The 113,222-nt window shown below is 62.7% G+C and carries 107 protein-coding genes, 1 pseudogene and 1 riboswitch (2 of these 109 running past the window's edge); of the genes and pseudogenes, 62 read left to right on the plus strand and 46 right to left on the minus strand.

From position 1 onward, the window contains the following. The 4 genes in view from AVO45_RS07350 to AVO45_RS07365 are tightly spaced (at most 13 nt apart) and all read right to left on the minus strand, a layout consistent with a single transcriptional unit that may run on beyond the window. Positions 1-70, minus strand: the 5' portion of a protein-coding gene (locus AVO45_RS07350; protein WP_068345485.1) for an ABC transporter permease. It extends 1,085 nt beyond the left edge of the window; only the first 70 of its 1,155 coding nucleotides appear in the window; its start codon is at positions 68-70; the stop codon falls past the left edge of the window. Next, positions 67-1,095, minus strand: a complete 1,029-nt coding sequence (locus tag AVO45_RS07355) for an ABC transporter permease (RefSeq protein ID WP_068345488.1) — start codon at positions 1,093-1,095, stop codon at positions 67-69. Before AVO45_RS07355 ends, AVO45_RS07350 begins: the two co-directional genes overlap by 4 nt. Positions 1,096-1,108: 13 nt before the next feature. Next, entirely contained in the window at positions 1,109-3,025 is a 1,917-nt protein-coding gene (locus AVO45_RS07360) for an ABC transporter substrate-binding protein (RefSeq protein WP_068345490.1), read from the minus strand. After that, a complete protein-coding gene (locus AVO45_RS07365; protein WP_068345493.1) occupies positions 3,018-4,790 on the minus strand; it encodes an ABC transporter ATP-binding protein in 1,773 nt (590 codons plus the stop codon). The genes AVO45_RS07360 and AVO45_RS07365 overlap by 8 nt, the downstream gene beginning before the upstream one ends. 230 nt (positions 4,791-5,020) lie before the next feature. On the opposite strand from AVO45_RS07365, the gene AVO45_RS07370 reads away from it, so the two are divergent. The 6 genes from AVO45_RS07370 to AVO45_RS07395 all read left to right on the plus strand — a co-directional run bounded on the left by AVO45_RS07370 (position 5,021) and on the right by AVO45_RS07395 (position 12,336). After that, on the plus strand, positions 5,021-5,518 hold the full coding sequence (locus AVO45_RS07370; protein ID WP_082688743.1) for a class I SAM-dependent methyltransferase: 498 nt from the start codon (positions 5,021-5,023) through the stop codon (positions 5,516-5,518). A gap of 118 nt (positions 5,519-5,636) precedes the next feature. Next, positions 5,637-6,266 carry a glutathione S-transferase family protein gene (locus tag AVO45_RS07375; RefSeq protein WP_068345495.1) on the plus strand — a complete coding sequence of 210 codons (630 nt, stop codon included), beginning with the start codon at positions 5,637-5,639 and terminating at the stop codon, positions 6,264-6,266. Positions 6,267-6,409: 143 nt separating this feature from the next. After that, positions 6,410-8,812, plus strand: a complete 2,403-nt coding sequence (locus tag AVO45_RS07380) for a GcvT family protein (RefSeq protein WP_068345497.1) — start codon at positions 6,410-6,412, stop codon at positions 8,810-8,812. 2 nt (positions 8,813-8,814) lie between these two features. Next, the gene (locus AVO45_RS07385; protein ID WP_068345499.1) at positions 8,815-10,359 is read left to right on the plus strand and encodes a trimethylamine methyltransferase family protein; all 1,545 of its coding nucleotides are present in this window, start codon (positions 8,815-8,817) and stop codon (positions 10,357-10,359) included. A 1-nt stretch (position 10,360) separates the two neighbouring features. Further along, a complete protein-coding gene (locus AVO45_RS07390; protein ID WP_068345501.1) occupies positions 10,361-11,035 on the plus strand; it encodes a TetR/AcrR family transcriptional regulator in 675 nt (224 codons plus the stop codon). Beyond that, positions 11,032-12,336: an NAD(P)/FAD-dependent oxidoreductase gene (locus tag AVO45_RS07395; protein ID WP_068345503.1), complete on the plus strand. Its 1,305-nt coding sequence runs from the start codon at positions 11,032-11,034 to the stop codon at positions 12,334-12,336. Before AVO45_RS07390 ends, AVO45_RS07395 begins: the two co-directional genes overlap by 4 nt. Here the strand turns inward: AVO45_RS07395 and AVO45_RS07400 are convergent. Beyond that, entirely contained in the window at positions 12,333-15,740 is a 3,408-nt protein-coding gene (locus tag AVO45_RS07400; protein ID WP_068345505.1) for an indolepyruvate ferredoxin oxidoreductase family protein, read from the minus strand. The two genes, AVO45_RS07395 and AVO45_RS07400, sit on opposite strands and share 4 nt — an antisense overlap. A gap of 147 nt (positions 15,741-15,887) precedes the next feature. On the opposite strand from AVO45_RS07400, the gene AVO45_RS07405 reads away from it, so the two are divergent. After that, positions 15,888-16,346: an Lrp/AsnC family transcriptional regulator gene (locus AVO45_RS07405; protein WP_068345507.1), complete on the plus strand. Its 459-nt coding sequence runs from the start codon at positions 15,888-15,890 to the stop codon at positions 16,344-16,346. A 13-nt stretch (positions 16,347-16,359) separates the two neighbouring features. Here AVO45_RS07405 and AVO45_RS07410 read toward each other — a convergent pair whose 3' ends face one another. Next, on the minus strand, positions 16,360-16,749 hold the full coding sequence (locus AVO45_RS07410) for a DUF3307 domain-containing protein (protein ID WP_068345509.1): 390 nt from the start codon (positions 16,747-16,749) through the stop codon (positions 16,360-16,362). 203 nt (positions 16,750-16,952) lie between these two features. Between AVO45_RS07410 and AVO45_RS07415 the strand changes: the two genes are divergently transcribed. Further along, a complete protein-coding gene (locus AVO45_RS07415) occupies positions 16,953-19,964 on the plus strand; it encodes an ABC transporter transmembrane domain-containing protein (protein ID WP_240482112.1) in 3,012 nt (1,003 codons plus the stop codon). A 6-nt stretch (positions 19,965-19,970) separates the two neighbouring features. On the opposite strand, the gene AVO45_RS07420 is transcribed toward AVO45_RS07415, so the two are convergent. The 10 genes from AVO45_RS07420 to AVO45_RS07465 form a co-directional block, all read right to left on the minus strand. Next, positions 19,971-20,258, minus strand: a complete 288-nt coding sequence (locus AVO45_RS07420; protein WP_068345514.1) for an ArsR/SmtB family transcription factor — start codon at positions 20,256-20,258, stop codon at positions 19,971-19,973. Between the two features lie 113 nt (positions 20,259-20,371). Beyond that, the gene (locus AVO45_RS07425) at positions 20,372-21,604 is read right to left on the minus strand and encodes a mandelate racemase/muconate lactonizing enzyme family protein (RefSeq protein WP_068345516.1); all 1,233 of its coding nucleotides are present in this window, start codon (positions 21,602-21,604) and stop codon (positions 20,372-20,374) included. A gap of 23 nt (positions 21,605-21,627) precedes the next feature. Beyond that, complete coding sequence (locus tag AVO45_RS07430; protein ID WP_068345518.1) at positions 21,628-22,731, minus strand: Zn-dependent alcohol dehydrogenase; 1,104 nt, start codon at positions 22,729-22,731, stop codon at positions 21,628-21,630. An 82-nt stretch (positions 22,732-22,813) separates the two neighbouring features. Next, positions 22,814-24,013 (minus strand): TCR/Tet family MFS transporter, encoded by a 1,200-nt coding sequence (locus AVO45_RS07435; protein WP_068345519.1) that lies wholly within the window; start codon positions 24,011-24,013, stop codon positions 22,814-22,816. A 69-nt stretch (positions 24,014-24,082) separates the two neighbouring features. Beyond that, complete coding sequence (locus tag AVO45_RS07440) at positions 24,083-25,420, minus strand: class-II fumarase/aspartase family protein (protein WP_068345521.1); 1,338 nt, start codon at positions 25,418-25,420, stop codon at positions 24,083-24,085. Next, positions 25,420-26,133 carry an alpha/beta fold hydrolase gene (locus tag AVO45_RS07445; RefSeq protein WP_068345523.1) on the minus strand — a complete coding sequence of 238 codons (714 nt, stop codon included), beginning with the start codon at positions 26,131-26,133 and terminating at the stop codon, positions 25,420-25,422. Before AVO45_RS07445 ends, AVO45_RS07440 begins: the two co-directional genes overlap by 1 nt. A gap of 13 nt (positions 26,134-26,146) precedes the next feature. Then, positions 26,147-26,935 (minus strand): 3-oxoadipate enol-lactonase, encoded by a 789-nt coding sequence (gene pcaD / locus AVO45_RS07450; RefSeq protein ID WP_068346644.1) that lies wholly within the window; start codon positions 26,933-26,935, stop codon positions 26,147-26,149. Between the two features lie 117 nt (positions 26,936-27,052). Then, entirely contained in the window at positions 27,053-28,027 is a 975-nt protein-coding gene (locus AVO45_RS07455) for a threonine ammonia-lyase (protein WP_068345525.1), read from the minus strand. Beyond that, entirely contained in the window at positions 28,024-28,851 is an 828-nt protein-coding gene (locus tag AVO45_RS07460) for an alpha/beta fold hydrolase (RefSeq protein ID WP_068345527.1), read from the minus strand. The genes AVO45_RS07455 and AVO45_RS07460 overlap by 4 nt, the downstream gene beginning before the upstream one ends. After that, positions 28,851-29,537 carry a haloacid dehalogenase type II gene (locus AVO45_RS07465; RefSeq protein ID WP_068345529.1) on the minus strand — a complete coding sequence of 229 codons (687 nt, stop codon included), beginning with the start codon at positions 29,535-29,537 and terminating at the stop codon, positions 28,851-28,853. Before AVO45_RS07465 ends, AVO45_RS07460 begins: the two co-directional genes overlap by 1 nt. Before the next feature lie 125 nt (positions 29,538-29,662). On the opposite strand from AVO45_RS07465, the gene AVO45_RS07470 reads away from it, so the two are divergent. Further along, positions 29,663-30,091: an FKBP-type peptidyl-prolyl cis-trans isomerase gene (locus tag AVO45_RS07470; RefSeq protein ID WP_068345532.1), complete on the plus strand. Its 429-nt coding sequence runs from the start codon at positions 29,663-29,665 to the stop codon at positions 30,089-30,091. Positions 30,092-30,154: 63 nt separating this feature from the next. Here AVO45_RS07470 and AVO45_RS07475 read toward each other — a convergent pair whose 3' ends face one another. From AVO45_RS07475 to fabA, 4 genes are read right to left on the minus strand one after another with little or no spacing between them, the layout of a single operon-like run. Then, positions 30,155-30,394, minus strand: coding sequence for a hypothetical protein (locus tag AVO45_RS07475; protein WP_068345534.1), 240 nt, complete (start codon positions 30,392-30,394; stop codon positions 30,155-30,157). A gap of 58 nt (positions 30,395-30,452) precedes the next feature. Next, positions 30,453-31,244, minus strand: a complete 792-nt coding sequence (locus AVO45_RS07480) for an enoyl-ACP reductase FabI (protein WP_068345536.1) — start codon at positions 31,242-31,244, stop codon at positions 30,453-30,455. 8 nt (positions 31,245-31,252) lie between these two features. Beyond that, on the minus strand, positions 31,253-32,482 hold the full coding sequence (fabB, locus tag AVO45_RS07485; RefSeq protein ID WP_068345538.1) for a beta-ketoacyl-ACP synthase I: 1,230 nt from the start codon (positions 32,480-32,482) through the stop codon (positions 31,253-31,255). A 48-nt stretch (positions 32,483-32,530) separates the two neighbouring features. Beyond that, positions 32,531-33,040 carry a bifunctional 3-hydroxydecanoyl-ACP dehydratase/trans-2-decenoyl-ACP isomerase gene (gene fabA / locus AVO45_RS07490; RefSeq protein WP_068345540.1) on the minus strand — a complete coding sequence of 170 codons (510 nt, stop codon included), beginning with the start codon at positions 33,038-33,040 and terminating at the stop codon, positions 32,531-32,533. 187 nt (positions 33,041-33,227) lie between these two features. On the opposite strand from fabA, the gene irrA reads away from it, so the two are divergent. Then, the gene (gene irrA, locus AVO45_RS07495; protein ID WP_068345542.1) at positions 33,228-33,647 is read left to right on the plus strand and encodes an iron response transcriptional regulator IrrA; all 420 of its coding nucleotides are present in this window, start codon (positions 33,228-33,230) and stop codon (positions 33,645-33,647) included. Here irrA and AVO45_RS07500 read toward each other — a convergent pair whose 3' ends face one another. Beyond that, entirely contained in the window at positions 33,648-34,544 is an 897-nt protein-coding gene (locus AVO45_RS07500; protein WP_068345543.1) for a LysR family transcriptional regulator, read from the minus strand. An 88-nt stretch (positions 34,545-34,632) separates the two neighbouring features. Between AVO45_RS07500 and AVO45_RS07505 the strand changes: the two genes are divergently transcribed. Then, on the plus strand, positions 34,633-35,430 hold the full coding sequence (locus AVO45_RS07505) for a phytanoyl-CoA dioxygenase family protein (RefSeq protein ID WP_068345544.1): 798 nt from the start codon (positions 34,633-34,635) through the stop codon (positions 35,428-35,430). A gap of 74 nt (positions 35,431-35,504) precedes the next feature. Here AVO45_RS07505 and AVO45_RS07510 read toward each other — a convergent pair whose 3' ends face one another. Further along, complete coding sequence (locus AVO45_RS07510; protein ID WP_068345547.1) at positions 35,505-36,371, minus strand: hypothetical protein; 867 nt, start codon at positions 36,369-36,371, stop codon at positions 35,505-35,507. Positions 36,372-36,492: 121 nt separating this feature from the next. Between AVO45_RS07510 and miaB the strand changes: the two genes are divergently transcribed. The 8 genes from miaB (at position 36,493) to metK (ending at position 44,659) form a co-directional block, all read left to right on the plus strand. Next, on the plus strand, positions 36,493-37,812 hold the full coding sequence (gene miaB / locus AVO45_RS07515; protein WP_068345549.1) for a tRNA (N6-isopentenyl adenosine(37)-C2)-methylthiotransferase MiaB: 1,320 nt from the start codon (positions 36,493-36,495) through the stop codon (positions 37,810-37,812). Positions 37,813-38,050: 238 nt separating this feature from the next. Beyond that, complete coding sequence (locus AVO45_RS07525) at positions 38,051-38,740, plus strand: outer membrane protein (protein ID WP_240482113.1); 690 nt, start codon at positions 38,051-38,053, stop codon at positions 38,738-38,740. A gap of 171 nt (positions 38,741-38,911) precedes the next feature. Beyond that, on the plus strand, positions 38,912-39,928 hold the full coding sequence (locus AVO45_RS07530) for a PhoH family protein (protein ID WP_068345555.1): 1,017 nt from the start codon (positions 38,912-38,914) through the stop codon (positions 39,926-39,928). A gap of 28 nt (positions 39,929-39,956) precedes the next feature. Then, entirely contained in the window at positions 39,957-40,409 is a 453-nt protein-coding gene (locus AVO45_RS07535; RefSeq protein WP_157770126.1) for a hypothetical protein, read from the plus strand. Positions 40,410-40,458: 49 nt separating this feature from the next. Further along, complete coding sequence (gene ybeY, locus AVO45_RS07540) at positions 40,459-40,962, plus strand: rRNA maturation RNase YbeY (RefSeq protein ID WP_068346646.1); 504 nt, start codon at positions 40,459-40,461, stop codon at positions 40,960-40,962. A 31-nt stretch (positions 40,963-40,993) separates the two neighbouring features. Continuing rightward, positions 40,994-41,878 carry a hemolysin family protein gene (locus AVO45_RS07545; RefSeq protein ID WP_068345560.1) on the plus strand — a complete coding sequence of 295 codons (885 nt, stop codon included), beginning with the start codon at positions 40,994-40,996 and terminating at the stop codon, positions 41,876-41,878. Continuing rightward, a complete protein-coding gene (gene lnt / locus AVO45_RS07550) occupies positions 41,875-43,380 on the plus strand; it encodes an apolipoprotein N-acyltransferase (protein WP_068345562.1) in 1,506 nt (501 codons plus the stop codon). The genes AVO45_RS07545 and lnt overlap by 4 nt, the downstream gene beginning before the upstream one ends. A 42-nt stretch (positions 43,381-43,422) precedes the next feature. Beyond that, positions 43,423-43,472, plus strand: a riboswitch (SAM-SAH riboswitch). A gap of 5 nt (positions 43,473-43,477) precedes the next feature. Beyond that, complete coding sequence (gene metK, locus AVO45_RS07555; RefSeq protein ID WP_068345564.1) at positions 43,478-44,659, plus strand: methionine adenosyltransferase; 1,182 nt, start codon at positions 43,478-43,480, stop codon at positions 44,657-44,659. Positions 44,660-44,737: 78 nt separating this feature from the next. On the opposite strand, the gene AVO45_RS07560 is transcribed toward metK, so the two are convergent. Then, on the minus strand, positions 44,738-45,703 hold the full coding sequence (locus AVO45_RS07560) for an autotransporter domain-containing protein (RefSeq protein WP_068345565.1): 966 nt from the start codon (positions 45,701-45,703) through the stop codon (positions 44,738-44,740). Between the two features lie 171 nt (positions 45,704-45,874). On the opposite strand from AVO45_RS07560, the gene trmB reads away from it, so the two are divergent. From trmB to cmk, 3 genes are all read left to right on the plus strand, one after another. Next, positions 45,875-46,579, plus strand: coding sequence for a tRNA (guanosine(46)-N7)-methyltransferase TrmB (gene trmB / locus AVO45_RS07565; protein ID WP_082688716.1), 705 nt, complete (start codon positions 45,875-45,877; stop codon positions 46,577-46,579). Between the two features lie 91 nt (positions 46,580-46,670). Further along, positions 46,671-48,017, plus strand: coding sequence for a 3-phosphoshikimate 1-carboxyvinyltransferase (gene aroA / locus AVO45_RS07570; RefSeq protein WP_068345567.1), 1,347 nt, complete (start codon positions 46,671-46,673; stop codon positions 48,015-48,017). After that, complete coding sequence (gene cmk, locus AVO45_RS07575) at positions 48,014-48,631, plus strand: (d)CMP kinase (RefSeq protein ID WP_068345570.1); 618 nt, start codon at positions 48,014-48,016, stop codon at positions 48,629-48,631. The genes aroA and cmk overlap by 4 nt, the downstream gene beginning before the upstream one ends. 16 nt (positions 48,632-48,647) lie before the next feature. Here the strand turns inward: cmk and AVO45_RS07580 are convergent, their stop codons facing one another. Then, positions 48,648-49,028 carry a winged helix-turn-helix transcriptional regulator gene (locus tag AVO45_RS07580; protein ID WP_205627866.1) on the minus strand — a complete coding sequence of 127 codons (381 nt, stop codon included), beginning with the start codon at positions 49,026-49,028 and terminating at the stop codon, positions 48,648-48,650. A 124-nt stretch (positions 49,029-49,152) separates the two neighbouring features. Here AVO45_RS07580 and AVO45_RS07585 point away from each other — a divergent pair, with 124 nt between their 5' ends. The 7 genes from AVO45_RS07585 (at position 49,153) to trpB (ending at position 54,890) form a co-directional block, all read left to right on the plus strand. Next, positions 49,153-49,794 carry an NAD(P)H-dependent oxidoreductase gene (locus AVO45_RS07585; RefSeq protein ID WP_068345572.1) on the plus strand — a complete coding sequence of 214 codons (642 nt, stop codon included), beginning with the start codon at positions 49,153-49,155 and terminating at the stop codon, positions 49,792-49,794. Positions 49,795-50,006: 212 nt separating this feature from the next. Beyond that, positions 50,007-51,683, plus strand: a complete 1,677-nt coding sequence (gene rpsA / locus AVO45_RS07590) for a 30S ribosomal protein S1 (RefSeq protein ID WP_068345573.1) — start codon at positions 50,007-50,009, stop codon at positions 51,681-51,683. Between the two features lie 266 nt (positions 51,684-51,949). Next, the gene (gene ihfB, locus AVO45_RS07595; RefSeq protein ID WP_068345575.1) at positions 51,950-52,234 is read left to right on the plus strand and encodes an integration host factor subunit beta; all 285 of its coding nucleotides are present in this window, start codon (positions 51,950-51,952) and stop codon (positions 52,232-52,234) included. Between the two features lie 7 nt (positions 52,235-52,241). After that, positions 52,242-52,592 carry a lipopolysaccharide assembly protein LapA domain-containing protein gene (locus AVO45_RS07600; RefSeq protein WP_068346653.1) on the plus strand — a complete coding sequence of 117 codons (351 nt, stop codon included), beginning with the start codon at positions 52,242-52,244 and terminating at the stop codon, positions 52,590-52,592. Positions 52,593-52,601: 9 nt separating this feature from the next. Further along, on the plus strand, positions 52,602-53,249 hold the full coding sequence (locus tag AVO45_RS07605) for a phosphoribosylanthranilate isomerase (protein WP_068345577.1): 648 nt from the start codon (positions 52,602-52,604) through the stop codon (positions 53,247-53,249). Positions 53,250-53,266: 17 nt separating this feature from the next. Continuing rightward, positions 53,267-53,515: an N-(5'-phosphoribosyl)anthranilate isomerase gene (locus AVO45_RS07610; protein WP_338055962.1), complete on the plus strand. Its 249-nt coding sequence runs from the start codon at positions 53,267-53,269 to the stop codon at positions 53,513-53,515. Positions 53,516-53,642: 127 nt separating this feature from the next. Further along, the gene (gene trpB, locus AVO45_RS07615) at positions 53,643-54,890 is read left to right on the plus strand and encodes a tryptophan synthase subunit beta (protein ID WP_068345580.1); all 1,248 of its coding nucleotides are present in this window, start codon (positions 53,643-53,645) and stop codon (positions 54,888-54,890) included. A gap of 80 nt (positions 54,891-54,970) precedes the next feature. Here trpB and AVO45_RS07620 read toward each other — a convergent pair whose 3' ends face one another. The 8 genes from AVO45_RS07620 to AVO45_RS07655 all read right to left on the minus strand — a co-directional run bounded on the left by AVO45_RS07620 (position 54,971) and on the right by AVO45_RS07655 (position 62,964). Next, a complete protein-coding gene (locus tag AVO45_RS07620; protein ID WP_068345582.1) occupies positions 54,971-55,345 on the minus strand; it encodes a DUF2237 family protein in 375 nt (124 codons plus the stop codon). 9 nt (positions 55,346-55,354) lie between these two features. After that, on the minus strand, positions 55,355-56,518 hold the full coding sequence (locus AVO45_RS07625; protein WP_068345584.1) for a serine hydrolase domain-containing protein: 1,164 nt from the start codon (positions 56,516-56,518) through the stop codon (positions 55,355-55,357). Between the two features lie 84 nt (positions 56,519-56,602). Beyond that, the gene (gene pth, locus AVO45_RS07630; RefSeq protein WP_068345586.1) at positions 56,603-57,295 is read right to left on the minus strand and encodes an aminoacyl-tRNA hydrolase; all 693 of its coding nucleotides are present in this window, start codon (positions 57,293-57,295) and stop codon (positions 56,603-56,605) included. Positions 57,296-57,398: 103 nt separating this feature from the next. Then, positions 57,399-59,321 (minus strand): DUF3604 domain-containing protein, encoded by a 1,923-nt coding sequence (locus AVO45_RS07635; RefSeq protein ID WP_082688718.1) that lies wholly within the window; start codon positions 59,319-59,321, stop codon positions 57,399-57,401. Positions 59,322-59,466: 145 nt separating this feature from the next. Next, the gene (locus AVO45_RS07640; protein WP_068345588.1) at positions 59,467-60,111 is read right to left on the minus strand and encodes a 50S ribosomal protein L25/general stress protein Ctc; all 645 of its coding nucleotides are present in this window, start codon (positions 60,109-60,111) and stop codon (positions 59,467-59,469) included. A gap of 158 nt (positions 60,112-60,269) precedes the next feature. Beyond that, on the minus strand, positions 60,270-61,436 hold the full coding sequence (locus AVO45_RS07645) for an alpha-hydroxy acid oxidase (RefSeq protein ID WP_068346657.1): 1,167 nt from the start codon (positions 61,434-61,436) through the stop codon (positions 60,270-60,272). Between the two features lie 170 nt (positions 61,437-61,606). Beyond that, a complete protein-coding gene (trpA, locus tag AVO45_RS07650) occupies positions 61,607-62,398 on the minus strand; it encodes a tryptophan synthase subunit alpha (RefSeq protein WP_068345590.1) in 792 nt (263 codons plus the stop codon). Between the two features lie 80 nt (positions 62,399-62,478). Further along, on the minus strand, positions 62,479-62,964 hold the full coding sequence (locus tag AVO45_RS07655; RefSeq protein ID WP_068345592.1) for an acyloxyacyl hydrolase: 486 nt from the start codon (positions 62,962-62,964) through the stop codon (positions 62,479-62,481). 198 nt (positions 62,965-63,162) lie between these two features. Here AVO45_RS07655 and ychF point away from each other — a divergent pair, with 198 nt between their 5' ends. The 4 genes from ychF (at position 63,163) to fdhF (ending at position 69,799) form a co-directional block, all read left to right on the plus strand. After that, a complete protein-coding gene (ychF, locus tag AVO45_RS07660) occupies positions 63,163-64,260 on the plus strand; it encodes a redox-regulated ATPase YchF (protein WP_068345594.1) in 1,098 nt (365 codons plus the stop codon). A 72-nt stretch (positions 64,261-64,332) separates the two neighbouring features. After that, a complete protein-coding gene (locus AVO45_RS07665) occupies positions 64,333-65,214 on the plus strand; it encodes a LysR family transcriptional regulator (protein WP_068345596.1) in 882 nt (293 codons plus the stop codon). An 86-nt stretch (positions 65,215-65,300) separates the two neighbouring features. Further along, complete coding sequence (locus AVO45_RS07670; protein ID WP_068345598.1) at positions 65,301-67,004, plus strand: NAD(P)H-dependent oxidoreductase subunit E; 1,704 nt, start codon at positions 65,301-65,303, stop codon at positions 67,002-67,004. A gap of 11 nt (positions 67,005-67,015) precedes the next feature. Further along, complete coding sequence (fdhF, locus tag AVO45_RS07675) at positions 67,016-69,799, plus strand: formate dehydrogenase subunit alpha (protein WP_068345599.1); 2,784 nt, start codon at positions 67,016-67,018, stop codon at positions 69,797-69,799. 220 nt (positions 69,800-70,019) lie between these two features. Here fdhF and AVO45_RS07680 read toward each other — a convergent pair whose 3' ends face one another. Then, positions 70,020-70,823 (minus strand): class I SAM-dependent methyltransferase, encoded by an 804-nt coding sequence (locus AVO45_RS07680; RefSeq protein ID WP_068345601.1) that lies wholly within the window; start codon positions 70,821-70,823, stop codon positions 70,020-70,022. 173 nt (positions 70,824-70,996) lie between these two features. Between AVO45_RS07680 and AVO45_RS20195 the strand changes: the two genes are divergently transcribed. Next, positions 70,997-71,389 carry a GFA family protein gene (locus tag AVO45_RS20195; RefSeq protein ID WP_082688719.1) on the plus strand — a complete coding sequence of 131 codons (393 nt, stop codon included), beginning with the start codon at positions 70,997-70,999 and terminating at the stop codon, positions 71,387-71,389. Between the two features lie 177 nt (positions 71,390-71,566). Next, the gene (locus AVO45_RS07685) at positions 71,567-72,082 is read left to right on the plus strand and encodes a thioesterase family protein (RefSeq protein ID WP_068345604.1); all 516 of its coding nucleotides are present in this window, start codon (positions 71,567-71,569) and stop codon (positions 72,080-72,082) included. A 24-nt stretch (positions 72,083-72,106) separates the two neighbouring features. Here the strand turns inward: AVO45_RS07685 and AVO45_RS07690 are convergent, their stop codons facing one another. Continuing rightward, positions 72,107-76,159, minus strand: coding sequence for a translocation/assembly module TamB domain-containing protein (locus tag AVO45_RS07690; protein WP_068346658.1), 4,053 nt, complete (start codon positions 76,157-76,159; stop codon positions 72,107-72,109). Between the two features lie 35 nt (positions 76,160-76,194). After that, on the minus strand, positions 76,195-78,000 hold the full coding sequence (locus AVO45_RS07695; RefSeq protein ID WP_068345605.1) for an autotransporter assembly complex protein TamA: 1,806 nt from the start codon (positions 77,998-78,000) through the stop codon (positions 76,195-76,197). A 335-nt stretch (positions 78,001-78,335) separates the two neighbouring features. Here AVO45_RS07695 and AVO45_RS07700 point away from each other — a divergent pair. Continuing rightward, positions 78,336-78,820, plus strand: a pseudogene (locus AVO45_RS07700) (ureidoglycolate lyase). 10 nt (positions 78,821-78,830) lie between these two features. Here the strand turns inward: AVO45_RS07700 and AVO45_RS07705 are convergent. Together AVO45_RS07705 and AVO45_RS07710 are read right to left on the minus strand one after the other, a co-directional pair. Beyond that, a complete protein-coding gene (locus AVO45_RS07705) occupies positions 78,831-79,817 on the minus strand; it encodes a type I glyceraldehyde-3-phosphate dehydrogenase (protein WP_082688721.1) in 987 nt (328 codons plus the stop codon). A gap of 54 nt (positions 79,818-79,871) precedes the next feature. Continuing rightward, positions 79,872-80,090, minus strand: a complete 219-nt coding sequence (locus AVO45_RS07710; RefSeq protein WP_240482096.1) for a hypothetical protein — start codon at positions 80,088-80,090, stop codon at positions 79,872-79,874. Between AVO45_RS07710 and AVO45_RS20025 the strand changes: the two genes are divergently transcribed. Further along, positions 80,089-80,259 carry a hypothetical protein gene (locus AVO45_RS20025; RefSeq protein ID WP_240482097.1) on the plus strand — a complete coding sequence of 57 codons (171 nt, stop codon included), beginning with the start codon at positions 80,089-80,091 and terminating at the stop codon, positions 80,257-80,259. The genes AVO45_RS07710 and AVO45_RS20025 overlap by 2 nt on opposite strands. A gap of 42 nt (positions 80,260-80,301) precedes the next feature. Here the strand turns inward: AVO45_RS20025 and AVO45_RS07715 are convergent, their stop codons facing one another. Beyond that, positions 80,302-81,135 carry a bifunctional allantoicase/(S)-ureidoglycine aminohydrolase gene (locus tag AVO45_RS07715; protein ID WP_068345612.1) on the minus strand — a complete coding sequence of 278 codons (834 nt, stop codon included), beginning with the start codon at positions 81,133-81,135 and terminating at the stop codon, positions 80,302-80,304. 174 nt (positions 81,136-81,309) lie between these two features. Here AVO45_RS07715 and AVO45_RS07720 point away from each other — a divergent pair, with 174 nt between their 5' ends. Both AVO45_RS07720 and gcvH read left to right on the plus strand, forming a co-directional pair. Next, complete coding sequence (locus AVO45_RS07720) at positions 81,310-81,666, plus strand: hypothetical protein (protein WP_068345614.1); 357 nt, start codon at positions 81,310-81,312, stop codon at positions 81,664-81,666. 141 nt (positions 81,667-81,807) lie between these two features. After that, complete coding sequence (gcvH, locus tag AVO45_RS07725) at positions 81,808-82,167, plus strand: glycine cleavage system protein GcvH (protein ID WP_068345616.1); 360 nt, start codon at positions 81,808-81,810, stop codon at positions 82,165-82,167. Between the two features lie 18 nt (positions 82,168-82,185). Here the strand turns inward: gcvH and AVO45_RS07730 are convergent, their stop codons facing one another. Next, positions 82,186-83,121 carry a 2-hydroxyacid dehydrogenase gene (locus AVO45_RS07730; RefSeq protein ID WP_068345618.1) on the minus strand — a complete coding sequence of 312 codons (936 nt, stop codon included), beginning with the start codon at positions 83,119-83,121 and terminating at the stop codon, positions 82,186-82,188. Between the two features lie 125 nt (positions 83,122-83,246). On the opposite strand from AVO45_RS07730, the gene AVO45_RS07735 reads away from it, so the two are divergent. Together AVO45_RS07735 and AVO45_RS07740 are read left to right on the plus strand one after the other, a co-directional pair. Continuing rightward, on the plus strand, positions 83,247-84,482 hold the full coding sequence (locus AVO45_RS07735; protein ID WP_068345620.1) for an acyl-CoA dehydrogenase family protein: 1,236 nt from the start codon (positions 83,247-83,249) through the stop codon (positions 84,480-84,482). Between the two features lie 15 nt (positions 84,483-84,497). Beyond that, on the plus strand, positions 84,498-85,298 hold the full coding sequence (locus AVO45_RS07740; RefSeq protein ID WP_068345622.1) for a thioesterase family protein: 801 nt from the start codon (positions 84,498-84,500) through the stop codon (positions 85,296-85,298). 12 nt (positions 85,299-85,310) lie between these two features. Here AVO45_RS07740 and truA read toward each other — a convergent pair whose 3' ends face one another. Then, entirely contained in the window at positions 85,311-86,078 is a 768-nt protein-coding gene (gene truA / locus AVO45_RS07745) for a tRNA pseudouridine(38-40) synthase TruA (protein WP_068345625.1), read from the minus strand. Between the two features lie 114 nt (positions 86,079-86,192). On the opposite strand from truA, the gene AVO45_RS07750 reads away from it, so the two are divergent. The 8 genes from AVO45_RS07750 (at position 86,193) to AVO45_RS07785 (ending at position 96,893) form a co-directional block, all read left to right on the plus strand. Then, on the plus strand, positions 86,193-87,608 hold the full coding sequence (locus AVO45_RS07750) for a YcjX family GTP-binding protein (protein WP_068345627.1): 1,416 nt from the start codon (positions 86,193-86,195) through the stop codon (positions 87,606-87,608). Then, the gene (locus AVO45_RS07755; RefSeq protein ID WP_068345629.1) at positions 87,605-88,057 is read left to right on the plus strand and encodes a GNAT family N-acetyltransferase; all 453 of its coding nucleotides are present in this window, start codon (positions 87,605-87,607) and stop codon (positions 88,055-88,057) included. The genes AVO45_RS07750 and AVO45_RS07755 overlap by 4 nt, the downstream gene beginning before the upstream one ends. Then, positions 88,054-89,046, plus strand: a complete 993-nt coding sequence (locus AVO45_RS07760; RefSeq protein WP_068345631.1) for a YcjF family protein — start codon at positions 88,054-88,056, stop codon at positions 89,044-89,046. Before AVO45_RS07755 ends, AVO45_RS07760 begins: the two co-directional genes overlap by 4 nt. Before the next feature lie 62 nt (positions 89,047-89,108). After that, on the plus strand, positions 89,109-89,819 hold the full coding sequence (locus AVO45_RS07765) for a VIT1/CCC1 transporter family protein (protein WP_068345633.1): 711 nt from the start codon (positions 89,109-89,111) through the stop codon (positions 89,817-89,819). Positions 89,820-89,939: 120 nt separating this feature from the next. Next, complete coding sequence (locus tag AVO45_RS07770; RefSeq protein WP_068345635.1) at positions 89,940-92,693, plus strand: DUF2339 domain-containing protein; 2,754 nt, start codon at positions 89,940-89,942, stop codon at positions 92,691-92,693. Positions 92,694-92,855: 162 nt separating this feature from the next. Then, positions 92,856-95,780 (plus strand): isoleucine--tRNA ligase, encoded by a 2,925-nt coding sequence (gene ileS, locus AVO45_RS07775; protein ID WP_068345637.1) that lies wholly within the window; start codon positions 92,856-92,858, stop codon positions 95,778-95,780. A gap of 113 nt (positions 95,781-95,893) precedes the next feature. Next, a complete protein-coding gene (locus AVO45_RS07780; protein WP_068345639.1) occupies positions 95,894-96,349 on the plus strand; it encodes a methylated-DNA--[protein]-cysteine S-methyltransferase in 456 nt (151 codons plus the stop codon). 76 nt (positions 96,350-96,425) lie between these two features. Then, positions 96,426-96,893 carry a hypothetical protein gene (locus tag AVO45_RS07785; protein WP_068345641.1) on the plus strand — a complete coding sequence of 156 codons (468 nt, stop codon included), beginning with the start codon at positions 96,426-96,428 and terminating at the stop codon, positions 96,891-96,893. 29 nt (positions 96,894-96,922) lie between these two features. Here AVO45_RS07785 and AVO45_RS07790 read toward each other — a convergent pair whose 3' ends face one another. The 4 genes from AVO45_RS07790 to fsa form a co-directional block, all read right to left on the minus strand. Further along, positions 96,923-97,642 (minus strand): CDP-alcohol phosphatidyltransferase family protein, encoded by a 720-nt coding sequence (locus AVO45_RS07790; protein ID WP_068345642.1) that lies wholly within the window; start codon positions 97,640-97,642, stop codon positions 96,923-96,925. Between the two features lie 78 nt (positions 97,643-97,720). Beyond that, complete coding sequence (locus AVO45_RS07795) at positions 97,721-98,641, minus strand: tyrosine recombinase XerC (RefSeq protein WP_068345644.1); 921 nt, start codon at positions 98,639-98,641, stop codon at positions 97,721-97,723. Then, positions 98,638-99,345 (minus strand): DUF484 family protein, encoded by a 708-nt coding sequence (locus tag AVO45_RS07800; protein ID WP_068345646.1) that lies wholly within the window; start codon positions 99,343-99,345, stop codon positions 98,638-98,640. Before AVO45_RS07800 ends, AVO45_RS07795 begins: the two co-directional genes overlap by 4 nt. Positions 99,346-99,580: 235 nt before the next feature. Then, entirely contained in the window at positions 99,581-100,234 is a 654-nt protein-coding gene (gene fsa / locus AVO45_RS07805) for a fructose-6-phosphate aldolase (protein ID WP_068345648.1), read from the minus strand. A gap of 91 nt (positions 100,235-100,325) precedes the next feature. Between fsa and AVO45_RS07810 the strand changes: the two genes are divergently transcribed. Further along, entirely contained in the window at positions 100,326-102,521 is a 2,196-nt protein-coding gene (locus tag AVO45_RS07810) for a primosomal protein N' (protein WP_068345651.1), read from the plus strand. 6 nt (positions 102,522-102,527) lie between these two features. On the opposite strand, the gene AVO45_RS07815 is transcribed toward AVO45_RS07810, so the two are convergent. After that, a complete protein-coding gene (locus AVO45_RS07815) occupies positions 102,528-103,589 on the minus strand; it encodes a YeeE/YedE family protein (protein WP_068345653.1) in 1,062 nt (353 codons plus the stop codon). 130 nt (positions 103,590-103,719) lie between these two features. Here AVO45_RS07815 and AVO45_RS07820 point away from each other — a divergent pair, with 130 nt between their 5' ends. The 3 genes from AVO45_RS07820 (at position 103,720) to AVO45_RS07830 (ending at position 106,400) form a co-directional block, all read left to right on the plus strand. After that, complete coding sequence (locus AVO45_RS07820) at positions 103,720-104,952, plus strand: MFS transporter (protein ID WP_068345655.1); 1,233 nt, start codon at positions 103,720-103,722, stop codon at positions 104,950-104,952. Positions 104,953-105,081: 129 nt separating this feature from the next. Beyond that, positions 105,082-105,954, plus strand: a complete 873-nt coding sequence (locus AVO45_RS07825; RefSeq protein ID WP_068345657.1) for a 50S ribosomal protein L11 methyltransferase — start codon at positions 105,082-105,084, stop codon at positions 105,952-105,954. Positions 105,955-106,055: 101 nt separating this feature from the next. Further along, complete coding sequence (locus AVO45_RS07830) at positions 106,056-106,400, plus strand: hypothetical protein (protein WP_068346659.1); 345 nt, start codon at positions 106,056-106,058, stop codon at positions 106,398-106,400. Between the two features lie 98 nt (positions 106,401-106,498). Here the strand turns inward: AVO45_RS07830 and AVO45_RS07835 are convergent, their stop codons facing one another. Further along, positions 106,499-106,711, minus strand: a complete 213-nt coding sequence (locus AVO45_RS07835) for a DUF1127 domain-containing protein (RefSeq protein ID WP_068345659.1) — start codon at positions 106,709-106,711, stop codon at positions 106,499-106,501. 331 nt (positions 106,712-107,042) lie between these two features. Here AVO45_RS07835 and ruvC point away from each other — a divergent pair, with 331 nt between their 5' ends. From ruvC to tolB, 9 genes are all read left to right on the plus strand, one after another. Continuing rightward, a complete protein-coding gene (gene ruvC, locus AVO45_RS07840; protein ID WP_068345661.1) occupies positions 107,043-107,537 on the plus strand; it encodes a crossover junction endodeoxyribonuclease RuvC in 495 nt (164 codons plus the stop codon). Continuing rightward, a complete protein-coding gene (gene ruvA, locus AVO45_RS07845; RefSeq protein ID WP_068345663.1) occupies positions 107,534-108,217 on the plus strand; it encodes a Holliday junction branch migration protein RuvA in 684 nt (227 codons plus the stop codon). Before ruvC ends, ruvA begins: the two co-directional genes overlap by 4 nt. Before the next feature lie 7 nt (positions 108,218-108,224). Then, a complete protein-coding gene (ruvB, locus tag AVO45_RS07850; RefSeq protein WP_068345665.1) occupies positions 108,225-109,244 on the plus strand; it encodes a Holliday junction branch migration DNA helicase RuvB in 1,020 nt (339 codons plus the stop codon). A gap of 63 nt (positions 109,245-109,307) precedes the next feature. Beyond that, the gene (locus AVO45_RS07855) at positions 109,308-109,931 is read left to right on the plus strand and encodes a hypothetical protein (RefSeq protein ID WP_068346661.1); all 624 of its coding nucleotides are present in this window, start codon (positions 109,308-109,310) and stop codon (positions 109,929-109,931) included. After that, on the plus strand, positions 109,928-110,311 hold the full coding sequence (gene ybgC / locus AVO45_RS07860) for a tol-pal system-associated acyl-CoA thioesterase (protein WP_068345666.1): 384 nt from the start codon (positions 109,928-109,930) through the stop codon (positions 110,309-110,311). The genes AVO45_RS07855 and ybgC overlap by 4 nt, the downstream gene beginning before the upstream one ends. A 106-nt stretch (positions 110,312-110,417) precedes the next feature. Then, a complete protein-coding gene (gene tolQ, locus AVO45_RS07865) occupies positions 110,418-111,113 on the plus strand; it encodes a protein TolQ (RefSeq protein ID WP_068345668.1) in 696 nt (231 codons plus the stop codon). A gap of 3 nt (positions 111,114-111,116) precedes the next feature. Then, positions 111,117-111,590 carry a protein TolR gene (gene tolR / locus AVO45_RS07870; protein ID WP_068345670.1) on the plus strand — a complete coding sequence of 158 codons (474 nt, stop codon included), beginning with the start codon at positions 111,117-111,119 and terminating at the stop codon, positions 111,588-111,590. Between the two features lie 9 nt (positions 111,591-111,599). Further along, positions 111,600-112,694, plus strand: coding sequence for an energy transducer TonB (locus tag AVO45_RS07875; RefSeq protein ID WP_068345672.1), 1,095 nt, complete (start codon positions 111,600-111,602; stop codon positions 112,692-112,694). Beyond that, positions 112,691-113,222, plus strand: partial view of a Tol-Pal system beta propeller repeat protein TolB gene (gene tolB / locus AVO45_RS07880; RefSeq protein WP_068345674.1) — the 5' portion only. Its footprint extends 788 nt past the window's final position; the window shows 532 of its 1,320 coding nt (coding positions 1-532); its start codon is at positions 112,691-112,693; its stop codon lies beyond the right edge, outside the window. The genes AVO45_RS07875 and tolB overlap by 4 nt, the downstream gene beginning before the upstream one ends.

Genomic DNA, 113,222 nt, shown 5'->3' on the forward strand with positions numbered 1-113,222 from the left:
GCTGCTGGATCGAGGCCTGCGGATCGTAAGGGGCGTCGTCGACATAGCGACCGTCGGGAAGTTTCGTCATGACTCTCGCCCCTCGTATCGGATGCGCGGATCGAGCATGACCAGCAGCACGTCGGAAATCATCGTGCCCACCAGTGTAAGCAGGGCGACGAACATCAGCACGAAGCCTGACAGGAACATGTCCTGTGTCTTGAGGGCGGTCAGAAGGGTGGGGCCGATGGTTTGCAGGCCCAGAACCACCGAGACCAGCACCGAGCCCGAAACCATCGAGGGCAGCAGGTTGCCGATATCAGCCACGAACGGGTTGAACGCCACCCTCAGCGGGTATTTCGTCAGCATCCGCGAGGGCGCCATGCCCTTTGCTATTGCGGTTTCCACATAGGGTTTGCCCAGTTCGTCCAGCATGTTGGCGCGCAAACGCTGCATCATCGCGGAAGCACCCGAAGTGCCGATCACGAAGGTCGGCACGATCAGATGAACCAGGATGGACTTTGCCTTCTCCCAACTCATCGGCTGGCCTTCGAAACTGGGGTCCATCAGGCCGCCGATGGGAATGTCGAAATAGCGGTGCCCGTAGTAGAACAGGATCAGCGCCAGCAGGAAATTCGGTGTGGCGAGGCCGAGATAGCCGACGAAAGCAGACGTGTAGTCAATCCAGGTCCGCGACCTTGCGGCCGCGAGAACGCCCAGCGGCAGGGCCACCGCATAGATGAACAGAACCGCGGCCAGATTGACGACGACCGTCAGCCAGAGGGTGTCTCCGACGATTTCTGAAACCGGCCGATCGAACTCGAAAGACCAACCGTAATTCCCCTGGATCAGCCCCGAGAACCCGTGGGGGCCGGGCATGAACCCCATCCAGATCATGTATTGTTCCCACAGCGGGCGATCGAGCGCGTACTCCTTGCGCAGGAACTCGGCCTTGGCCACGCCGGCCGATTGCCCCGATGCCTGAAGCTCGGCGATCTGGTTGCTCAGGTAATCTCCCGGCGGCAGGTTGATGATCACGAAGACGAGTGCAGACACCACCAGCAACGTGAGCAGCATGGTGAAGAAGCGATAGACTGCGTAGCGCAGCAAAAGCATTCAGCCGTCCCCGTTATTCGGCAAAAAAGAACTCGTCCATGCGGTGCACGCCGAAATGCGCACCGGGTTCCCATGCCCACATTGCCTTTCCAGGAACGTTTCGCAGGCTGTTCGACACGACGATGGGTTGCGGTGCCCCGGCCAGAATGCCGATGCCATAAACCTGATCGGCATGGATCGCCAGCATCTCCTTCCACGCGGCAGCCCGTTGCTCATCGGTCGTGGCCATCTCCCATTCATGGGCCAATTCCAGCAAGCGCTGCGCCTCGGGCAGATCGGGCGGCTCTCCGGCACTTCCGCCCGTCTGGTAATACTGACCCCACTTTGGCCAAGCAAGGAAGACCTGATCGGTCGGTGCCAGATAAGCCGGCGAGGTGTAAACCTGCGGTATTCCGTTGTCCCAGCCGAACCAGACCGACGCCATCGTGTTTCCGGCGAAAACCCGGTTGCGCAGGATATCGCGGTCCAGCGGGCGCATGATCAGCTTGACTCCGATGTCACGCCAGTTGTCGGTCACGATCTGAAGGGCGTTCTCTACCTCTTGCCGCTCGCCCGCCGTTTCGATCACCAACTCCATGATGCGGCCATCCGGCAACAATCGGATGCCATCGCCATTGCGCTTGTTCAGCCCGGCCTCGTCCAGCAGCTTGTTCGCCAGTTCCGGGTCATGATCCGCCCAGGCTCTGAGGTTCTTCTCGTCGAAAAAGGGTGAGGACGGCAGAACGGTCATGGCTCCAGGCCTGCCCAGCTTGAAATAGAGCGCCTGGTTGATCGTGTCCCTGTCGATCCCCAGCGAAAGAGCGCGGCGAACGCGGACATCACGCAGGACCGAGCGCCAGACATCGTCGGAATAGTTCAGGTTCGGATAGATCGCGATCTGCGAGGCAACTCCGGTATCCCAAAGCAGGGTTTTGTAGTTCCCTTTTGCTTCGCCTTTTTTCAGGATCGACACATCCCGGAAATCAAGGCCACGCCCCTGCAGGTCGGTTTCGCCGGCATTGGCCTTGGCGGCTACCAGACCTGGGGCCACGATCTCCATCTCGACGATGTCTATATACGGAAGCTGGACCCCCTTGGCGTCTATCCGGTGGTAGTAAGGGTTGCGCACAAAGTTGTGCCGGATCTTCTTGCCGGAACTGGCGTTCAACCAAGGCTGCAGGGTGGGCAATTCGTGGTTGTCGTATTTGTACATGTTGTCGAGCTTGTTGTGCAGCGCGGCCCAGCTTTTCACGCGGGCGTCCTCGACAAGGGCCGCCAATTCTTCGGGGTCGGCATAGTCGGCGTGGTATTGCTTCAGGAAGGTCGCGGGCCGGTAGATGAACGGCGGGCGTGCCTGCGCCAGAGTTTGCAGAAAATTCGGGTTGGGCTCGTCCCATTCGTAGATGACGGTGGTCTCATCCGGGAAGGTGACGGTTGGCAACTTGCCGTTGACCCTCAGGAAATCGGGCGGGCCGGACGGGCTCAGCAAATCATTGTTCGCCACGTCCTTCCACCAGTATTCGAAATCCGCGGAGGTGAAGGGTGAGCCATCGGACCATTTGTGGCCCTTGCGCAGGTGCAGCGTGAATTTCCTGTTGTCCTCGTTTTCGTAGTCGGCCAGCAGATCGGGGACCAGTTCGTATTTCTCGTTGTAGCCGACCAGTCGCGCGTAGCCATAGACGACCATCTGGCGGATGTCCTTGGAGCGGGTGACCATCGTCCGCAGCGTGCCGCCTTCCTTGCCGAATTCGCGCCCCTTTGCCGCAAGATCAACCACCAGCGGGTTCTCGGGTATCCGTTCGGCGATGGGAGGCAGGTTGCCGATCTCCACCTCATGTTGCCAAAAACTGTTTTCCTGCAGTGGCGGGAGGCCTTCTGCCGCGGCCGACATGGTGGCCACAAACGCAACTGAAACGGCGGCGAGAAAGGATTTTCTGGTGGTTTCAAACATGGCATCGCACCTTATGGCCGGGCTCCAGTTCCACCAGCGAAGGTATCATGGAGTCCGTGAAACGGAAGGCTTCGGACCAACTCTCAGGCGATCCCGCGCCCAAGGCAACCAGCTTGAGGTTGATCGGGCGATTGATGTCGGGCTCGGGCTGCGCAGCGATCAGCGCCTTGGTGTAGGGATGTTGAGGGTTATAAAACAGTGTGTCCGGCGGCCCCTGTTCCACCACCAGCCCCTGCCGCATGACCGCGACTTCGTCGGCGATCCGGGCGACGACGGCCAGATCGTGCGAGATGAAGAGGTAGGACAGGGTGTGGCTTTCCTGCAGGTCTTCCAGCAGGGTCAGGATCTGGTCCTGCACCGACACGTCCAGCGCCGAGGTGGGCTCGTCGCAGACGATCAGGGAAGGGTCCAGCATCATCGCACGGGCGATCGAAAGCCTTTGGCGCTGACCGCCCGAAAAGGCATGGGGGTAGCGTTTCAGCATGTCGGCGTTCAACCCGACACGTTGCAGAATCTCGGCGGCAAGATCCCGCCTCTCGGCCGAGGTTCCGATGCCGTGGATTTCCAGCGGTTCGGTCAGGGCATCCTGAATCCGCATTCTCGGACTCAGAGAACTGTAGGGATCCTGAAACACCATTTGCGCCTGCCTCTGAAAGGCGGTGCGCTCCTCCCGGGTCATCTTGTGGACCGTGATCGGCTCGGCACCGGGCGCGGCCCGGAACAGCACCTCGCCACCCGGGTCGGGCGGCTCTGCCCCCAGCGCGATCCGCGCCGCGGTCGTTTTGCCCGAACCGCTTTCGCCGACGATCGCCAGCGTCTTGCCGCGTGCCAGTGTGAAATCGACGCCTCGGCAGGCATGGATCAGCGTGTCGGCCTTCCAGCCCCGGCCGGACCGCATGACGTATGTTTTCGAGACAGATTTCATTTCGAGGATCAGGTCCTCTTCGGGCATCGGCAGCCCCACGGTTTCCAGATCGGGAATGGCCGGGGCCGCATTGAAAAGCTGCTGCGTGTAAGGATGGGCAGGGTTTTCCAGTATCAGGTGAGCCGGGCCCGCTTCCATGACCCGCCCCTTGTGCATGACCACGACCTGCTCGGCCATGTTGGCGACGACCCCCAGATCGTGCGTCACCAGTATCAGCGCCATGCCGGTTTCCTGCTGCAGGTCCTTGATCAGCCCCAGAACCTGCGCCTGCGTGGTGACATCCAGCGCCGTCGTCGGCTCGTCGGCAATCAGAAGATCCGGTTTCGACACCATCGCCATGGCGATCATCGCCCGCTGACGCATCCCCCCGGAAAGTTCGAACGGATACGAGTTGTAAGCGCGCTCGGGGTCCGGAAATCCGACCCGTTCGAACTGCTCCAGAACCGTGCGTTTCGCCTGGCGTTCCGAGATGCGTCCATGCAGCCAGAGAACCTCGCTGACCTGGTTGCCGATCTTGTGCAGAGGCGACAGCGACCGCATCGGTTCCTGAAAGATCATCGAGATCCGGTCGCCGCGGACATCTCGCATCCGGCGCTCGGAAAGCTCGGACAGGACGAGGGGGGATTGCTCGGAGCCGAACGTGATCCTGCCGCTGCGAATTTGCGCCGTTCGAGGAAGAATGCGCAGAACAGCCCGGCAGGTGATCGTTTTCCCCGATCCGGATTCGCCAACCAGGGCCAGGGTTTGCCCTGGCATCACATCAAAACTGACGCCCTCGACAACAGGGTCCGCTTCGCCAAAGCCGATGCTCAGATCGCTGACGGATAACAACGGCGTCATTCGAGTTCACCACCCGGATGGACGTGGATCGACATCGACTTTCGGAACTCCCTGTTTTTTGAGAGTAGTTTCACCCGCGGCGACCTGATTAGTCAAACCCGTTATTCGGCCCAAACGTCACGGAAATCACGAAAACTCGGTTTGAACGGCTACACAAGTTCTTGAGGATTTGGCATGAGTGCACAGCCGGACGTGATCCGGCCGATATTTCTCAGCAGGAGATTGCCGACGTGCCCCATGACCAAAGCCGCCTGGATGTGTTCATCGACCGGATGGTTTCGCAACGCGCCTGTCTTGATTTCGCGATCGCCGAAACTGCCGCGATGACCGGCCCGGTTTTCGAGTTGGGCTTGGGCAACGGGCGCACCTACCACCATCTGCGCCAGAGAGTTTCCGGCCGGCCGATTTATGTGTTCGAGCGCAAGGTTGCCTCACACCCCGATTCCACGCCGCCGGACGACATGCTGGTGTTGGGCGACGTGCGCGAGACCCTTCCGGCGGCGCTGGAGCGATTTGGCCCGACCGCCAGCCTGATCCATGCCGATCTGGGCGGGCACAATCTGGAAAAGAACGATGCGTTTGCCCGTATGATCTCTCCGCTGGTCGAACCGTTGCTGGCGCCGGGCGGCCTGATGGTGTCGAGCGACCGGATGTATTTCGAGGATATGACAGAACTGCCGCTGCCTGAGGGTGCCGTCAAAGGCCGTTGTTTCGTCTACCGGCGCTGAGGGGCTTGGGGCCTGACCGGGCAACGGAAACTTCCGCAAGGTCACAGGATTGAGGGCTGGCCTTGGCAGGGCCTCGGTGCCTAACGTCTGGTCAAGTAAACCAGAGAGGCAACTGCACATGCTGTTCTACGATTGCTCGACCGCCCCCAACCCCCGCCGCGCACGCATGTTCATCGCGGAAAAAGGGTTGGAGATCGAAACCCGCGACATCTCGATCGCGAAGGGCGAGCAGTTGAGCGATGAGTTCAAAAAGGTCAATCCGCGCGCGACCATCCCCGTGCTTGTGACGGACGAGGGCACGGTTCTGACCGAGAACCTCGGCATCGCGGCCTATCTCGAGGCCCGGTTTCCCGAGCCACCGCTGATGGGGCGCACCCCAGACGAAAAGGGGCTCGTCCTGATGTGGAACGCCATCGTCGAGCAGCAGGGTGGTGCTCCGATTGCCGAGGCCTTGCGCAACACGCATCCGGCCTTCAAGGACCGGGCCATTCCGGGGCCTGTGAATTATGAACAGCTTCCTGCCTTGGCGGAACGGGGCATGGATCGGGCGAAACGGTTCTTTGGGTTTCTCGAGGAACGCCTTGAGGAAAGCCCCTTCGTCGCCTGCGATCACTTCACGCTTGCGGATATCTCGACCTTCGTCTTTGTCGATTTCGCCCGCGTGATCAAGCTGCGCATCCCCGAAGAGAACACGGCCACGTTGGCGTGGTACAACGCCATCAAGGAGCGCCCCAGCGCACAGCTATAGCGCATTTTCGGACATTGTCAGGTTGGTTTTTAGCGGTTCGGACAGGGCTGCCGCTTTTTGGTGAAGAGTAATGGACATTTCTGTCTAGACAGAAGTGAACAGTGCTACTAGCGTCCTTTTGGAATCATCCAGGGGAGGATCGGATGAAATCCCAATATCGTGTTGTGGTCATCGGGGGCGGCGTCGTTGGTGCCTCGGTTCTGTATCATCTGGCCAAGTTCGGCTGGTCGGATGTGGTCATGCTGGAGCGCCGGCGGCTGGCCTCGGGGTCGTCGTGGCATGCGGCGGGGGGCATCCACGCGCTGAACGCCGATCCGAACATGGCGGCGCTGCAGGCCTATACGATCGACCTGCTGAGCGAGATCGAAAAGGAATCGGGCCAGAATATCGGCCTGCACATGACCGGCGGCCTGACGCTGGCCGGAACCCCCGAACGGTGGGAGTGGTTGCAGGCGAATTACCGCATCTTCCAGTCCATCGGCATCGAGGATTGCGAATTGCTGTCCCCGGAAGAGGCGCAGAAACGCTGCCCGATCATGTCCACCGACGGCATTTTGGGCGCGATGTGGGCCGACCGCGAGGGGTATATCGACACCACGGGCACCGTGCAGGCCTATGCCAGTGCCGCCAAAAAGCGCGGGGCGGAATACTACGAGGAAACCAAGGTCGAGGAACTGATCCAGACCGCCGATGGCTGGCAGGTGGTGACGGACAGGGGCACGATCACCTGCGAACATGTGGTCAACGCCGCCGGCCTGTGGGCCAAGCAGGTGGGACGCATGGCAGGGGTCGAACTGCCGGTCTCTCCGCTGAAACACCACTATCTGATCACCGACACGGTGCCCGAGGTCGCAGCGGCCGATTTCGAGATGCCGATGACCGTGGATCTCGAGGGCTTCACCTACATGCGGCAGGACCAGAAGGGTGTTCTGGTCGGCATCTACGAGGTTGATCATGAACACTGGGCCATGGACGGCGCGCCGTGGAACTATGGCGAGGAGCTGTTTCAGGAACAGCTGGACCGCATCGAGAACGAGCTGACGCTGGGCTTCGAACGCTATCCGGCGATCCAGAACGTTGGCATCAAGACATGGGTGAACGGCGCTTTCACCTTCTCACCCGACGGCAACCCTCTGGTCGGTCCGGTGCCGGGCAAGCGTGGCTATTGGACTGCCTGCGCAGTCATGGCCGGGTTCCTGCAGGGGGGCGGCGTCGGCAAGACGCTGGCCGAATGGATGATCCATGGCGAGCCCGAGGCCGACGCCTGGCCGATGGACGTGGCGCGCTATGGCGATTATGCGCAGAACAAGCGCTACATCCGCGAGACCACCGGCCAGTTCTATTCTCGCCGCTTCGTAATGACCTATCCGAACGAGCAACTGCCCGCTGGACGACCGCTGAAAATGTCGCCGGCCCATGACGCCATGACCGAGGCGGGCTGCAAATGGGGCGTCAGCTGGGATCTCGAGGTGCCGCTCTATTTCGCGCCCAAGGGGTTCGAGGAAACGCCGACGCTCAAACGCTCGAACGCCTTCGACATCGTGGCCGAGGAATGCCGCACCATCCGTGAAGGCGTGGGGCTGATGGACATCACCGGGTTCTCGCGGTTCGAGGTCTCAGGGCCCAATGCGGAACTGTGGCTTGACAAGGTGATGGCCTCGAAACTGCCGGGACCGGGCCGCGCGAAACTTGCGCCGATGCTGGGCGAGAACGGGCGGCTCAAGGGCGACCTGACCGTACTGAACTGGGGCGATGGCACCTGGTGGATCATGGGCAGCTATTACCTGCGGGCCTGGCACATGCGCTGGTTCGACGATCACATGATCGACGGCGTACAGGTGCGCGACCTGGGCGAGGAGGTCTGCGGCTTTGCCGTGGTCGGCCCGAAATCGCAGGCGGTTGTCGAGAAACTGGCCGAGCAGGACATTTCCTCGCTCAAATTCATGGGCTGCGGCGATTTCGACATCGGCCTCGTGCGCGCCCGCGTGGCGCGCATGTCGGTCACCGGCGAGAAAGGGTATGAGATCAACTGCCGCTACGGCGACCACATCGCCCTGCGCCGCGCGCTGCTCGAGGCCGGGGCCAGCGAAGGCATCCGCGAATGCGGCTTCAACGCGATGCTGTCCACGCGGCTTGAGAAAAGCTTTGGCATCTGGTCGGCCGAGTTCACCCAGGCCTACACGCCCGGCATGACCGGCATGGACCGCTGGATCGACTGGACCAAGGACTTCGTCGGCAAGGACGCGGCTCTGGCCGAGCGTGAGGGCAACGGCCCGGCGCAGGTTCAGGTGACGCTCGAGGTCGACGCGCTGGATGCGGATGCCAGCGGGTATGAACCCGTCTGGGCCGGCGGTCAGCGCGTGGGCTTCGTGACCTCGGGCGGGTATGGCCATTACACCGGCAAGTCGCTGGCCATGGCGCTGGTGGACCGCGACAAGGCGCAGCCAGGCACCGAACTATCGGTGCACGTGGTTGGGGTCGAGCGGCCTGCGCGGGTGATCGCGCCGTCGCCCTATGACCCCGAGGGCAAGGCGATGCGGGGCTGATCGTGGCGGCGCGGGGCAGGGATCGCCGACGGCGCGGCCGGGGCGCGGAGGCCGCACCCGCGACCCAACGGAATGTGAATTATCGCCAGTTGCGCAACCCGTTTCCGGTGATGGAGGTCTTTCCGGCCGACCAGATCGCCGACATACACGAAACCGCGCTGCGCACATTGGAGGAGCTGGGCGTCAAGGTCCTGCTGCCCGAGGCGCGACGCCTCTTTGCCGCCGCCGGGGCGCGGGTGGATGAGGCCAGCGAGATGGTGTTCATCGGCCGCGATCTGGTCGAGGCCGCGGTGGCCTCGGCCCCGAAATCCATCGCCTGCCGGGCCGGGGCGCGGCATCGCGACTTCACGCTGGAGCTGGGCAGCCTTGTGTTCCAGCCCGGTGCGGGCGCGCCCAATGCCACCGATCTGGAGCGCGGTCGCCGCCCGGCCAGTGGACAGGATTACCTCGAGTTCCTGAAACTCACCCATCATTTCGACGTGTTCCAGATGATCTCGCCGCAGGTCGAGCCGCAGGACGTGCCCACACACCTGCGCCACTATTTCACCACGCAGGCGCAGATGGAACTGACCGACAAGTTCCCGTTCTTCTTCTCGCGCGGCACGCCTCAGGTGATGGACTGCTTCGAGATGCTGGCGGTCGCGCGGGGCCTGTCCGACGATGATTTCCGCGCCCGGCCGCATTGCTACACCATCATCAACACCAACAGCCCGCGCACGCTGGACATTCCGATGGCGCAGGGGCTGATCGACTTTGCCCGCCACGGGCAGATGTCGATCATCACGCCGTTCACGCTGATGGGGGCGATGGCACCGATCACGGTTGCGGGCGCGATCACACTTTCGCATGCAGAAGCACTGGCGGCGCTGACCCTGACCCAACTGGCAAAACCCGGCGCGCCGGTCTGCTATGGCACGTTTACCAGCAACGTGGACATGAAATCCGGCGCCCCGGCCTTTGGCACGCCCTCGCATTTCCAGGCCTCGCTGGCAGCCGGGCAACTGGCCCGCCATCTGGGCCTGCCGTGGCGGTCGGCGGCTGGGTCGGCCTCGAACGCCAATGACGTGCAGGCCGCCAATGAAAACCAGTTCGGGCTATGGGGCTGCCTGATGGCAGGGGCCACGGTGATCATCCATTCGGCCGGGTGGCTCGAAGGCGGGCTGACCGTGTCCTTTGAAAAGCTGGTCTGCGATGCCGAGGTGTTGAACATGGTGGCCGAGCTATGCGCGGGGGCGCAGGCCGGGCGGGCCGAGATTGGCTTTGACACCGCCTTGCGCGAGGTCGAGCCCGGCGGCCATTTCTTTGCCACCAGCCAGACGATGGAGCGCTACACCACCGAATTCTATGAACCGCACCTGCATGACTATGCCAATTTCGGCACCTGGGCCGAACGCGGATCGGTCGATGCGAACCACCGGGCCACTGCGGTCTGGCGCGACATCCTGGCCAATTTCGAGCCACCCGCGCAGGACCAGCCTGGGCTGGATGCCATGCGCGACTTCATTGCCCGCCGAACCGCCGAGGGCGGCGCGCCGCCGGAGAGTTGAGATGAGCAACAAACCCATCCTGCATCGTGACGACCCCAAGGCCGAGCCGCTGGTCGGCAACGTCAAGGTCACGCGCGACGACTGGCTGAACGTGGCGATGGACGTGCTGATCTCGGACGGGGTCGAGCAGGTCAAGGTGCTGAACCTGGCCGATCGCATGGCGGTGTCTCGGTCCTCATTCTATTGGTACTTCAAATCCCGGCAGCAGTTGCTGGACGCGCTGCTGGATCGCTGGCAGGCCACAAACACCGCCGCCCTGATCGCGCAGGCCGAGGCCCCGGCCGAGACCATCACCGCCGCCGTCTGCAACGTGCATCACTGCGTGGTCAATCCGGACCTGTTCGACACCGCCCTTGATTTCGCGGTGCGCGACTGGGCGCGGCGCTCGGGCAAGGTGCGCCGGATGCTGGATCAGTCCGACGCGCGCCGGCTGGAGGCGCTGAAACGGATGTTCATGCGCTTCGGCTACGAGGAGTTGGAGGCGGTCACCCGCGCCCGGGTGCTGTACTACATGCAGATCGGCTACGATCTGGCGCAACTGAACGAGCCGGTGGAATTCCGGCTCAAGCTGCTGCCCTATTACCTGCTGGTGTTCACCGGAGTTCAAGGGCGGCCCGAGGAAATCGAAGCGTTCACCAACTATGCCAAGCGGTTCTGGGAGGGAGAAGAGACATGAGCAAGCCGGATGCAATCATCATCGGAACCGGCGTGATCGGCGCGGCCGTCGCCTTCGAGATGGCCAAGGCCGGCTGGAAAACCCTCTCGCTGGACCGCAACGCGCAGGTGGGGCATGGCTCGACCGCCGGGTCCTGCGCGATCATCCGGATGCATTATTCCACCTTCGACGGCACCGCCTTTGCGTGGGAGGGCTATCACTACTGGCGCGACTGGGCCGAGTATCTGGGGCTGCCCGAAGGGGCCGATCTGGCGCAGTTCCGCGAGACGGGGTGCCTTGTGATGAAGACCGAGGCCAACGGCCACCTGGCAAAGCACATGAAATACAGCGCCGAGTTGGATTGCCCCTTCGAGGAATGGACGGCCGAGCAGATTCTCGACCGCCTGCCGATCTACTCTCTGGAAAGTTTTGCCCCTGCCAAGCGCATGGACGACCCGGAGTTCGGCCAGCCGAACGGGGCGCGGATGGGCGGCGGGGTCTATTGGCCGCAGGCGGGCTATGTCACCGATCCGGCCCTGTCGGCGCAGAACCTGCTGGACGCGGCCAAGTTGCATGGGGCAGAGGTTCGCACCGGGGCGGAGGTCGTCGAAATCCTGCAGGAAGGTGGCAAGGTCGCGGGCGTCCGGCTGGCCTCTGACGAGGAAATTCATGCGCCCGTGGTGATCAACGTGGCCGGCCCGGGATCGTCGATCATCAACCGCATGGCCGGGGTGCTGGATGACATGACCATCGAAACCCGCCCGCTGCGGCAGGAGGTCGTGCATGTTCCCGCGCCCGAAGGGTTCGACTTCGAGCATGACGGAACGATCGTCTCGGACAGCGATATCGCCTGCTACTGCCGGCCCGAACACGGCAACCACATCCTGGTCGGCTCGGAAGATCCCGAATGCGACCCGCATCAGTGGTGCGAGGATGACATCCATTACAACCACGACTTCACCGACCAGTGGACGACGCAGGCGATGCGCTATGCGCAGCGGGTGCCGTCGCTGGGTATCTCGTCAAGGATGCGAGGGGTGGTCGATCTGTATGACGCCTCGACCGATTGGATCCCGATCTATGACAAATCCAGCCTGCCGGGCTTCTACATGGCCTGCGGCACCAGCGGGAACCAATACAAGAACGCGCCGATCGCGGGCAAGATGATGGCCGCGCTGGTCGAGTATTGCGAGGGCGGGGCGGATCACGACGCCCAGCCCCTGCAATTCGAACTGCCCTATATCAAACGCACCATCGACGTGGGCTTTTATTCCCGCAAACGGCCCATCAACGCCGAAAGCAGCTTTTCGGTTCTGGGTTAGGACAGAGCCTGGTCCACGACGGTGCGGGCCTTGCGCACAGCCTCTTCCCGCACGGGGCCATAGCCGCGGATTTCGTCCGCGGCCGCCAGAGCGTCGATCCATGCCGCCTGCCGGTCAGGCGTGAACTCACGCTCGGCGCGGTCCAACAGCGCCTGATACCAGGCCAGCGTTTCCCGGTGCATGCGTGCCTCGCCATGGTAGCCGAAGGGGTTCAGGGCCGTTCCGCGCAGCGACTTGAACCGGGCCAGATGCCCCATGGCGGACCGCAGCCACGGGCCAAAGACCCGCTTTTCGGGCCTGCCGCGCGCGTCCTTGGGTCCGATCAGCAGCGGTGGTGCCATGTGGTATTTGATCTTGAAATCGCCCTCGAACTGCTCGGCCAGTTCCTTGGAGAAGGATTCACCGGTCATCAGCCGCGCCACCTCGAACTCGTCCTTGTAGGCCATCAGTTTGAACAGGTTGCGCGCGACGGCGCGGATCAGATTCTCGGGCACATCGGGCTGTGCCGCGCGGAACCTGGCGATACGGTCGGTGTATTGCTTGGCATAGGCCGCGTTCTGATACTCGGTCAGGAAAGTGGCGCGCCGGTCGATCATCTGGTCGAGCGTTTCGACCTCGGGGCGCGGGTCCTTGTAGCCGTCCAGCCGCGCGGGGTCGGCCGCCATGCAGCGGCCGATGGCAAAGGCCAGCCGGTTTTTCTCGATCGCCACACCGTTGAGCAGGATCGCCTGCCCAAGGGCAGCCTCGGACACCGGAACCAGCCCCTTCTGCCACGCGTAGCCCAGCATCATGACATTGGCGAACACCGCGTCGCCCAGCAACGCCTCGGCGGCTGCGTTGGCGTCAAAGCCGCTCACATGATCGGGGCCCACGACATTCGCGATGGCGGTCTCGCGCTTGTCCACCTTCAGTTGGGCGTCGCGGCGCAGCACCAGATCGCCCGTGGGCATCTCGGCCCGGTTCAACACGACCTGCGTGCCCTTTCGATAATGGGCCGAGGCCTTGGGCGCCGAACTGACGACGATGTCACAGCCGATCACCGCATCCGCGCTGCCCTGGTCGATCCGCACCTGGTTCAGCGCCTCGGGCGCGGTGCCAAGACGGATATAGCTGAGAACGGTCCCGAATTTCTGCGCAAACCCGGTGAAGTCCAGTACCGATGCGCCCTTGCCCTCCAGATGGGCGGCCATGGTGATCAGCGCACCGACGGTGACGACGCCGGTACCGCCCACCCCGGTGACGAGCAGGTCGAACGGCTCGGTGAGTGGTGGCATTTCCGGGGTGGGCAGGTCGGCCTCGAGCGCGCTCAGCTCCAGCTTGACCGCGCGCTTGCGCCGCGTGGCGCCCTCGACGGTGACGAAACTGGGGCAGAAGCCGCCCAGACAGGAATAGTCCTTGTTGCAGGTGGAAAGGTTGATCTTGCGCTTGCGTCCAAACGGAGTTTCGCGCGGCTCGACGCTCAGGCAGTTGGACTCGACCGAGCAGTCGCCGCAGCCCTCGCAGACCAGATCGTTGATCCAGACGAACCGCTTGGGGTCCTCCATCGTGCCGCGCTTGCGGCGGCGGCGCTTTTCGGTGGCGCAGGTCTGTTCATAGATCAGGACGGTGACGCCCGGCGTCTCACGCAGTTCGCGTTGCAGGCTGTCCAGTTCCGCCCGGTCGTGGAACGTGGTTTCCGACGGGAAGTCCGCGTGGTGGAATTTCGAGATGTCGTCCGACACGATGGCGATCCGTTCCACACCCTCGGCGCGGCAGGTCTGGGCGATGCCGGCGACGCTGACCGGGCCGTCCACCGGCTGGCCGCCGGTCATGGCCACGGCATCGTTGTAGAGGATCTTGTAGGTGATGTTGGTCCCGGCCGCGACCGCCTGCCGGATCGCCAGCGAGCCCGAGTGATACCAGGTGCCCTCGCCAAGGTTCTGGAAGATGTGCTTGCCGCCGTTGAACTTGGACGCCACCACATGCGGCACGCCCTCGCCGCCCATCTGGGCATAGCCGACGGTATGGCGGTCCATCCACGAGGCCATGACGTGGCAGCCGATGCCGCTGGCCGCGATCGAACCCTCGGGCACCTTGGTCGAGGTGTTGTGCGGGCAGCCCGAACAGAAATAGGGCGTGCGGGTCGCGCCGGGCACGTTGATCAGTTGCGGGGGGTGATCGGCCAGCGCCTTGGCCTTGGCGGGCAGGTCCTCTTCGGGGAAAAACCGGTGCAGGCGGTCGGCCACGATCGGCACCAGCATCAGCGGGCTGAGTTCACCCGTCCAGGGGATCAGCGGCTCTCCGTGGCTGTCGTATTTGCCCACCATCTTGTGCGGCTTGTCGCCGGGCCAGTCATAGAAATACTCCTTGAACTGGCTTTCGATGATGCCGCGCTTTTCCTCGACGACCAGCACCTCGGCTTTGCCCTTCACGAAGCGCAGCGCGTTGCGCCGCGCCAGCGGCCAGACCATGCCGACCTTGTAGATGTCGATGCCCAGACGGCGGCAGGCGGCCTCATCCAGCCCCAGCAGGCGCAGCGCCTCCATCAGGTCCAGATGCGCCTTGCCGGTGGTGACGAAGCCGAACCTGGCCTTTTCGATGTCATAGATGCGCCGGTCGATCGGGTTGGCCTCGGCAAAGGCGCGGACCGCGCGCAGCTTGTGCTGGATGCGGGTCTCGATCTCGGGCGAGGGCAGGTCGGCGGCGCGCACATGCAGCCCGCCAGGGGGCAGGTCGATCTCGGGCCGGATGAACTGTCGGTCGGGGCGCAGCTCGACCGAGCGGGCGCTTTCGACGGTTTCCGAGATCGCCTTGAACCCGACCCAGGTGCCGGAAAACCGCGACAGCGCAAAGCCGTATTCGCCGAATTCCAGGTACTCCTCGACCGAGGCCGGGTTCAGCGTGGGCATGAACCATGCCATGAAGGCCACGTCCGACTGGTGCGGCATGGACGAACTGACGCAGCCATGGTCGTCGCCGGCCACGACCAGCACGCCGCCCTTGGGGGCCGAGCCATAGGCGTTGCCGTGCTTCAGCGCGTCGCCCGAGCGGTCCACGCCAGGGCCCTTGCCATACCACATTGAAAAAACGCCCTCGACCTCGCAATGAGGGTCCAGTGTTGCCTGCTGTGCGCCCAGAACGGCGGTCGCGCCCAGATCCTCGTTTACCGCGGGCATGAAGGTGATGCGGTCTTGGGTCAGCCGGTCTTTGGCGCGCCACATTTCAAGATCCAGACCGCCGAGCGGAGAGCCGCGATATCCCGACACGAACCCGGCGGTGTTCAGACCGGCATCCCGGTCGCGCCGCGCCTGATCCATCATGATCCGGACCAGGGCCTGCGTCCCGGTCAGGAATACCCTGCCTTGGGATAGATTGTAGCGGTCTTCCAACTGGTAGGTCCGGAAATCGGAAGCATGGCGGGTCATCGGAGTATCCCCTTCGAGCGCGCGTATTGGAAAGGAGAGGATAGCCGGATGCGAGTGGAAAAGTGATCCAAACTTGATTGCATTATTGCGGAATCGTGGTGAAAATAGCCAAATTTGTGGCGAAAAAAGAAAAAAGTGACCAGCCCTATGCATCTCGATGACCGTGATCACCGCATCCTCGCCTTGCTTCAGCAGGATTGCCGAATCTCGAATGCCGATCTGGCCGAGGCGGTGGGCATGTCGCCTTCGGCACTATGGCGGCGTGTCCGGAGTCTGGAAGAGGCGGGAGTCATCGAACGCTACGGCGCAGTGGTCAGTCCTTCGGCAATGGGGCTGCAATTCCAGGCGATCGTGCATGTTCACCTGACCCGCCACGACCCCGACGGGATCGTCGAGTTCATCAGGGCCGTCGAGAACAGCAAGGAGGTTCAGGAATGCTATGCCACGACCGGGCAGGCGGACTATCATCTGCGCGTGTTGTGTGCCGATCTTGCCGCCTACAACCGTTTTCTCGAAGGGTTTCTGTTTCGCCTTCCGGCGGTCGCAAGCGCCCAGACAAACGTGGTGCTGCGCACCATCAAGCGGAACCGGCCGGTCGAGGTCTGAAGCGGCCCTAAGATTAATGCGCGAATTCGACCCAGGCCCAGGCCATGGCGACATAGGTGAGGTTGTGGAGCAACTGATCCAGCCCCGCCGTGCGCCAGAAGGCTGCCTGATCGGGTTGAAGCTGTTTCTTGTCTGAATAGTTGGCCTTGGCGAAATCAATGTTGAAATGGATCACCCATTCCAGAAATCCGATGACCAAAATGAACGACCACGGCGCACCGACGATCAGGAAAACAATCGCCGATCCAAGCGCGTGGACGATGGCATGTTGTGCCCGGCCCGCGTGAAAATACTCACCCCGACCGTCCAACATCTTGGGCGTCTGCAGGTAATAGTCGGCAAACATGTGCTTTACCTGCAAAAGGCAAAGCAACAGCAACAGGCTGCCTAGCGTAGCCGGCAAGGTGATCCTCCCGATATCATCCTATGGTTTAGACTAGGGGGATAATTCGCTTGGCGCAAATGAACTCGTTCACATAACGCGAATATCCGCACAAAAGGGAAACCATTTGCGTCGCATGGCGCGGTTGCGATAGCCTGAATTCGTTAAAGATCCGTTGCCGACAAAGGGAAGGTTCAAAAGGTAATTCAACAGGGGCCGGTCCCATAGAACGCACGCTTTTTCGCTTCATCTGGAAATATTCGAAACGCGACCAGCTGATCCTTCTGGCCGTCACGGCGACGCTCTTTCCGCTTCTCTACCTGACGCTTGAACTTCCCAAGCGGATCATCAACGACGCGATCGGCGCAACCACCGAGACCGTTCAGGTTCTGGGATACACTCTCGACCGCGTCACCTTTCTGATGGTTCTCTGTCTTCTCTTCCTGCTCGCGGTGCTGGCGCATGGGTTGATGAAGATGCGGATCAACACCATGAAGGGCGTTCTGAGCGAAAGGATGCTGCGCCGCTTCCGCTACCAACTCATCAGCCGTATCCTGCTGTTTCCCCAGCCCTATTTCGAACGGGTCAGTCAGGGCGAACTGGTTTCGATGGTGACCGCCGAAAGCGAGCCGATGGGCGGCCTGATGGGGGACGCGATCAGCCAGCCGGTCCTGCAGGCCGGGCAGATGCTGACCATCCTGTCCTTCCTGTTCGTGCAAAGCCCCTGGTTCGGGCTGGCCGCGGTGGCGCTGATCCCGGTTCAGGCCTGGTTGATCCCAAAGCTGCAGCGCCAGATCAACCTGCTCAACAAGAAACGTATTCAGGAGGTCCGCGTTCTGGCCGCCCAGATCGGCGAGAGCGCGGCCGGAGCCTCGACGCTGCGCAGCAATGCCGGTTGGCGGTATCGTCGCGCGAAGATCTCGCATCAATTGGGGCGCCTGTTCGGCATCCGTTTCGAGATCTACCAGAAGAAATTCTTCATGAAGTTTCTCAACAACTTCATCTCGCAGCTGACACCGTTTCTGTTCTACTCGGTCGGCGGCTATCTGGTGTTGCAGGGCAGCGTCTCGCTGGGCGCTCTGGTTGCGGCGCTCGCGGCCTACAAGGATCTCAGCTCTCCGTGGAAAGAGCTTCTGACCTATTACAACCAGACGCAGGACATGTCGCTGCGGTGGGAGGTGGTGATCGACCGCTTTGCGCCGCCCGGCATGTTCGACGAGAACCTGCTGGAGGGCGAGCCAGAGGAGTACCCGCGTCTGAACGGGGACATCGTGCTGGATCACGTCTCGGTCCGCGATGCCGATGGCAATCATGTGCTGGACGATCTCGACATCACGCTGCCGGGCGGAGGCGTCATCGGTATTTCCGCCCCCAGCGAGGAAGACCGCCGGGCGCTGGGCGAACTGCTGCGGCGAGAGATACTGCCAAGTTCGGGGAAGGTGACGGTCGGGGGGCTGAACCTGTCCGAATTGCATCAGGCGGTTCTGGCTTTGCGGATTGGTCATGCCAGCTCGCGGCCAGTGATGTTCCAGGGCACTTTTGGCGACAACGTCATGATGCCCATGCGCTTCAAACCCGTTGGCGAAATTCCCAAGGACGACTTTTTTCTGGAAACTCTGCGGGCTGGAAACAGTCCCGATCCATTTGAGACGGAATGGCTTGATCCATCGCGCGCGGGGTTCAAGAACGTTTCCGAACTGCGGGACTGGTGGTTGAAACTGATCGAGGGGATGGGATCGGGCGCGGCCCTTCTGCGGCGCGCTGCCGATCAGGTCTTTGAGGCGAAGGAGCATCCGGAACTGGCCGCCAAGCTCGTAGAATTGCGTCCCGTGGTGCAGCAGGCGGTGCGCGATGCCGGATTGGAGCAGCAGGCCTTTGTCTTTGACTGGGACTCTTACAATCCGGCTCTGCCGGTGGCCGAGAACCTTCTGTTTGCAACGCCGCGCGTTCCTGTGACACAGGAATTGCTGGCGGAGCAGACGGTGTTTCTTGGGCAGTTGCGGGAACTGGGGCTGGATGAGACGCTGGTCGGTCTGACCAGTGATGTGATCGAGATGCTGCGCCAGATCTTTGGCCTGGACGGAACGGACCATCCGTTGTTCCGCAAGCTGGGGCTAGAGGCCAAGACTTATGAGGCGGCGGTTGAGCTGGTGGAGAGAACGCGCAGCGATGGTGCCGCCGCGCTGGACGACGCCGAACTGGCGAGTTTCCTTGCGGTGCCATTCGTCATTTCGGCCGAACAGATCGGGCCAGCCTTTTCAGATGAGCTCAAGAGCCGCATCCTCGAACTGCGCCACTCGCATTCGGAAAAGTTGCTCGAAAGCCTGCATGGAGTGTTCGAGCCCCTGCATAGAGATGAATTTGCGCCCGGGTTGACCGTTCTCGAGAATGCATTGTTCGGCAAGGTCAGCCAGGTCGGTGGTGCCCGCGCCGACGAGTTGCGCAAGGTGATCGTCGAGGTGCTTTCGGAACAGGGCGCCCGCCCTTACGTCGTGGAACTCATTTTCGATGTTCCGGTCGCGCTGGGTGGTCAGAACCTGCCCGCGGTCTTTGCAGAGCCCCTGTCCTTCACCCGTGCCACGATCAAGAAACCCGACATCCTGATCTTGGACTCGGCTCTGGCCAGCTACGACATGGAAACCCAGGTTTCGGTCTACAAGAACCTGCGCGCCCTGTTGCCTGAGACCACCGTCATCTATCTCAACGACCAGTTCCAGTCTCCCGAGGCCTTCGATTTGCATATCGAGATCCGGCAGGGCAGGATCGTCAGCGAGGAGGCTCCCATGGAGTTCGAGGAAGAAAGTGCCGCCTCGGCGGACCTTGCGCGCAAGTTGAGGGCGCTGGAGCAGACGCCGCTGTTTTCTGGGCTGGACCGCCGGCAACTGCGCCTGCTGGCCTTTGGTGCGCGCTGGTATTCGGCCAAGGCTGGCGAGGTCGTGTTCCTCAAGGACGACGAGCCGACGGATGGCGCCTACATGATCATCGAGGGCGAGGCCGCGCTGTATCTGCCCAAGCCGGAAGGCGAAGAGGATCAACTGGTCGCAAAGGTAGGCCCCGGAACGCTGGTCGGCGAGCTTGGTCTGATCCGCAAAGAACCGCGCGCGCTCAGTATGATTGCCGAAACCGACCTGACCTGCCTGCGCATCGGCGAAGAGGAATTTCTGGCGGTGGTCGAAAACGACGCCGCGACCGCTTTCAAGCTTTTGCAGGTTGTTGCAGGATACGTTTCGAGCTGAGCCCGTTCAGGTCTTGGGGCCGCAGAACTGCCGGTACAGCAGCTCGATCAGTTCGGCGGTCTTGCCGTCTGTCAGGGAATAGTAGATCGTCTTGCCCTCGCGGCGTGTGCTGACCAACCCTTCTTCGCGCAGCCGCGCCAGCATCTGGCTGACCGCTGCCTGGCGCATGTCCATCAGGCTTTCCAACTCACCCACGGATTTCTCTCCTGCGCCGAGGTGGCACAGGATCATCAGCCGGCCTTCATGCGCCAGCGTCTTGAGAAAGGCCGCCGCCTGACAGGCACTTGCCTGCATGTCGGCAGGTGTGTCCGGGGACAAGGGATGGGAATCTGTCGGTTGGATCGTCACGGCTCATCCGCATAGCAATTTCAAGGTTGACGCAATATGCCCCAACTTCGGCACTAATGTCACCCCTCCCGTGCCGGGGCGCCCCCCTGAAACGCGTTTCCCTCCACATAGTTGCACGGGTCCTCCTGCATCTGCAGGTGCAGGCCTTCGCCGGTATAGGGATGGGCGCGGGCCAAATCCTCGTCAACGTCGATTCCCAGCCCCGGAGCTTGGGGTGGCGACACGAAGCCCCCTTCGACCCGGATCGCCCCCTTGATCAGCCGGTCGTGGAAGGGGGTGTCGATGCTTTCCAGCAGCAGGATGTTCGGGACCGAGGCGGCCAGTTGGATGTTGGCCGCCCATTCCACCGGCCCGGCATAGAGATGCGGCGCCATCTGGGCGTTGTACACCTCGGCCATGGCCGCGACCTTCTTCATCTCCCAGATGCCGCCGGCGCGGCCAAGGGCAGGCTGCAGGATCTCGGCAGCGCCCGCGCGCAGGACGGCGCCGAACTCGGCCTTGGTTGTCAGGCGTTCACCTGTGGCGACCGGGATGCGGACATTGCGGGCGACGCGGGCCATGTCCTCGATCATGTCGGGGGGCGTGGGCTCTTCGAACCACAGCGGCGAGTAGGGCTCCAGCGCCTGACCCAGCCGGATGGCGCCTGCGGTGTTGAACTGCCCATGTGTGCCGAACAGCAGGTCGGCCTTGTCGCCCACCGCCTCGCGGATGGCCTTGCAGAATGCGACCGACATAGAGATGTCGGACATTGCCGGCATGTGCCCGCCGCGCATGGTGTAGGGGCCTGCCGGGTCGAACTTGACCGCCGTATAGCCGCGCCGGACCATTTCGGCGGCACATTCCCCTGCCTGTTCAGGGGACGTCCAGAAATCGGTCAGGTCATGCTGTGGCAGCGGGTAGAGATAGGTGTAGGCCCGAATCCGATCATTCATCCGCCCGCCGATCAGGGCGTGAACCGGGCGGTCGCGATCCTTGCCCAGAATGTCCCAGCAGGCGATTTCCAGCCCCGAGAACGCGCCCATCACGGTCAGGTCGGGGCGTTGCGTGAAACCGCTGGAATAGGCGCGACGGAACATCAACTCGATATTCTCGGGGTTCTCGCCGGCCATGTGGCGTTCGAACACGTCGTGGATCACGTGCTTCATCGCCTCCGGCCCGACGGACGAGGCATAGCATTCGCCCCAGCCGGTGATGCCGGTATCGGTCGTCACCTTGACCAGTATCCAATAGCGCCCGCCCCATCCGGGTGCGGGTGGCGCAGTCACGATGACGTCGAGATCCTGCAGTTTCATAGGCTCTCCTCCCTCTCGCGAGGCTATTCCGCCGCATCCCGGTTGAACAGGATCACGTTGCGCTTGGCGCTGCCGGTTTTGGTGTCCTCGATCGCCTCGTTGATCTGGTCCAGCGTCCAGCGCCCCGAGATCAGTTCGTCCAGTTTCAACCGCCCCTGCTGGTAGAGGTCGATCATCCACGGAATGTCGCGCTGGATCACCACGTCGCCCATCTTGGATCCGATCAGCCCCTGTCCGATGGCGGCAAGGATCACCGGCTCGTAACTCGCCTGCGCGCCGGAATGGGGCATGCCGATCATGATCGCCTTGCCGCCGCGGCCCAGATAGCGCGGTGCCTGATCGTAGGCCGGGATCGCCCCAACGGTGATCAGAACGGCGTCGGCCCCTCGACCCCCGAGTGCCTTGTAGGCGGCCTTCCACGGGGCATCGAGTGTTGCCAGCACGCCGTGCGTCGCGCCGAATTCCTTGGCGATTTCCAGCTTTTCCTCGGTCATGTCCACCGCCACGATGCGACGTGCCCCGGCAAGCCGTGCGCCTTGGATCGCGTTCAGGCCGACCCCGCCCGCGCCGATCACGACGACATCCTGCCCGGGGCGCAGACCGGCGGCATTCACCGCCGCACCGACGCCGGTAATCACGCCGCAGGACAGCAGGCAGGCCACGTCCTTGGCCATGTCCTGGGGTATCTTGACGATTTGCCTGTGGCTGACCACGACCTTTTCGGCAAAGGCCCCGCAGGCCATCGCCTGCTCCAGGGGGCCACCATCCGCCGTTTTCAGAGGGCCTTTGACCGTGTTGTAGGGGGTTTCGCAGATGGTCGGTTTGCCGCCGGCGCAGGACGGACAAGAACCGCAGGCCCGGATAAGAGTGACGACAACGGAATCGCCGACCTTGAAATCACCGGCGGCATCGCCCACCGCCGTGACTATGCCGGCGGCTTCGTGGCCATAGACGGCAGGCAGAAATCCTCCCCACGCGCCGCTGGCATAGGTTATGTCGGAATGGCAGATGGCTACTGCGTCCAGCGTAACCTCGACCTCGCCGGTTCCAGGTGGCGCGATCTGAACCTCTTCGATCACCAGAGGCTTGTTGAATTCCCGGCACACGGCCGCCTTGATGGTTTGCATGGTTTCCTCCCCTTGCTTGTGGCCACGGTGGCGCGGGGAGGGGGCGCTTCGCAAGGCGGAAAACGCCACAACCTTGTCGTTCTTACGTCACGGAACGGGGTGCGCGTAAAAATATGACGAATCCCGCCAGCATCAGGACCAGCGCAACGAGGAACGGAGCGCCGGGCAGATAGACCGGCGCGTTCTCACGGGCAAAGTAGGCAAATACCGCCGTCATCCCGAGAGGTGAAATGATCATCGACAAGGCGTGTATGGCGGCCAGCACGCCCTGAAGCTCGCCCTGCTGGCTGTCGGGAACCGCTTTTGACATCATCGCTTGCAGCGCCGGAGTCACCGCCGCGCCCAGCGCGGTGACCGGAATCAGCATCAGGGCGATCATGCCATTGGTGAGAAAGGCCAGCACACCGAACCCGGCGATATCGAACATCTGCCCCCAAACGACTGTCCCGCGCTCTCCCAGGTAGCGGGTGGCGGGCCGGATCAGCCCGCCCTGCACGGCGGCCATGGCGATCCCGTAGATGCCCAGCGAAATACCGATGAGTTGCGGCGACCAGCCGAACCGTTCCTGCGTGAAATAGGACCAGATGGCGGGATAGACGTAGATCGCCACGGAATACAGGAAATAGACCCACAAAAGCGGCCGGATGCCGGGAAGTTGCGAAATAGCGCGCATCGCACCGAAAGGGTGCGCCCGGCGCCACTGGAACGGGCGGCGGGTCGCGTCCGTCACGGTTTCGGGCATGACCAGAACGCCGGCCCCAAAATTCAGCCCGGCAAGGGCCGCAGCAGCCCAAAAGGGCGCGCGGGTTCCGTATTCGCCCAGCAAGCCGCCGATCATCGGCCCCAGCACGAATCCGACCCCGAAGGCCGCACCGAGCAAGCCGAAATTGGCGGCCTTTTCTTGGGGTTCGGACACGTCTGCCATGAACGCGGCCGTGGTGGAGTGGGTGGCGGCCGTGATGCCTCCGACGATGCGGCCGAGCAGCAGAAGCCAGATCGAGCCGGCGACGGCCATGACCACATAGTCCAGTGCCATCACGAACAGCGAAACCAGCAGAACCGGGCGCCTCCCGCAAGCGTCCGAGAGGTTTCCCAGCACCGGTCCGAACAGGAACTGCATGGCCGCGAAGGTCGTGGTCAGGATCCCGCCCCAGATCGCCGCATCGGCAATTGCGCCGCCCTGGACCTCGACGATCAGGCTGGGCATGATCGGCATGATGAGACCGATGCCCATGGCGTCGATCATCACGGTGGTCAGGACGAAGAGAAAGGGCAGGCGCATGGGTTCACGTCTCGGTCTGGCCGGAACCCTAGCCGCGCCCAGTCAGGCAGGGAAGGGGGTGTTTCGAGGTCACTCCTTGGAACGTTCCGTCACCCTGCGGGCGAAACTCCGGGCCTCTTCCGGGGCAAGGCCAAGTTGTTCTGCCGGATCGAACAGGGTTGCCGTGTCGATCTGCGGCCATGCGCGCGCGACCACGTCGCGCAGCGGCGTGCCGGTTTCCACCGCTTCTCGGCAAAGTGCCTTGGTGGTGGCTTGCGCCTCGGGCCGGGGCATGTGCCGGGCCAGTTCGAAGCTCAGCGCCTCGGCGTGGATCAGGCCGAGATTCTGTTCCAGCGCCGCGCGCATGGCCTCGGCATTCGGTTCGATACCCTGAACCAATCGCAACGCAACCTGACCGGCTGCCCCCGCGCCCAGAACGATTTGCGGCAGGCACATCCATTCGGTGAACCACGCGGCGCCATCCCTTTGGTGACGGTGCATCGCAGCCCCCTGCAAGGTGCTGAACAAACCCGTCTGTTGCCGCGCCAAGGCGACAAGAACGGAGGGGCCGACCGGGTTCTGTTTCTGCGGCATCGTCGAAGACGCGCCGCTGCCGCCAAGACGAATCTCGCCGATCCCTGTCTGGGTCAGCTCGATCGCATCTTCTCCGAGTTTGCCCAAGGCCAGAGTCGCCCGCGTGAGCCAGTCGCCGATGCGCAGGACGGGTGTGCGGTCAGTGTGCCAGCTGCGGCCGGGATCCTGCAGGTTGAGCAGTCCGGCCAGCGCCTTGCGGGTTTCGGTGGCTTGCGGACCCAACGCGCCACTCGTCCCCGCCGCGCCGGAAAGCGAGACCAGCAGACAGGTCCGGCGCAGTTCCGGCAATTCGTCGAGAAGCCCCAGAAGCGGAGCGCCCCAACCGGCGACGACGGCGCCGAAACTGGTGGGCGTGGCGTGCTGGCCGTAGGTTCGGGCCGGCATCGGCAGGGCGGCATGCGCCTCGGCCAGTTCCGACAGCCGGGCAAGAACGGAGGTCAGGTCTTTTTCTACCAACGTCAGCGCCTGCCGCAGCCGCAGCATCAGACCGGTGTCGATGATGTCCTGCGATGTGGCCCCCCAATGCACGAAGGCTGCATGTTCGGGGGCCTGCATCTCGGCCCGGAAAGCAGCCACAAGGGCCGGAACGCTGACGCCGTTCTCGCCGGTGGCCTGCGCCAACGCGCCTGGATCAAGCTGCACCTCCATCGCGGCGCGGGTGATGGCCTGCGCGCTTTCCGCAGGGATCACGCCCAGATCACCCTGAACCTTGGCCAGCATCCCCTCGACCAGCAGCATCGCCCGTAATTCGGCGCTGTCGGTGAACAGGCGGCCAATCTCTCCGGTCGGAAAGAGTTTCGAAAACATAGCGCTGTCAAAGACGGAACCAGCCATCAGAACTGTCTTTCGATCTTGCTCAGCAGTTGGGCCAACTGCCGCGGGTGAGAGAAAAAGGGCGAGTGCGAGCTGTCCATGTCATACCGCCTGTCGCCAGGGAAGTCGCGGCACATTTCGGCCTGAAACTCGGGCGTTATGGTCCGGTCGTCGGTGGTGCGGATATAGGCCCGGGGCACTCTGCCGTAACGCTCGGTCAGAAACAGCGGCTTTTCCTGCGGCCCGATCGCCTGCGGGCAGAGATGGGCCCGGGCGTAGTCCACGCATTCGTCGGAACAGTCGTGATAGAACAGGGGCCGGATCCGAGAGGGCTCGATCTCGTAGGACAGGCCGTCGGGGGACTTCACGACCGAACCGATCAGGGGTTGGCGGTCTGCGCGTCTGCGCATCTCGGCGATGGACAGGCCCGAGATCGGCACATAGGCGCACAGATAGACGAGACCGCGCATCATGCCCGGCTCGGCCTCGGCTGCGGCGGTGATGGGATAGCCGCCCCAGGAATGGCCGACGATGACGGTTTCCGGCGTCGAGGCGGCCAGAACAGCGTCCCGGCATCCCTCAAGAGTGACGTCGGCAATGGGGGTCTCGTCCTCGCCATGGCTGGGCATGTCGATGGCCCGGGCCGAGTGGCCCAGTGCGACGAGTTCGGGGATCAGGTCGCGCCAGCACCAGGCGCCGTGGCAAGAGCCGTGAACCAGAAGAAAATCGGCCATGATTTTTCGTGCCTCAGACGTGCCCGGTTTCTTTCAGGAATTTCGTCAGGATAGCCGCGTATTCCTCGGGCTTTTCCACGCAGGGCAGGTGGCCGGCCCGGCGGATCAGCTCGAAGCGCGACCCCGGCACAAGATCGACGGTCTCGCGCACCAGATCGGGCGGGGTGGCCCCGTCCTCGCTGCCGGCAATGCCGAGGGTCGGCAGCCGCAACCCGCTGGTCGGCGTATAGAAGTCGGTGCCCGAAATCGCGGCGGACACGCCGGCATAGCCTTCGTCCGGCTGCCGCACCAGCATGTTGCGCCAGAGGGCCACTTCGGGCGTGGCAAGAAAGTCCTTCGAGAACCACCGCTCCAGAATGCTGTCCGCCAGCGCCTCTATCCCTCCTTCACGAACGGCGGCGATACGGTCGCTCCACATCTCGGGCGTTCCGATCTTGGCGCCGGTATTCGACAGAACCAGCGCACGGACCTGGTCCATCCGCTTGACGGCCAGCCCCTGACCGATCATCCCGCCGACCGACAGCCCCACGAAAACGCAGTCGCGGATTTCCAGCATGTCCAGCAGCGCCTCGGCATCACGCACCAGCGCACCCATGGAATAAGACCCCGGCGGCAGCGACGACAACCCGTGGCCCCGCTTGTCATAGCGAATGAGTTTCAGCCCCTTGGGCAGCAACGGCAGTATGTCGTCCCAAAGGCGCATGTCGGTGCCCAGCGAATTGGCAAAGACCACCGGCGCGCCATCCGGGTCGCCGTCGATCCTGTAGTGAAGCTGGACATTTCCAAGTTCGGCGATCTTCATGACACTCATCCATTTGTTCCGGGCTGGCACTCGAGCAGCGCCCGACCGTCGGTTTATTCCGGGTATAAGGCAGCGCCCCCTTGTGATCCACTGCGCACGCGTGATTCACGGGCCCCATCACGGTATGTGTTTCAGGGCACCGGCGAACAGTTCGGGGTCCACGTTGCCGCCCGAGGCGACCACGATGACCGTATCGCCTTCGATCTCGTCCCGCCGGAACAGGGCCGAGGCCAGGGCGACCGCCCCGCCCGGCTCGATCACGATCTTCAGCCGCAAAAAGGCCAGAGCCATGGCTTGCAACGCTTCGCCTTCGGACACGCTCAGGCCCGGGCCGCAGAGGCGTTTCAGAATCGGAAAGGTGATCTCGCCCGGTTGCGGCGTCAGGATGGCATCGCAGATGTTGCCGGATGTCTCGGTGTTGCTCACGATCCGGCCGGACAGCAGCGAGCGTTTCGTGTCGTCGAACCCTTCCGGCTCGCAGGGGCGGGCGCGCAGGCCCGGGGCGTGCCCTTCCAGCGCCAGCGCGATCCCCGAGGTCAGCCCGCCGCCGCCACAGGGGACAAGGACATCCGCCTTTTCAATGCCGAGCTCCTTGGCCTGCTCGGCGATTTCTAGCCCGACCGTTCCCTGACCCGCGATCACCAGCGGTTCGTCATAGGGCTTGATCAGGGTCAGCCCGCGTTCGGCGGCCAGCGCGGCGCCAATCTCTTCGCGGCTTTCTGTAGCCCGGTCATACAGAACCACCTCGGCCCCCAGCGCGCGGGTGTTGTCGATCTTGAGCTGCGGCGCGTCCGAGGGCATGACGATCACCGAGGCAATCCCGTGTTTCGACGCCGCCAGCGCCACGCCCTGCGCGTGATTGCCCGAGGAATAGGCGATCACGCCACGCTTGCGGGTGTCAGGATCGAGCGCCGAAATGGCCGACCACGCACCGCGGAACTTGAAACTGCCGGTGTGCTGCAGGCACTCGGGCTTCACCAGCACGCGCCGTCCGGCGAGTTCGTCCAGAAAGGGCGAGTCCAGCAGCGGGGTGCGGCGGGCATGGCCCTTGAGCCGCCCGGCGGCGGCCTCGATCATTTCAAGGCTGCTCATGAGGCCTCCAGAATGCGGCGGATGATGTCGAGGGATTCGGGTTCGTCCAGAAACGGCGCGTGGCCACGGTTAGGAACGTCTGCCGAAATCAGACCCGGATGCCGCCGGTGCATCTCGGCCAGTGTATCTGCGCCAAGGATGTCGGAATTGGCCCCGCGTATCACGCCGGTGGGGACGTCCCTCAGAGCTTCGAAGAACAGCCACATATCCGGAATCGCGCCGGTGGCGGCCTGTTCCAGCAACGCCTTGTGCAGCGCGTCGTCATAGCGCAGGGCCAGACCGTCAGGGGTGGCTTCGTACTGGATTTCCGCCTGCTTGCGCCACCTTTCCAGAGGCACGCCGGGAAACTGCGGCTCCATCGCGTCCTTGAGAACGCGTGCGGCCTGATCGTAGGTTTTCGAGACCGGCTTTTTGCCGACATATTCCATGATCCGCGCGATCCCCGAAGGTTCGATCACCGGCCCCACATCATTCAGGACCACGCCGGCCAGTCGCTCGGGGTGGCTGGCGGCCAACGCCATGGCGATGAGACCACCCCGCGATGTGCCCAGAACCGTGACCCTGCCCAGCCCCAGGTGATCCAGCAACTCGATCGCGTCATGGGATTCGCGGAAGATATTGTAGTTCATGTAATCGGGGTCGTAATCCGACCGGCCTCGGCCGCGGTAATCCATTGCGATCATGCGCAGGTCTGCCACATGCGGTGCAAGGAACGAGAAATCCCGGCTGCATCTTGTCAGCCCGGCAAGGCACAGCAGCGGCTGGCCCTCGCCGTTGTCCTCGAAATAGATCCGCCTGTCATCGGTGGTGGTGAAATACGGCATCAGGCCCCTGCAAGTTCGGGTATCGAGGTCAGGTCGGACAGTACATGGACAGGCCGCCACGGCAAGCGGTCCATCGGCTCGCCCGACCGATTGACCCAGGCCGTGACGAAGCCGTAGCCGCTGGCGCCCGCAGCGTCCCAGCCGTTGGAGCTGACGAACAACACCTCGTCCTTCGCGCAGCCGAACCTCCCGGGCACCAGGTCATAGACGCGGCTATCCGGTTTGAAGACACCCACGCTTTCGACCGACAGAACGTCATCCAGAACATCGCCGATCCCGGCCGACTGCACCGCGCCATCAAGCATGGCAGGCGAGCCGTTCGACAGGATCGCCGTCCGCTTGCCCGCCGCCTTGAGCGCGCGCAGCATGTCAGGGACCTCGGGATAGGCCTGCAATTCCCAGTAGAGGTCCAGCAGGCGTTTGCGCAGGGCCGGCTTGCCGTCCAGACCGGTCGCCTCCAGCGCCCAGTCGAGACCGTCTTGCGTGACCTTCCAGAAATCCGTGTGGGCATCGGTGATGGCCCGGAGCCAGGTGTATTGCAGCTGCTTCAGTCGCCAGTGATTGGCCAGATCCGGCCACTTGTCGCGCAGCTCTGAATGCTCCGGTTCCGCCGCGGCCTGTCGGGCGGCGGCGGCAACGTCGAAAAGCGTACCATAGGCATCGAAAATGCAGGTGGTGATCGCCATCCTGTCCTCCCTCGTCCGGCGCAGGTTTGCACAGCGGAGCGCAGGGGGGAAGGGGGAGGGTTTACATTGGGGCGTCACGCTCTAGGGTGTTTTCTTCAATCCAATAGTAGAGGACCCCAATACCCATGACCGAAATCAAGCAAGGCGACACGGTTCGCATCCACTACACGGGGACTCTGCTGGACGGCAAGACCTTCGACAGCTCCGAAGGCCGTGATCCCCTTGAGTTCGTTGTCGGCTCGGGACAGATCATCGCAGGTCTGGATTCGGCCTTGCCGGGCATGGTGCTCGGCGAAAAGAAACGGGTCGAAGTGCCATGCGTCGAGGCCTATGGCCCGGTCAACCCGGCCATGCGCCAGGCCATCCCGCGTGAGGGCATCCCCGATGACATTCCGCTGGATCTGGGAACGCAGCTTCAGATGCAGACCCCTGACGGGCACGCCCTTCCTGTGACCGTGGTCGAAGTGGACGAATCGACTGTCACGCTCGATGCCAATCACCCCTTGGCCGGGCAGGATCTGATTTTCGACATAGAGATCGTATCGATCAATTGAGCCCGCCGATCACTCGCGCGAGCATTTCTACGGGGCGCCAAGGGTGCCCCGTGGCGTTTCCGGTCAGTAGTGCGGTGGCTGGCTCAGACTGCTGGCCGCCTGAGCCATTCCGCTCAGCCAGTTGATGACCGCGGGCTGTGACAGAATGACAAGTCCTGCCACAAACATGCACAGACCCAAGGCGGCAAGGCGCAGTATGTCCTCCGGCCGAAGCGGCTCGCGTTCAGGCGCTTTCTTGGCCAGCACCCGTTTCGCTTTCGCCCGGCGTTCCGTCGCCGTGAGGATCAGATCGACTTTGCTCATGCCGGATTTTTCGCCCCGAACTATGGTTAATTCTTGGCAGGGGCAGGGAAAAACCGGGTCACATGTAATCCGGCTGTGGCATCCCCAGAACATGGAAACCGCCATCGACGCGGATGATTTCGCCGGATGTGCAGGCGCCGGCGTCGGACGCAAGGTAGACCGCGGTTCCGCCGACCGCTTCAAGCGTGGCGTTCGACCGCAGCGGCGCGTTCTGGTCGCAGAACTTGTAAGTCTTGCGCGCGCCGCCGATGGCCGCACCGGCCAGCGTCTTCATCGGGCCGGGCGAGATCGCGTTGACGCGAATCCCGTCAGGGCCGAGATCGTTGGCAAGGTAACGGGTGGCAGACTCCAGCGCCGCCTTGGCAACGCCCATCACGTTGTAGTTCGGAACCACCCGGTTCGACCCCTGGTAGGTCAGAGTCAGCAGGGTTCCGCCGTTGTCCTTCATCAACGGATAGGCGCGGCGCGCCACCTCGATGAAGGAATAGGCCGAAACATCCATCGAATGCTTGAAGTTCGCGCGGGAGGTATTGAGGAACCGACCGGTCAGCTCGTTCTTGTCCGAATAGGCAATCGCATGCACCAGAAAGTCGATGGTGGGCCAGCGCGCCTCCAACTCGGCGAACGCCCGGTCCAGCGAAGCATCGTCGGTTACATCCGCATCGACCATGAAGTCACTGCCGACGCTCTCGGCCAAAGGCTCGAGACGCTTGCCGAAAGCCTCACCCTGGTAGGTGAAGGCCAGTTCAGCGCCAGCCTCGTGCATGGCCTTGGCAATGCCCCATGCGATCGATCGATCATTGGCCACGCCCATTATCAGGCCACGCTTGCCTTTCAGTAATTCCGACATCTCTACTCTCACCCGTGATACTTGGAAAGAACCATTGACCCATTCGTGCCGCCAAAGCCGAAGCTGTTGGTCATGACACTGTCAAGGCCAGCGTTTTCAACGACTTTCGTCGCGATCTCGCCGGGCAGGATGCCTTCGGCAAGCGTGTCGACATTGATCGAAGGCGCAATGAAGTCGTGTTCCAGCATCAACAGGCAGAAGATCGCCTCGAGTGCGCCAGCGGCCCCCTGTGCATGGCCGGTCATCGACTTGGTCGACGAGATCGGCGGCACTTTGCCCTCGCCGAAGATCCGGCGCACGGCCTCGACCTCGCCCACATCACCGACCGGGGTCGAGGTGCCGTGGGCGTTGATGTAGGAAATCTTCCGGCCCTCGGGCACGCTCTGCAGCGCCAGCCGCATCGCGCGTTCGCCGCCTTCGCCCGACGGGGCCACCATGTCGTGCCCGTCCGAGGTGGCGGCAAATCCGGTGACCTCGGCATAGATCTTGGCGCCGCGCGCCAGGGCGTGGTCCAGATCTTCCAGCACGACGATGCCCCCGCCGCCGGAAATGACGAAGCCGTCACGATCCTGGTCGAAGGCGCGCGAGGCTTTCTCGGGCGTGTCGTTGTATTTCGACGACATCGCACCCATCGCGTCGAACAGGCAGGACAGTGTCCAGTCCAGTTCCTCGCCGCCGCCAGCGAACATCACGTCCTGCTTGCCCATCATGATCTGCTCGGCCGCGTTGCCGATGCAGTGCAGCGAGGTCGAACAGGCCGAGGTGATCGAATAGTTGATGCCCTTGATCTTGAAGGCGGTGGCCAGGTTGGCCGAAATCGTCGAGCACATGCATTTCGGCACGGCAAACGGCCCGATCCTCTTGGTCGCACCGGTTTTCAGAACGGTCTGGTGTGCCGTCAGCATGGCACTGGTCGACGGCCCACCCGAACCGGCGACCAAGCCGGTGCGCGGGTTCACGACCTGATCCTCGGTCAGGCCGGAATCGGCAATCGCCTGACTCATTGCGATATGGGCATAGGCCGCGCCCGGCCCCATGAACCGCAGGACGCGCTTGTCCACATGCTCGGCCACGTCGATCTTGAGCGACCCGGCCACCTGGCTGCGGAAGCCGTGTTCGACCATCTGCTGGTTGGCCTCGATGCCGGATTTGCCTGCCTTGAGCGATGCAAGGACTTCCTCGGCATTGTTCCCGATGGAGGACACGACCCCCAATCCGGTGACGACGACGCGACGCATATGCGGACTCCTGTATTCCGTTCCTTGCCTTTCGTCGGTCAGCTGAGGTCAGCTTTCCGACAATGCAACCTTCATGTCCTTGACCTGATAGATCAATTCGCCGTCAGCTTCGACCCGACCATCCGCCACACCCATGGTCAGGCGGCGCGTCTGAACGGCCTTGGTGAAATCAACGTGATACGTCAGCATCTTGCGATCGGGGCGCACCATGCCGGTCAGCTTGACCTCTCCGACCCCCAAGGCGTAACCACGGCCCTTCCAGCCGCGCCAGCCGAGATTGAAGCCCGTCAACTGCCACAGGCCATCCAGACCCAGACAGCCGGGCATGATCGGGTTGCCGGGGAAGTGGCACTCGAAGAACCACAGGTCGGGTGTGATGTCGAATTCGGCGACCACATGGCCTTTGCCATGAGCGCCGCCATCGGCCGAAATATCGGTGATCCGATCCATCATCAGCATCGGGGGCGCAGGCAGCTGGGCGTTGCCGGGGCCAAAAAGTTCGCCGCGGGCGCATTTCAGCAGATCGTCCTTGTCAAAACTGCTTGGGAATTGGGCCATTCTGCCGCCTCTCCTGCCAGGTCCGTTCATCGTATCAGGCTCCCTCTAGCACCCACGCGCAAGGTCCTGCAAGAGCAGCCGCGCCACATCCCGGGCATGCAGGTTCTACTTGCGAATGAATTTCATTTGAAAAACCCGGCTGTCAGCCCTTATATATGAACCGCTAGCAAAACCGGGTATCCGAGTCATGACGCCACAAAGCCAGGAAATCGCCACCAAGTGGTTGGCAGGTGCCGGTCTTCGACCGACACGGCAGCGCGTGGCCTTGGCCGAATTGTTGGTCGGAGACGGCAAGCATCGCCACGTCACCGCCGAAAGCCTGTTCGAAGCGGCCAAGGCAACCGGCGCGGCCGTGTCGCTTGCGACGGTCTACAACACGCTGCGCGCGTTCTGCGAGGCGGGTGTTTTGCAGGAAATCACCGTGGATGGCTCCAAGAGCTATTTCGACACCAACACCCACGACCACCCGCATTTCTTCTGGGAGGACGAAGGACACCTGTCTGACGCCCCGTCGGACCAGTTGGTGATTCAGCGCCTGCCGGACGCGCCAGAGGGGGTCGAGATTGCGTCCGTTGACGTGGTGATCCGCCTGCGCCGCAAAGCCTGATCACGCCTGCCCAAGCATTTCGGAAAGTATTGTCTGCGCCAGCGCGATCTGCGGATCGGCCGGACCCGTGCCGTGCCGGGCCAGTATGACCGACTCGGCGGCCTCGGGATCGGAGATCGGCAGGGTGATGATCGGTTTACCGTCGTAGCTGCGTGCGCTTGCCGGATTGGCGTAGCTGACGCCGACGCCTTCGCCATGCGCGGCAAGACTGCGCAGGATTTCCAGCGAAGCGGCCCTGTGGGCGACGAATGGGGTCAGGCTCTTGCGCCGGAACAGGTTCAGCATGTGTTGGGCCGATAGGCCCTCTTCGGAGAGAATCAGGGGGAACGCCGTCAGATCGGCCAGGGAAGCTCGTGCCGCACCGGCCATCGGGTGCTCGGGGTTCACGATGGCGCAAGGCCGGCTGTCATACAGTTTTTCCCGGGTGAAGCCGGCATCCATGCCCAGATCATAGGTGATCGCCAGGTCGATCTGTCCTTTGATCAGCCCGGAGATCAGGGCCTCGAACCTGTCGGCACGGTAGGTCACGGTCACCTCGGGTATGGCCCCGCGCAGACCATGTAGAGCGCGGGCCAAAACAAATGGGGCCAGATCGACGAAACATCCCAGGTTCAGGCGACCGGCGCCCGGATGGGGGCGGGACGGGTCTTCGAGCCGAGCGGCTCGCGCGAGCAGCGCCTCGGCCTCTTCGATGAACGCACGACCTTGCGGCGTAACGGCCATGCCCGAGCCGCGTCGGCGGATGAACAGCGGGTGACCCAGGTGATCTTCGATCTTGGCGAGCGCCGCGGACAGGGCGGGTTGCGAGACATGGAGTTGCTGGGCTGCCGCCGACAGGCTGCCGGATCGCCCGATGGCGCAAACATATTCGTATTGGCGCAGGGAAAGATATAACATGAGGTTATTATTTATTTTCAAAGATATGATTTGAATAGAGGTTTTTCGACGGGCATATCTCGGGCGAACGGATTGAACGGAGACGACGATGCCCCATCCCCTCGTAACGCAGGAAATGATCGATAGCTACCAGCGCGATGGTGTCGTGCTGGTGCGCGGGTTGTTTGCGGATCATGTCGAAACGTTGCGGGCCGGCGTGGCGGCGAACATGGCCTCGCCGGGGCCCTACGCTTCGGAGAACGAGAAGCGGGGTGAGACCGGGCGCTTCTTCGACGACTACTGCAACTGGACACGCATTCCGGAATTCCGCGAGGCGGTGGAAACCTCTCCGGCGGCCGAAGTGGCCGCCGACCTGATGCAGTCGGAAACGGCGCAGATGTTTCATGACCACGTGCTGGTCAAGGAGCCGGGAACCTCGATGGCGACGCCGTGGCACCAGGACGGGCCGTATTATTTCGTGGAAGGGCGGCAGACGATCAGTTTCTGGTCGCCGCTTGATCCCGTAAGGGAGGCCACCCTGCGCTGTGTCGCCGGCTCGCATATGTGGGAGAAAGAGGTTCTGCCCACGCGCTGGGTTTCGGAGGAGGGGTATTTCCCGGACGAGGGGCAATACATCCCGGTGCCGGATCCAGAGGCTGAGGGCATGACGATCGTCGAGTTTGAAATGGAACCGGGAGACGCAGTGGCTTTCAACTATCGCACCCTGCATGGGGCGCGCGGGAACACATCGGAGGCACGTCGCCGGGCGTTTTCTCTGCGGCTGGTCGGGGATGACGCGCGTTATGTCGAGCGGCCGGGCCGGACCTCGCCGCCTTATCCCGGGCATGAGATGAAGCCGGGCCAGCGTCTGCGCGAGGATTGGTTTCCGATCCTGTTCCGGCGTTGAGGGGGCTCTGCCCCCGCCGCGGCAAGCCGCGGCTCCCCCGGAGTATTTTCAGAAAAGATGAAGGGGCAGAGTGATCAGAACCACTGTCCCGGCTCCATCAGTCCGAGGTCGAGCAACTGGCGGGAATTCCATTCAAAGGGAACCGAGTTGCGCCAGCGGAAGGTGGGGATGTCGAAAGTGGAACCGGGATTGCGCTTCAGCGCCTTGGCGGTGCGGAACGAGCAGATGGCGGCCGTCAGGTTGTGATGCCACGGGCAGGAATAGGTGTTGTATTCCGGGTCATTGAACGTGTGGTGCGGCAGCAGCTTGAGGCCGGGCTTCGAGCGGAACAGCGCGATCCGGTCGATCCGGCGTCGGTCCTTCGGAATATGTTCCTCGAACCGCCACCGCAGGCCGCCCGAAAAATCGAGTTGGCGTTCAAGCGGGTGGCCGTTTTCGGGATCTTTTCTGGCTTCTGCATAATAGCCGGATCTGTCGAGCATGGCGCGGTCGCGTGAAACAGCGTTGGGAAAGCGATTCAGATCATCGGCATAGAGATCGATGACATAGCTCAGCATCGCATCGCGCCGTTCCTCCGTGTGGAAGGCGAGCATTTCGCCCACGGTCCTGTCCTCGCAGAAGGGATAGAACAGGTATTCCGAATTGTAGCAGTAGTACATCCAGATATCGGGCGCAGCCGCGATGATCCGGTTGATCGCGTCAAAGACCACGGTTCTCGGTTTGCAATTGAAGGTGATACGGTGGACGCGTTCCTGGACGTCTTCCGGAAGGGCGAATTCTGATGGCACCAGAGCCAGCATGGATTTGAAGCCAAGACCCAGATGGTGGCGCAGGGTGCTTTCCACTTCGACATCATCCTCGGCGAAGATCATTGCGACCGGACCCTTGGCCAGCGCTGCAGTGCCGCGTTTGAGGAAATCGTCGAGGGAATCGTATCGCATCGGTTGTTCTGAGCCGGCCCTTCTGGAAATCGGGCCCAAACTCGGGTAATTGCGAAGGCATTGCAAGTGGTGCCCGATCCGTATAGATCGCGCCGGTCCAGCGAAAGCAAAGGCTCGCCCCATGTCCGAACCTAAGAAACTCTACATCAAGACCTATGGCTGTCAGATGAACGTCTATGACAGCGAGCGCATGGCGGAGGCGCTGGGCGGCAAGGGTTACGTGGAAACGCAAAGCCCCGACGACGCGGACATGATCCTGCTGAATACCTGCCATATCCGTGAAAAGGCCGCGGAAAAGGTTTATTCGGAACTGGGCCGGTTCAAGGGGCTGAAGGCGGAAAAACCCGACCTGAAAATCGGCGTGGCCGGCTGCGTGGCGCAGGCCGAGGGCGAAGAGATCATGCGCCGCCAGCCTCTGGTCGATCTGGTCGTGGGCCCGCAAAGCTATCACCGTCTGCCGGAACTGGAAGCCAAGGCGCGCTCGGGCGAGAAGGCGCTGGACACGGATTTTCCAGAAGAGGACAAGTTCGAGAAACTGAAAGGCCGGCCGAAGGCGCAGCGTGGGCCGACCGCCTTTCTGACCGTCCAGGAAGGCTGCGACAAGTTCTGCGCCTTCTGCGTGGTGCCCTATACCCGCGGGGCCGAGGTCAGCCGTCCGGCGGACCGCATTCTGGGTGAGGCACGGGAGCTGGTCGAGCGTGGCGTGCGCGAGATCACCCTGCTGGGGCAGAACGTCAACGCTTATCATGGCGCCGGTCCGACGGGCGACATGAGCCTGGCCGGTCTGATCTGGGAACTGAACAAGGTTGATGGGCTGGAGCGCATACGGTTCACCACGTCGCACCCCAACGACATGACCGACGACCTGATCGAGGCGCATGGCACCTGCGAAAAGCTGATGCCCTATCTGCACCTTCCGGTGCAGTCGGGCTCGGACAAGATCCTCAAGCGGATGAACCGGAGCCATACGGCCGAAAGCTATCTCCGCCTGGTCGAGCGGATCCGGGCCGCACGCCCGGATATCCTGATGTCGGGTGACTTCATCGTCGGTTTCCCGGAAGAGACGGAAGAAGACTTTCAGGCCACGCTCGATCTGGTCGAGCAGGTCAAATACGGATACGCCTATTCGTTCAAATATTCGACGCGCCCCGGAACCCCGGCGGCAGAGCGTCCCCAGGTGCCGACGGAAGAAGCCGACGACAGGTTGCAGCGCCTGCAGACTCTGATCACGCGGCACCAACGTGAAATACAGGACGGGATGGTTGGCCGCGAAGTCGGTGTTCTGTTTGAAAAGCCGGGCCGCCTGAAAGGCCAGATGGTGGGAAAATCAGAGTATCTGCATTCCGTACATGTCGGAGACGCGGATGTTCAGGTCGGGGACCTGCGAAAAGTTCGCATAACGGCTTCGGCTGCGAACTCTCTCGCCGGCGTGCTCGTTTGATCGCGGCTGTCCGGCTTTCCCTAAGTGAGAAGGGAAATGTTTTTGGTGGCGGCCTTAAATTTGGGTCGCCCTTTTGTCATCGACAATACTGCCAAAATGAATGTTTGCCAGATGCGCATCACATTGTGTAGGGAAGCTTCATCTTTGTTGAGGCAGGTGGCAGGTGCCGAGATTGGTGGGCAGGATGTTTTCCTATGTCGGGTGGCTGGTAGCGCCAGTGCTGGCGATCGCATTTGGAATGCTGAGCAGTTCGCGGTTACATGCAGGTAGTGTGACGCAACCGATCGCAGAACCGGAAATTATCGCTCCGAAGTCACTCACGCTCGATTTGGAAGGATTTTACGCAGGCGGCGATCTGGCCTATGCCTTTGGATCCCGCGATGACGTTGGCCACCGTGCGAGCAGCGGCCAACTTGTTGCCACTCCGGGGACTTTGGTGCCGGGAGGGCCCAATTGGGGGCTGAAGATCGGTTGGCGCGACAAAATTCAGTCCACGGGGCTGGCCTTCGTTTACGGGGTGGAACTGGGATATATCGCCGGGGGGATCGGAGATAGTTTCTCGACTGCGACGCATCAGGCCGAGATTGACGTGAAGAGACATCTTGCGCTGCGCCTGAAGGGCGGCGTTGCCAGTATTCCGGGCGACATGCAGTTCTATGGAATCCTCGGATACGCGCGGGCCGATCTCGACTATTCGGTCGCGGGCACCGCCGGCGGTGATACGATCTCGGTTTCGGACCAGTCCGACTATGATGGCGTTCTTCTGGGGCTGGGGGTCGAACGCGCCCTGCGCGAGAACCTGTCGATGATGCTGGAATACGAGTACACGAGGTTCAGTTCGAAGACTGCGTATGATGCAGGCGGGTCTTCGACCGTCATTACGCCGGGATTTGGCAATCTTCGTCTGGGACTGAACTTTGCTTTCTAACAAGGTTTTCTGCTTGCGTCGCGGCTAGTGTCCGGGCTCGCAAGATTCCGCCATTCCCGGTTGCAACAATGTGATGTTGGGTGCCCACTGCCGTGAATTTTCACCTTGGTGCTTGCGCTGGCTTGGACAATCTGGCTACGCTTGATTCAAACGCCAAGACAGGAGAACGGATTGGCCATCGGTGCCCTTACCCCACCGCAAGACGATACGCCCCCGCATGAGGTGCTTGTCGAGTTTCCAGACAACAGATTGCTGATTGACCTTTGCGGCGAATATGACCGCAACCTGGCCGAGATAGAGCAAAACCTTTCGGTTCAGATTCTGCGCCGCGGCAACCAGTTGGCCATCCTCGGCGAAGAGGAGGGGCAGAAACAGGCGGCCGAAGTCCTGCACGCGCTCTATGAGCGGCTCGAGGCAGGCCGGGCGGTCGAGGCGGCGGATGTCGATCGCGAATTGCGGATGGGCAATTCGGAAGAAGGTACCGGCGTTCGCGACGGCGACCAGCTCGAGATGTTCAAGGGCGGCACGGTAGAGATCAAGACGCGCAAGAAGCTGGTGGAGCCGCGCACCGACGCGCAGAAGGCCTATGTCCGGTCGCTGTTCGAAAACGAGCTGGCTTTCGGCATCGGTCCGGCCGGGACGGGAAAGACCTATCTGGCGGTCGCTGTTGGCGTGTCGATGTTCATCGGCGGTCACGTGGATCGGATCATCCTCAGCCGTCCCGCGGTCGAGGCCGGTGAAAAGCTGGGCTACTTACCGGGCGATATGAAGGAAAAGGTCGATCCCTACATGCAGCCGCTCTACGACGCGCTGAACGACTTTCTGCCTGGCAAGCAGCTGACCAAGCTGGTCGAGGAAAAACGGATCGAAATCGCGCCGCTGGCCTTCATGCGCGGACGCACCTTGTCGAACGCTTTCGTGGTTCTGGACGAGGCGCAGAACGCAACCACAATGCAGATGAAGATGTTCCTGACCCGATTGGGCGAAGGCAGCCGCATGGTCATTACCGGCGACCGCTCGCAGGTGGACCTGCCGCGCGGCGTGCCGTCGGGGCTGGCGGATGCCGAGCGGCTGTTGAAGTCGATTCCCAAGATCGGGTTCAACTACTTCACGGCCAAGGACGTCGTGCGCCATCCGCTGGTTGCCGCGATCATCGAGGCTTATGATGCGGATGTGCAGGCAGGTTGACGGGATTCTTGCGGCTCTGATCTTGTGTGTGACGATGTTTCCGGGAGTGGCCCGGGCAACCGACTATCACGTTTTGTTCGAAAGCCGCTGCGCCGGATGTCACGGACATTCCGGAGGGTTCGCGCGGGAACAGCTGGTGCTTGGCCCGAATGGCGTTGTCGGCCGGTCCGGTCGTGATCTCGCGCCGTTCCTTGTGAGCCATGCCGGCGGGTTGTCCGCGGACGAGATTCCGGGCCTGCTGGCGATGTTCGCCAGCCAGATCGAGTCGGAAGCCATGTTCGGCGAACGCTGCCGCATCTGCCATGACCGCGCCTACGAGTTCGTCCGTTTGAAGCTGATCGAGCGCGACGGCGCGCTATTGGGCCGCTACTCCGGCCGGGCTGTCGCGCCTTTTCTCTCGGCCGGTCACGCGCGCCTGACGCCGGATGAGGCGGCCGCAATGACCGAAGCGCTGACCCGGATTTTGCGGGGAAAGAGATGAGCATGCGTATCTGCTTGACGGTATGCCGGATTTCCGCAGAAAGGCCGCGATGACCATCGAGATTACCATTGAAGACGACAGGTGGGCGGCGTCCGATCTGTCTGCGCTGGCCGAGCGGGCCGTGGAAGAGGTGCTGCGGCATGTCGGTCTGGACCCCGATGACTGCGAGGTCAGCCTGATGGGCTGCGACGACGCGCGCATCGCTGCCCTGAACGCCGAGTTCCGGGAAAAGCCCAAACCGACAAACGTGCTCAGCTGGCCAGCCCAGGATCTGTCGCCGGACGAGCCGGGCGCGATCCCGCAGCGGCCAGAGCCTGATTTCACTGGCGAAATCGCGCTTGGAGATATCGCGATCTCTTTCGATACCTGCCTGCGCGAGGCGGAGGATGCGAAAAAACCATTTGACGATCACGTCACCCATCTGATCGTCCACGGCCTGCTGCATCTGCTGGGGTACGACCACATCCGTGATCCCGATGCCACCCTGATGGAACGCGTCGAGGTCGAGATACTTGGCAAAATGGGGGTCGATGACCCATATATGGTTGAATAGGGCTTTTGGTCCGATCACTTGGAACAGGAAAATGGGCGATATTGAAGGTAGTTCTATGGCAGCGCAAGGCGCGCGGTCCGAGAACGAAAACGAACAGAGCGAAGAGAAACACGGATTTTTTTCGAGAATCATCGACGCTTTCTCTTCTTCCGACGAGGATGATCCACAGGTCAACGGGCACGTGAGCCCGAGCGCGCAGCCACGCGGCATGATCAACCTGCACAGGATGCGGGTCGAGGACGTGGCGATCCCCGCAGCGGAAATCGTCGCGGTCCCAAGCACCATCACTAAGGAAGAACTCGTGCAGGTATTTCGCGACACCGGAATGTCTCGGATACCGGTATACGAGGGCACGATAGATACACCGCTGGGTTTCGTGCATCTGAAGGATTTTGCGCTGACTCACGGGTTCGACGGAGACTCGACGGAATTCGACCTCCGGTCGATGTTGCGCCCATTGCTTTTCGTCCCGCCCTCGATGCCGATCGGAGTGCTGCTGACCAAGATGCAGACCGAGCGTCGCCACATGGCGCTGGTCATCGACGAATATGGCGGCGTGGACGGACTGCTGACGATCGAGGACCTGATCGAACAGGTGGTGGGCGAGATTGCGGACGAACACGACGTGGACGAAGACCAGTTGTGGGTGCAGGAAAAGCCCGGCTGCTACGTGGTGCAGGCCCGCGTGCCGCTGAAGGATTTCGAAGCCGAGATCGGGCGTTCGCTGACCAGTCACGAGGACGTGGACGAAGAGGAAATCGACACGCTGGGCGGGCTGGTCTTCATGCTGTCAGGCCGGGTGCCCGCGCGCGGCGAGGTGGTAATCCACCCCGAAGGCCCGGAGTTCGAGGTGATCGACGCGGATCCCCGCCGTATCAAGAAGCTGCGGGTCTTGCTGCCGGACAGTGCTGCATGAAGCCAATTGCCGGCTGGCCATTGCGGTTTAGGGCGGCGATGGCGGCCCTGCTTGGGGTGGTCGCCGCTCTGGGATTGGCGCCCTACGGTTTGTGGGTCGCCACGCTGATTTCATTGACACTGCTTGCGGGCCTGTTCCTGTCAGCGGAAACCAGGCGCCGGGCCGCTTGGGTGGGTTGGGCCTATGGAACGGGCTATTTCGGTCACGCCCTGATCTGGATCGTCGAACCGTTTCTGGTGGACGCGGAACGCTATGCCTGGATGGCGCCTTTTGCGCTTGTGTTCATAGCGGGCGGACTTGCGCTGTTCTGGGCGTTCGCCTTTTGGCTGGCCCGCCGCCCCGGTTGGCGTGCAGCCCCGCAGGCATGGCTTCTGGCGCTGGCTCTCTCGCTGGTAGAAATGGCGCGCGGATACGTCCTGACCGGGTTTCCCTGGGCTGGATTGGCCCAAGTTTGGGTCGAAACGCCTGTCGCGCAACTTCTGTCGCTGGTCGGTCCATACGGGCTGGGGGCCTTGACCCTCGCCATCACCCTGCCGATCGGGGCGGGGCTGGTGGCGGGGAGGGGCTGGCGCCGCTTGCCGCTTCTTGTCGCGCCGGTGATCCTGTTTTCGGTTTTGGCACTCGGTTGGGCTGCCTCGCGTCCCCATGTTTCACTCTCTGGAAAGACCGTGCGCCTGGTCCAGCCCAACGCGCCTCAGCACCAAAAGTGGGACCCGGCTTTTGCACCGATATTCTTCGGTCGACAGATCGAGCTTACGGCAGCGGAACCTCGCCCGGACTTGATCGTCTGGCCCGAGACCTCGGTGCCGGTCTGGCTGGACAACGCCGGACTCTATTTCGAGGTCATCGCCGATGCGGCGCAGGGAGCCCCGGTCGTGCTGGGCATTCAGCGCAGCGCAGGCAGCCGCATCTACAATTCTCTGGTCTATCTGGACAGCGAAGGTCGGCCGGCAGGCCTGTATGACAAGCACCACCTGGTTCCGTTTGGTGAATATGTTCCCTTTGGCGACGTGATGGCCCGTTTCGGGATATATGGGTTTGCCGCGACGGTGGGGCAGGGGTTTAGCGCGGGGCCTGGGGCAGCGGTTCTGAAACTGGAGGGGCTTGGACTGGCGCTGCCCCTGATCTGTTATGAGGCTGTGTTTCCTCAGGATGTCCGCGCTGCGCCTGAACGTCCGGCGCTGCTGCTCCAGATCACCAATGACGCCTGGTTCGGCACTCGCGCTGGCCCCTATCAGCACCTTGCCCAGGCGCAGATGCGCGCGATCGAGCAGGGGGTTCCGATGGTACGGTCGGCCAATACCGGCATATCGGCGGTGATCGACCCGCATGGTCGCATTACCTCTTCCATCGCGCTCGGGCAGGCTGGGTATGTGGACGCCGATTTGCCGAACCCGTTGCCCCCCACCGTCTATGCCCGTCTGGGCGACTTTCCGGTTCTCTTGGTCCTGATCGTTCTGACTGCGCTGATTTTGCGCAACGGGCGCCACGTTCAGGGCTAATTACCGATTGACCCCCCCATTTCCTACGCGTATCCCATCCTTTGCCTGTCACAACGGCTTCCTGGCGTGGCAGGGGAAATCTTAATGGAGCGCTTTCATGTCCCGACAGAACTACACCTTTACTTCGGAGTCCGTTTCCGAAGGGCATCCGGATAAGGTCTGCGACCGTATTTCCGATGCTGTCCTGGATGCCTTTCTGAACGAAGAACCCGAAGCTCGCGTCGCATGCGAAACATTTGCAACCACGAACCGCGTGGTGATTGGCGGCGAGGTGGGTCTGTCGGATCAGGACAAGCTGCATGAATACATGGAGCGGATCGACCAGATCGCCCGTGACTGCATCAGGGACATTGGCTACGAGCAGGAAAAGTTCCACTGGAAAACCTGTGAAATCACCAACCTGCTGCACGAACAGTCCGCGCACATCGCCCAGGGCGTCGATGCATCCGAAAACAAGGACGAGGGCGCAGGCGACCAAGGCATCATGTTCGGATACGCCACCAACGAGACGCCAGCCCTGATGCCGGCGCCGATCCAGTATGCTCATGCGATCCTGCGCCGTCTCGCCGAGGTCCGCAAGAACGGCACCGAACCGGCGCTGGGACCGGACGCGAAATCGCAGCTTTCGGTGGTTTACCGCGACGGCAAACCTGTTGGCGTCAGCTCGGTGGTGTTGTCCACCCAGCATCTGGACGAGTCCCTGACCTCGGATGACATCTGCCGGATCGTCGAGCCTTACATCCGCGAAGTTCTGCCCGAGGGCTGGTTGACCGGAGAAACCGTCTGGCACGTCAACCCGACGGGCAAATTCGTCATCGGCGGCCCCGATGGCGATGCGGGCCTGACCGGGCGCAAGATCATCGTCGATACCTATGGCGGTGCCGCACCGCATGGCGGCGGCGCGTTTTCGGGCAAGGACCCGACCAAGGTGGACCGTTCCGCGGCCTATGCCGCCCGTTATCTGGCCAAGAACGTCGTTGCCGCCGGAATGGCCGAACGGTGCACGATCCAGCTCAGCTATGCGATCGGGGTTTCCAAGCCGCTGTCGATCTACGCCGACACGCATGGCACGGGAAATGTTCGCGATGCCGATATCGAAAAGGCCGTCGACCAGGTGATGGACCTGTCGCCGCGCGGCATCCGTGAACATCTCGGCCTCAACAAGCCGATTTACCAGCGCACCGCTGCCTATGGTCATTTCGGGCGGGAACCCGAGGCAGATGGCGGTTTCAGCTGGGAGCGGACCGACCTGGTTGATGCGCTGAAGCGGGCTGTGTGAGTTTCCGTTCTTATCAAAGCACAAACGAATCCCCGCCAAACGGCGGGGGTTTCGCTTTTGGGGGCTGCTGATGTCGAGTCAGAAGCTGAGGCCAAAGCCCACGGAATAGGCCTCGAACTCCTCGCTTTTCGAGACGCCGAACATCAACCGGGTTCGTTTCACCCAAGGCAGGCCGGTATTCTCGACATCCAGTTCGATCCCGGCCCCGGCCGACGCAATCCAGTCAAAGCCAAGCGCGTCGGCTTGATCCCCATGCAGGGCGGCGATACCGACTTGCCAGACTGACCTTACCGGCCGACCATAGGCCTGCCAGTTGCCGATCGGGTAACGGGCCCGGAACCAGGCACTGGTTGCCGAGGCGTCGGCATCGGCGGACACTGTTGAATCACCCGTCGTCTTGATGGCCATCTGGGTGTGTCGCAGAAAGAAATCATATTCCCGCGCGGCTTCGCGAAGTTTGTATTCCAGCTCGAGCGCACCGCCATATCCAGTTGCCCACAACTCGCCATTGCGAAGGAAATTCAGCCCCGTTCCTGAACTGGCTGGCGGGATCGGTGTCGAGGTTTCTGCCTCGGCCTCGATCTTGCCGTAGGACAGGTTCACGATCGGCCGCAGGGTCCAGTTTTCGGCCAACTCGAAATCCCAGCCAAAGCCCCCGGTCACCGAGGCGCTACGCCACTCCGCGTTGGCCTGCACGGTGCTGCTGCCGTCACTCAGGGTAATGACCGGTTCGAACCGCTGAAACCCCCCGTACAGCTCGACATAAAATGGCGACGTCTCGTAGGGGTTGAGGCCGCCGCCGATCTGACCGGACCAAAGCTTGTCCCCGCTGCTTTGGAACCTGCTGACCGACACGAAGCGAGCGGCGCGGTTCGGCAGCGCCAGGAAACCCCACGCCGCAAGCGCTTCGCTGGCCAGCGCCTCTTCTCCGCCCGGATTGTCGAAACTTTGCGCCCGAGCAGGTGTTGCCGCGATGCTCAGCGCGGCGGCAATGGCAAGGCTTGCAAGCCAAAAATCCCTTGAAAAAACTCTGGCGCTTCTCATTCAGTGTCCTCCAAAGGGATAGAAATATGTCTATCAGCGCTAGAGCCGGGTCAGGCTTCTGTCAATTGGACGGCAAAACATGCCTGCTGATGTGTGTTGATTTGGCGGGACGAACGGGACGTTGGCATTGCCCCGTTGCGGAAAACGCGGGCAGAGGCTAGACCCCCGGCCATGACCAATACTGACCGACCACATCGCAACTTCTATGGCCGCACGCGGGGCAAGACCCTGAAGCAGAGCCAGAGAACCTACCTGGCCGAGGATCTCGCCGCGCTGTCTCCGGGGGACGTTGACTGGGAAAGCAACCCGGAACGCAAGCCGCTGGATCTTGATGCCATGTTCGGGGGCAGGGATGTGTGGCTGGAAGTGGGCTTTGGCGGTGGCGAGCACATGGTGCATCAGGCCAGCCGCAATCCGGATGTCGGCATCATCGGAGCCGAGCCGTTCATCAACGGGGTCGCGATGCTGCTGGGCAAGATCCGGCGGGCAGGTGTCGAGAACCTGAGGGTGCATCCCGGTGACGTGCGCGACTTGTTCGACGTGCTGCCGGACAAGAGTATTTCGCGGGCCTTCCTGCTCTATCCCGACCCGTGGCCAAAGAAACGGCACCATCGCCGGCGTTTCGTCACCCCCGAACACCTGGAGCCGCTGGCGCGCGTGCTGAAACCGGGCGCGATCTTTCGGGTGGCGACGGATATTCCCGACTATGTGCGCCAGACCCTCGAAGAGGTGCCACGGGCCGGGTTCGAGTGGCTGGCCGAGCGCCCGTCCGACTGGCGCGAGCCTTGGGAAGACTGGATCTCGACCCGCTACGAACAGAAGGCCCTGCGCGAGGGACGGGTGCCGCATTACCTGACTTTCCGGCGCAAGGGCTGACGCGTCGGCGGCGCTTGCCTAGGCATTGCCGCTGGACCCTGTGCCGCCAATTCGCTAATCGGCTGATACCGATAGCGTAAAAGGAGCCCCCATGTCCGGACACGGCACGCCCATCCCGATGACTTCGCATCCCTGCGGCCCGCTGGTGGGAACGGCCGAGGTTCCCGGCGACAAGTCGATCTCGCACCGTTCGCTGATTCTGGGCGCCATGGCCGTAGGCGAGACGAAGATTTCCGGCCTGCTCGAAGGCGAGGACGTGCTGGACACGGCCAAGGCCATGCGCGCCCTGGGCGCCGAGGTGATCGATCATGGCGGCGGCAGTTGGTCGGTGCATGGTGTGGGCGTCGGCGGTTTCGCCGAGCCGGATCAGGTGATCGACTGTGGCAATTCGGGAACCGGCGTGCGGCTGATCATGGGCGCTGTCGCGACCTCTCCGATCACCGTCACGTTCACGGGCGATGCCAGCCTGAACAAGCGCCCGATGGCGCGGGTGACCGACCCATTGGCGCTGTTCGGCACTCGGGCGGTGGGGCGCTCGGGCGGGCGGCTGCCGATGACCCTCGTCGGGGCGGCTGACCCGGTTCCAGTGCGCTACGAGGTACCGGTGCCTTCGGCGCAGGTGAAATCCGCTGTGCTGCTGGCGGGGCTGAACGCGCCCGGCAAGACCGTGGTGATCGAGAAAGAGGCCACCCGAGACCATTCCGAGCGGATGCTGGCCGGTTTCGGTGCCGAGATCACGGTCGAGGATACTGACGAGGGGCGGGTCATCACCCTGACCGGCCGCCCCGAACTCAAGCCGCAGGTCATCGCGGTGCCGCGCGATCCCTCCAGTGCCGCCTTCCCCGTCTGCGCTGCCCTGATCACGCCGGGTTCGGACGTGCTGGTGCCGGGGATCGGGCTGAACCCGACGCGCGCCGGCCTGTTCACCACCCTGCGCGAGATGGGGGCCGATCTGACCTATGAAAACGAGCGCGAAGAAGGGGGCGAGCCGGTGGCCGATCTGCGCGCTCGCTACTCGCCGAACATGAAAGGGATCACAGTGCCGCCCGAACGTGCGGCCTCGATGATCGACGAATACCCGGTGCTGTCGGTGGTCGCCGCGAACGCAACCGGCAAGACGATGATGGGCGGCGTAAAGGAATTGCGCGTCAAGGAAAGCGACCGGATCGACGCGATGGCCCGCGGTCTGCGTGCCAACGGCGTGACGGTCGAAGAGGGCGAGGACTGGTGGGCCGTCGAGGGCCTTGGCATCGACGGCGTGCCGGGTGGCGGAACCTGCGAGAGCTTTCTCGATCACCGCATCGCCATGTCGTTCCTTGTGCTGGGCATGGGCGCGCAAAAACCGGTGTCGGTGGATGACGGTGGGCCGATCGCCACCTCGTTCCCCGTGTTCGAGCCACTGATGGCGGGCCTCGGTGCAAAGCTGGAGCGCGCATGAGTTTCACCATTGCCATAGACGGCCCTGCTGCTGCCGGCAAAGGCACGGTCTCCAAGGGCGTGGCCGCGCATTTCGGCTTTGCGCATCTGGACACCGGCCTGCTCTACCGCGCCGTGGGACGGCGCGTGTTGGCGGGTGAAGAACCTGTCGCCGCGGCTCGCGCACTGTCGCAAGCGGATCTGGAACGCCAGGATCTGCGCAGCGCCGAAGTGGCGCAGGCGGCCAGCAAGGTGGCGGTGATCCCCGAGGTCCGCGCGGCCCTGGTGGATTTCCAGCGCGACTTTGCGCGACGCGAGGGCGGAGCAGTTCTGGACGGGCGCGACATCGGCACGGTGATCTGCCCCGATGCCGAGGTGAAACTGTTCGTCACCGCCAGCCCCGAAGTGCGCGCCGAGCGGCGCTATCTGGAACTGACAGGCAAGGGCGCGGACGTGACGCGCGATCAGATTCTGGCCGAAGTCAGGGAACGCGACGCGCGCGACACGGAGCGCAGCACCGCCCCCTTGAAACCCGCAGAAGATGCCGTTCTGCTCGACACGTCTGATCTGAGCATCGAAGAGGCGCTGGCCAAGGCCGTTTCGGTCATCGAAGAAAGGCTGGGCCAGCGCGGTTAGGGCGCGCTGCTCGCGATCATGCGCTTTTCTTCGCCTGTTCGGCCTCGGCGTCATAGCGGGAGCGTGCTTCGTCGATCCGCGACAGGTTTTCCAAGGCCCACATTCCCAAGGCGCGCACCGGCTCGCGGAAAGACTGGCCCAGTTCGGTCAGGTCATATTCGACCTTGGGCGGAATCGTCGGATGGTAGGTGCGGCTGACCAGCCCGTCGCGCTCGAGCTCTCGCAGGGTCAGGCTGAGCATTCTCTGCGAAATCCCGAGATGGCGCTTCAACTGATTGAACCGCATCTTTCCGTATTGCGCCAGCGAGATGACGATCAGAACGCTCCAACGGTCTCCGACGCGTGACAGAACCTCGTTGATCCGTTTGCAATCTGCGCATTGGGGGGCGTTGGCCATGTCGGTTCCCTTTTTGTGACCGGGGCTCAGAAATGTGCCTTCTTGTGGCGGTGTCCGGTGCTGAATATATAGCCGGTCACAAAAATATACCAGTTTGGGCAGACGCCCCGAAAGGACTACAGGAATGACCAAAAGCACCCTGATCGAAAAGCTTAACTGGCGCTACGCCACCAAGAAAATGGACCCGAGCAAGCCGGTTCCGCAGGAAAAGGTCGATCAGATCCTCGAAGCCATCCGCATGGCGCCGACGTCGAGCGGAACGCAACCCTTTGAAGTGTTCGTCGTCACCAACCCCGAGATTCGCGCGCAGATCCGCAAGGTGGCGTGGGATCAGGCGCAGATCACCGATGGCTCGCACCTTCTGGTGTTTGCGGCCTGGGACAACTACTCGGAAGAGCGGATTGATGCGGTCACCCGCCAGATGATCGAAGAACGCGGCGAAATTCCTCTGCTGAAGCAGTATTACGAGAACCTCAAGGCGACCTACCTGCCGCGCGAGGCCGAGGTAAACCACGGCCATGCCGCGCGTCAGGCCTATATCGCGCTGGGCTTTGCCCTGGCCGCCGCGGCCGAGCTTGAAGTGGACAGCACGCCGATGGAAGGCTTTGACCCCAACGCCGTGGACGAGATTCTGGGGCTGCGAGAACGCGGCCTGCGCTCGGTCGTTCTGCTGCCGCTGGGCCATCGTCAGGCCGAAGGCGACTGGCTGCTGCCGATGAAAAAGGTGCGCAAACCCCGCGAAAACTTCGTCACCGAAATCTCCTGAGGCTTGGCACTTGCTTAGACAGGGGAAACTGGTATAAGCCAGCCCCTGTCAACAAGGCGATTTGAGCCATAAAACAAAGAGACGAGCAGGGTCGGACTCAACCGGCCCTCTTTGTTTTGTGGCAAGAGACGCAGGTCGCCTGACCAACTCCAAGACCGGCGGAGACAACCGCTCGGCCAGCAAAAACGTTATGTAAAGGAAAACAACGCCACATGGCTAACGCATCCATGGAGGAATTCGAAGCCCTCCTTAACGAAAGCTTCGAAATGGACACGCCCCAAGAGGGTTCGGTTGTCAAAGGCAAGGTCATCGCGATCGAAGCGGGCCAGGCCATCATCGACGTCGGCTACAAGATGGAAGGCCGCGTCGATCTGAAAGAATTCGCAAATCCCGGCGAAGCCCCTGAAATCGCTGTCGGCGACGAGGTCGAAGTTTACCTGCGCGCCGCAGAAAACGCCCGTGGCGAAGCCGTCATCTCGCGTGAGATGGCCCGCCGTGAAGAGGCATGGGACCGTCTGGAAAAAGCTTATGCGGACGACCAGCGCGTCGAAGGCGCGATCTTTGGCCGCGTCAAGGGTGGCTTCACCGTCGATCTGGGCGGTGCCGTGGCCTTCCTGCCCGGCTCTCAGGTTGATGTGCGCCCCGTGCGCGACGCCGGCCCGCTGATGGGTCTGAAGCAGCCCTTCCAGATTCTGAAAATGGACCGTCGCCGCGGCAACATCGTTGTTTCGCGCCGCGCGATCCTGGAAGAATCGCGTGCCGAACAGCGCGCCGAAGTCATCGGCAAGCTGAAAGAAGGCGACGCAGTCGAAGGCGTGGTCAAGAACATCACCGAATACGGTGCCTTCGTTGACCTCGGCGGCGTTGACGGCCTGCTGCACGTCACCGACATGGCATGGCGCCGCGTGAACCATCCGTCGGAAATCCTGTCGATCGGCGAGACCGTCAAGGTTCAGGTCATCAAGATCAACAAGGAAACCCACCGCATCAGCCTGGGCATGAAGCAGCTGCAGGAAGATCCGTGGGACCTGGTCGGCGCCAAGTACCCGCTGGGTTCGGTCCACAAGGGTCGCGTCACCAACATCACCGACTACGGTGCGTTCGTCGAGCTGGAGCCCGGTGTCGAAGGTCTGGTGCACGTGTCCGAAATGTCCTGGACCAAGAAGAACGTCCATCCCGGCAAGATCGTTTCGACCAGCCAGGAAGTCGACGTCATGGTTCTGGAAATCGACAGCGCCAAGCGCCGCGTTTCGCTGGGCCTCAAGCAGACCATGCGCAACCCGTGGGAAGTCTTTGCCGAGACACACCCGGTCGGCACCGAGGTCGAGGGCGAGGTCAAGAACATCACCGAATTCGGTCTGTTCATCGGTCTGGAAGGCGACATCGACGGCATGGTTCACCTGTCCGACCTGTCGTGGGACGAGCGTGGCGAAGATGCCATCCAGAACTACCGCAAGGGCGATGTGGTCAAGGCGGTCGTTTCGGAGGTTGACGTCGAGAAAGAGCGTATTTCTCTGTCGATCAAGGCACTGGGCGGCGACAAGTTCGCCGAGGCCGTTGGCGGCGTGAAGCGTGGCTCGGTCATCACCGTGACCGTCACCGCGATCGAAGACGGCGGCATCGAGGTGGAATACGAAGGCATGAAATCCTTCATCCGCCGTTCGGACCTGTCGCGCGATCGCGCCGAGCAGCGCCCCGAGCGTTTCTCGGTCGGTGACAAGGTCGACGTCCGCGTTACCAATGTCGACAGCAAGACCCGCCGTCTGGGCCTGTCGATCAAGGCACGCGAGATCGCCGAAGAGAAAGAGGCCGTGGAGCAGTACGGCTCGTCCGACTCGGGTGCTTCGCTGGGCGACATCCTCGGAGCGGCCCTGAAATCGGGCGAATAAGCCCGGCCTTCAAGGCAAGCAGAATTCGGCCCCATGCATGCGCATGGGGCCGTTTTTGTTCCGAATCAATAGGTTCCGAAATCTCTTGCGTGGGGGCTTGCAGATGCAAAACTGCGGCCAGTTCCCGGCCCGCTGACGTTAAACAGGCACGTTAACCCCAAAAATGCGGTTGCTACGGCCAGAGATTGCGTTCCCCCGAACCCGATTTTTCCCTATACTCCCAGACAAATAGACGAGAACAATCTGCCGCCTGGGAGGACGAACGAATGATCCGTTCAGAACTGATTCAGAAAATCGCCGATGAAAACCCGCATCTTTATCAGCGCGACGTCGAGCGGATCGTGAACACGGTGTTCGAAGAAGTCACGAACGCCATGGCGCGAGGAGACAGGGTTGAACTGCGCGGTTTCGGCGCGTTTTCGGTCAAGAAGCGGGACGCGCGGATTGGTCGCAATCCAAGAACCGGCGAAACAGTGCATGTCGAAGAAAAGTACGTGCCGTTCTTCAAGACCGGCAAGTTACTCAGGGATCGATTGAACGGAAAAGCCTGAACTCATGATGCGCTATCTTCGCTACGCCTTTCTGGGGACCTTGGGGGTCGTCCTGATCTCCGTCTCGCTTGCCAACCGCGCACCGGTTGAACTGAAACTGATGCCAGATGATCTCGCCGATCTTCTCGGGTTCAACCTGTCAGCCTCCTTGCCTTTGTTCCTCGTCGTTCTGGGCGGGGTCGTGGCAGGGTTGGTCATCGGTTTCGTCTGGGAATGGCTGCGCGAGCACAAGCATCGGCGCGAGGCTGGGGCGAAGACCCGCGAGGTGCGCCAGCTTGAACGCGAAGTGAACAAGCTCAAGAAGAAGCAGAACGAAGGCAGGGACGAGGTGCTGGCCTTGCTGGACGAGGCAGGCTGAGGCCGGTCGATGCCGCAGGATGTCAGGGTCAAGATCTGCGGGCTGACCGCGCCCGGGCAAGTGCTGGCCGCCGCGGAGGCCGGCGCTCGCTATGTCGGGTTCGTCTTTTTTCCAAAATCGCCAAGGCATCTCGAGGTGGGCATCGCCGCAGAACTGGCCGCCGCAACGCCGATGGGGATCGCCAAGGTCGCGCTGACGGTGAATGCGTCCGATGACGAACTGGACCGGATCGTAGATACCGTGCCGCTCGACATGTTGCAGTTGCACGGAAAGGAAAGCCCCGAGCGTGTGGCCGAGGTGAAAGAGCGGTATGGCCTGCCGGTCATGAAGGCGCTGGGTGTCGCGGAAGAGGGAGATCTGGCGCAGATCGACCTCTATTCCGACGTGGCCGACCAGTTGCTCATCGATGCCAAGCCTCCGAAGAACGCTGAACTGCCCGGCGGTCTGGGACTGGCTTTTGACTGGCGGTTGCTCGCAGGGCGCAAGTATTGGAGACGGCCGTGGATGCTGGCCGGGGGGCTGACGCCGGACAACGTCGGCGAAGCCATCCGCATGACAGGCGCGCGGCAGGTCGACGTGTCGTCTGGGGTGGAATCTTCCCCGGGTGTCAAGGATGCCGAGTTGATCCGCAGATTCATCGAAGCGGCGTCGGCTTAACCACTTGTCAACCGGGCTTGCGCAAGGCTTCCGGCATGGCGGTACTTCCTGATCATCTTACCCCGAAAAAATGGCTGGCGCAGGTCTTTTCATCGGCCGAGGCGCAGCGTGGTGGTGTGGTCAAGCGCAAGGTGCGCGATGTCGAACGGTTGGTCGGGCGCGAGGCATTCTTGCGAGAGGCGTCCTGGCGAGGGTTTCAGGTACTTCAGAACAACCAGCACTTTGTCGTTTTCTGCAACGGCCTGCCGATCAGGCATTGCCGCTGACAAGGGCTTTCAAAAGCCCTTGTCACGCGGTTTTGAAACCGCGTTTCCAAGGCATTTCGAAATGCCTTGGCTTGCCCTTGCCGCCCGTGCGCACTAGGACAGGGGAAAGCCAACAGGGGGCGCACTCATGTCCAACGACCTTTTCAATTCCTTCATGTCCGGTCCGGATGAAAACGGACGCTTCGGCATCTTTGGGGGGCGGTTCGTCAGCGAAACGCTCATGCCGCTCATCCTGTCGCTGGAGGAGGAATACGAAAAGGCCAAGCACGATCCGACCTTCTGGGCTGAGATGGACGACCTGTGGGCGAACTATGTTGGGCGTCCGTCACCGCTCTATTTCGCCGAGCGCCTGACCGAGCATCTGGGCGGCGCCAAGATCTACATGAAGCGCGACGAACTGAACCACACAGGCGCACACAAGATCAACAACGTGCTGGGCCAGATCATCCTTGCCCGCCGTATGGGCAAAACCAGGATCATCGCCGAGACCGGGGCCGGTCAGCACGGCGTCGCAACCGCGACCGTCTGCGCCAAGTTCGGCCTGAAATGCGTGGTCTATATGGGTGCCCATGACGTGCAGCGTCAGGCCCCCAACGTGTTCCGCATGCGCCTGCTGGGCGCCGAGGTGATCCCGGTGACGTCCGGCCGCGGCACCCTGAAGGATGCAATGAACGACGCCCTGCGCGATTGGGTGACCAATGTGCGCGATACCTTCTACTGCATCGGCACCGTGGCCGGCCCGCACCCCTATCCGGCGATGGTGCGTGACTTCCAGTCGATCATCGGCAAGGAAGCCAAGGAACAGATGATGAAGGCCGAAGGCCGTTTGCCCGACACCATCATCGCCGCCATCGGGGGCGGCTCGAACGCGATGGGGCTGTTCTATCCCTTCCTCGACGACAAATCGGTCGACATCATCGGCGTCGAAGCCGGCGGCAAGGGTGTCAACGAAAAGATGGAGCATTGTGCTTCTCTGACCGGTGGCCGTCCCGGTGTGCTGCATGGCAACCGCACCTATCTGTTGCAGGACGACGACGGCCAGATCCTCGAGGGCTACTCGATCTCGGCCGGTCTGGATTACCCGGGTATCGGCCCCGAGCATTCCTGGCTGCACGAGGTGGGCCGGGCCAAGTATGTCGCGGTCACCGACAAGCAGGCGCTGGAGGCGTTCCAACTGTGCTGCGCGACCGAAGGGATCATACCCGCGCTCGAACCCAGCCATGCGCTGGCGCATGTGATGAAGATCGCGCCGGACCTGCCCAAGGATCACATCATCTGCATGAACATGTGCGGCCGGGGAGACAAGGACATCTTCACCGTTGCCAAATACCTGGGCTTTGACATGTCGGATACCGAAGGTCGGGAAGCCGACTGATCCTGGCGAGCGGCCAACGCAGGCTGTTGCCTTTCAGGGCGGTGCATCCGGGCATCGCCCTGTTTCGGTCCGGGCTGAGTTCAGTCTTCGGCGTTGTAGCCGGCTAGGATGCTGAGCGGCACGATCTCGAGCGCACGCCGGTGCGTGGCGGCCAGATGGACATTCGGGGCACACCCTTCGTCGTGTGCCTGCAAGAACCGGGCCGCACACAGGCACCAGCGGTCTCCGGGTTTAAGTCCGGGGAAATCGAATTCGGGTCTGGGCGTGCTCAGATCGTTGCCCACGTATTTCGAGAACGCCAAGAACTCGGCGGTCATGACCGCGCAGACCGTATGACTGCCCCGGTCCTCGGGGCAGGTGTTGCAGGCCCCGTCACGAAAGAACCCGGTCAGGGGATTTCTGGAACAGGGCTCGAGAACGCCGCCCAGGACATTGACGCTGTCTTCCTTCTGCATGCGCCCATTCTACAGGTTTTGCGCGATCTTGCGGAACATTTCGATGTTGGCGTCGTTCACGCCCTCTTCCCGGAACTTCCGGTCGGCACCGGTGGTCACGATCAGAACTCCGCGGGGCTGGTCAAAGTAGAGGTATTGCCCATAAACCCCCCGCGCCATGAACTCGCCATCATGCGCGCCGACCGGCACCCACCATTGGTAGCCATAGCCGATCTTGCCGGGCGCGGTGGGGGCGCTGGGCTTGGTCGCTTCGGCGATCCATTCTGCGGGGACGATCCGGGTGCCGTTGAACTCTCCGTTCTGCAGGATCATCTGGCCGAACCGGGCATAGTCCCGCGTGGTGAAGTTGAGGCCGCCCAGAACGAAGGCGACCCCGGCTCCGTCGGTGATGTAGTATCCATCCCGTTCAAGCCCCAATGGTTCGAGCACTTTTTCGGTCATCAATTCGGGAACACTGCGCCCGGTTGCGCCTCGGATGACCATGCCGATGACATGGGTATCGATCGAAACATACTGCCAGGTCGCGCCCGGCTCGGCGAAACTGTCCTTAAGAGATGCCGCGAAATCGTCCAGTTCGCCACCAAGGGCCACCACGCGGCCCATGCGGTTGATGTCCGAGTTGTAGTCCAGGTAATCCTCGTTGAAGGTCACGCCGCTGGCCATGTTCAACACGTTGCGGATCGTCGCGCCTTCATAGGCGCTGCCCTCGAGCTTGGGGGCGTATTTGACAACGGGGTCGTCCAGAGACTCGATTGCGCCTTCTTCAAGCAGAATTCCGAACAAGGTTGCGAGATAGCTCTTGGCGATCGACCATGAAATCCGCCGATCCTCGGGGCTGGTGTCCAGGAAATACTCTTCGAAACGGATCTGCCCGTCCTGCATGATCAGCAGCGATGTCACAGCGCGTTCGTCGATCCAGTCCGCAGTGCCTTCGGGCAGTTCGTAGTCCTCACCGTAGGGGAGTTCGGACGTGGGGCCGTTGCCGCGCGGCAGAGGCACCGTCAGAAACGCGGCGTCCATGTTCGAGAAATTCGCGACGATCTTTTCCTCGGAAAAGAGCGTGTTCACCGCCCACAGGCGCTCGATCTCTTCCTTTTTGGCGATGCCGACGACCGCTGCGGCCAAAACCAGCGCCAGCAGGATTCGGGCCATCCATTTTCCGATTGTTCGCATGTCTTTCCTCCCAGATCGCCCGCATTGGACAGTCCGAGACGGAAAAGCGCAATCTCTACGTGGCGGAAGGCGGGCAGGCGGCCGCTACTTGAACTTGTCCAGCAGCTTCTGCATGGCCGAGTGCGTATCGGGTTCGGATTCCTGCTGGGGTTCGGGGCGCTTCGTCTGCGCGGCCTTCTCCGCGGGCTTCTGCGTCGCAGAGGATCGCGGCGGTGCGGTGCGCAGCGCGACCGCGTTCATGAATTTGCCACCGTCGCCGGAGGCGAGGTAGGGCGCCCCGTCCGAGACACCGCGCAGAACATCCTCCAGCCATTCGGCGTCCGCCTTGGCAAAGTCGCTCAGCACATAGGCTGACACCATCTCCTTGCGGCCGGGATGCCCGATCCCCAACCGCACCCGGTCATAGGCCGCCCCGATATGTTCGTGGATCGAACGCAGCCCGTTGTGGCCCGCGTGCCCGCCGCCCGCCTTGACCCGGACCTTGCCGGGGGCGAGGTCGAGCTCGTCATGCAAAACGGTGACATCGGTCGAGTCCAGCTTGTAGAACCGCATGGCCTCGCCCACGGATTGGCCCGAGCGGTTCATGTAGGTCATGGGCTTGAGCAGCAGCACCTTTTCATTGCCCAGACGCCCTTCGGATATCTCGCCCTGGAACTTTGATTTCCAGGGGCCAAAGCCGTGGTCCTCGGCGATCCGGTCCACGGCCATGAAGCCGATATTGTGCCGGTTGCGGGCGTATTTCTGCCCCGGATTTCCCAGCCCGACAAAGAGTTTCATACGGCAGCCCCGCACAGGTCAGTTTGCTCGGGCGCCTACATGCACCGATTTCAGGCAGAAATCCAGATGGGCCGCCGGCAGAATTGGCGGCCCGCCGGATGGATCATCCTTTCGGCGTGTACCAGATGGGCGAGGTATAGGCCCGTTCGGTTGTGGTCATGGGCACGGTTTCGTCCATCTGCACGTTGAAGCGCTTGGCCTCGTAGGCCGTCCAGCGCGGCGTGGGGATCTCGATCACGCGGACATAGTAGAAGGCGCGCAGGGCCGGGTCGAAATCCGGGTCCTGCCAGACGGTTATCAATTCGGGCGCTCCGATCGTGTTGGTCCAGGTGGCATTTGCAACATCCACCGTGTCTCCGACCGGCGGCAGCTTGCCATCGTCGCCCGGCTGGCGGTCGCCGCTCCATGCTACGTCATAAACCTTTTCGCCGCGCGTTCCGTCGGCGTTCAGCCACCCCTTGATCACCTGTACACGATCCAGGTTGCCACTGAACGGGTCTTTCAGAGCAGCAATCAGGAAATTCGGTGCCCCTTCGCCACTGGGCGCGGGCAGATCGCCGCCCATCGGAACGCCCTTGGCATAGCCGATATCCGCCGGCAAACGCGAAAGCGCATCTTCCTTGGTGAAGTCCCAGCCGCCGAAGAAACGCACCATGATGCGAGAGCCAGTGGTGGCATAAACCTCGCGCCGCTCCAATGCGTCAAAGATGGCTTCGCGCGTGTTCATGGTGGCCCAGACTGCGGCATAGCCGCCCGAGGCCTGTTTCCAGCCATAGATCGAAAGCTCGGGGTCCGGCGCCTCGATCACCAGATGTTCCCAACGGTTCGGTTCCGGTTCGACGCCGGAATGCTTGCCAAAGAAGTTGTCCTCTTCGACGGCCGCCATTCCGGTATGCGCGTCTGTCGAGCCGATCTGGCCGACCTTGTATGGGTTGACGCCCAGTTGCTCTTCCAGCATCAGCCCCGTCTTGTAGGCTTCGCGGGTGTATTCGTATTGCAGCATGTCCTGGGTCTTGACCTCGGTCCCGTTGAGGTTCGAGGCATCCCATGTGTCGAAATCCGCGAACTCGTCATCCGGGCTGAGGAAAGGATGAGCTTCGCTGTCGCCCTTGATCTGGGTGGTTTCGATCACCGGCTCGAAGCGGACGCGCAACTCGGCCAGTTCCTTGGTCAAAGGTGTGCCGTCGAAATTCGACACCGAGAAGAGACGGCCGTTGGACAGGTTGCCGTTGTGGGGGATGGCCAGAACATCGCCACCGGTTCGGCTCTCGTAGTCCGCCAGGTGCGCCCACAGATCTTCGGGGTTCTTGCTGTCGAATTGTGAGAAGGGCAGCACTTGGTTGGTCAGGTCGGCACCATCCCGGAATATGACGTTGCGATGGATGTTGTCGCCGCCTTCGGACGTCCACTCATATCCAATGAGCGCGGTAAAGATGCCCGGGTCGTTGTAGCGGTCGGCGAGAGCCGTGTATTGCTGCCACGCCTTCTTGGTCGCCTTGGGGTTGTCGATCGGAGGCACGTCGCCGGAAAGCGAAGCCACGATTTCCATTGCCGTGTTGAACACGAGGTCATCGTCGCCGCTGGTCAAAGCGTCATACCACACTCTGCCTTGCTCGGTCGCCAGTATCTCCTGATCGCCGCCCAGAAGCTGTGGCATCAGGCCATACATCTCGGCATGGTCCGAGATTACAAGCCAATCCAGCGGCCGCCCCAACCGGGCCCGAAGGCCGTGGGTGGTCGTGACCTCTTCGCCCCGGGCAAAGCGGAACGCGTCCTCTTGACTGAGGCGGGTCATGGTCCCGGCGTCTACCGAGACCTGCGTATGCAGGTGTGTGTCGCCCCATAGCAACTTGGTCGGAAAGGTTCGGCCCGCATATGGCGAGAAATGGTCAGAGGTGAATTTCTCGGCGACGTCTTCCTTGCTTGGCAGCATGTCCTGCACCTGCTGTGCCAAGGTGGTTGTAGATACGGAACTCAGCAGGATTGCACCAAGAATGACTTTCGTTTTTCCAACAGGCTGGAACATGGGTTTTCCCCCCAAATCAAAAAAATTCTTTCAGACATCGAAATTCGGTCGGCCATCGCAGCATAGGCGCAATTTCCCCGCAGCGGTAAAAAAAACGGGGCCCCGAAGGACCCCGTTCGAAACATGTTCGAAGATGAGAGGCGGATTACTCTTCCGCGGGCGCTTCGGCGACCTCGACGGCCTCCTCTGCAGCTTCCTCTTCCTCGTCGCTTGCCGCCAGACCCGAGGGCGCCGAGATGTTGGCGATCACGAAGTCACGATCGATGGTCGGCTTGGTGCCCTTGGGCAGTTCAACCGACGAGATGGTGACCACGTCGTTGATGTTCAGGCCGGTCAGATCGACGGTGATCTTTTCCGGAATGTCGCCCGCGGTGCAGACCAGCTCAACCTCGGGGCGGACAACGGTCAGAACGCCGCCCTTCTTGATGCCGGGTGCTGCGCCCTCGTTCACGAACTCGACCGGGATGAACAGGTTGATCTTCGAGGTGCGGCGCAGGCGCATCAGGTCGAGGTGCGTCGGCAGATCCTTGACGACGTCACGCTGCACGTCGCGGCAGATCACGCGCACGTCTTCGTGGCCTTCGACCTTCAGGTTCCACAGGGTCGACTTGAAGCGACCTGCTTTCAGGCGCTTGAGCAGTTCGTTGAACGGAATCTGGATCGGCAGCGGGTCTTTGTCGCCGCCAAACACAATGCCCGGAACCATGCCGTCGCGGCGTGCCTGACGAGCGGCGCCCTTGCCCGTCCCCGTCCGTTCCAGAGCTACGAGATCAGGAATCTCACCAGCCATGATATATCTCCACTGTTAGGGCGGGGTGCCTCCAAGGCTGTCACCCCGCGTGAAGCGCTGCCCATACAGCGGATTGGCGGAATTGAAAAGAGAGATTCGTTATTTTCCGCCACTTTCCCCAATAGCGCCCGTTTCCGGCCGGTCGCGGGCGTTTGGAGTCAGGTTTGCCAGCGGCCTCCGAAATCCTCGGGCACCAGCAGGTTGTGGCGACCGAGATCGTTTACGTTCTTCTCACCACACAGCGCCATCGTGGTGTCCAATTCCTTTTGGATGATCTCCAGAGCGGTGGTCACGCCCTTTTGCCCCATCGCGCCCAGCCCATAGACAAAGGCGCGCCCGATGTAGGTGCCCTTGGCACCCAGCGCCAGGGCTTTGAGAACATCCTGCCCGGACCTGATGCCGCTATCGAGATGCACCTCGACGTCGCCACCAACGGCATCCAGAATCTCGGGCAGCATTCGGACCGAACTCAACGCGCCGTCCAACTGGCGGCCACCGTGATTGGAAACGACAATCGCGTCTGCGCCCAGCTTGGCGGCCATCTTGGCATCCTCAGCGTCGAGAATGCCTTTCAGGATCACCTTGCCGCCCCACTGTTCCATGAGTTTCTCGATCTTTTTCCAGTCGAGCGACGGGTCAAACTGTTCCGCAGTCCAGGCGCCCAGAGAGGACGCGTCGGAAATGCCTTCCACATGGCCGACGATATTGCCGAATTCCCGCCGCTTGGCGCCCAGCATCTCGATGCCCCAGGCCCACTTGGTCATCAAGTTGGCGATTGTCCGGGCGGTCAGTTTCGGCGGGGCCGAAAGGCCGTTTTTCAGGTCCTTGTGGCGCTGGCCGAGGATCTGAAGATCAAGCGTGATCACCAGGGCCGAACATTTGGCGTCCTTGGCACGTTGGATCAGGCGGCGGACATAGTCCTCGTCCTTCATGGTATAGAGCTGGAACCAGAAGGGTTTGGTTGTGTATTCCGCCACATCCTCGATCGAATTGATCGACATGGTCGAGAGAGTGAAAGGCACGCCGAACTCCTCGGCGGCCTTGGCGGCCTTCATCTCGCCATCGGCGTGTTGCATGCCCGTCAGCCCGACCGGAGCCAGAGCAACCGGCATCGTCACATCCTGACCGATCATCTGCGAGGCGGTCGATCGGCCCGACATGTCGACGGCGACCCGTTGGCGCAGGCGGATCTTTTCAAAGTCAGAAGTGTTCTCGCGGAAGGTCTGCTCGGTCCAGCTGCCGCTTTCGGCGTAATCGTAGAACATGCGCGGAACGCGGCGTTCGTAGATGCGCTTGAGGTCCTCGATGTTGGTGATCACGGGCATGTCTGGCGGCTCCTGCAAGATTGGTTAAGTTTCTTTACCAATTTTTCCTGCGCGGCGCAATACGTCCGATGCTCCGCACTTCAAAAAGGCGCGGCCAGTCAAAAAAGAAAGCCCCAGCAGCCGCTTGGGCTGCCGGGGCCGTGACAAAAAGAAGACTGCCTTGGACGGAGTCAGGCCGAGTGCGCCCCCTCGGCCAGCCCACGGACGAAATCGAGAACTTCCGCCACCGGTTTGCCCGCGCCGATCTTGCTGACGATGGCCGAACCGACGACGGCGCCATCGGCAACACCTGCAATGGCGCGGGATTTCTCGGGCGTGTTGATGCCGAAGCCCACGATCACGGGCAGATCGGTGGCTGCCTTGATCCGCGCCACGTCCGGCGCAACATCTTCGGCATTCGCTTCGCCCGCGCCGGTGATGCCGGTGATCGATACGTAGTAAACGAAGCCAGAGGTGTTCTGCATCACCCGCGGCAAGCGAACGTCATCGGTCGTGGGCGTGGCCAGTCGGATGAAGTTCAGTCCGGCCTTTTGCGCCGGAATGCACAGCTCTTCATCCTCTTCCGGCGGCAAATCCACCACGATCAGCCCATCGATTCCCGCGGCCTTGGCCTTGTCCAGGAACGCATCGACGCCGCAGTTGTAGATCGGGTTGTAGTATCCCATCAGCACGATCGGCGTGGTGTCGTCGGTTTCGCGGAAGCTGCGCGCCAGTTCCAGCGTCTTGTCGAGGGTCATGCCCCCGTCCAGGGCGCGCTGCCCCGCAGCCTGGATCGTCGGACCATCCGCCATCGGGTCGGTGAAGGGCAGGCCAAGCTCGATCACGTCGACCCCTGCGCCCGGCAATCCCTTGACCACCTCCAGCGAGGTTTCATAGTCGGGATCGCCCGCCATCACGTAAGCGACAAAGGCTTTCTTGCCCTCGGCTTTCAGGGCGGCGAACTTGGCGTCGATACGGGTCATCGGTGATCCTTGCATACAGGGTTTCGACCCGATGTGCAGAAACTCGGGTCGAAAATCAATCCCGCTGCCGCCAAGTGCCCTCAGAAAGATTTGTGGAACCGGACCAGAGTCGTGTTTACCCCGGGGTTGAAGTCATTCGTGCTGGCGTTCGATTTGTGCGTGATCGCAAGCGACAGGCGATTTCCGTTGTCAAAGGCGTACCCGACTGCCAGCAGGCTGCGAATCTGGAAGCTGCCCCCGATTTCGTTCTCGGGTTTCCCGGCATCGTAGTAACCGGGCATGACGCTGATTTCCGTGAACCACCGATTGTCGAAATCATAAATCCCGTAAAGGCCGATCCCAATGTGGAAATCGCTCGCCCCATCCACGGATGCGGCCGCGCCCCAGCCGGCGCTGAAATGCGTGGCCTCGTGGAAGGGCCTGTGCTGATACTCGAGCGAGACGATTGCCTGATCGTCGCCCATTTCATGCGAATAGTCGGCATAACCGGCGCCAAAGATCAGGGATTGGGCGTTCGCGACCGAGGCGCTCGCCAGCATTGCAAGGGAAACGATCAAGGGTTTCATCGGTATCTAACTACGTTTGCTTCAGGTCGAATTTAATTACTGGTCGATCCGCGCAACTATCAATGCGCGTGAAGGCGCAGTCTTTGCACAAATTCAGGATAAGTCAAAGACAACCTTCCGGCCATCGTCCTCGTGCCCGCTTGCGTATCGCGCGCGACCTGCCTAGAAGCAGCCGTCGAATGGCATCAGGAGGCCGCAATGGGTTTCAAAATGGGTATCGTGGGTCTGCCGAATGTCGGCAAATCGACCCTGTTCAACGCGCTGACCAAAACTGCGGCGGCGCAGGCGGCGAATTTCCCGTTCTGCACGATCGAGCCCAATGTGGGCGACGTGGCGGTGCCGGACGCGCGCCTGGACAAGCTGGCCGCCATTGCCAAGTCGCGCCAGATCATCCCGACCCGGATGACCTTCGTCGACATTGCCGGCTTGGTCAAAGGCGCCTCGAAGGGTGAGGGGCTGGGCAACCAGTTCCTGGCCAATATCCGCGAGGTGGACGCCATTGCCCACGTGCTGCGCTGTTTCGAAGACGGTGACGTGACCCATGTCGAGGGCCGCGTCGATCCGGTGGCCGATGCCGAGACCATCGAGACCGAGTTGATGCTGGCCGATCTGGAAAGCATCGAAAAGCGCCGCGCCAACCTGGTGCGCAAGCTCAAGGGCAACGACAAGGAAGCCCAGCAACAGGACCGCCTGCTGGCCGCCGCGCAACAGATGCTGGAAGACGGCAAGCCCGCCCGCATGGTCGAGGTCAGCGACGAGGACGCGAAGGCCTGGAAAAACCTGCAGCTGCTGACGACCAAGCCGGTTCTCTATGTCTGCAACGTGTCCGAGGAGGACGCGGCCACAGGCAACGAATATTCCGAACGCGTCGCCAGGATGGCCGCGGATCAGGGTAATGCGCATGTCATCATCAGCGCCAAGATCGAGGAAGAGATCAGCTTGCTGGAGCCCGACGAGGCACAGATGTTCCTGCAGGAGATGGGGCTGGAGGAGCCCGGCCTCGATCGGTTGATCCGCGCGGGTTATGACCTTCTCAAACTTGAGACCTATTTCACCGTCGGTCCGAAAGAGGCACGCGCCTGGACCATCCGTCGCGGAACACTGGCCCCGCAGGCCGCAGGCGTGATCCATGGCGATTTCGAAAAGGGATTCATCCGCGCCGAGACCATCGCCTATGACGACTACATCGCCTGCAATGGTGAACAGGGCGCCAAGGAAGCCGGCAAGATGCGGGCAGAAGGCAAAAGCTATGTCGTCAAGGATGGCGACGTGATGCACTTCCTGTTCAACACCTGATCGCGAAACGTCTTTTCCCGTCGGGCATTCCCGGTATCCTGCGGGCATCATCCGCAACCCCGAGGCCCGCCCGTGTTCGACCTTCGCGACCTGCACCTGCTGTCCGCGCTTGCGCGCCATCGCCATTTCGCCAAGGCGGCCGAGGAATGCGGCATCTCGCAACCCGCGTTCTCGATGCGTATCCGCAACCTCGAGGATCGGCTGGGCGTGTCCATCGTGCGCCGGGCCAACCGGTTTCAGGGCCTGACCGAAGAGGGCGAGATGATCGTCCGCCGCGCCCGCCGGATACTGGATGACGCCAAGGCTCTGGAGCAGGAGGTGCTGGCCTCGCGCGGGGAGATCTCGGGCACGCTGATCCTCGGCGTGATCCCGACGGCCATCGCTTTTACCGGCCGCCTGATCAAACATCTGCAGGCTGCCCATCCCCGTATCCTGTCCCGGATCGAGACCATGTCGGCCACCGCGATCCAGTACCGGCTGGACGAGGGCAGCATCGATGCCGGCGTGACCTATGGCGACAGCATCGGCACCGATCTGCGCCATGTTCATCCCCTGTATGAAGAGACATATGTGCTGCTCGTCCCCCAGCACATGACCCAGGAAACCGGCCCGATCCCCTGGGCGCGGGTTGCCGAGTTCCCGCTCAGCCTGCTGGAACCGCAGATGCAGAACCGGCGCATTATCGACAGGATTTTTGCCGAACAAGGGCTACATCCACATGTAGTGGCCGAAACCAGCGGGTTCACCGCCTCGATGGTCATGGCGCGCGAGGGGCTGGCGGCGACGGTCGTGCCGCGCGTTCTGGTGCGGGCGCTGGGCGATCTTGCGGGGACGCGGGTTCTGCCGCTGGTGGACCCGGTGGTCAGCAAGCCGATCTGTCTGGCGACTCTGGCACGCGACCCGGAACTGCCTACGGTCGATGCCTTGCGACGGGTGGTGACGTCTTTGCGGTGATAAACCGTCGTTATCGTGCCATTCGGTTTTGCGATTTGACGATATGAATTGCTGATGAGAGACGGGGCCTCAATTCGGAGGGCATCATGGCACCATTGGACACCAAGCCATCAGGCGCACCTAAGGGCGTCTGGAAGTCAGGGAAAGGCAAGGGGCGGCACACGCCCAAGGGCCGTCAGTTCACGGACGCGGCACAGGCCGAGATTCAGCGCCTGCTGGGCGACCGCCCGCGCCGCCGCGACCTGCTGATCGAGTTTCTGCACCTGATCCAGGACACGCACGGCCACATCAGCGCCGACCACATCGCCGCGCTGGCCGTCGAAATGCGCATCGGTCAGGCCGAGATCTACGAGACCGCGACCTTCTATGCCCATTTCGACGTGGTCAAAGAGGGCGTAACACCGCCCCCCGCCCTGACGATCCGCGTCTGCGATTCCCTGTCTTGCGAAATGGCCGGCGCGCAGCAGTTGAAAAAGGCGCTGGAGGATGGGCTGGACCCCTCCGAGGTGCGCGTTTTGCGCGCGCCCTGCATGGGGCGCTGCGACACCGCGCCGGTGCTGGAAATCGGGCACAACCATATCGACCACGCGACCCCCGACAAGGTGCAGGCCGCCATCGCGGCCGGCGACACTCACGCCCATCTGCCTGACTATGAGACCTTCGCGGCCTATGTCGAAAACGGCGGATACGCCAAGCTGAAAGAGCTGCGCGAGGGCGGCGACTGGGAAGCGGTCCAGGAACAGGTTCTGGCCTCGGGCCTGCGCGGCCTGGGCGGTGCCGGTTTCCCGTCGGGCAAGAAATGGGGCTTTGTCCGCATGAATGACGGCCCGCGCTATCTGGCCGTGAACGGGGACGAGGGCGAGCCCGGCACCTTCAAGGACCGCTATTACCTGGAGCGCACTCCGCATGTCTTCCTGGAGGGCATGCTGATCGCCGCCTGGGCGGTCGAGGCGGAAACCTGCTTCATCTACATGCGCGACGAATACCCGGCGGTACTGGAAATCCTGCGGCGCGAGATCGCGGCGCTGGAACAGGCCGGGATCGTCGAGAAAGGCTATATCGACCTGCGCCGCGGTGCGGGCGCCTATATCTGCGGCGAAGAATCCGCAATGATCGAATCGATCGAGGGCAAAAAGGGCCTTCCGCGCCACCGTCCGCCCTTCGTGGCGCAGGTCGGCGTATTCGGCCGCCCGACGCTGGTGCACAATGTCGAGACGCTTTATTGGGTGTCCAAGATCTGCCGGGAAGGCCCGGAAGTTCTCAATTCAGTTGAAAAGAATGGCCGCAAGGGTCTGCGCAGCTATTCGGTCTCGGGCCGGGTGGCCAAGCCGGGGGTCTACCTGCTGCCGGCAGGCTCGACCATTCTTGACGTGATTGATGCCGCCGGGGGCATGGCCGAGGGCCACGTCTTCAAGGCGTATCAACCGGGCGGGCCGTCGTCGGGTCTTCTCCCCTCCAGTATCGACGACGTCCCGCTCGACTTTGACACCCTGCAGCCGCTGGGCACCTTCATCGGGTCCGCCGCCGTGGTGGTCCTGTCCGATCAGGACACCGCGCGGGATGCGGCGCTGAACATGCTGCGCTTTTTCGAGGACGAAAGCTGTGGCCAGTGCACACCCTGCCGGGCAGGCTGCGAGAAAGCGGTGAAGCTGATGCAGGCCGACAAGTGGGACACCGACCTGCTGGAAGATCTGTGCCAGGTGATGGGCGACGCCTCGATCTGCGGTCTGGGGCAGGCGGCCCCGAACCCGATCCGCCTGGTCATGAAACATTTCGCCAATGAGATCTGAGGGAGACAGCCATGCTTGACGCAAGCGAAACCAAGACCGTCACCTTCAACCTGAACGGCGAAGACGTGACCGTGCCTCAGGGCACCACGATCTGGGAAGCGGCCAACGGCAAAGGCCTGGTCATCCCGCACCTGTGCCACAAGCCCGCGCCGGGCTATCGCCCTGACGGCAACTGCCGCGCCTGCATGGTCGAGGTCGAGGGCGAACGCACGCTGGTCGCCTCGTGCATCCGCCCGGCGGCCGAGGGGATGGTGGTGAAGACCGACACCGACCGCGCCGAGAAATCGCGCGCGCTGGTGATGGAACTGCTGGTGGCCGACCAGCCCGAGCAGCCGCACGATGTATCCAGCCATTTCTGGGACATGGCCAGGCTGACCGATGTCAGCGACAGCCGCTTTCCGGCGAAAGAGCCCGAGAAGATCCCGCTGCTGGATGACAGCCATGTGGCGATGCGGGTCAATCTGGATGCCTGCATCAACTGCAACCTGTGCGTCCGCGCCTGCCGCGAGGTGCAGGTGAATGACGTGATCGGCATGGCCGGCCGCGGGCACACCGCGCAGGTGGTGTTCGATCAGAACGACCCGATGGGCGAGTCGACCTGCGTCGCGTGCGGCGAATGCGTTCAGGCCTGCCCGACCGGCGCGCTGATGCCCGCCACCGTGCTGGACGACCAGCAGCGCGGCGACAGCAAGGATTACGATTCCGAGACCGAAAGCGTCTGCCCCTTCTGCGGGGTGGGCTGCAAGGTCAGCCTCAAGGTCAAGGACGGCAAGGTCAAATATGTCGAGGGCATCAACGGCCCCGCCAACGAAGGCCGCCTGTGCGTCAAGGGCCGGTTCGGGTTCGACTATATCCACCACCCGCACCGCCTGACCAAACCGCTGATCCGGCGCGAGGACGCACCGCCCAAGGGACTGAATGTCGATCCCGCTGACTGGAGCACCCATTTCCGCGAGGCAACCTGGGACGAGGCGCTGGATCTGGCCGCGAAGGGCTTGATGAAGCTGCGCGAAGAAGACCCGCGCAGCGTTGCGGGCTTTGGTTCGGCCAAATGCACCAACGAAGAGGCCTATCTGTTCCAGAAGTTCATCCGGCAGGGCTTTGGCCACAACAACGTGGACCACTGCACGCGGCTGTGCCATGCCTCCTCGGTGGCGGCGCTGATCGAGAACGTGGGCTCGGGCGCGGTGACCGCGACCTTCAACGAAATCGAGAACGCCGATGTGGCGATCATCATCGGCGCCAACCCGATCGAGAACCATCCCGTCGCGGCGACCTACTTCAAGCAGTTCGCCAAGCGCGGCGGCAAGCTGATCGTGATGGACCCGCGCGGCGTCGGCATGCGCAAATTCGCGACCGAGATGCTGCAGTTCCGGCCCGGTGCCGATGTCTCGATGCTGAACGCGATCATGAACGTGATCGTCGAGGAAGAACTGTATGACAGCCAGTACATCCACCGCTGGACCGAGAACTGGGAGGCCGAGAAGGAACATCTGCGCCAGTTCACGCCCGAGAAGATGGCGCCGATCTGCGGCATCGAGCCCGATCAGCTGCGCCGCGTGGCCCGGATCTTCGCCAATGCCAAGGCGGGGCTGATCTTCTGGGGCATGGGCGTCAGCCAGCATATCCACGGCACCGACAACTCGCGCTGCCTGATTTCGCTGGCCCTGATGACGGGCAACGTCGGCAAGCCGGGCGCGGGCCTGCACCCGCTGCGGGGGCAGAACAACGTGCAGGGGGCCTCGGATGCCGGACTGATCCCGATGTTCCTGCCCGACTACCAGTCGGTCACCGACGACGCCGTGCGGGCCAAGTTCAGCCAGGTCTGGAACTCGGGCGATTTCTCGAACGAGAAGGGCCTGACCGTGACCGAGATCATCGACCACGCCTATGCGGGCAAGATCAAGGGCATGTACATAATGGGCGAAAACCCGGCCATGTCCGACCCAGACGTGAACCACGCCCGCAAGGCGCTGGCCAAGCTGGACCTGATGATCGTGCAGGACATCTTCCTGACCGAAACGGCGAACTATGCCGACATCATCCTGCCGGCCTCGGCGCTGTATGAAAAGAACGGCACGGTGTCGAACACCAACCGCCAGGTGCAGCGCGTGCGCCCCGCGGTGCCACCACCGGGCGAGGCGCGCGAGGATTGGGCGATCACCGTCGACCTGGCGCAGCGCATTGAGTTGAACTGGGATTACACCGACGTTTCCCAGGTCTTTGCCGAGATGAAACAGGTCATGGCTTCACTGGACAACATCACTTGGGAGCGGCTCGAGACCGAGACGATCACCTATCCTTCGCTGTCCGAGACCGATCCGGGCCAGTCCATCGTGTTCGGCCATGGGTTCCCGCGTCCGAATGGTCGCGCGAAATTCACCCCGGCCAGCATCATCCCCCCGGATGAGGCGCCGGACGAGGAATTCCCCATGATCGCCACCACCGGGCGGCAGCTGGAACATTGGCACACCGGCTCGATGACACGCCGCGCCAAGGTTCTGGACGCGGTCGAGCCGGAAGCGAACTGTTCGATGAACCCGCGCACGCTCAAGCTGATGGGGATCGAGCCCGGCGAGATGGTGCGTCTGACCACCCGGCGTGGCTCGATCGAGATCATGGTGCGCGCCGACCGGGCCATCGCCGAGGACATGGTGTTCATCCCCTTCGCCTATGTCGAAGCGGCGGCGAACATCCTGACGAACCCGGCCATCGACCCCTATGGCAAGATCCCCGAGTTCAAATACTCGGCAGTTCGGGTCGAAAAGGCAGCGGAGGCAGTCGCGGCGGAATAACCTGCCGCTAGAAAAAGCAAAACGGGCGGCCTCTTCGGGGGGCGGCTCGCTACAGTAAATGTTGCCAGTGGTGCGTCTGGCTGTCGCGCAACATTGTGGGCATGTGCTCCATTAAAAGAAGCTCCCGAGTATTTCTTCGGGAGCTTTCTTGTTGAGCCACATCCGTCAACGGCGGCCATGCGGGCAAAGCTGCCCACGAACCTACGATGGACGTAAATGCCTAGTTGGGTTTTCGCGCAATCGCTGTTGCAATTGCCTGGTAACCGTACAGCGATCCATTTTGGGCGCGTCGGTGATGTTCTGCTACCAAGGCGTTGGCTAGTTCTTTTCCTATGTCCCCGCGTTCATACATCTGCTGACTCGTTACATCCACCCAAGGGAGCATCTGTTCCGGGTTGGTAACGACGCGGCTCTCGACTCCGAATTCAGTGATTGAAAATCCGACATCCGAGATGAGCGACCGCAGTTTGGCCACTATGAACGGATCAGTCACGAACTCTCGAACGAATTCTTTCGCGCACATGTCAAGTGGATCATTTGGAAAGGCGCTGAACGTTGCCTTTGAAAAATCTACGTCGCACACAATCAGAGAGCCACCTGATTTCAGCACCCTAAACGCTTCAGCAACGAGTTCTTTCGGGTTTTCCACGTGGGTCAGAACAGTATGCATGATAACCGCATCAACGGACCCGTCGTCCACTGGCAAACTCGCCCCATCAGCTACTATGAACTCCAAGTTCGAGTAGCCGTTTCCCCTGACTTTTGCTTCTGCAACGAACCCTTTCGACGGCTCGAAGCCAATAACCTTCGAGGGGTGGGAATGTGCGGCTATCCGTCGTGTTACGGCACCCGCTCCTGCTCCGACCTCAATAACTGTGCTGTTCTCGGAAAGGCGCAGTGTTGCCAAGTATGAAGCGACAATTTCCTCCATTTTGGGGTCGGATTGCCTCTCATCCATCGAGTCCGCAAACATCTTGATAAACTCTGGACCTGCTGAATCTACGTCCTGAAATGGGTCAGTCATTCTGGTTCTCCGCCGCACTTGTCAGCGAACCATAACACAAACCGAGATACGCATTGACTTGGTCGAGTTCGGGCTCGAGCTGGCATCTACTTCGTTTGCTGAAAAGACCACGTGGCGGACAATGCTGACATGGTGGCACTTATGACCTAGGCCTCTGTAGGGGAGGTGCAAGCATGGCTGATCAGGTTGTTGGAGGCTGTAAGTGCGGCCTGGTTCGGTACAAAGGGGCGCGCGCAGACACATCGATGTTTCGGTGTCACTGTCGTGATTGCCAGCAGCTTACAGGCACGGGTCATTCTGAGATGATACCGTTGCTTGCCGAGACGTTCACAATTGGCTATGCCTGCAAGACGTACGAGTTGATCGGCGGCTCAGGTTGGCCAACATACAGCAGTTTCTGCCCAAATTGCGGGTTCCAGTTGACTCGTAGAAGCGAACGAATGAACGATAGGATATACGTTCACGCCGCTTCCTTGGATGACCCGTCGAGATACGTTCCAGAGAAATCGATCTACTCGGAAGCGGCGCGGCCTTGGGACGACGGAGTGATCAAGTCTGACCGATAAGGGCTCAAGCCTGACATTCGCTGCGGCAGCATGGCGCACACAGAAAATCTACTTTCGAGACCTGCAACATTTCCCGTAAGGGGACTGCTTCGTGGACCGATTTTTCTTTTCCATGGGGCTGGACTTGCGCGCCCATGCTGGCACTCTGACCTTCAGTCGAAAGAGAGAGGAGCAAAGATGTCCCAAATCCCGCCCGGCGGCCATGACGGCCCCTATCCGGCACCGGTCGAAGTGCGCGGCTTTGAGGTGAAGCCGGAATGGATCGACTATAACGGCCACATGAACGTAGGCTACTACGGTGTCGCCTTCGACTTGGGGCTGGAAGCGATGATGGTCGAGCATCTGGGTTTGGGCGGGATCCAGGTCGAAGCCACGGGGCAGGGGCCTTACATGATACAATCGCACCTCCACTTTCTGCGGGAAGTGCGAGAGGGAGAAAGGTTCTATTACCACCTGCGCCTGCTGGATGCGGACGAGAAACGGGGCCACTATTTCGCGCAGATGTTCTCGGAAGAGGGCGATGCGCTTTGCGCGACGCAAGAGGGGCTGTTCATCAACGTCAGCCATGAAACCGGCCGCTCGGCCCGCTACCCCGACTGGGCGGTAGCGCGTCTGGCGCGGATGGTGCAGGACCACAAGGGATTGGACCCTGCGCCGCAGATCGGTCAGCCTATCGGGATCCGCCGAAAGTAGCTCGGGCAGGTGAACGGGCCGCCGTCAGTAGTCGCGCTCGAAGAACACGCCGACACCTGTCTCACCCTGACTGTCCACCGTCCCGCGCAGTGTGATTGTGTCCGACACGTCCAGGTTCAGGTTCACCTCGGTGTCGCCGTCGATATTCACGGTAACGTCGGTGTAGAGGTTGTCGCCGACATAGGCCCCGACCCCGACGCGGCCGGCGCCGTTCTCGTCGGTGCTCACGTCAATCGTGTCCACGCCGGTCGCGTCGCGGATGCCTTTGGTGGCGTCCCCGCCCGCGCCGCTGAGCTGCGCCAGAGAGGCCGCCATCTGCGCGATGACGAACGGTGACAACTCGGAGAAACGATTGCCGAAAAGCAGCATGGCCAATGCCTCTTCGGCGGGACGTTCCGGGTCGGAGTAGATTTCCACCTTCGGGGAATCGAGGGGGCCTGCGATTTCGATGACCGCCGTACCATCAGATGTGCTGGTGGCGGACTCGAACTCGACATAAGGGGTCAGATCGCCTTGAAGGGTCACGAGGCCCTTGGTCAGTGTCAGGCGGCGGCCCAGAATGTCGATGACACCCCGTATCAACTCGATCTGCCCAGAGGGCGATACGGATCTCGTGGTGCCGCCGATATGGATGCGCCCCCCCAGCTCGGCGTTGATTCCGCGGCCACGGACAAACACGGCCTTGGGAGCCAGCAGTCCGATATCCAGCGAGATCCGTGAGGCGTTGGTTGACTTTTTCTCTTTCTCGATAAGCCCGGCTCGCTCGCGTGTGACATGGACCGCCCCCGGTTCTCCGACATGTTCAATCGGCGGAATCGGCGCCGCCCCGACGGCACCGGATGCAGCGGCAAGGTTGATGTTGGTTTCCCCGAAATCGACCTGACCGACGATCGAGCTGTTGCCGGCCAGCGCGCCGGACATGGTGATCTGCCCGTTCAAGATCGTGTCGTAAAGCAATTGATCCGTCAGAACGAGATCGTTCAGCGCAACCGAGATCTGGCCGTTGAACGGAGGGGACAGTTCCACGGGCCCTGACACGGTCAGGGTGCCGCCCGCGCGCATCCCGCCCTGCAGGGCGATTGCGGCAGAGCCATCTGCCAGAGAAACTTCTCCGTTGATTCCAGCGATCGTTTGCCCGACGGCAGGGATCGCGATGGTGGTATCCGATGTGGATATGGTGCCGCTCACCGCATCAAGGCCGGGTTCGCCCTTCAACGCGAGATCGAACCGGGCCGTGCCATCGATCTGGTTGGGCGAGATGTATTTGTTCACCACCCCGATGGCCACGGTTCCCTTGACCGCGAGGTCTGCCAGCGAAGTGCTTTCGTCGAGTGTTCCTGCCACGGTGCCATCAATCTGGGCGGGGCCTTTTGCGCTTGCCTCGATGGTCCAGACGCCATCCTCGCGCTTCGCATTTCCCGTTGCTTCGACCGAGCCGGGAAACTCGGGTGCATAGCGTTCTACCCTGTCCAGCCGGGCGTCGAAGTCAAGATCGGCGCTGCCATCCGAATTCACCGATCCGACCAGAACCGCGTAAGACGTGTCAGGGCCTTTCAGGCGCACATTTCCCTCCAGGCCTGTCGCGGTCGGAGAAACACTGCCATTCAGCTGCAGAGGACCCTTTGTCGTTGTGGAAATACGCGCGAGGTCGTCCAGCTCTGCGGCAAAGCTCAACTCGCCGGTTTCACGGCTGATCTGCCCCCGGGCATTTGCCGAAAGCGCGGTTCCGTCCAGTCGGAAGCTTCGGATGTCCACGCCTGCACTACCCCTGGCGGCGTCCAGGTTCAGGGTCGTGCGCCCTTGGATCAACGCGTCCAGCTTCGCGATGCCGGTTGTCAGATCACTTGCGTCGAGATCGGCGCGCAGATCGAACAGGCGCGACTCGCGAGTTGCATAGCCCTCGGTGCTGGCCTTTACCGAGCCTGATAGGTCCATTCCGACGAGGTCTGAGAAAAGGGACAGGTCCGGCACGTTAAGGTCCGCCTTGCCTTCGATATTCATGTCTCCGGCAAGCTCGGTTACCGTCGCGGCGACATCGGCCTGCAGTGCCGTTCCATTTATGGTCGCAGCCCGGATCACGACCTCGTCGGCTGTTTTGGCCGCGTCCAGATGAATTTCGCTTTGCCCAGCGATCAGCGGGTCGATGTCAGCGCGCCCCGTCTTCAGGTTCTGACCCTTGATGGCGACCTTGCCGTCGAAATCCAGTGTCTCGAGTGCAAATTTGCCCTCGACGCCGGCTTGGGCAGCCCCACCCAGCTCCATTCCGGCAAGACCCGAGGCCACCGAAAGGTCGGGCGCGTCGATTTCGGCAGTTCCCTCTACCGTCAGGTTGCCGCCCGGAGTGGTCACGACCGCAGCCGCCCGAGCCGTCAGGGCCGATCCGCCGATGGCAAAATTGCGGATGGTCAACCCGTCCCGTCCCCGCCGCGCATCGAGTGAAATCGTGGTTTCTCCGACGATCAGCGGGTCGATATCCGGCCGACCCGTGGCGAGGTTCTGCCCCTTGGCCTCCAGCTTTGCGTCAAAGCTGCCTTCCAACGGGGTGGCCTCGCCATCAACATGCGCCGCGACCGATCCCGCCAGATCCGTTTTCGCCAGTCCAGAGAAGCGCGAAAGATCCGACGCCTCAAGCGATGCGGTCCCATCGACATGAAATCCGCGGTCCAGACCGTCGATCGTGGCATCGGCTTCGAGGGCATAATCGGTCCCCACCAGTTCCAGCCCGGCAACCTCAAGCGTGCCATCGTCTCGCAGTCTGAACTGGCCGTCCAGAGAAATCCGGCTCCCGAGCGCCGAGTTCAAATTCGGATCGGCCATTTCGACACCGCTGGCGGCGAGTTGTAGATCGCCCCCCAGCTGCAATGTCTCGCCTTGTTGCAGCGTCCCCTGTGCCGTGAGCAAGGCGTGGTCCAGCTGTATGTCGGGCGAGCGGTAGTCGTCCGCCGTCACGCTGACATCCCAGGTATTGCCGGTTGCCTGGTCGAACAGGCCCGAGACCTGGGCCGCGCCGACCGAGGTTTGCCCGCCGGCAACCGGCAGCACGACGCTTTCACCTGCAGGCGGGGTCACGCGGGCCTGAAGGGCGGCTTTCTCAAGCGTGCCAGCAGCCAGCCTCACCTCGCCTTCCAGTTTCAGCGCGTCCGAGGTGATGTCCGCGTCAGATACGACGATCAGCCCGTCCGGGCCGGTTCGGCCATCCACGAACAGCCGGGTTTCAGTCCCGAAAAAGGCATCGAGGTCAGCGGCCAGAAACGGCGTCACGTCTCCGCTGACATCACCGGTGAAGGCGATCCCCTTCGCCTCTTCGCTCCCGCCAGCAAGCGACGCCTCGCGCAGGCGCACCTGTCCGGCGATCCGTTCGGTTTTGTCGGTGCTCACCGAGATGTCGGCGGTGAAGTCGGTGACCGGCCCTTCGCCTTTGGCGGTCACTTGCAGCGAGGGTTGGTCCGGTATCCTGAGGGCTGTCGAAATCAGCCCACCGGCTTGTTCGTTCACCTGCAGGTCCAGTTCGATCTGGCTGCTTTCGTTCTGGAAACGGGCGGTCATGCCGATCGTGTCTCCGGGGCGATCCAGACGAGTGACACCCAGATTGGTGTCAAGTGTGCCGTCTGCCAGCACGAGCGCCCCGTTGACACCCAAGTCGGCGGCCAGGCCGATCACTGGTTCGTCCAGGACAAGGTGATCAACTCGGATTTCCCCGATCTCGATCGCCACTGGCAGTTCGGGCAATTGGAATGGCTGGGTTTCCGCGGAGGGCAAAGGCTCTTCGGCCGTGGTTTTCCCCGGCGTGCGCGCGATCAGGATTTCCTCGGCGGCCAGCGCATTCACCGAAAACCGTCCACGGATCAATGCAAGGCGGTTCCAGTCCAACTCGGCGTTTCGGATGGTCAACCACACGCCCTCGTCGTCGGCCACCGAGATCTCTTCGATGGTTGCGCGTGCACTCAATGCGCCTTGAAGCCCCTTGACCGACACGTTGCGCTGGTCGCCGGACAACGTGTTCTCCAGGAAGTCGATCAGCAGGCCACCGCCTTCCTCCTCGTTCTCCTGAGCAAGGGCAGGCGGAGCAACCGCCATCAAGACGATCAGGAGTGGATATGCGATCCGGCGTGTCAAAATGCTTGCCCGATGCCGATGTAGAACTGGAACCCTTCGCCGGTGTCTCCCTGAACGGGAAAGGCCAGATCGACGCGGATCGGCCCGAACCCGCCCAGATCATAACGCGCCCCCAGACCGGCCCCGGCGTGAAATTCTGCATCGCTGCCGATGAACGCCGAGGTGTCCACCGTTCCGAAATCATAAAACCCCACGAGCGACAGCTTGTCGGTCACCCGCCCGCGAACCTCGCCGGACAGACCAAGGAATGAGCGTCCGCCTGCGACGCCTGTTCCGACCGGGATGCCGAGGCTTTCGAAGGGCTGGCCGCGAACCGTCCCGGCACCGCCCGAGAAGAACAGGAAATCCGGTGTGACGCCGTCCGCCGGCGGGCCGATGACCGACCCCAGTTGAACCCGTCCGGCCAGCACGAGGCGACCGCCGGTTCCCAGATCCCAGTAACCGCGCCCGTCAAAGAACAGCCGAAGCCCGTGGTCGGTCCCCGAGAACCCCAGAAACGGCATGATCTGCGCATCCAGGTAGTACCCGCAGGTGGCGCTGATCTTGCTGTCGCGCTGGTCCCATTCCGAGCGGAACGGAACGATCAGGTAGTTGAATTTCCTTTCCGAGCCATAGGCGTCGTCCGAGTTCGAGAAATAGAGCCCGCCATAGGCCTCGGCATAGAGCCGGTCCGAGAACACCCGCCTTGCACCATAACCCACGGTGGCAATGCTGACGTTGTAATGCGTGGTGTTCCGGCGCTCGAGAAATGCCGTGTAGAACGTGCTGTCGTCCGGTCCGAGGCGATCGGGCTGATCCATGCGAATCCCGAACCGGCCATCGATGTCCTCGGTGCCCCCGATATTCCGGATGGTTGCCTCGAACCGGAACCTCTGCGCCCGCCTTGCCACGTTGCGATGCGTCCAGGTGGTGCTGATATCCAGTCCTTCGAGAGAGGACAGCGTGGCACCGAATGTCAGGCGCCGCTTGGGCAGATCCTCGAAGGTCGCATCAAAATCCAGCGATCCATCGGGGTTCGGCGTTTCATGCTCGACCAGAGTCACCACGTTGAATGTGCCCGTGCGGCGCAAACGGGTTCCGACTTGCTTGGCCTTGTCGGGGGAATAGACCTCGTCGGTGGGAAACCCGGCAATCTTCTGGATCGACTCGGGGCGGACATCCGTGCCGCCCTGGATGTGCATTGTGCCGAAGGTCAGTCGCGGGCCGGGATGAAGGTCGATCTCGGCATCCAGCCGCGCCTGCGCGTGGCGCGCGGTGATCCTCTGACTGCCGACTTCGGCCTTGGCGTGGCCTGCCTCTTTCCACCCCTGCACTCCGGCGCGGGCCGCGTCCTGCAGAACGCCTGTCGTGGCGGGTTTTCCCGTGGCGAACTCTTCGGGCAGTTCGGTTCCGGCTGCCACTGGGGCGACGATTGCCGTGCCGAAGGTAAAGGTCGGCCCCGTCTGGACGGTGATCGTGGCGCGGTTGATCTGGTTCGGCAGATTCAGCGTGTCGATCTCTGCCGCTTCCCGTCCGTCCAGGCGGATGCTGACGACCGGGCTGAAATAGCCCTCATCATAGAGGATTTGCACCAATGTCCGATAGTCGGAAGAGGCGGCAGACAGGATTTCGATCGGTGTATCCAGCCCCCGCGCGTCCGCGGTCATGACAGAGGACGTTTCCGTCATGCGTTTGACCAGATCCGGCGGCGCTCCGGGTGCGGACAGCACGGTTTCCAGGGCGAGCGCCGATTGCGGGACCAAGGCAGTCAAAAGAGCGGCGGCCCAAGCCTTTGCTGCTCTCGCTGGCCCACTCGTCGACATGACACGGCTCCAATCTGCCTCAACTTTCAACTGGTACCCGCTGCCTGTAATTTTCACGGCTCCATGCGTATGAGTTAGACCAGCAGATTGATCCGATGAAAAGTTTTTTGACCGGGCACGGGCAGAATCGCTGCTGCTTGAGGCGGCTTGGGCACGCTCGGGTCAGAGGTCGGCGTTGCGATACCAACGGGTGATCGCCGCGCGGTCCTCAGGCCCCATGACGGTGACATTGGCGGGCGGCGCGGCATCGACCATGACCGCGTGACTGAATTCGCCGAGGCCTGCCGTCAGGTCGAGCGAATCGCCGAGATCCGCCTGCGGGATCTGTTGCCCTCATGAGCCGGAAAGTCCTCATCGAGCCGATCTCGGCCGCGGCCTTTGCGCCGTTCGGAGACCTGATCGACACTTCGGGCGAGCCGGACAAGATCATCAACCGGGGCCAGTGCGGGCGCTATCACGATCGCGCCCGTCTCGACTTTGCCGATGGCCGCGCCGGTCTCAGCCTGTTCGACGCCAACCCGCGCGCGTTGCCCCACCGGCTGGAGATGGTCGAGCGGCACCCTGAGGGCAGTCAGGCGCTCATCCCGATGACCTATCAACCGTTCCTGGTGATTGTCACCCCTGATGACGGCGGTCGGATCGCCCTCGTGCCTTCGTAACCGAGGCAGGGCAGGCCGTGAACTACCACCGCGGAACGCGGCACGGGGGTCTGACCCCGCTGCGCGCGCCGGGGCTTTTCGCGGTCGTCGACCGGATCGGCGAGGGCGCCAATCTCGAGGAATATTGGTTCGACCAGCCTTGCGAAGTTCTGGCGGGCTGACCCGAGTCGCTCAGTTGCCGACCATCAGCCGGGCAACATCCAGCATCCGGGCCGAAAAGCCCCATTCGTTGTCATACCAGCCAAAGACGCGAACCTGCCGGTCGCCGGTCATGCGGGTCTCGGGGCCGGCGATGATCAACGACTCGGGCCGGGCGCGCAGATCGGATGAGACCAGCGGCTGATCGGTCCAGCCCAGCACCGGTGAGGCCTTGGCCGCCTTTCGCAGCGCCTTCTCGAACGTCTCGGGACTCGTGCCGCGCTCGAGCTGCACCACCAGATCCACCGCGGACACGCTGGCCGTGGGCACCCGCACCGCCGCGCCAGAGATGCGGCCAGCCAGATGCGGCAGAACTTCGTCGATCAGATGCGTGGCGCTGGTGGTCGTGGGCACCATCGACAGGGCACCGGCGCGCGACCGGGCCAGATCGCCGCGCGGGGCGTCCACCATGGGTTGGCTGTTGGTATAGCAGTGGATCGTAGTCATGTGCGCTGAGGCGATGCCGCCGATCTCGTCGATCACCTTGGCCAGCGGCGCCAGCGCATTGGTGGTGCAGGACGCATTCGACACGATCCGGGCATTGCCCAACTGATCCTCGTTCGCACCCAGCACGATGGTGGTTTCCGCAGCCGGTGACGGCCCCGATATCAGCACCTTGCCCGCGCCTGCCGTCAGCCCTCGGCTTGCCACGTCAGAGGTCCGGGCAACGCCGGTGCAATCCAGCAGCACGTCCACTTCGGACAGGTCCACACGCGCCAGATCGGGGCTGTGGGTGACGGGAATCGAGCGGCCGTCAACGATCAGAACCTCGTTTCCTGCCGCGACCTTGCCCGGGTAGGGGCCGAAGGTGCTGTCATACTGGAACAGATAGGCACAGGTTTCGAGCGGCGCGATGTCGTTGATCTGCACCAGCTCGATATCCGTTTCCCGGGGCAGAGCGAGAACCTGCCGCAGGATCGTGCGGCCGATACGGCCGAATCCGTTGATTGCGAGTTTCATGCGCAAGCTATGGCAGGGAGGCCTGACGACCTCAATGCCCGTCGCGCCAGCAAATCAGTTGCAAACGACCTGCGAGAAGAACTGGCCGGAAATGTTCTGGTACATGCTGGACCGGATCACCGTGCAGCCGGTCGCCTGCTGAATGGCGGCGATGGCTTGGGTGGTGCGCAGGCGCGGCGGCGGTCCGAACGGATTGAGGTTGTTGTTGTCGCGCGTCGCGCGATAGACAACCGGCTCGTCCGACACCTGGGTCACGGCCCAGGTCCGGCTCATGACATTAACCGTTTTCGTTTCTTCCTTTGCCATGACCGGGCTCGCGCTGGCGGTTGCAAGAGCGGCCAATACAGCAAGTATCGTCATCGTTCTGTGGGGGTTCATCGAACAATCTCCAGTATCACTCAAATCTCTGGATGGATTTGAGCAGAAACCGGGCGTTCTGTGAAGTGCTGCGTCTCGGGGACGAGTTTTCATCGGATTTTCCCGGTCAACGGCGCGCGATCGAAAGCGGCATGTGGCGGTTCACGTCCTTGTAGAGAAGATAGCGAAACCGCCCCGGACCGCCGGCGTAACAGGCCTGCGGGCAGAAGGCACGCAGCCACATGTAATCACCTGCCTCGACCTCGACCCAGTCCTGGTTGAGCCGATAGACCGCCTTGCCTTCCAGCACGTAAAGCCCGTGTTCCATCACGTGGGTCTCGGCGAAGGGGATGACGCCGCCGGGTTCGAAGGTGACGATGGTGACATGCATGTCATGCCGCAGATCCGCCGGATCGACGAAGCGTGTGGTGGCCCATCGTCCCTCGGTTCCGGGCATTGGCGTCGGGGTGATGTCCCGTTCGTTGGTGACGATCGGGTCGGGGACGGGCAGGCCGGGCACCGCCTCATAGGCCTTGCGGATCCAGTGAAAACGGGCCACCGGGCCGGCACGGTTGTGCAGGGTCCATTCGCTGCCGGGCGGGATGTAGGCATAGCCGCCCGGCTCCAGAACATGCAGGTTGCCGCCGATGGTCAGGGTGACGGCGCCCTCGACGACAAAGATGACCCCCTCGGCCTCGGGGTTGGTTTCCGGGCGGTCGCTGCCGCCGCCGGGCTGAACTTCCATGATGTATTGCGAGAAGGTCTCGGCAAAACCGCTCAAGGGGCGCGACAGAACCCACAGCCGGGTGCCTTCCCAGAAGGGCAAAAAGCTTGTCACGATATCGCGCATCGTGCCTTTCGGGATTACCGCATATGCCTCGGTGAACATGGCGCGGTCGGTCAGCAGTTGTTCCTGCCCCGGATGCCCGCCGGTCGGCGCATAGTATGAGGGGTTCGTCATCGGGTGCCTCTTTGCTTTCTTCCGGCAATATGCGCGGTAAGTCGGGACGCTCCTAGCGGCGGGGGGCGGATAGGTTTGTTCGGGATTATTTGAAGATTGCGCCAAGCGTTTGGACAAACGGCAAGCAAGGCGATAGCCTTGCGGGAAAATGACTTTCAATGACGTGAGGAAGACATGAGGGTTTGGGTCTGTTCATTCTTGATGGGGCTGACCGTTCTTGGAGCGGCGCCCATGGGGCAGGCCAAGCCGCTGTCCCGAATCGTCGCCGAATTGGGGCTGAGCCCGGCGGACTTCGAGATGCAGAGCGCGGCGGCGGCCTCGCTTTTCGCCAAGGGCCGGCCGGCAGCAGGGCAAGAGGCCTCTTGGTCGAACCCGGATACCGGATCGAAAGGCACGGTGCGGGTGCGGGAGATGCGCGGGGATTGTGCCCACCTGCAACATATCATCGTGCCCGCGGGCAGCGGCGAGAGCCGGGAAATCCGGACGCGCCGGTGCCTCGATGCCAGCGGAAACTGGATTCTGACGCCTTGAGATACCCATGCTGCCAATAACGTTTTGACCGCGCAGAATAATCCTCTATTCAGAGTTCATGAGCCCCGATGAGCGCGGCCCACCCGCGAACAGGGCGCGCAATCAATTCAAAGGACACAGGGACCTGAGGGGAAGAAGGCCATGAAATACACCGAAGAACATGAATGGCTTGAGGCTGACGGCGACGTGGTGACGGTGGGTATCACCGCGCATGCGGCGGAACAGCTTGGCGAAGTGGTTTACGTCGAATTGCCCGAAGTGGGCACCGAGGTCAGCAAGGATGACGAGATCGTGGTGATCGAGTCCGTCAAGGCCGCGTCGGATATCCTCGCCCCTCTGGATGGCGAGATCGTCGAGGTCAACGAGGTGCTGACCGACAATCCCGGCCTGGTTAACGAGGACCCGACCGGCGACGCGTGGTTCTTCAAGATCAAGGCATCGGACCTGTCCCCGATGGACGACTACATGGACGAGGCCGGATACAAGGACTTTATCAGCTGACTTTCCCGGGCATCGCCCTCAATATCCGCGCTGGCGATCCACTTCGTGCAACAGCGGCTCTCCGGCGCTGAGGCGCCGGAAATTCTCGGCCACGTCCTTCATCGCGTCGCCCAGATGCCAGCCCGAGACATGGGGCGTGAGGGTCACGCGCGGATGCCGCCACAGCGGGTTGTCCGCAGGCAGGGGTTCCTCGCTCAGCACGTCGAGAACGGCATGACCAGGCGTTCCGGCATCGAGCGCCTCGATCAGGGCCGCCTCGTCGATCAGATCGCCGCGTCCGGCGTTCAGCAACTGGCTGCCGGGCTTCATCGCGGACAACAGCCTTGCGTCGAACAGGCCCACGGTTTCGGGGGTCGAGGGCAGAATGGCGCAGACGTGATCGCACTGGCCCAGCAGAGCGGGCAGGGCGTCCGCGCCATGATGGCACTCGACGCCTTCGATTTCTTTCGCGCTCCGGCTCCAGCCTTTGACCTGAAACCCGATATCGCGCAGCATCCGTGCGGTTCGCCCGCCGATATGGCCCAGGCCCAGAACGCCGACGACGGTACCGGGCGTGTATTTCGGCGCAACCGGGCTCCACGCCGCCTTGCTCTGTTCTTCCTCGTGAAGGGGCATGTTGCGATGGGCGCGCAGGATGTATGCCAGAAACCACTCGGCGATTTCGCGCGCCGGATCGTCCGGTTTCAGGCGGGTCACGCGCACATGGGCCGGCAGGGCCGGGTTGCGCACGATGGTCTCCACCCCTGCGCCCAGTTTCTGAACCAGTTGCAGGTTGGGCATCTGCGCCACGCGCTCTGCCTTCAAGGTGGAAACCGCCATCATGGTGATTTCAGACGGGTCGCCCAAGGTCTCGGGCGTGCGCACATCCTCCTGCGGCGCGACCTCTCGCACGGCCTTGGCGATTTCGGCATCAGTCATCCACCCCGAGATTCCGGTTTCGATCAAAAGCGCCATCCGGCGGCCTCTCCTTCATTTTCCTGTCCGTGACGTCCCGTCACGCAGCTAGACTTTGCCCGCTCAGCTAAGTCATCCTCTCGGCAAAGGCAAAGTTCGGTTTGCCGATTGGAGGAGACAGTTTCATGGACATGACATTCGCGATGCGGGAGGAGAACCGCAAGCTGCTTCAGCGGGTTGCGGACATGGTGCGCAACGAGATCATGCCGCTGGAAGAAGAATACCAGACCGAGATCGGCAAAGGGGACCGCTGGCAATATACCGAGCGTCAGGCCGAGATCCTCGAAGGGCTCAAGGCAAAGGCCAAGGCCGAAGGTTTGTGGAATTTCTGGCTGACCGACAGCGACAAGGGCTTTGGACTGACCACGGTGGAATACGCTTATTTCGCCGAGGAAATGGGCAAGACCCCGCTGGGTGCCGAGGTGTTCAACTGCTCGGCCCCCGATACCGGCAACATGGAGGTGTTCGAACGCTACGGGACCGAGAAGATGAAGGAACAGTGGCTCAAGCCGCTGCTCGAGGGCGAGATCCGCTCGGCCTACCTGATGACCGAGCCCGACGTGGCCTCGTCGGATGCCACCAACATTTCCATGTCCTGTGTGCGCGATGGCGACGAATATGTCCTGAACGGCGAGAAATGGTGGTCGTCGGGTGCGGGCGATCCGCGCTGCAAGGTCTATATCGTGATGGTCAAAACCGGCGGCGACGATCTGCCCAAGCACAAGCGCCAGTCGATGATCGTGGTGCCGGCCGATACGCCGGGTATCGAGATCCTGCGTCCGATGGAAGTTTACGGCCACGACGACGCGCCGCATGGGCACATGCATATCCGTTTCACCAATGTCCGGGTGCCGGTCGAGAACATCCTGATGGGCGAAGGCCGCGGGTTCGAGATCGCTCAGGGCCGCCTTGGACCCGGCAGGATTCACCACTGCATGCGTGCGATCGGCCAGGCCGAGATCGCCTTGGAGCGGATGTGCAAGCGGTCGCTCGAGCGTGAGGCTTTCGGCAAGAAGCTGGCGCAACTGGGCGCCAACTATGACATCATCGCCGAATGCCGTATGGAGATCGAGATGGCCCGCCTGCTGTGCCTCAAGGCCGCGTGGTACATGGATCAGGGGGATGCGCGGGCGGCGGCGCCGTGGATCAGCCAGATCAAGGTGGTCGCGCCGCGCGTGGCGCTCAAGGTGATCGACGAGGCGGTGCAGATGTTCGGCGGTGCGGGCGTCAGCCAGGATACGCCGCTGGCCATCGCCTGGACCCATGTGCGGACGCTGCGGCTGGCCGACGGCCCCGATGCGGTTCACCGCCGGCAGGTGGCCCGCACCGAGTTGAAGAAGTACACTCAGGAGAAAGTCTGACTCCAGGCGGCCACGATGGGAACGGAACAGCCTCGCGAAGCCTATTTCCACCTGCGTCCCGACGGCGTTTTCGTCGGCAATGATCCGGTGCGCGGTCCGTGGTCGCCGGACCACTGCCATGCGGGGCCGGTGACCGGGCTGGTCGCCCGGGCAGCGGAACGGGAGGTCGGCCCCGACAAGATGCTGACCCGGCTGACGCTGGACGTGTTGCGCCCCTTGCCGCTGACGGGGCTCAAGGTCTCTGCCGAAACCGTGCGCCATACGCGGACGCTGGCCACGACGCGGGCCACGGTGCACGACCTCGATGGCACGCTCTGCGTCACGGCCACGACGATGCATCTGGTTCGCAAGGAACTGGGAAAGGTGCCCACCGCGCAGGTGCCGTCCCCGCGTTTCGAAGATGCCCGGCCGGGCCAGTTCCCGATCCGGCAGACGCGGCACGGTTTGCCTGCTTTTCCCGATTTCGTCGAGGTCGCCTATCCGCATGGCGAGGACAAGGGTGCCGGGCCGAAAACGATCTGGATGCGCACGCCCCCCTTGCTGGAGGGCGAGGTCCCTTCTCCGGTGCAGTCTCTGTGCCCGCTTGCCGATTGCGGCAACGGCATTTCGTGGAACGTGCCGCCGACCGAGATGGGGTTCATGAACACCGACCTGTCGGTCCATATCCACCGGGAACCGGTCTCAGACTGGCTGGCCTCCGACTCGGTTTCGCATTGGCACGAAAACGGCATCGGCATGGCGCAGGCAGTTCTTTATGACACGCAGGGGCCGGTTGCCACGGCCCTGCAGACGCTGGTTCTGTTCCCGCCCGACTGACCCCGCTGTGTGTCAGGCGAACGGATCGTCCGGATAGCCCACACGCGCGAGGTAAAGCCCCTGTGGTGGGCAGACCGGCCCGCATGCCGCGCGGTCGGCGGCCTCAAGTGCGTCGCGCACATCCTCGGGTGTCCATGCACCCGCGCCAACGCGTTCCAGCGTGCCGACGAAACTACGCACCTGGTTGTGCAGGAACGACCGGGCGCGGACGTGGAAATGAACCTCGGGGCCGGACAGACCTTCGGCCCGCTCGACCCGCAGTTCATCCAGGGTTTTTACCGGACTGGCCGCCTGGCAGATCGACGAGCGGAAGGTCGTGAAATCGTGCCGCCCGATCAGCATGTCGGCACCGGCCTGCATTGCCTCGACATCCAGCGGGTGGCCAATCTGCCAGACCTGACCCTTGTCATGCGTTGCCGGGGCGCGGCGGATCAGGATGCGGAACAGGTATTGCCGCTCGATGGCGCTGAACCGCGCGTGCCAGTCGTCCTCGACTCGCGCGGCGGCCAGGATCGCGACGGGCTGCGGCTTGAGGTGATAGTTCAACGCCTCGGACAGGCGGAACGGATCCCATTCCTTGCTCAGGTCGCAATGGGCGACCTGTCCCAAGGCATGAACGCCCGCATCCGTGCGTCCGGCGGCCGCGATGGTGTGCGGCCCCGGTTCCAGGCGCGAGAGTGCCTCTTCGATCGCCCCTTGCACCGATGGCAGCTCTTTCTGACGCTGCCAGCCCGCAAAGGGCGCGCCCTGATATTCAACTTTCAACGCGTAACGTGGCATGAGGTGCTGGTATCGCGCGCGGCGGGGCGCGGCAAGACCGCGCTGGCCAAAAGAACTGGCAACCGGGCCAACCCCTTCCTATCTTGGGGGAAACGAAACGGGCGGGGCAGCGACTTGGTCATCTCAACACTGGCAGACTCCCTTGTGCGCGGCGTCGAATCCGTGGGCGACCGGGTGTCCGAGGCGTTGTTCGAGCCGGTGATCCGGTTGGGCGTCACGGGGCTCGCGCGCTCGGGCAAGACGGTGTTCATCACCTCGCTGGTGGCGAACATGCTGGACCGGGGCCGGATGCCGGGGCTGGTGGCGGAGCAGGAGGGGCGGATTCTGGCCGCCTATCTTCAGCCGCAGCCCGACGACACTGTCCCTCGTTTCGACTACGAGACCCATCTTGCCGCGCTGACCGGACCCGCACCGCATTGGCCCGAGAGCACTCGGGCGGTCTCGGAACTGCGCCTGTCGCTGCGGGTCCGGCCCTCGGGCCTGCTGGCCGGGTTGCAGGGGCCACGGACCATCCATCTGGACATCGTGGATTATCCCGGAGAGTGGCTGCTGGATCTGGGTCTGCTGGACAAGTCATATGACGATTGGTCGGCCGAGACGCTGGCCCGGATGGAACCCCGCCCCGAAGCCGAGGGGTTTCTGAAGGAGGCGTCGGGCGTCGATCCAGATGGCCCCCATGACGAACCGGCGGCGCAGAACCTGGCGCGGTCGTTCACCGCCTATCTCGAAACCGCGCGCGATGCCGGTTTCTACGACTGCACACCGGGGCGCTTCCTGCTGCCGGGCGATCTTGCCGGGTCGCCCGTTCTGACTTTCGCGCCGCTTCCCGTGGCCAGCCCGTCTCGCCGCAAGTCGCTGCACCGCGAGATGGAGCGGCGCTTTGATGCCTACAAATCGCAGGTGGTGAAGCCGTTTTTTCGCGACCACTTCGCCCGCATCGACCGGCAGGTGGTGCTGGTGGATGCGCTGGGCGCCATTCACAAGGGGCCGCAAGCGGTCGAGGACATGCGCCGGGCGATGGCGGATATCCTCGCGGCCTTCCGCCCGGGCCGGAACGCGTGGCTGACCCAGTTGCTGCTCGGCAAGCGGGTCGAAAAGATCCTGTTCGCCGCCACCAAGGCGGATCACCTGCATCACCTGCAGCACCCGAAACTGACGGCGATCATGGAGGCGTTGACGCGCGACGCGCGGGATCGCGCCCGGTTCGCCGGGGCCGAGGCGGCCGCCTTGTCCATCGCGGCGCTTCGCGCGACCACCGAAGAGATCCGCTCGCATAACGGGCAGGATCTGCCTTGTGTAAGGGGAACGCTGCTGGAAAGCGGCAAACAGGCCGCCTTCTACCCCGGCGCCTTGCCGGAAGACCCCGCGCACCTGCTGGGGCCGGCCAGAAACGGCGCCAGGGACTGGCTTTGCGAGGATTACGGTTTCATGGCCTTCGCGCCTGCGGCCCTGACCCTGCAACCCGGTGACGGGCCGCCGCACATCCGGCTGGACCGTGCGATGCAGTTCCTGATCGGGGACCAGCTATGAGTGTGATACTCAGACAGGCGCGCAGCACCGATGCCGGGACGACCGGCGAAATCCTGCATGGTTTCGCACGCGAGAAAGACTGGATGCCGGAGTTGCACTCGAGGGCGGAAACCATAGCTTTCTGCGGCACGATGATCGACCGGGGCTGGGTGACGGTTGCCGAACAGGGTGCCGAGATCCTGGGGTTCCTTGCAAGGGACGAACAGGAGATCTGCGCACTGTACCTGTCGGCCCGGGCACGTCGGCAGGGGATCGGGCGCAGGCTGCTGGACGATGCCAAGGCGAAACGCGCGCGGTTGATCCTGAAAGTGTTCGAGGCCAACGCGGCGGCGCGGCGTTTTTACGAGCGAAACGGTTTCGTCGAGACCGGGCGCAGCGACGGGGCCGGCAACGATGAAAACCTGCCGGACGTCACCTATGTCTGGAACAGGGAGGGGGGCGGCCAATGACCAACGGTCCGGTTCTGATAGACCTCGAAGGTGAAGCGCAGCCCGCGCCAAGCGTTGCGCAGGCACCGCCTGTGCCTGATGCGGCGGCGCCGCAGGGGCAGGCGATGCAGGCGGCGGCAAGGGTGGTGGCGCACAAACCGTCTGCCTTGACCAAGTGGTTCTGGGGTCTGGCTCTGGCCGTGATCGGTGCCGCTGTCTCGGTTTGGGCGTGGGACTTCGCCGCCTCGCTGCTGACCCGGGCCCCGATCCTTGGAGGAATCGTCACCGGGCTGTTGGTGGCCCTGGTCCTGGTTGTTCTCGCGCTGGTGGCGCGTGAGTTGGCTGCGATCGGCCGGCTGTCGCGCGTGGATGGGTTGCGTCGGGCCGCCGATGCGGCGCTGGTGGACGAGGATCTGGCGCAGGCGCGCGTGGTGAGTGATCGGTTGCTTTCCTTCTACCGCGGGCGCGAGGACACCCGCTGGGGCAGCGAGCGGCTGCGGGAGAGGGCCGGGGATCAGTTTGACGCCGCAGCCCTTCTGAATCTCACCGAAGACGAGCTGTTGTCACCGCTGGATGCCGCCGCCAGCCGCGAGGTCGAGGCCGCCGCGCGGCAGGTCGCGACCGTGACGGCGCTGGTGCCCTTGGCGCTGGCCGACGTTTTGACCGCGCTGGCGGCGTCGCTGCGCATGATCCGCCGGATCGCCGAGATCTACGGCGGGCGCACCGGGTTCATCGGCAGCTGGCGCCTGACGCGCGCGGTCTTCGTGCATCTGGTCGCGACCGGAGCCGTTGCCGTGGGCGACGACATGCTGGAACCGGTTCTTGGCGGTTCGATCCTGGGCAAGCTGTCCCGCCGGTTCGGCGAGGGGCTGGTCAACGGGGCTCTGACCGCGCGGGTCGGTGTTGCGGCGATGGAGGTCTGTCGCCCGTTGCCCTTCTCGGCGCGGCACAAGCCCTCGGTCAGGGGTATCGTCAAACGCGCGCTGGGCGGTTTGTTTTCAAAGGATTGATCTGACGCAAGGCCCCTTTCGTCCTGATCGAGCAGGATCGAGAACAAGCGCGGGAGATTGCCATGGCGGATCACGGCCACAGCGAACAGGAGATCGTGGATCGGATCAACGCGCCGCCGGGTCGCGGCGTGTTGCGGGATGTCATCTATGGCGGGATCGATGGGTCTGTGACCACTTTTGCCATCGTCGCCGGGGTGGCCGGGGCCGGGCTGTCGCCCTTCGTCATCGTGGCGCTTGGCATCGCCAATGTGCTGGCTGACGGATTCTCGATGGCCGCTGGCAACTATTCGGGCACCAAGGCCGAGCTCGACAACATCCGCCGCCTCCGGGCCATCGAAGAGAGGCACATTGCGCTCTACCCGGACGGAGAGCGCAGCGAGGTACGTGAGATTCTGACGCAAAAGGGGCTGGATGGCCCGGTGCTCGAGGACGCCACCGACGCCATTACCGCCAATCGGGAAAACTGGATCAACCTGATGCTCGAAGGCGAATACGGGCTGGGTAGCGTCGACCCCCATCCGATGAAGGCCGCTGTCGCAACGTTTCTTGCCTTTCTCGTCGCCGGGATGATCCCGTTGCTGCCTTTCCTGTTCGGCCTGGAGCACGCTTTCACGATATCTGCCTGGGTGACCATGGGGGTCTTTTTTGCCATCGGCGCGCTGAAGAGCCGTTGGTCGCTCGAGCCTTGGTGGCGTTCCGGCATCGAGACACTGCTGATCGGCGGAGTGGCAGCACTGATCGCATTTGGCGTCGGGTCACTGTTCCAGATATGAACCGGCGGCGCGGGCAGGTCTGTGGAGCCGCGGCAACGCTCCAGCACTTGTGGATTTTCCGGTGTGTATGGCTTCGACCATTGGCCTTAGACTTCATCAAGAGTTGCGCGGAGGCTGGGTGTGGAATCGCTGCTTGTTCTGGTTCTGGTCGGCTTGGCCGTTCTGGCCATCCCTGCGGCAATCGTTTTTCTTCTGATTGGTCAATCGCGCTTGAGGCGGCGCATCTCGGAACTTGAGCAGCGACTTGCCGAATTGCGGCCTGCCGCAGTGCCTGCAAGCGGAACTGAGGCGACACCAAGCCCGAAAACGGCCGGGGATTCCGGATCGGTGCCTGAACGGGCCGAAGAACCTGCGAGGACAGGGCCTTGGGCGCAAGTGCGACCGGCAGAGCCGGTGGTCGAAGCGGGGCAGGAAGCCGTCGCGACCGTGAGTGCTCCGGCCTCACCGCCACGCGCCGTTGTCTTCAGGCAGGAGCGGATCAGCGCCTTGGGCAGGTGGTTGCGGGAGAACTGGTTTTACGCCGTGTCGGCCCTGTCTCTGGCGCTGGCCGGGATTTTCCTGGTGCAATATGGGGTCGAGAAGGGGCTGTTGTCCCCGACAGCCCGGGTCTTTGCCGCCCTGACCTTCGGTGCGGTGTTGATCGCGGCGGGCGAGGTGGTGCGCCGCCGGTTCGGCGATGATGAAACCTCAAGCACGGCCTACTTGCCCTCGGTCTTTTCGGGGGCGGGTATTGTCACCCTGTTCGGCGGCGTTCTGGCGGCACGTCAGCTTTACGGCCTGATCGGACCGGAGCCGACGTTGACGGGCATGATGGCGATTGCGCTATTGGGTCTGGTTCTTGGATGGTATCACGGGCCGCTGCTGGCCGCAGTTGGCCTGATCGGCGCTTATGCCGCGCCGTTCCTCGTAGGCGGATCCTCGGATGAGCCGTCCTGGCTCTATGCCTATTTCCTGATCGTTGCGCTGCTGGGGATGGGCATTGACACAGTGCGGCGCTGGGCATGGATCTCGGTTCTGACACTGGTCGGAGCCTATGCGGCGGCGTGGCTGCTGGCCTTGTGGGCGCCTGCGACCGAAGCGGAGCACGCGGTCTTTGCGGTGCTGCTCGCACTGGCCGCGATCACAGTGCCCGCGCGCCGGCTGGTGCCTGACCATGGCGGCAGCATGGTGGCCGAGATGGTGTTTCGCAAAAAGGGCGACCCCTGGCCGGAGTTCCCGACACGGTTGGCATTTGGCGCGGTCATGGCCAGTTCCGCCATCGTGTCCCTGAGCGGGGGCGACAGCGAAGCCGCATTCCTGCTGGCGGTTGTTCTGTTGTCCGGGCTGACCATTGCCCTGGTCCTATGGGCCAGCAGCGCACGGGCCTTGCAGGACGCGACTCTGTTTCCGGCGGCGGGGCTTTTGTGGGTGGTTCTCGTCCAGGGCATCGAGGGCGGCGCCGCTTATTTGCGTTTCGCAACCACCTATGCGGAAACGCCAGAGGCCGATTATCCGATGTTGGTGACTGCGCTTGTGGCACTTGCGGCGCTGTTATCTGTGCTAGCGGCGTGGCGCTCGTTCCGCGCGGGGGCAACGGCAGCGATCTGGGCCGGGGCGGCGGCGGTTTTCGCGCCGGCCCTTGCGATCATGCTCGAACTCGGTTGGGTGCCCGCCAGAGTGATCGGGCCATATCCCTGGGCGCTGCACGCGCTGGCTCTCGGAGCGTTGATGGTCGTGTTGACCGAGCGTTTCGCTCACGCGGATGGCGAGGCGCGGATGAGGTCGGCGCTCGCCACGCTGTCCGCACTGTCCTGCCTGGCCTTCGCCTGCATCATCGTGCTGAGTTCCGCCGCGCTGACGGTCGCCTTGGCGGTGACCGTGGCGATGGCGGCGGCGCTGGACCGGAAATTCACGCTGCCCCCGATGAGCTGGTTCATTTACGTCGGCGTAGTGACGCTGGGTTTCCGCCTGGTGCTGGATCCGGGGCTGGATTGGGCAGAGGATGCGCCGCTGCCGGAAATGCTGCTGGCCTATGGCGGCACTTTGATCGGTTTCGTCCTTGCGCTCTGGCTGGTGCTTCCGCTTGCGCGCCCCTTGGCCAAGCTGATGCTGGAAAGCGCGGCCTGGTCCACAGGAGGCCTCCTTGTGTCCCTGCTGCTGTTGCGTTGGTTGGAAAGCCTGGCGGCGGGGAAAGCTGAGACCAGCCACTGGGGATTGGGCCTGTTCGCGGTGATCTGGCTGGGGCTGGCCTTTGCCCAAGTGCAGCGGTGGGCACTGGGCGGCAGGATGAAGGAGTTTCGCATCATTCTGGCGGTGGTTTTTGCCCTTGCCGGCGGCGAGGCCGAGTTCGCGGCCGTGACCGCGGCCAACCCACTGTTGGAATTCGGCGCGGAGCCGGTTCTGGGCCCGCCGGTTCTGAATACGCTGATGGTGGCCTACCTCCTGCCTTCGCTGGTCATCGGTTTCTCCGCATGGCGGATCGGATCAATGCCTTTGCGGATGAAACAGGCCTGCGGCGCGCTGGCCGTAGCGCTGTCGGTCTTCTGGTTCGGTCTTGCGATCCGGCATTTCTGGCAAGGCCCCGAGGGCATGCATGAAAGCAATGGCGTGACGCAGCCTGAACTCTACTCCTATACCCTGGCTCTTCTGGTGATCGGGGCAGCCCTTTTCTATCAGTCTCTGGCGCGCCATTCGCACCGGATGCGAAAGGCAGGGCTGGCGGTGATCGGTCTGGCGGTCGCCAAGGTCTTTCTTGTCGACATTTCCGGTCTCGGCGGGCTGATCCGTGTGTTTTCTCTGCTGGCATTGGGGCTGGCGTTGGCCGGTCTGGCCTGGCTCAACCGCTGGGCGATGCTGCGCCATTCGCCGCAGGCGTCGGAACCTCTGGACCAATAGGCGTCGCCGTCCTATAAGCCCGCCATGCTTGAACGGCTGGCCATCATTATTCGAATTATATCCCCGGCGCTCTGACTTCCTGAGACGCCGGGCAAAGGTGTTTGAGACCTCGCACCGCCAGATCGCCTACTTCCGCACGAGAAAACCCGAGGGACACCCGACATGTGCGCAGACACGACCAGTGAAGCACTCGACTACAAAGACACGCTCAACCTGCCGAAAACCGATTTCCCGATGCGCGCGGGCCTGCCCAAGCGCGAGCCTGACTGGTTGGCACGTTGGGAACGGATCGGGGTCTATGACCGTCTGCGCGAGAAAGCCGGGCGCAAGCCGTTCACCCTGCATGACGGTCCGCCTTACGCCAATGGCCACCTGCATATCGGCCACGCGCTGAACAAGACCATCAAGGACATGATCGTGCGCAGCCATCAGATGATGGGGTTCGATGCGCGCTATGTGCCGGGTTGGGACTGTCACGGCCTGCCGATCGAGTGGAAGATCGAAGAGCAGTATCGCCAGAAGGGCAAGGACAAGGACGAGGTTCCGGTCAACGACTTCCGTCAGGAATGCCGCAAGTTCGCCGAGCACTGGGTGGACATCCAGCGCGAAGAGTTCAAGCGCCTGGGCGTGACCGGCAATTGGGACGATCCCTATCTGACCATGGATTTCCACGCCGAGCGGGTGATCGCCGAGGAATTCATGAAGTTCCTGATGAACGGCACACTCTACCAGGGCTCCAAGCCCGTGATGTGGTCGCCGGTGGAAAAGACCGCCTTGGCCGAGGCCGAGGTCGAATACCACGATCACCAGAGCCATACGATCTGGGTCAAGTTCCCGGTGGTCCGCGCCATCGAGTCGACCGGCGGGCGGTCGGATCTTCTGGGCGTGAACGTGGTGATCTGGACCACGACCCCCTGGACCATCCCGTCGAACCGGGCCGTGGCCTTCAACCCCGAGCTGTCCTACGGCCTCTACGAAGTGACCGAGGCCCCCGAGGACAACTGGGCCAAGGTGGGCGAGCAGTTCCTGCTGTCCGACAAGCTGGCCGAGGACGTGTTCCGCGCGGCCCGCGTCGAGGGCTTCAAGCGCCTGCGCGATGTGACCGGGGCGCAACTCGACCTGATGATCTGCGCCCATCCCTTCCGCGGGATCGAAGGCGGTGAGGGCGAATGGGACTATGACGTGCCCCTGCTGCCCGGCGACCACGTGACCGACGAGGCCGGCACAGGCTTTGTCCACACGGCCCCCAGCCACGGTGCCGACGACTTCGTGCTGGGCGTCAAGCACGGCCTGCAGATGACCCACAACGTGATGGAGGACGGCTCTTTCCGCGAGAGCCTGCCGCTGTTCGGCGGCGCCAAGATCATGAACCACAAGGGCAAGGAAGGCGACGCCAACAAGCGTGTCATCGACGCGCTGGTGGCAAGCGGGGCGCTGATCGCGCGCGGCCGTGTCAAGCACTCCTACCCGCATTCGTGGCGCTCCAAGGCGCCGCTGATCTTCCGCAACACGCCGCAATGGTTCGTCGCCATCGACAAGACGGTGGGCGACGGGCATGACGAGATGGGAACCACCATCCGCACCCGCGCGCTCAACTCGATCGACAAGCTGGTGAAATGGTGGCCGCAAAGCGGCCGCAACCGCCTGTATTCCATGATCGAGTCGCGGCCTGACTGGGTGCTGTCGCGCCAGCGTGCCTGGGGTGTGCCGCTGACCTGCTTCGTCAAGAAGGGCGCTCTGCCGACCGACCCGGACTTCCTGTTGCGGGACGAGAAGGTGAACGCGCGCATCCTCGAAGCCTTCGAGGCCGAGGGCGCGGACGCGTGGTACAAGGCCGGCGCCAAGGAAAGGTTCCTGGGCGGCGACTACAACCCTGACGAATGGGAACAGGTCTTCGACATTCTCGACGTCTGGTTCGATTCCGGATCGACCCACGCCTTCGTTCTGCGCGACCGCCCCGACGGAACCGAGGACGGTATCGCGGATGTCTACATGGAAGGCACCGACCAGCACCGCGGCTGGTTCCATTCCTCGATGCTGCAGGCCTGCGGCACGCTGGGGCGCGCGCCTTACCGTAACGTGGTCACGCATGGTTTCACGCTGGACGAAAAGGGCAACAAGATGTCCAAATCGCTCGGCAATACCATCGTGCCGGCCGAGGTCATCAAGCAATATGGCGCCGACATCCTTCGGCTGTGGGTGGCGCAGACCGACTACACGGCCGACCAGCGGATCGGGCCCGAGATCCTCAAGGGCGTGGCCGACAGCTATCGCCGCCTGCGCAACACGATGCGTTTCATGCTGGGGTCTCTGTCGGACTTCACCGAGGCAGAGCGCGTCGAGAACCCCGCGGACATGCCGCCGCTGGAGCGCTGGGTGCTGAGCCGTCTGGCGGATCTCGATGCGCAGGTTCGCAAGGACTATGCCGAGTTCGACTTCCAGGGCGTGTTCACGGCCGTGTTCAACTTTGCGACCGTCGATCTGTCGTCCTTCTATTTCGATATCCGCAAGGATGTTCTCTATTGCGACGGCGACAGCCCGCGCCGCCGTGCCGCGCGGACGGTTCTGGATATCCTGTTCCACCGCCTGACCACCTGGCTGGCCCCGATCCTGGTCTTCACCATGGAAGAGGTGTGGCTGGAGCGCTATCCGGGCGACGACAGTTCGGTGCATCTGGTGGATTTCCCCGAAACGCCCGCCGATTGGCGCGACGAAGCGCTCGAAGGCGAGGTTGCCAAGGTGCGCCGTGTCCGCCGGGTGGTGACCGCCGCACTCGAGGTTCAGCGTCGCGACAAGGTGATCGGATCGAGCCTGGAAGCGGCGCCGGTGGTGCATGTGGAGGATGCCGAAACTCGCAAGCTGCTGGCCGGCATCGACATGGATGATCTGTGCATCACCTCGGGCCTGACGGTTACCGGTGATCCGGCCCCGTCCGAAGCCTTCCGCCTGCCCGAAATCCCGGGCGTCGGCGTTGTCTTTGAACTGGCCGAAGGTGACAAGTGCCAACGGTGCTGGAAAATCCTGCCCGACGTCGGTCGTCATTCCCATCCGGGCGTCTGCGGTCGATGCAACGACGCTCTGGGCTGATTGCGCCGGTATCCTGATCGAGGCCTTCTCTCGCGTGAGCGAGGGAAGGTCATTTCTTTGGAGGCGTCGCGTCACCCCTTGCGGCTGCGGCCGCATCCTGCAAGCGTGACCCTATGCCCAGGATCTGCATCGACACCCAATTCGGTCGCCTCTGCATCGAGGAAAGTGAAGGAGCCATCGTTCGTCTTGCTTGGGGTGGCGAGGATGACGCGCCTGACTCTGCGCTATTGCGCGAGGCGGCGCGCCAGATGCGAGCCTACGCTGACGGACAGTTGCAACGGTTCGATCTGCCGTTGAAAGTAAGCGGATCGGATTTTCAAAACAATGTCTGCCATGCGATGCGCTCGATCCCGTTCGGAGAAACGCGCACTTACGGCGACCTTGCCGCCGAGCTTGTATACTCGGCGCAGGCTGTGGGGCAGGGCTGCGGGGGCAATCCGATCCCGGTCATCATCCCCTGTCATCGGGTGCTGGGTGCGAACGGTCTGGGCGGGTTCTCGGGCGGCAGTGGAATCGAGACAAAGGTTGCCCTGCTGCGTCACGAGGGCGCTGCCGGCCTGTTGATCTGAGGCGTTAAAAGCAGTTGCATTTCACCCGTTTGCAACACAACCTAACCTGACCATCGAATTTGAAGGACATCATTGCATGACTGCCGAGCAAGATCGCGCTGCGAAAAAGAAAGCCATCATTGACCGCCTCATGTCGCTGGAGGCTGAGGAACTGGCGACGGCCAAGGCGCATTACGAGGCGTTCCTGAGGGATTCTCAGCTCGATGACCGGGAAGGTCACGACAAGGATGACATAGCTGCGTCGCGCGAATTTGCCGATCTGGCCGCGGCGTTCGATGCGCCGGTTCAGGCCCATCACGCAAAAATCGACGTGATCGAGAATACCGATTTCGGCCTGACCGATACCGTCGCGCCCGGCGCCGTCGTGAAGTTCAACAACCGGAATTTCGTGGTTTGCGTTTCAACGACGCGGTTTGAGGTCGACGGAGAAACCTTCATGGGTATTTCTCCGCAAAGCCCCATCTATCTGGCCATGGCCGGCCTGCAGAAGGGCGAGATCTTTACCCACAACGGAAAAGAGTTCGAAATTCAGGACGTTCTCTGACCCTATTTTCCTGAGGATGAAAAGGCGCGCTATTGTGCGCCTTTTGCTTTCCGGGAGATGCCGCGCTCGGGGATGAGTTGTTGCGCGATGCCGGCGCTGACCAGATAGACGCTGGTCAGGACCAGACCCCAATGTGCCCAGCTTTGCGGGTCGAAATCCACCCAGGCCGCCCAACCCGCGAAGAAAGTCCATGCAAATGCCATCGGAAGAGACAGGTTGCGCCAGCGCTCGGTGCGGACCGGGTGAATGAATTTCAGCGGTAGGAACATCGCGACTGCCAGCAGCGTCACCAAACTCAGGCTGACATAAAAGTTTGGCTGCAACGCGAAAATCACGATGACGACCATGTTCCAGCAGCCGGGGAAGCCGGAAAAGGAATTGTCCTTGGTCTTCATCCGCGTATCCGCGAAATACATCGCGCTGGCAAAGGTGATGACGATGATGGCGAACCAACCCGTCCAGCCATCCATCAGCCCCGACTTGAACAGCGCATAAGCGGGAATGAACACGTAGGTCAGGTAGTCGATGATCAGGTCCAGCAGAACGCCGTCGAACTCGGGGGCATAGGTCTTGACGTGGTAGTGCCGCGCCAGCGGTCCGTCGACCCCGTCCACCATGAAAGACACCACCAGCCAGAGATACATCAGGCTCCATTTCTCCTCGACAGCGGCAAGCATGGCGAGCATGGCAAAGACGGCACCGGTGGCGGTGAGCAAGTGAACGGCAAGGGCTTTGATCTGAGGCGTCATTGCTCTGTCATGGCCGAAAAGTGAGATGACTGCAAACGGTTGGTGGGCCTTTACAGCGAAAACCTCGTGACCCTCGCGTCAGGCCTTTGGGTGCGTGCGTTGGTAGACTTCCATCAGGCGGGCGGTGTCGACCGCCGTGTAGGCCTGCGTCGTGGAAAGAGAGGCGTGCCCAAGCAATTCCTGGATCGCCCGCAGATCGCCGCCCGCCGCAAGAAGGTGCGTGGCGAAACTGTGGCGCATGGCGTGTGGTGTGGCCGAGGCGGGCAGGCCAAGCTGCATCCGCGCCTTGGCCACGACGCCCTGAATGGCCCGCGGGTTCAACGCGCCACCTCGAACGCCGCGAAACAAGGGGGCGGCAGGCTGGCGCGGGTGCGGGCACAGGCGGAGATAGCGGTCAACGGCCTCTCGCGCGGCGGGGATGACAGGAACGATCCGTTCCTTGCCTCCCTTGCCGGTGATCCGCAGGGTGTGAGGCAGCGGCGCATCCGCCCCGGTCAGGGACAGGGCTTCGGAAATCCGCAGGCCGCAGCCATAGAGAAGCGTTACAACTGCCACGTCGCGCGCCGACACCCAGTCGTTGGTGGACTGCAATTCGACCGTGTCGATCATGGCGCGGGCGGCGTCCTCGGCCAGCGGGCGTGGCAGTTTGCGGGTGAATTTCGGGGCGCGGGTGGACAGGACGGCAGTGGCTTCGAACCCTTCGCGTTCCGCAAGCCAGCGATAGAAGCTTTTGACGGCCGACAGCTTGCGGGCCAGTGAGCGGGCGCCGATGCCGTCGGCGCGTTGCTGCGCCATCCAGGCCCGCATGTCCGAGACCGTGATCCTTTCGAGTGCCGCCAACCCCTCGCGCGTGCCATGATGCGCCGTCATGAAGGCCAGAAAGTCGGTCACGTCGCCGCGATAGGCGGTCAGGGTGTTTTCGGAACGCCCCGCCAGCGCCTTCTGGCTCTCCAGCCAATGCTGAAGGGCGTCCCGGCAGGCTGGCGAGATCAGGCTCACGACAGCCAGTGGCGCATGGCGCGCTCGAACACTCCGGCGAAGAAGGACAGAAGATCAGTGCCGAGTTGCGGCGTGAAGTGGCGAGGGTCGCTTGAGCCCAATGCGATCATGCCGGGAAGCCTTCCTTCGCCAAGATCCAGTTTCAGGCAGGCCTCGGAACGCAGCTGTGCCGCGCGCTCGCCGTAGATCTGCGGCGAGCCCTGTTGCATCTGGCGCAACGTGACCTGACGCGGTGGGCCCTTGCGGTCATGGGTGAGATAGGTGTCGATGAAGCCGGGTTCCGCCACGCACAGGACGCTGCCCATGCGTTTGATCGCGGGGTCCTCGTCGTCCAGGTTGGATTCCAGAACCAGCGTGATCGTGTCGACACGCAGGATCTCGGCCACTTCGCCGTCGAGATCGCTGAGGAAATCCTCGAAATCCATCGGTTCGAGCATCCGCAGGATGGCGCGGTGGATCTGGTTGGTGCCGGCCAGATTTTCGTAGGCCGCCGCTATGACCGAGCGGTGAGTGTCCTCGAGCCGGTCCAGCCGGGCTTCGAGCCGTTCCATGGCGATCCCGCGCAGGTCGATGATGTTGTCGCCCAGTGCCCGCTCGTTGGCGGCGACCAGAGCCTGCATCAGGTCCTTGTCGTCAAGAATGGCGTCGGGCTTGGCGAGAATCGCGGCGCGAAGATGATCTTCGAGTTTGGGGCTGCTGCTCATGTCGGGTCCGTTTTTCTTTTGTTTGGACGGCTTATAGCATGAGTTTGCTGCATTGCCTTGGCAAAATTGCCCAAAGGCCGATGCGGGTGTGACCGGGAAGACGCGGGTCGAAACCAGGCTCTCCCGCCCGCCGAAGCCCGATCAGAGATCGGTCGCCGCCGGTTGGGCCGGGCGCGGCGCCCGACGGCGCCGCGCGGTCGCTTGTTCGGTCAGCGAGTCGACCGAAAATTACGGTTCAGAGGATTTTCTGACCGGTCTTGGCCCAATCCGACATGAAGGACTCCAGCCCCTTGTCGGTCAGCGGATGGTCGGCCAGCTTCTTGATCACGGCTGGCGGCGCGGTGATCACGTCGGCGCCGATCCGGGCGCTGTCGGCCACATGGTTCACCGACCGGATCGAGGCCGCGAGGACTTCGGTTTCGAAACCGTAGTTGTCATAGACCTGACGGATGTCGGCGATGAGTTCCATGCCGTCGAGGTTGATGTCATCCAACCGACCGATGAAGGGCGAAATGAAGGTCGCGCCGGCCTTGGCGGCCAGAATTGCCTGGTTGACCGAGAAGCACAGGGTGACGTTGACCATCTGGCCTTCGTCGGTCAGCGTCTTGCAGGCCTTCAATCCGGCCCAGGTCAGCGGCACCTTGACGGCGATGTTGGGGGCGATCCCGGCCAGCTTGCGGCCCTCGGCGATCATGGCGTCGGCCTCGGTCGCCACGACCTCGGCGGATACCGGGCCGTCGACCAGCTCGCAGATCTCTTTCGTGACCTCGAGAATGTCACGGCCGGATTTCAGAATCAGCGACGGGTTGGTGGTCACGCCGTCCACCATGCCAAGGTCGTTCAGTTCAGCGATCGCGTCGATCTCGGCGGTGTCTACAAAGAATTTCATGGGGGCAGTCCTTTGATGGGTTGGCCTCAGTCGCGCTTGCCTTTACCCCAAAGGAACACCTGCTGAAACCCCTGCTGAGGAAAGGCGACAGTTGAACGGCGCGGAATTCTTCGAACAGGACGAACTGGTGTCGGTTCTGACGACGCAGCCACTGGACAGGGCGCTGGATTACAAGGCGCCTGAGGGGGGCTGTTTTCGGGGCGCCTTCGTGGAGGTGCCTCTGGGACCGCGCAAGGTGTTGGGAGTTGTCTGGGGGGCGGGGCAGGGCAATTTCGACCGCTCGAAAATCCGCTCGGTCATCCGGGTTCTGGATGTCGCGCCCATGCGGGAGGAGATGCGGCTGTTCCTTGGGCGTGCCGCGGATTACACACTGACACCGATGCCGGCCATGCTGCGCCTTGCCACGCGGGCGCCGGGGTTGGGCGATCCGCCGTCGATGCGCAAGATCTATCGGCTGGGCAGCGGGACCGCGGAGCGGATGACCGACGCCCGGGCGCGGGTGTTGGAGGTGCTGCGGGACTATGGCGGCCTTGCCTTTACACTGAAGGAACTGGCCGAGATGGCCGGGGTTACGTCTTCGGTGATCAAGGGGCTCGTCAAGCTGGGCGCGGTGCGCGAAGAGGACAGCCCGCGCGACCTGCCGTTTCCGACGCTTGATCCAGACATGCCTGGAAAGAAGCTGACCGAGGACCAGTCGGCGGCGGCAGAAGCCCTGCGCCAATCCCTGCGCAGCGGCCAATACGGGACCACGTTGCTGAAGGGGGTCACCGGCTCGGGCAAGACCGAGGTCTATCTGGAAGCCGTGGCCGAGGCGTTGCGGCTGGGCAAGCAGGCGCTGGTGCTGTTGCCGGAAATCGCGTTGACGGCCGAATTCCTGACCCGTGTCGAGGCTCGGTTCGGCGCGCGCCCGGCTGAATGGCATTCGGGGGCGACCATGACCGAGCGCCGACGGGTCTGGCGCATGGTGGGGCAGGGGGATGCGCAACTGGTCGTCGGCGCGCGCTCGGCGTTGTTCCTGCCCTTCCGCAATCTCGGCCTGATCATCGTCGATGAAGAGCACGACACCTCGTACAAGCAGGAGGATGGGGTTCTCTACAACGCGCGGGACATGGCGGTGCTGCGGGCCTCGATCTGCGGGGCGCGGGTGGTGCTGGCCAGCGCCACGCCCTCGCTGGAAAGCTGGGCCAATGCCGAGGCGGGCAAATACGACCGGCTGGACCTGAGCGCCCGGTTCGGGGCGGCGGTGCTGCCCGAGATGAAGGCCATCGACATGCGGGCCGAGCAGTTGCAGCCGGGTACATGGATTTCACCGACCCTGCGTCAGGCGGTTCGCGCGCGCATGGAGGCGGGGGAACAGTCCCTGCTGTTCATCAACCGCCGGGGCTATGCGCCGGTTACCCTGTGCCGGGCCTGCGGCCAGCAGATCGGTTGCGATCATTGCGACGCGCGCATGGTCGAGCACCGGTTTCTCAAACGGCTGATGTGCCACCAATGCGGCGAGACCAAACCCATGCCCGAGGCCTGCCCCTCATGCGGGGTCGAGGGCAAGCTGGCCCCGGTCGGCCCGGGCATCGAACGCCTGGCCGAAGAGGCCGAGGCGACCTTCCCCGAGGCCCGCATCGCCATGCTCAGTTCCGACCTGTTCGGCTCGGCCCGGGCGCTGAAGGCCAAGATCGAGGAAATCGCCCAAGGCGACGCGGATCTGATCATCGGCACGCAGCTGGTGGCAAAGGGTCACAATTTCCCGAAACTCACGCTGGTCGGCGTGATTGACGCGGATCTTGGGCTTCAGGGGTCGGATCTGCGTGCGGCCGAGCGGACGTTCCAACTCATGCGGCAGGTGGCAGGCCGCGCCGGGCGGGCCGAGCGGCCGGGGCAGGCCCTGTTGCAGACATTCCAGCCGGAACACCCGGTGATCCGCGCGATCCTGTCGGGCGACGAGGAAGGGTTCTGGAAAGCCGAGGCGGCCGAGCGACAGGCAGCCGGAGTTCCGCCCTATGGGCGCATGGCGGGGATCATCCTGTCGGGCCCCGAGGTCGGCCCGGTTTTCGATATCGGCAACATGCTGGCGCGCAACGATGGCCCATTGCGGCAGATCGGGGCGCAGGCCTTTGGCCCGGCCCCTGCGCCGATCGCACGAATCCGTGGTCGGCACAGGGTACGTCTGCTGGTCAAGGCGCCGAAGGGAGCCCCCTTGCAGGATGCCATAGCGCGCTGGATCGCGCCTCTGAAACTCAAGGGCGATATCCGGCTGGCGGTGGATATCGACCCGCAAAGCTTCTTCTGAACGGCTTCAGACCGTGACAGGTTCGGCTTTCTGGTCGATCAGGAAATCCGTCGCCATCGCACCGATCCACATGCAGAACAGGGCAAGCCACGCCGTTCCGACAAAGATCGAGCCTCCGGTGACACCGGCGCCGATGGCGCAGCCGCCGGCCAGCATGCCGCCGAACCCCATCATTGCGGCACCGATCATGGCCTTGCGCATGGTCACGGCATCGTCAAAGGCCTGAAAGCGCATCTCGCCAGCCAGCCATGCGGCCAGCATCGCACCGATGAAGACACCCGGCACCAAGCCGATGTCGAATTCCAGAATCGTATCGCGCTCCAGAAAGAACATCAGCGTATTCGCCGAGGGGCCGGTGAAGGTTGCGCTTTCGATCTGCACGGGCTCGAAAGCGATCTGCGCCAGCGAATAGGTCAACACCCATCCCACGGCCACGGCGAACCCGACGCCCGAAGCGAAGATCAGGCGCGAGGCCCCGATTTTCTGCCGAAAGGACAACACCAGCGCGACGATTGCAAAAGCGATGCCGATGAGCAGGCCGCCGTAGCCGGGCAGCCCCAGCGTCGCCAGTAGATCCACGTTTCGTCCGCCCTCGGTGATCCAGAGTGCCGCGAGATGGTCGCGCGCGGGTGACAGGACACCCGAAAGGCTCATCTGCGCGACGACTGCGAAGATCAGCCCCGATACGACGGACCGCAGGTTGCCGGTCGCCGCCAGCACCAGAAGCCTGCCAGAGCATCCACGGGCCAACACCATGCCGGCCCCGAACATCAACCCGCCGATGATCGCGCCGGACCAGCTGCCCGGAACCGCCATCATCCGCGCGTCCGCCGAATCCATCAGCCCCAACAATTGCGCCGCCTGCACCCAGACCACCGCAGTCGAGAAGGTCAGGAACCAGACGGCCACCTTGTCTTCGAGCCGCCCCCGAGCAAATTCGACCGTCGCGGCACGCAGGCAGAATCGCGACCGCTGTGCCGCCACCCCGAAAATGATTCCCGTGATCAGGCCGAACAGGGCCGCTGTCGGCGCTTCTCCCACTCTTTCGACGAGGCTGACGAGGTCCACAGTGCTCTCCTTTGGTATTCACAAAATACTATATATTATTTGCCAGAGCTTGTCCGCATTGATGCAGATCAGATGTGCAGGCTTCGGATTCCTCTCGCAAAGGGGCGGCAATGAGCGTAGAGGTCCTCTCATGATGAAACCCGTCCCCTTGGCCGAGGCGGAAAATCTGCCCTTCTGGCGCCGACCCGTCACGTTGTTGTTCGTCATGGCTCTGACCATGCCCATCGCGTTCAATTCGTGGAATGCGCTGCTCAACAACTTCGTCATCGAAGCGGCGAATTTCGACGGCGCCGATATCGGCCTGCTGCACACGGTGCGAGAGATCCCGGGCTTTCTGGCCATAGGCGTCATCGCGGTGATCCTGTTCATCCGCGAGCAGGTTCTGGCGATGATTTCGCTGATGTTGTTGGGGGTGGCCACGGCCGTGACCGCGTGGTTCCCCAGCTTGGGTGGGCTGCTTTTCGTCACGCTCTTCAGTTCGATCGGGTTTCACTACTACGAGACCGTGAACCAGTCGTTGCAGTTGCAATGGCTGCCCAAGAGCCGCGCGCCGCAGATACTCGGCTGGCTGGTGGCGGCCGGTTCGGCGGCGACACTGGTGGTCTATGGGCTGATCGTGCTGACCTGGGAGAGGTTCGACCTGTCCTACAACACGGTATTCATGGCGGCTGGCGGGCTGACTGCTTTGCTCGCGCTGTTCTGCCTGTTCGCCTATCCGCAGTTCGAATCGCCGCATCCTCAGACAAAGAAACTGATCCTGCGCCGGCGCTATTGGTTGTATTACGCGTTGCAGTTCATGGCGGGTGCGCGTCGGCAGATTTTCGTCGTTTTCGCCGGCTTCATGATGGTCGAGAAATTCGGGTTCGAGGTTCACGAACTGACCGGGCTCTACCTGATCAATCTCGTTATCAATATGCTGGTCGCACCGGTTCTGGGCAAAGCCGTCGCCCGGTTCGGCGAGAGGCGCACGCTGATCTTCGAATATCTCGGGTTGGCGACGGTATTCGCCGCCTATGGTGGGGTCTACTGGTTCGGCTGGGGCGTGGTTCTGGCCGCGATCCTCTACGTGATCGACCATATCCTTTTCGCCTTGGCGCTGGCGTTGAAGACCTATTTCCAGAAGATCGCCGACCCGGCCGATATCGCGCCGACCGCAGCGGTTGCCTTCACAATCAACCATATCGCTGCTGTGTTCCTGCCGGTGCTGCTGGGGCTGTTGTGGGTGATCTCGCCGGGTGCCGTGTTCGGACTGGCCGCGATGATGGCACTGGTGTCGCTGATGTTGTCCTTGCTGATTCCGCGCCATCCGGAACCGGGCAACGAAACGGTGCTTTCGAGGTTTGCGCCGGCGCCTGCGGAATGAGCGGGCACGCCTGAGAGAGTGTGTGAAACCTTACGGGCGATGATGATCGTCTTTTCAGGCGCCAACGGCAAAGCTTGACCTTGCGCCGCCGCCGCCCTACGCGCATTCAGACAGATTCAGGAGACACTGATGCCGACATACACCGCTCTGACCACGTTGAAAGGCAAGGCCGCCGCCGAAGGGCTGGGCGAAGCGATGGAGCGTCTGGAGCCAGAACCTACCGGGGTCGGCGTGTTCGAGGTCGAGGACGGCTCGGGCTTGTGGGAGGTCGGCGGCTATTTCACCGAGGCGCCGGATGAAACGGCATTGGCTCTTCTGGCGGCGGCCTTCGAGGCGAAACCTTTCGTTGTTTCGGAACTGCCCGAGACCGATTGGGTCGCACATGTTCGGCGTGAGCTGGCACCGGTCGAGGCAGGCCGTTTCTTTGTCTATGGCAGTCACGACGCGGACAAGGTTCCCGAAGGGAGCATTCCGCTGTTGATAGAAGCGGCCATGGCTTTTGGCACCGGTCATCACGGAACCACGTTGGGGTGCCTGAAGGCGTTGAGCAAGCTGACCGACGAAGGTTTCCAGGCAGCGAAGGTGGCTGATATCGGATGTGGTACGGCGGTTCTTGCCATGGCGGCCGCACGCGTCTGGAAGGGCGAGGTTCTGGCCAGCGACATTGATCCGGTCGCCGTGGAGGTGGCCGAGGCGAATCTGCGTGCGAACGGGATGGACGGGGCTGTGAAGTGTATTGAAGCGGCAGGCTTCGACCATCCTGAAATCAAGAACACTGGCCCGTTCGACCTTGTCTTTGCCAATATTCTCAAGGGCCCGCTGGTGGCGCTTGCGCCCGATGTCGCTGCGAATCTCAGGCCTGGTGGCTATGCCATCCTGTCGGGGATCCTCAACGAGCAGGCCGGTGACGTCATTTCGGTTTATCTCGAAAATGGCGTCAATCTTTGCACGAGTGAGGAAATTGGTGAATGGACGACCCTGATCTTAAGGAAATTGGGCTGAAATATGTCCTGATACCCTTCGTTCTTTGCAATTCGTCACGATTTTGACGAATTTCCCCTGTAGCGTTCAGAAATTTGATGGTGGGCGTTTTGGAGGCTGCCATGACCGGACAGCACATGGAATTTGATCGGCGCGTACGGCGCTTGACGAAAAAGCACGAGAAGATGTCGCGCGGCTACCGCATGCAACTGCGTTCGGATGGTCTCGTCGTCATGAGACCGCGCCGCGTTCGCTCGGCGATCCCGATTCGGGTGCTGGCGCTATGCGTGTGCGCCTTCTTTGCATTCAAGGCGCTCCTGCTCACGACCATCGGGGTATCGCCCTATGACGAACGCGTCCAACGACTGCGCGATGGAACCCCGGTGGAGGTTGCCGGTGCGTGGGTAATGCAAAGGGAACCTGTTTCGGAATTTCTGGCTTCGAAATTCACGCAGTTCATGTACTGAGGAAACGCAAAGAAAAACGCCGCGCCAGGGAGGTTGCGCGGCGTTTTCTTTTTGCCCCAGAGGGAGGAGTGGGGCGGGGAGAAAGGGTGAGTGGTGGTTTAGCGACCGCCGGCGGCGACGGCTTCGATGTCGCCGCGGCACAGGCCGATATCCTCCAGTTCCCGGTCCGTCAGACTGGACAGCGCGTTGCGGGTTGCGCGGGCGTCATTCCATTCCACGATTGCGTTCACGATCGATGCGAAGAATGCGCCGATACGGCCAGCAAAGCCGAACGAGCCAGTGGTGGCGCGGGTAGTGTCCAGAGCAGCCATATCCTGTTCCTTTCTGATTTGGAGTGAGTGGTGCAGTTTTCAGTCAGCGGGCATCTAGTCAGGTCGCATTCATTGTGCAAGTGCAGAAAATGCATGTTTGCCATGCGATTCATGCAAGGGTCATATTGCTTGAAATGCCTTGAAACATTGGGGGTTTTCGGCACCTCAAACAGGTCGTATTCGGGCCGCGAGGTGGCGTTTTCCGGCCGCGATGTCGCGCTCTGAACACCTCTGTCGCTTTTGTGCGTGAGGTTAAAGCGCTTGGAAAATGTTCTTGTTTCGTGCTAATCGAGAGAAAAGGCACGAAAATCTGAGCAGGCCGAGGCGGAACATGCGGATTCTGGGCATTGATCCGGGGTTGAGAACCCTGGGATGGGGCGTCATCGAATCGCATGGCAGCCGCCTGAGCCATGTCGCCAATGGGCTGTGCCATTCGGATGGCGACGATCTGGGCGAACGCCTTCTGTCTCTTCACAACCAGATCGTCGAGGTCATAGCCGCTTATGAACCCGACCAGGCGGCGATCGAACAGACCTTCGTCAACAAGGACGGTGCGGGCACGCTCAAGCTGGGGCAGGCGCGCGGCGTGGCCTTGCTGACCCTAGCGCAGGCGGGGCTGCCGGTTGGCGAGTATGCCCCGAACCGGGTCAAGAAAACGGTGGTGGGGGTCGGTCATGCAGAAAAGGAACAGGTGCTGCACATGGTCAAGCTGCAATTGCCCGGCTGCCAACCCAAGGGGGCCGATGCGGCCGACGCGCTGGCGATTGCCATTTGCCATGCCTATTACGGTCCTTCAAAATCGGGGCTGAAGGAGGCGCGGGCATGATCGGCAAGCTGACGGGACGCCTGGAATATCGCGCCTCGGATCACATCCTGATTGACGTGCGTGGCGTCGGCTACATCGTCTATTGCTCTGACCGGACCATGGCGGCGCTGCCCGGCGTGGGCGAGGCGGTTTCGCTTTATACCGACATGGTGGTTCGCGAAGACCTCATGCAGCTTTACGGATTCCCGTCGCTGATCGAGAAGGAATGGCACCGCCTGCTTTGCTCGGTTCAGGGAGTGGGGGCCAAGGTCTCGCTGGCGATCCTCGGTGCGCTGGGGCCGGACGGCGTGAGCCGGGCCATAGCTCTGGGCGACTGGGCGTCGGTGAAGGCGGCCAAGGGGGTCGGCCCGAAAACGGCGCAGCGCATCGTGCTCGACCTCAAGGACAAGGCACCGGGCGTCATGGCGATGGGCGGAACCGTGGTCGACGCGATGGATGGACCTGCGACCGAGGCCGCGGAGCCGGCCGAAGCCGCGCCGGTTCCGGCACGCAAGAAACCCGCTGCCCGGTCGGGCGGTTCGGCAGCAGCCTCGGCAGGGGCGTTGTCGGCGCTGTCCAATCTGGGTTACGGTCCGTCCGAGGCCGCGGCGGCGGTCGCCGAAGCCTCGGCTGCCGAGCCGGAAGCGGGAGAGGCGGAACTCATCCGCTCTGCGCTTCGGCTCTTGGCTCCGAAGGGGTGAATGAGAAATGATTGACGCGGACCCCACCATTCGGCCGGACCCTCTGCCCGAAGACAATGACCGAGCGTTGCGGCCGCAAGGTCTGGACGAATTCATCGGGCAGGCCGAGGCGCGGGCGAACCTGCGGGTCTTCATCCAGTCCGCCCGTCAGCGCGGCGAGGCGATGGACCACACGCTGTTTCACGGGCCGCCCGGTCTGGGCAAGACGACGCTGGCGCAGATCATGGCGCGCGAGCTGGGAGTGAATTTCCGCATGACCTCGGGGCCGGTGCTGGCCAAGGCCGGTGATCTGGCGGCGATCCTGACCAACCTCGAGGCGCGGGACGTTCTGTTCATCGACGAGATCCACCGGCTGAACCCGGCGGTCGAGGAGGTGCTCTATCCCGCGATGGAGGATTTCGAACTTGACCTCGTGATCGGTGAAGGCCCTGCCGCGCGCACGGTCCGGATCGAGTTGCAGCCCTTCACGCTGGTCGGAGCCACGACGCGGATGGGACTTTTGACGACGCCGCTGCGTGACCGGTTCGGCATTCCGACCCGGCTGCAATTCTACACGGTCGATGAACTGCACGAGATCGTCACCCGAAATGCGCGAAAACTGGGCGCGCCGGCGGATGAGGACGGTGCGCGAGAGATTGCGCGTCGATCGCGCGGGACGCCCCGGATCGCGGGCCGGTTGCTGCGCCGGGTGGTGGATTTTGCCGTGGTCGAGGGCGACGGCCGGATCACCCGGGATCTGGCGGATGGCGCCTTGACGCGGCTGGGGGTGGACCACCTGGGGCTGGACGGGGCCGACCGCCGGTATCTGAGGCTGATCGCCGAAAACTATTCCGGAGGTCCGGTGGGCATCGAAACTCTGTCGGCGGCCCTGTCCGAAAGCCGGGACTCGCTGGAAGAGGTGATCGAACCCTTCCTTCTGCAACAGGGACTGATCCAGCGCACGCCGCGTGGCCGAATGTTGGCGCAGAAGGCGTGGGAGCATCTGGGCCTGCCCATGCCCAAGCGGCAGACCGATCTCTTTGGTTGAAGCCGCGCGCCCGAGAATTTATGCCTCCGGCGGGAGTATTTGCAAAATGATGAAGACCTGCGCGTGACACCGGAAGAGATCGAAGCCCTGTTTACCCGCGAAAGCGGCGAGTTTGTTTTTGCCCGCTGGGGGCGCCCCATCGTGCCGGTTGTCTTTGGTGTCGAGGAGCAGACCCTGTCGGTGGTCAAGGGCGCCTTCGAGGCGGTGGTCGCGCTGGCCGGGCACAAGATGGCCGAGACCGACCCTGAACTGGGCGCCAACTGCATGGTGTTTTTCTTTCGGGATTGGGAAGAGTTGCTGGAGGTGCCCGACCTCGACCGGCTGATCCCCGATCTGAAACCGCTGGTGGGGCGGCTGGTCGCTGCCGGGGCCAATCAATACCGCGTGTTCCGGTTCGATGAGGGCGGCGCGATCAAGGCGGCCTTCGTGTTCCTGCGGATGGATGATGAACTGTCGGCGCTGCCCGCGGAAACGCTGGCCTTGAGCCAGGTGGTGCAGACCATCCTTCTGTGGTCCGACACCGCGTTCCGCGCGCAGTCGCCTCTGGCGATTGCCGGTGACGCAACGATCCTGAGGCCCGACATTGCCGGGTTGATCCGGGCTGCCTATGATCCGGTTCTGCCGGGAGCGGCGCGGGACAGCTCCCATGCGCTGAGGTTGTTTGCCCGCATGGAGCGTCCGCAATGAAGCATGTCTTCCACGTTCGTGTCTATTACGAGGACACCGACATGGGGGGCATCGTCTATCATGCGAACTATCTCAGATACATCGAGCGCGCCCGGTCGGAATGGGTGCGCGAGCTTGGCAACGATCAGAACGCCATGCGCGACGAAGGGATCGTTTGGGTCGTTCGCAAGATCGAGGCCGAGTATCTTTCGACGGCGAAGTTCGAGGACGAGTTGACCGTTGAAACCTGTATCGAGTCGCTATCAGGTGCGCGGCTGACCATGTCGCAAGTGGTGAAGCGCGGCGAGGCCGACATATTCCGGGCGACCGTCACGGCCGTCTGCATGAACGCGGCCGGGAAACCGGTGCGGCTGCCGGCAGAGATTCGCGCATTGATGTAACATTTGCCTGAATGGTGGTGGTTCCAATGGAAATCGGTCCACAACTGCGTTAGCGTTTGGAAAAACAAGGCCGAAGGGCCCGATCAGGCAGGAAAAGAGCAGGTTCATGGAAGCTGAAACGCTGGCGCTGGCGCAGGAGATCGATTTCTCCATGTGGGGGCTGTTCGCCCGTGCGACTTTCATCGTCAAATTGGTGATGCTGATGCTGTTGGTGGCATCCTTCTGGTCCTGGGCCATCATTATCCAGAAGCTGATCAACTATCGCGCGGCACGGCGCGAGGCGCAGGCCTTTGACGAGGTGTTCTGGTCCGGTAACCCGCTGGACGAGCTGTTCGACCAGATCGGGCCGCAGCCCGAGGGCAGTTCGGAAAAGATATTTGCCGCCGGGATGATCGAATGGCGGCGATCGCACCGAAACGACGGCGGCCTGATCGCCGGCGCCCAGGCGCGGATCGACCGCTCGATGGACGTGGCGATCGCGAAAGAGGCAGAAGTTCTGCAAAAGGGCCTCCCCGTGCTTGCCACTGTTGGCTCGACGGCACCGTTCATCGGGCTGTTTGGTACCGTCTGGGGCATCATGCATGCCTTCATCGAGATTGCCGAACAGCAGAACACCAACCTTGCGGTCGTGGCACCGGGCATCGCCGAGGCACTGCTGGCCACTGGGCTGGGCCTGATGGCGGCGATCCCCGCCGTGATCTTCTACAACAAGCTGAGCGCGGACAGTGACCGGATCGTTGGGGGCTATGAGGCCTTTGCCGACGAGTTCGCCACCATCCTGTCACGCCAACTGGACAGCTGAGCCATGGGCGCGGCGGTTCAGCAGAATGGGGGCAACGGACGCCGGCGTGGTCGGCGGCGGGGTCGGGCGCGCCCCATGTCCGAGATCAATGTCACCCCTTTCGTCGACGTCATGCTGGTGTTGCTGATCATCTTCATGGTCGCCGCGCCGTTGCTGACGGTGGGCGTGCCGGTCGAACTTCCCAAAACCGCGGCGAACGCCTTGCCGTCGGACAGCGAAGAGCCTTTGACCGTGACCCTGACCGCCGATGGACGGGTGCAGATCCAGACCACGGATGTCGCCCCCGAGGAACTGGTTGGAAAATTGCGGGCCATCGCCGCCGAGCGGACAAGCGACCGGGTTTTCCTGCGCGCCGATGGCAGCCTTCCTTACGTCCAGGTCATGCAGGTCATGGGGGCGTTGAACGCGGGCGGATTTTCCAACGTGGGCCTTGTGACCGACACCGGCGGGCCGACGCTGGACGAAGGCGGAGAGTGAGGCCGCGCGGTGGATACCGGCACCAAGATTTCGGCGATTGCCCATGTGACCCTGATCGGGTGGGCCTTGATCGGCGGCACCTTCCGGTCCGAGCCGTTGCCGTTCGAGGTGCAGGACGTGTCTGTGATTTCGGCTGAAGAATACGCGGCGTTGTTCGCCCCCAAGCCGGCTCCCGAAGTTTCGGATACGCCGGCAACTTTGGACGAGCCGCCGAAGCAGGAGGACGAGGCCGCCGTGCCGGAGCAGACCGAGGTCGAGCAACCGCGCCCGGAAACCATTGCTCCGTCCGAGCCCGAGACGGAAGAGTTGCCCGAGGCCGTGGTGGAAACGCCGGACCCGGATGTGGTCGAAGAGGTGCCTGCCCTGGACCAGCCCGAGCCCGACATCGCGGCCTTGCCGGTGCCCCCCGGCGCCAAGCCCAAGCCGAGGCCGGCGGAAAAGGTCGCACCACAGCCGGTGGCGCCGCCCCCACCCGAGGTCAAGCCCGATGACGTGGAAACCCCACCGGTCTCCACCGAGCAGGGGGCTGAAACCCCGCGCGAGGAGCAGGAACAGACCGCACCCGAGGAAGCCACCGACCAGATCGTGACCGAGGCCGAGCAGAGCAACGAGCTGGCACCGGATCGTTCGCCGCGCCCGCCTGCACAGCGTCCGCGGCGTCCGGAACCAGCGCAGACGGCCGAGGCCGAGGAGGCGAAGCCCGCAACCGACGACGCGGTCAGGGACGCGCTGGCCGAGGCGCTGGGCGAAGCGCAGAACGAACAACCGGCCCCATCAGGCCCGCCCTTGACGGGCGGCGAAAAGGATGCGCTGCGTATTGCAGTCTCGAATTGCTGGAATGTCGGTTCCTTGTCCACCGAGGCGCTCAAGACGACGGTCGTTGTGGCGGTCGCGATGAACCGCGATGGAACGCCGGTCATCGACAGTATCCGGATGGTGGACAGTTCGGGCGGATCGTCCGGTGCAGCGCAGCAGGCTTTCGGTGCGGCACGACGGGCGATCATTCGCTGCGGCGCCAAGGGATACAACCTGCCGGCCGACAAATACGGCCAGTGGCAGAACATCGAAATGACATTCAACCCCGAGAGGATGCGGATCAAATGATGAAATTCCTGACCAGCCTCTTTCTGGGTGCGGCATTGCTGGCCGCTCCGGTGCATGCGCAGAACCAGCCACTTCGGATCATCATCGACGAGGGGGTGATCGAGCCGATGCCCTTCGCGGTGCCGGACTTCGTCCCCGACAGCCCGGCGGCGGCAGACTATGCGCGCGAAATCACGCGGGTGGTTGCCTCGGACCTGACGGGAACCGGGTTGTTCCGCGAGATCCCCTCGGACGCTTTCATCAGCCCGGTCAGCAGCTTTGAGGCGTCGGTCCAGTTCGCCGACTGGAAGGCGATCAATGCGCAGGCGCTGGTGACGGGCGCGGTGAATGTCTCGGGCAACCGCCTGTCGGTTCGCTTCCGCGTGTGGGACGTGTTCTCGGGGGCCGAACTGGGTGACGGGCTGCAATTCGCTGGAACGGTCGACGGCTGGCGGCGCATGGCCCACAAGGTGGCCGATCAGGTCTATAGCCGGATCACGGGCGAGGGGCCCTATTTCGACAGCAGGGTGGCATTCGTTTCGGAAAGCG

The sequence above is a fragment of the Ruegeria marisrubri genome (assembly GCF_001507595.1).
Classification (GTDB): Bacteria; Pseudomonadota; Alphaproteobacteria; order Rhodobacterales; family Rhodobacteraceae; genus Ruegeria; species Ruegeria marisrubri.

Excerpts from the sequence above, each read along its gene's own strand:
- fabB (WP_068345538.1), bottom strand. The coding sequence starts at position 32,482 with ATGCGTCGCGTCGTCGTCACCGGATTGGGGGTCGTGTCCTCCATCGGG.
- AVO45_RS07380 (WP_068345497.1), top strand. The coding sequence starts at position 6,410 with ATGAAATCCCAATATCGTGTTGTGGTCATCGGGGGCGGCGTCGTTGGT.
- AVO45_RS07405 (WP_068345507.1), top strand. The coding sequence starts at position 15,888 with ATGCATCTCGATGACCGTGATCACCGCATCCTCGCCTTGCTTCAGCAG.
- trpA (WP_068345590.1), bottom strand. The coding sequence starts at position 62,398 with ATGACCCGTATCGACGCCAAGTTCGCCGCCCTGAAAGCCGAGGGCAAG.
- trpB (WP_068345580.1), top strand. The coding sequence starts at position 53,643 with ATGTCCAACGACCTTTTCAATTCCTTCATGTCCGGTCCGGATGAAAAC.
- AVO45_RS07580 (WP_205627866.1), bottom strand. The coding sequence starts at position 49,028 with ATGGCCAACGCCCCCCAATGCGCAGATTGCAAACGGATCAACGAGGTT.
- AVO45_RS07445 (WP_068345523.1), bottom strand. The coding sequence starts at position 26,133 with ATGGCCGATTTTCTTCTGGTTCACGGCTCTTGCCACGGCGCCTGGTGC.
- AVO45_RS07605 (WP_068345577.1), top strand. The coding sequence starts at position 52,602 with ATGCCGCAGGATGTCAGGGTCAAGATCTGCGGGCTGACCGCGCCCGGG.
- tolQ (WP_068345668.1), top strand. The coding sequence starts at position 110,418 with ATGGAAGCTGAAACGCTGGCGCTGGCGCAGGAGATCGATTTCTCCATG.
- AVO45_RS07625 (WP_068345584.1), bottom strand. The coding sequence starts at position 56,518 with ATGCGAACAATCGGAAAATGGATGGCCCGAATCCTGCTGGCGCTGGTT.
- AVO45_RS07785 (WP_068345641.1), top strand. The coding sequence starts at position 96,426 with ATGACTGCCGAGCAAGATCGCGCTGCGAAAAAGAAAGCCATCATTGAC.
- cmk (WP_068345570.1), top strand. The coding sequence starts at position 48,014 with ATGAGTTTCACCATTGCCATAGACGGCCCTGCTGCTGCCGGCAAAGGC.
- AVO45_RS07455 (WP_068345525.1), bottom strand. The coding sequence starts at position 28,027 with ATGAGCAGCCTTGAAATGATCGAGGCCGCCGCCGGGCGGCTCAAGGGC.
- AVO45_RS07475 (WP_068345534.1), bottom strand. The coding sequence starts at position 30,394 with ATGAGCAAAGTCGATCTGATCCTCACGGCGACGGAACGCCGGGCGAAA.
- AVO45_RS07695 (WP_068345605.1), bottom strand. The coding sequence starts at position 78,000 with ATGTCGACGAGTGGGCCAGCGAGAGCAGCAAAGGCTTGGGCCGCCGCT.
- pth (WP_068345586.1), bottom strand. The coding sequence starts at position 57,295 with ATGAAACTCTTTGTCGGGCTGGGAAATCCGGGGCAGAAATACGCCCGC.
- trmB (WP_082688716.1), top strand. The coding sequence starts at position 45,875 with ATGACCAATACTGACCGACCACATCGCAACTTCTATGGCCGCACGCGG.
- AVO45_RS07790 (WP_068345642.1), bottom strand. The coding sequence starts at position 97,642 with ATGACGCCTCAGATCAAAGCCCTTGCCGTTCACTTGCTCACCGCCACC.
- AVO45_RS07390 (WP_068345501.1), top strand. The coding sequence starts at position 10,361 with ATGAGCAACAAACCCATCCTGCATCGTGACGACCCCAAGGCCGAGCCG.
- AVO45_RS07435 (WP_068345519.1), bottom strand. The coding sequence starts at position 24,013 with ATGCGCCTGCCCTTTCTCTTCGTCCTGACCACCGTGATGATCGACGCC.
- rpsA (WP_068345573.1), top strand. The coding sequence starts at position 50,007 with ATGGCTAACGCATCCATGGAGGAATTCGAAGCCCTCCTTAACGAAAGC.
- AVO45_RS07620 (WP_068345582.1), bottom strand. The coding sequence starts at position 55,345 with ATGCAGAAGGAAGACAGCGTCAATGTCCTGGGCGGCGTTCTCGAGCCC.
- ybeY (WP_068346646.1), top strand. The coding sequence starts at position 40,459 with ATGACCATCGAGATTACCATTGAAGACGACAGGTGGGCGGCGTCCGAT.
- AVO45_RS07755 (WP_068345629.1), top strand. The coding sequence starts at position 87,605 with ATGAGTGTGATACTCAGACAGGCGCGCAGCACCGATGCCGGGACGACC.
- tolR (WP_068345670.1), top strand. The coding sequence starts at position 111,117 with ATGGGCGCGGCGGTTCAGCAGAATGGGGGCAACGGACGCCGGCGTGGT.
- AVO45_RS07735 (WP_068345620.1), top strand. The coding sequence starts at position 83,247 with ATGGACATGACATTCGCGATGCGGGAGGAGAACCGCAAGCTGCTTCAG.
- AVO45_RS07645 (WP_068346657.1), bottom strand. The coding sequence starts at position 61,436 with ATGCCCGTGATCACCAACATCGAGGACCTCAAGCGCATCTACGAACGC.
- AVO45_RS07545 (WP_068345560.1), top strand. The coding sequence starts at position 40,994 with ATGGGCGATATTGAAGGTAGTTCTATGGCAGCGCAAGGCGCGCGGTCC.
- AVO45_RS07720 (WP_068345614.1), top strand. The coding sequence starts at position 81,310 with ATGAGGGTTTGGGTCTGTTCATTCTTGATGGGGCTGACCGTTCTTGGA.
- AVO45_RS07780 (WP_068345639.1), top strand. The coding sequence starts at position 95,894 with ATGCCCAGGATCTGCATCGACACCCAATTCGGTCGCCTCTGCATCGAG.
- ychF (WP_068345594.1), top strand. The coding sequence starts at position 63,163 with ATGGGTTTCAAAATGGGTATCGTGGGTCTGCCGAATGTCGGCAAATCG.
- ruvB (WP_068345665.1), top strand. The coding sequence starts at position 108,225 with ATGATTGACGCGGACCCCACCATTCGGCCGGACCCTCTGCCCGAAGAC.
- AVO45_RS07465 (WP_068345529.1), bottom strand. The coding sequence starts at position 29,537 with ATGGCGATCACCACCTGCATTTTCGATGCCTATGGTACGCTTTTCGAC.
- ruvA (WP_068345663.1), top strand. The coding sequence starts at position 107,534 with ATGATCGGCAAGCTGACGGGACGCCTGGAATATCGCGCCTCGGATCAC.
- AVO45_RS07685 (WP_068345604.1), top strand. The coding sequence starts at position 71,567 with ATGTCCCAAATCCCGCCCGGCGGCCATGACGGCCCCTATCCGGCACCG.
- AVO45_RS07500 (WP_068345543.1), bottom strand. The coding sequence starts at position 34,544 with ATGTTATATCTTTCCCTGCGCCAATACGAATATGTTTGCGCCATCGGG.
- AVO45_RS07395 (WP_068345503.1), top strand. The coding sequence starts at position 11,032 with ATGAGCAAGCCGGATGCAATCATCATCGGAACCGGCGTGATCGGCGCG.
- AVO45_RS07560 (WP_068345565.1), bottom strand. The coding sequence starts at position 45,703 with ATGAGAAGCGCCAGAGTTTTTTCAAGGGATTTTTGGCTTGCAAGCCTT.
- AVO45_RS07655 (WP_068345592.1), bottom strand. The coding sequence starts at position 62,964 with ATGAAACCCTTGATCGTTTCCCTTGCAATGCTGGCGAGCGCCTCGGTC.
- AVO45_RS07375 (WP_068345495.1), top strand. The coding sequence starts at position 5,637 with ATGCTGTTCTACGATTGCTCGACCGCCCCCAACCCCCGCCGCGCACGC.
- AVO45_RS07680 (WP_068345601.1), bottom strand. The coding sequence starts at position 70,823 with ATGACTGACCCATTTCAGGACGTAGATTCAGCAGGTCCAGAGTTTATC.
- AVO45_RS07765 (WP_068345633.1), top strand. The coding sequence starts at position 89,109 with ATGGCGGATCACGGCCACAGCGAACAGGAGATCGTGGATCGGATCAAC.
- AVO45_RS07440 (WP_068345521.1), bottom strand. The coding sequence starts at position 25,420 with ATGGCTGGTTCCGTCTTTGACAGCGCTATGTTTTCGAAACTCTTTCCG.
- AVO45_RS07365 (WP_068345493.1), bottom strand. The coding sequence starts at position 4,790 with ATGACGCCGTTGTTATCCGTCAGCGATCTGAGCATCGGCTTTGGCGAA.
- AVO45_RS07830 (WP_068346659.1), top strand. The coding sequence starts at position 106,056 with ATGACCGGACAGCACATGGAATTTGATCGGCGCGTACGGCGCTTGACG.
- AVO45_RS07425 (WP_068345516.1), bottom strand. The coding sequence starts at position 21,604 with ATGAAACTGCAGGATCTCGACGTCATCGTGACTGCGCCACCCGCACCC.
- fsa (WP_068345648.1), bottom strand. The coding sequence starts at position 100,234 with ATGAAATTCTTTGTAGACACCGCCGAGATCGACGCGATCGCTGAACTG.
- AVO45_RS07710 (WP_240482096.1), bottom strand. The coding sequence starts at position 80,090 with ATGAGCCGGACCTGGGCCGTGACCCAGGTGTCGGACGAGCCGGTTGTC.
- aroA (WP_068345567.1), top strand. The coding sequence starts at position 46,671 with ATGTCCGGACACGGCACGCCCATCCCGATGACTTCGCATCCCTGCGGC.
- fdhF (WP_068345599.1), top strand. The coding sequence starts at position 67,016 with ATGCTTGACGCAAGCGAAACCAAGACCGTCACCTTCAACCTGAACGGC.
- AVO45_RS07705 (WP_082688721.1), bottom strand. The coding sequence starts at position 79,817 with ATGAAACTCGCAATCAACGGATTCGGCCGTATCGGCCGCACGATCCTG.
- AVO45_RS07800 (WP_068345646.1), bottom strand. The coding sequence starts at position 99,345 with ATGAGCAGCAGCCCCAAACTCGAAGATCATCTTCGCGCCGCGATTCTC.
- AVO45_RS20195 (WP_082688719.1), top strand. The coding sequence starts at position 70,997 with ATGGCTGATCAGGTTGTTGGAGGCTGTAAGTGCGGCCTGGTTCGGTAC.
- AVO45_RS07825 (WP_068345657.1), top strand. The coding sequence starts at position 105,082 with ATGCCGACATACACCGCTCTGACCACGTTGAAAGGCAAGGCCGCCGCC.
- AVO45_RS07525 (WP_240482113.1), top strand. The coding sequence starts at position 38,051 with ATGCTGAGCAGTTCGCGGTTACATGCAGGTAGTGTGACGCAACCGATC.
- gcvH (WP_068345616.1), top strand. The coding sequence starts at position 81,808 with ATGAAATACACCGAAGAACATGAATGGCTTGAGGCTGACGGCGACGTG.
- irrA (WP_068345542.1), top strand. The coding sequence starts at position 33,228 with ATGACGCCACAAAGCCAGGAAATCGCCACCAAGTGGTTGGCAGGTGCC.
- AVO45_RS07670 (WP_068345598.1), top strand. The coding sequence starts at position 65,301 with ATGGCACCATTGGACACCAAGCCATCAGGCGCACCTAAGGGCGTCTGG.
- AVO45_RS07585 (WP_068345572.1), top strand. The coding sequence starts at position 49,153 with ATGACCAAAAGCACCCTGATCGAAAAGCTTAACTGGCGCTACGCCACC.
- AVO45_RS07820 (WP_068345655.1), top strand. The coding sequence starts at position 103,720 with ATGATGAAACCCGTCCCCTTGGCCGAGGCGGAAAATCTGCCCTTCTGG.
- AVO45_RS07715 (WP_068345612.1), bottom strand. The coding sequence starts at position 81,135 with ATGACGAACCCCTCATACTATGCGCCGACCGGCGGGCATCCGGGGCAG.
- metK (WP_068345564.1), top strand. The coding sequence starts at position 43,478 with ATGTCCCGACAGAACTACACCTTTACTTCGGAGTCCGTTTCCGAAGGG.
- AVO45_RS07460 (WP_068345527.1), bottom strand. The coding sequence starts at position 28,851 with ATGCCGTATTTCACCACCACCGATGACAGGCGGATCTATTTCGAGGAC.
- AVO45_RS07600 (WP_068346653.1), top strand. The coding sequence starts at position 52,242 with ATGCGCTATCTTCGCTACGCCTTTCTGGGGACCTTGGGGGTCGTCCTG.
- AVO45_RS07835 (WP_068345659.1), bottom strand. The coding sequence starts at position 106,711 with ATGGCTGCTCTGGACACTACCCGCGCCACCACTGGCTCGTTCGGCTTT.
- AVO45_RS07730 (WP_068345618.1), bottom strand. The coding sequence starts at position 83,121 with ATGGCGCTTTTGATCGAAACCGGAATCTCGGGGTGGATGACTGATGCC.
- ihfB (WP_068345575.1), top strand. The coding sequence starts at position 51,950 with ATGATCCGTTCAGAACTGATTCAGAAAATCGCCGATGAAAACCCGCAT.
- AVO45_RS07480 (WP_068345536.1), bottom strand. The coding sequence starts at position 31,244 with ATGTCGGAATTACTGAAAGGCAAGCGTGGCCTGATAATGGGCGTGGCC.
- AVO45_RS07690 (WP_068346658.1), bottom strand. The coding sequence starts at position 76,159 with ATGGCGGTTGCTCCGCCTGCCCTTGCTCAGGAGAACGAGGAGGAAGGC.
- AVO45_RS07505 (WP_068345544.1), top strand. The coding sequence starts at position 34,633 with ATGCCCCATCCCCTCGTAACGCAGGAAATGATCGATAGCTACCAGCGC.
- AVO45_RS07640 (WP_068345588.1), bottom strand. The coding sequence starts at position 60,111 with ATGGCTGGTGAGATTCCTGATCTCGTAGCTCTGGAACGGACGGGGACG.
- AVO45_RS07740 (WP_068345622.1), top strand. The coding sequence starts at position 84,498 with ATGGGAACGGAACAGCCTCGCGAAGCCTATTTCCACCTGCGTCCCGAC.
- AVO45_RS07420 (WP_068345514.1), bottom strand. The coding sequence starts at position 20,258 with ATGCAGGCAAGTGCCTGTCAGGCGGCGGCCTTTCTCAAGACGCTGGCG.
- ybgC (WP_068345666.1), top strand. The coding sequence starts at position 109,928 with ATGAAGCATGTCTTCCACGTTCGTGTCTATTACGAGGACACCGACATG.
- ileS (WP_068345637.1), top strand. The coding sequence starts at position 92,856 with ATGTGCGCAGACACGACCAGTGAAGCACTCGACTACAAAGACACGCTC.
- AVO45_RS20025 (WP_240482097.1), top strand. The coding sequence starts at position 80,089 with ATGACATTAACCGTTTTCGTTTCTTCCTTTGCCATGACCGGGCTCGCG.
- AVO45_RS07355 (WP_068345488.1), bottom strand. The coding sequence starts at position 1,095 with ATGCTTTTGCTGCGCTACGCAGTCTATCGCTTCTTCACCATGCTGCTC.
- AVO45_RS07400 (WP_068345505.1), bottom strand. The coding sequence starts at position 15,740 with ATGACCCGCCATGCTTCCGATTTCCGGACCTACCAGTTGGAAGACCGC.
- AVO45_RS07760 (WP_068345631.1), top strand. The coding sequence starts at position 88,054 with ATGACCAACGGTCCGGTTCTGATAGACCTCGAAGGTGAAGCGCAGCCC.
- AVO45_RS07635 (WP_082688718.1), bottom strand. The coding sequence starts at position 59,321 with ATGTTCCAGCCTGTTGGAAAAACGAAAGTCATTCTTGGTGCAATCCTG.
- AVO45_RS07430 (WP_068345518.1), bottom strand. The coding sequence starts at position 22,731 with ATGCAAACCATCAAGGCGGCCGTGTGCCGGGAATTCAACAAGCCTCTG.
- pcaD (WP_068346644.1), bottom strand. The coding sequence starts at position 26,935 with ATGAAGATCGCCGAACTTGGAAATGTCCAGCTTCACTACAGGATCGAC.
- lnt (WP_068345562.1), top strand. The coding sequence starts at position 41,875 with ATGAAGCCAATTGCCGGCTGGCCATTGCGGTTTAGGGCGGCGATGGCG.
- AVO45_RS07360 (WP_068345490.1), bottom strand. The coding sequence starts at position 3,025 with ATGTTTGAAACCACCAGAAAATCCTTTCTCGCCGCCGTTTCAGTTGCG.
- AVO45_RS07470 (WP_068345532.1), top strand. The coding sequence starts at position 29,663 with ATGACCGAAATCAAGCAAGGCGACACGGTTCGCATCCACTACACGGGG.
- miaB (WP_068345549.1), top strand. The coding sequence starts at position 36,493 with ATGTCCGAACCTAAGAAACTCTACATCAAGACCTATGGCTGTCAGATG.
- fabA (WP_068345540.1), bottom strand. The coding sequence starts at position 33,040 with ATGGCCCAATTCCCAAGCAGTTTTGACAAGGACGATCTGCTGAAATGC.
- AVO45_RS07510 (WP_068345547.1), bottom strand. The coding sequence starts at position 36,371 with ATGCGATACGATTCCCTCGACGATTTCCTCAAACGCGGCACTGCAGCG.
- truA (WP_068345625.1), bottom strand. The coding sequence starts at position 86,078 with ATGCCACGTTACGCGTTGAAAGTTGAATATCAGGGCGCGCCCTTTGCG.
- ruvC (WP_068345661.1), top strand. The coding sequence starts at position 107,043 with ATGCGGATTCTGGGCATTGATCCGGGGTTGAGAACCCTGGGATGGGGC.